This window comes from Microbispora oryzae (assembly GCF_017896165.1).
Taxonomy (GTDB): domain Bacteria; phylum Actinomycetota; class Actinomycetes; order Streptosporangiales; family Streptosporangiaceae; genus Microbispora; species Microbispora oryzae.
In genome coordinates this window covers 57,672-173,014 of sequence record NZ_JAFCNB010000014.1, presented here as the reverse complement: position 1 = coordinate 173,014, position 115,343 = coordinate 57,672, and the positions used below count along the sequence as shown (strand labels likewise).

The window sequence follows — 115,343 nt, the reverse complement described above, 5'->3', positions numbered from 1 at the left end:
CTCGCCGGGGTGATAGAGGAACTCGACGGTGCAGGCGCCGCGGTAGCCGACGGCCACCGCCAGCCGTTCGGCCGACGCCTTCAGCTCGGCGGCCTGCGCGTCCGACAGTACGGGAGACGCGGACTCCTCGATGATCTTCTGGTTGCGCCGCTGCACCGAACAGTCGCGCACGCCCAGCGCCCACGCGGTGTCGCCGTCGGCGATGACCTGCACCTCGACGTGGCGCGCGCCGGTGACCAGGCGCTCCAGGAAGACCACGCCGGATCCGAACGCGCGCAGCGCCTCCTTGCTGGTGCGCTCGTAGGCGTCGGCCAGTTCCTCCGCGGAGGCGACCATGCGGATGCCACGCCCGCCGCCGCCCGCCGTGGCCTTGAGCATCAGCGGGTAGCCGATCCGCTCCCCGGCGCGCAGCGCATCCTCCAGGGTGGCGACCTCGCCGCGGCTCCACGGCGCGACCGGGACGCCGACCTCCTCGGCGATCAGCTTGGCGCCGATCTTGTCGCCGAGCCTGCGCATCGCCTCCGCGCTCGGTCCGACGAAGGTGACGCCGATCTCCTCGCACAGTTCGGCGAAGGCCGGGTCCTCGGCGACGAAGCCCCAGCCGACCCACGCGGCGTCCGCCCGGGTCTCGACGAGTGCGCGCTTCAGGACGGCGTGGTCGAGGTACGGCCTGGCCGAGGCGGGACCCAGGCAATAGACGATGTCGGCCTCACGGACGAAGGTGGCGTCGCGATCGGCGTCCGTGTAGAGCGCGACGGTCTCGATCCGCTCCCCTGTCTCAGCCGAAAGATCCCGAACGGCGTGGATGAGCCGCATCGCTGCCTCTCCACGGTTGACGATGGCGACTCGACTGAACACCGACTGGATCTCCCAACTTCCGAGCAACAGGCGACGCTCGCCCCGTAGCGTCACCTCCGTCTCTCATACCCTGCTCGATCACCTCCGGGCATGCCAATGTCCGGATCACGCATCGTCGGGCTCTCCGTTGTGGGAAACCCACAAACCCGCTCGATCCGGAGTCGTGGTAACCCCGGGGCCGGCCGGCCCGGCGCCGGACGCTCCGAGGGCGTGCAGGCCCCCGTCGACATGGATGATCTCGCCGGTGACCGCGGGCAGCCAGTCCGACCAGAGCGCGCAGACTGTCCGAGCGACCGGCGTGCTGTCCGTGATGTCCCAGGCCAGGGGCGACCGCTCCTCCCACGCCTGCCGCAACGTGTCGAAGGCGCCGATGGCGGTCGCGGCGATCGTCCGCAGTGGACCCGCGGCGACCAGGTTGACCCTCGTGCCCTGCGGGCCGAGCGCGTGGGCGAGGTATCGGCAGCTGCTCTCCAGACCCGCCTTCGCGACTCCCATCCAGTCATAGCCGGGCCAGGCCATGGTGGCGTCGAAGTCGAGACCCACGACGGATCCGCCGCCGGCGGCCGCCAGGAGCGGGGCACACGCGCGCGTCAGCGCGGTGAAGGAATAGGTCGAGACGTGCAGGGCCGGCGCGACGTCCTCCCACGGCGCGGTCAGAAAGCCCCCGTCCAGTGCCGAGGAGGGCGCGAAGGCGATCGCGTGCAGGACGCCGTCCAGGCCCGCCCACCGGCCGCCGAGGTCCTCGACGACCGCGTCGATCTGTTCCGGTCGCGTGACGTCAAGCTCAAGCACGTCGCACGGGTGGGGCAGCTTCTCGGCCACACGGCGGGTGATGGACAGCGCGCGCCCGAAGCTGGTGAGGACGACCTCGGCGCCCTCCTCCTGGGAGAACCGCGCGGCCGCGAACGCGATCGAGCGCTCGTTGAGCACCCCGGTGACGAGAAATCTCTTCCCGGCCAGCAACACGTGGTCCTCCCCGTGGGAAAGCAGCTCTCTCGAATATGTCTGGCGTAATTATTCCGAGCCGGCCTGACAGATCGATGACAATCGGCTGACATATCGGAGCAGGCCGCGTTTTCCTTTCAGGAAATAGACCTGTCACCCGCCGGGCAATCGACCTCGCTCATGACTGGATGCCATATTACTGTGCGCCGTGATCATGGAGCGCGCCAGGTGGGCGGGCCGAACCCGATGGAGAAATGAATCGATGGCCGAAAGTAGCAATCATCAGGTCGACACGGTCGCCACGGCGTCCGTCGGCAGCAGGCTTGACCGGATGCCGATCGTCAGCGCACACCGTACGATTACCGCGCTGATCGGCTTCGGGCTGTTCTTCGATTATTTCGACAGCAATCTTTCGGGCACCATGTCCAAAGTCCTGCAGGTCGAATTCGGAGTCGGTGGAACATCCCTCAAGCTCTTTCTCGCGTCCGGCTTCGTCGGGCAGTTCCTCGGCTCGATCGTGCTGGGACGTCTGGCGGATCGCGTGGGGCGCCGCCGGGCCTTCATGCTCAACCTGCTGGTCTACTCCGTCTTCACGTTGCTCGGCGCCCTGTCGCCGAGCGCGGGCTGGTTGATCCTCACGCGGTTCCTCGCCGGTGTGGGTATCGGCGGAGAGCAGCCCCTCGCCGACTGTTACCTGGCCGAGATGCTGCCCGCCGGCCACCGCGGCCGCTTCATCGGCTGGGCGTACAGCCTGGCCTACTGCGGTGTACCCGCCGTCGGCTTCACCGCCCTGTGGCTCGCGCCGCGTACGGTGCTCGGAGCCGACGGGTGGCGATGGGTGTTCCTGCTCGGCGCGGCCGGCACGGCGATGGTCTGGATCCTGCGCCGCCGTCTCACCGAGTCACCCCGCTGGCTCGCCTCGCGCGGGCGGGCCGATGAGGCCGACATGATCGTTCGCGGCATGGAACGGCAGGCCGGGCTCACGTCTCCCGAGTCGCACGACGCCGGGCCGCTCACGCCGGCGGCCGGCGCGGCACGTCCCGGTCTGCGTGTGCTGTTCAGCGCGCCGTTCCGGCGCCGGACGGTCATGCTGTGGACGTACTGCCTGCTGTCCGTGACGGCCTACTACGGATTCGGCACGCTCGCGCCGCAGGTGCTGGTCGTCAAGGGCTTCGACGTCGTGCAGGGTCTCGGCTTCACCGCCCTGTCGTTCATGGGTTATCCGGTCGGAGCGCTGCTGGCGGTGCCCACGCTCGACCGCTACGAGCGGCGTACGCTGATCTCGGTGTCGGCCTCGCTGATGGCGGCGAGCGGGATCGTCTTCGGGCTCTCGGGCAACGTTCCGCTGGTCGTGGCGTCGGGCTTCTGCTACACGTTGATGAGCAATCTCTTCTCCACGGCGTCACACGTGTACCTGTCGGAGCAGTATCCGACGGAGTTCCGCGCCACCGCGGCCGGCGCGGCCTATTCGCTGTCCCGGCTGAGCGCCGCGCTCCTGCCGTTCGCGCTCCTGCCCGTCCTGGAGCACCAGGGGGCCGGCTGGCTGTTCACCACGATCGCCGCGACCGTCGTCGTCATGGTGGCGACGATCAGGATTCTCGGCGACCGTACGACCGGCACCTCGGTCGACCGGCCCGCCGGCGCGTACACGCTGAGCGCACGGGGATAGCGGACCCGCGGAAACGGGCGACTCCCGGACGAGCCTCGGCTCATCCGGGAGTCGTCGCCTCCCTACGTCAGGACCGCCTGCGTCTGCACGACCAGTCCGACCCGCCTTGGCTCCTCGTCGCCGGCCGGCACGGTGTGCAGGTCGGTCTGGACCACGATGCTGGTGCGACCGACGTGGACGGGACGGGCGCTCGCCCGTACCTCGCCGCGGCGCACTGCGGCCAGGAAGTTGATCTTAAGTTCTATCGTCGAGGTGGCGGCGCCCGGCGGGAGGTTCAGGAAGGCGCACACGGCGGCCGTCGAGTCGGCCAGCGCGGTCAGGGCGGCGCCGTGCAGGACGCCGCCCGCGGTGCACCGCTCCGGCGCCCAGCCCAGGAGGGCGGTCACCTCGCCGGGCGTCAGCCGGTCGAATCGGATGCCGACCGTCTCGGCGAACGGCATCAGTTCCTTGAGGGTCTCCACGGTCAGTTCGGTGTCCGGCATGGTGTCCTCTCGTGTGGTCCCGCCGGTCATGCTCCCACGGGAACACACGAGGATCACGTGGGCGGGCGGCGTCAGGCCGCGGTCGCCCCGGCCGGAGCGGGGCCGCCGCGCCGGGCGGGCTCGCTCACCTCGTGCAGGAAGGTCGCGACCTCCCGGTACGACTCGACGACGCCGACCTCGCGGTACGGAATGCCCTTCCGGGCGCAGTAGTCCTGGACGATCGGACGGCAGTGCTTGAGATTCATCCGCGGCATGCTCGGGAACAGGTGGTGCTCCACCTGGTAGTTCAGGCCGCCGTAGAGGAAGTCGACCAGCGGGGTGGGGCGGATGTTGCGCGAGGTGAGGACCTGACGCTCCAGCCAGTCCAGGGACTCCTCTCCGTCGCGGATCTCCATGCCCTTGTGGTTGGGAGCGAAGATCAGGCCGAAGTAGACGCCGAGCACGGCCTGCTGCACCGCGATGAAGACCACCGCCTTGAGCGGGGACAACACGAGGAAGACGGCGCCCAGGTAGATCACGACGTTGGCCAGCATCAGCAGCCCCTCGATCCACGGCTGGCGCAGCTCCCGGCGGGCCAGCGCCAGCAGCGACGTCCGTCTCATCTTGTACGACTCGAGCACCAGCAGGACGAAGAAGAGAGTGCGCTGGTGCCGGACGATGAACCGCTGGCGGCGGTTGCGCCTGGCGTACTGGCTCATGCTGAAGATCGCGGTGCGCCGGCCGATGTCGGGGTCGAGGTCGAGGTTGTTGGGGAAGCTGTGGTGCCGGTTGTGGTGGTTGACCCACCAGCCGTAGCTGACGCCGTTGAAGAGGTTGGCGTGGAAGCGGCCCATCGCCATGGCGGCACGCCCGCGGAACATGGCCTTGTGCCCCGCGTCGTGCCACATGAACGCGCTCTGCCCGGCGCACAACCCCATCCAGACGGCCACCGGGAGCTGCCACCAGGAGTCGCCGATCAGGAAGAAGGCCAGGAGGCCCGCGCCGGCGAGGGCGATGTTGAAAGCGAGCCGGCCGTAGTAACGGCGCGGTTTGAGCCTGAGCAGTCCGGCCGAGCGCACCTCCCTGGCCAGCTCCGCGAAGTGCGCGCCCACCTCCGCGGCGGTCGCCTCGGCCGGGTCGAGGCCGACCAGGCCACTTCGGGGCGCGGCGCCTCTTCTGACCGAGTTCTGGTCATTGGCCTGCATTGATAACTCCTTCGACTAATCTCCGGACCAGGTCGATCCGGGACCCGGCGGACCTCGGACGGTCCGCCGCCAGGTCAGGTTCGTGGTGTGCCGTCCTTGTCGATCCGGCGGAATCCGGTGTAGGCGGCCAGCGCCTCCGGAAGGTCGACACCGCCGTCCGGCCGCTGACGCTGTTCGAGGATCGCCGCCAGCGTGCGGCCGATCGGCAGCCCGGAGGCGTTGAGCGTGGCGGGCAGTCCGCGTTCCCCGGAGCGGTCCCGCATCCGGATGTCGGCACGGCGCGCCTGGAAGGTGCCGCAGTCGGAACAGGAGGACACCTCCCGGTAGCGCCCCTGACTGGGCAGCCAGACCTCTATGTCGTAGGTCCTGCACGCCGAGAAGCCCAGGTCTCCGGCGGCCAGGGCGACGACCCGATACGCCAGGCCGAGCTCGGCCAGGCACGTCTCCGCGTGGCCCACCATGCGCTCCAGCTCGGCCGCGGAGTCCTCCGGCCGGCAGAGCCGGACCAGCTCGACCTTGCCGAACTGGTGGAGTCGCAGGATGCCCCGGGTGTCCTTGCCGTACGAACCGGCTTCGGCGCGGAAGCACGGCGTGTACGCCGTGACGGCGACCGGCAACGTGCCGGCCGCGAGGGTCTCGCCCGCGTACAGGTTGACGAGCGGCACCTCGGCGGTGGGGATGAGGAACAGCTCCCGGTCGGCGGTGCGCACGGTGAACAGGTCGTCGGCGAACTTCGGCAACTGCCCCGTGCCGGTCATCGCGGCGCGGTTCACCAGTGCGGGAAGGCCGACCTCCTCGTAGCCGTGCCGCCGGGTGTGCAGGTCGAGGAAGAACGAGGCAAGCGCGCGTTCCAGCACGGCGCCGGCGCCGCGGGTGACCGCGAACCGCGCTCCGGCCAGGCGGGTCGCCCGCCTGAAGTCCAGGATGCCCATGGCCTCGCCGATCTCGACGTGGTCGCGGGGGGTGAAGTCGAAGGCCGGCACGGTTCCGCATCGGCGGAGCTCGACGGCCTCGTCCTCGGTCGCGCCGTCCGGCACGTCGTCGTCGGGCAGGTTCGGGATGGTGAGCAGGACGTCGTCCAGTTCCCGGGTCACCGCGCGCCGCCGGGCCTCCAGGCTCTGTATCTCCGTCTTGACCTCGCGGGCCCGTTCGCGCAGTGAGGCGGTCTCGGCGCCGGCGCGCCGCAGTTCGCGGGCCAGCCGGTTGGCCTCGGTCCGCAGCTTGTCCACGGCGCCGGTGAGCTCCGACCGCTGCCGGGCGAGATCGCGAAGGGCCGGCAGGTCCAGGTCGTAGCCGCGGCGGGCCAGCCGGCGTGCCGCGCCGGAACCGTTCTCGAGCAGGGTCCGGGCGTTGTGCATGGCGTCTCCGTTCCGGCGGCCGGCGGCCGGGGGCCGCCCGGACCGGCCTGCTGGGGCAGGTTTTTGTGGCGGAAAGCGGGCTCACCGGCCGCGATCGCGCCGCGGCCGGACAAGCCCGTCACGGCCGGCTCACCAGAACGGCCGCGTTCTGGCCGCCGAACCCGAAGGACGTGCTCATGGCCAGATCGATCCGGCGTGGTGTGGCCTTGGCGGCGACCTCCACCTCGATCCGCGGGTCCGGCTCGTCCAGATTCGCCGTCGGCGGGACGAGGCCGTTCTCCACGGCGAGGACGGCGAACGCCGCCTCGACCGCGCCGGCGGCGCCGAAGAGGTGCCCGGTCACCCCCTTGGTCGAGGTGACCAGCGCCTTCTCGCCGAGGACACGCCGCAGGACCCGAGCCTCCGTCAGGTCGTTCAGCGGCGTGCCGGTGCCGTGGGCGTTGACGTGGCCGACGGCGGACGGCTCGACGCCGGCGTCGGCGAGCGCGGCACGGATCGCGCCCTCGGCGCCGCGTCCCTCGGGATCCGGGGCGGTGACGTGGTGAGCGTCCGCGGTTCCGCCGAAGCCCGCGATCCTCGCCCGGATCCGTGCGCCGCGGGCGCGCGCGTCCGCGGCGCGTTCCAGTACGAGTACGCCGGCGCCCTCCCCCGCCACGAACCCGTCCCGGTCCGCGTCGAAGGGCCGGGAGGCGCTCTGGGGATCGTGTGAACGCCGGGACAGCGCGCCCATCCGCGCGAACCCCGCCATCACCAGCGGTGTGATCATGGCCTCGCCGCCGCCGGTCAGCACGACGTCGCACCGGTCGAGCAGGAGCAGGTCGCGCGCCATCCCGATGGCGGTCGTGCCGGACGCGCAGGCCGTCGCGACGACCATGTTCGGGCCGGTCGCGCCCAGCTCGATGGAGAGCTGACCGGCGACCATGTTCGGCAGCTGCATCGGCATGAGCAGCGCCGAGATCCGTCCGGCGCCCTCGGTCAGCATCACCCGGTGCTCGTGCTCGACCGTACCGGGACCGCCGTCGGCGCACCCCAGGACCACACCCACCCGGGCGCCGTCCCACTCGTGCGGGTCCAGACCCGCGTCCGCGACGGCCTCGGCCGCCGCGACCACGGTGAACTGGACGAACGGGTCCAGCCGCCGGGCCCGGTGCGGGCCCAGCAGGCCGGTCGCGGAGAACCCCGGGACCCGGCAGGAGAAGCTCACCGGGCAGCCGGCCAGTGCCGGGTCGTGGCAGGCGGTCGGCTCGCCGGCGGTGACCCGTTCCCAGTTTGCGGTGACCCCGATGCCCGCGGGGCTCACGAGCCCCAGGCCGGTCACCGCGATGTCCGGCGCGGGCATCAGACCCTCGTGCTGCGCGATTCGACGAGGGTGACGACCGCCTCGACCGTCTCCGCCTGGAGCATCTCCTCGTCGGAGACGGCCACTCCCAGCTCCTTCTCGATGACCAGACTGAGATCGACCACGTCCAGCGAGTCCAGCTCGAGGTCCTTGAGCTTCGCCTCGGGCGTGATGGCGTTCGGGTCGAGCTGGAACTTCCGTGCGATGATCTCGCGCACCTGATTGAACATCGTGTTACCTCCGGTCGTGGTGTCACTCCGTACGGGTGACCGTTCGTCACTCGGTCGCGTCGCGCCCGGCCCTACTGCAGGGCGGGCGCCGGGAGCAGGGGCCAGGTGAGGGTGGCGGCGCCCCAGGTGGCGCCGCCGCCGAAGGCCGCGAGGAGCACACGGTCGCCGGCCGCGAGCGAACCGGCGGCCGCCTCGTCGGCCATCAGCAGCGGGATGGAGGCCGCCGCGGTGTTGCCGACTCTCTCGATGTTCGACGCCCGCCGTTCGGGCGCGATCCCGAGATCGTCGGCGACGGTGTCGCAGATCCGGGCGTTGGCCTGGTGCGGGATGAAACGGCCGACGTCGGCCGGCGCCCAGCCCGCGCGGTTCAACGCGGACCGGGCGGCGTCGGTGACGCGCTCGACCGCGTGCCGGTAGACCTCCCGGCCGCGCATCCGGAAGAAGTGCTCCTCCGGCGGCGCCGGCCGGCCGGTCGAGCGCTGCTGCGAGCCGCCCGCCGGGATGGTGATCAGGTCGGCGAGCCCGCCGTCGCTGCCGAGCACGATCGGGCCGATCGCACCGTGTTCGCCGGCCTCGCCCGCTCGCAGCACCACCGCGCCGGCGCCGTCACCGAAGATGACGGCGGTGTGCCGATCGGCGGGATCGATGATGGTGGTGAATGCCTCCGCACCGATCAGCAGCACCCGCTTGGCGATCCCGGCGACGATCTGGCCGACGGCGTCGGCCAGACCGTACAGGAAGCCGGTGCAGACCGCCGAGACGTCGTGCGCGGCCACTCCGGTCAGCCCCAGGCGCGACGCGACCAGAGGCGCGGTCGCGGGGCAGAGCCGTTCGGGTGTGGTGGTGGCGACGATGACCGAGTCGACGTCGACGCCGCCGGCGGATTTCAGGGCCAGCCCGCCGGCCTCCACCGCGAGGGCCGCGGTGGCCGTGCCGGGGTCGACGACGTGACGTGAGCGGATCCCGGTACGGCTGCGGATCCACTCGTCCGAGGTGTCGAGCACCTGAGCGAGGTCGTCGTTGGTGACCACGCGCGGCGGCACCCACCCGCCCAGACCGGTGATCACCGCGGCCCGGCCGGGCGACGGAACCGGGTTCATCCCGCCAGCCCCAACACGGGGAGGGCGTCGGCCAGGCCCATGTACTTCAGGCGGACCACCGCCATCTCGTCCGTCCAGCGTTCGGCGGTGGCGTAGCGCTCCTCCGGCGTCGTGTCGAGCATGCGCCGTCCGGGCCAGATCTCGTAGTCGCCGATCAGGCCGGCGTACTGACGCATGCCCTCCTGGAACAGGTTCTCCCGGTGGAGGATGTACTTCTCCTCGGGCAGCTCGTCCCAGAGCCTCCGGCCGCGATCGAGGATCTCCAGCAGCCGGTCGCGGTAGCCGGGGTTCCTCTCCAGGTGGTCCTTGATGATCGAGCTGCCGACGGAGAGATGCCGGATCTCGTCGATCGACGCCCCGCGCGCGATCTCGCTCGCGGCCGGGTCCAGTGGGTGCCACTTGCGCTCGCTGAGCTCGGCGGCCGGGGCCAGCACACCCTCGATGACGATCGTGAAGATCGCCACCCCGCCGATGTAGTCGCCCTCGTCGCGTACGGTGCGGGTGGCGAACTCCTCCACCGGTTCGAGGATCTCCTTGGTGTAGTCGGCCGACATCTCGTCCACGGCCTCGACCAGGCCCGTGGCCGGCAGGCCGAGCTCCACCAGGTGCCTGCGGAAGACCATCGAGTGGCGGGCCTCGTCCACGAGCTGCGTCGCGTAGAACTCCATGCCGGAGATGTCCGGCGCCTGGGCGACGTAGTGGGCCAGGATCCGGGTCGCCTTCTCCTCGGCGACCGAGCGGTAGCCGAGCTCCAGCACGAGCGCGTCACGCAGGGGTCCGGGCCTGAGCATGTGCTCCGGCGTCGGCACATCGGGGGCGTGGCCGGTTTCTGCCCGGCCGCGCAGCGTGCCCTGGGCGACGGCGCCGAGCCAGTACGCGAGGTCGCACCGCTCGGCGGTCAGGTTCAGGTTCATGGCGCCGTCGAGCAACGTCGGCGCCTGCTCCCAGTCCGCTTCGCGCGGAACTGTCTGCGTCATCGAGCGTCTCCTCCTGTTCTGTCGGTGGGACTGCCAAGACCTAGAGGGCCGATCCGCTCACGCTCCGGCGACTCGCGTCGGCGAGCCGGCGTGGGACCGAATCGGCCAGTTCGACCTGATGGAGCCGCCCGCCGAAGTTGAGCAGCGGCTCGCCCTCGCGGGCGGCGCCGTCCACCACCTCGGCGAGCAGCAACTCGTGGTCGCCCGCGTCGACGGTGGCGACGAGGCGGCAGCTCAGCCACGCCAGCGCCCCGTCGATCAGCGGCGCGCCGCTGAACAGGTCGGGCTTCCACTCCACCCGGTCGAACTGCTCCGGCCCGCGGGGACGGCTCGGGTCGGCGAACCAGCGAGCCGTCGCCGCCTGAGCGGTGTTCAAGATGTTGATCGCGAAGTCTCGGCGGCGCTTGAGCAGGCCGAGCCCCACCGAGTCGTGCACCAGGCAGAGCCCGACGAGCAACGGATCACGCGAGACCGCCGTCAGGGAGCTCACCGTGGTCCCGTGCATGGTCACACCGGTCCGTACGCTCAGCACCCCGACGCCCGAGGCGATCCGCCGCAGCGCCGCGCGGCAGACGGCGCCGCAGTTCTCGGGCTCCCCGGAGCCGGCGGCGTCCCCGGAGTCCCGGGCGTTCATCCCGATGCCCCCGATCGCATGGCCGCGGCCCCCGGCACCGGCCGGTTCTCGCCCTGGATCGTCGCGAGGAGCTGCCGGTACGCCGGCTGGGCGACCGGCTCGAACGGCAGATCGAACGGCTTGAGGAAATTGCCGAACAGCCCGCGGTCGCCGAACAGATGGAACGGGATCACCAGCAGTGCCCACTCGGGCCCGATCAGCCACATCCACAGGCCGGCGACCGCCGTCTGCGTGATCAGGCTGTGCATCGTGTTGTACAGGACGTAGTAGACCTTCGATATCCGCTTCGTCTTGCTGCGGTGGAAGGCGATGGCGCCCGGGATGTAGCCGATGAGATCGATGTAGAGGAACAGGCCGATCGCCGGCAGCCACCGGATCTCGTGCCAGTGCCAGACGATGAGGGCGGTGCTGATCCCGAATCCGACCAGGTACTCGGACCGGTGCAGGCGGTAGGTGTTCGGTGTCTCGAACGGGTTCTTCTGGTCCATGGCTGTCCTTCGTCGTGGCTGTCCTTCGTCGTGGCTGTCCTTCGTCTAGGCGGAGACGGCCGGAGCGGCGGCGGCCACCGTCACCCCGTCGGCCAGCTGGGTGCCGTCGAACATGCCGACGACGACCCACGCCACGGTCTCCTTGATCACGCGTTCGGCGATCGGGTCGAGGATTCCTTCGAGGCTCTGGATGCCGAAGTCGAAGTCGGCTTCGAAGTGCAGGTCGCAGCCGTCCGGCCGGCGGCGCAGCGCCCAGTGGCCGGAGAAGGTGTCGAAGTCGCCGTCGTCCTGTTCGAACTCGATCCGCAGCTCGTCGCGGAGGAACCGTTCTTCCTCCGTCCAGCGCAGCAGACCGCTGCGGAAGTGCAGTTCCCAGCTCGACCGGCCGGTCGGCTCGGGCGCCGTCCGGTGCACGGTCGTCGACTGCACATGGGGGGCCAGCTCGGGGTACCGCTCGAACCGGATGACGCCGTCGAACACGGCCTCGGGCTCCACACCCGGAACGAAGGCGTTGAGTTCCACCCGTCGCATGATCAGTGACCGCCTTCCGGCATTCGGGCGCGCTTGTCCACCAGGTCACGGGTGGCGCGCTCAACGGATTCGAGAAAGAAGTCGACGTCGGAGTCGGTGAGGACGGCGGGCGGGGTGAACCGCACGACGGAGCTGCCGTTCATCGAGTGGTTACCGACCACGCCGTGGTTGAACAGCTCGATCAGGAACTCACCGGCGAGACCGGCCTCGACCAGCTCGACACCGATCATCAGTCCCTGACCGCGCACCGACACGACGAGGTCGGGGATGCGGTCCGTGACGATGCGTTCGACCTCGGGCAGCAGCCGCGCGCCGAGGTCGCGGGCGCGGGCGACCAGATCCTCCTCCTTGATGGCCCTGATCGCGCCCTGGACCGCCGCCATCAGGACCGGCGCGCCGGAGAAAGTCCCGGTGTGCAGGTACGGGTCCTTGTCGAATGGTTTGAAGGCCTTCCGGCCGGCCACCGCCGCGGAGACGGGCAGGACGCCGCCCCCGAGCGCCTTGCCGACGAGCAGCACGTCGGGCACCACACCGGCCAGGTCGGCCCCCCACCAGTGGCCCAGCCGGCCCATGCCGGTCTGCACCTCGTCGAGGACGAAGAACGCGCCGTGCTCACGGCACAGCGCCGCGGCGCGCCGCAGGTAGTCCGGTGGGGGGATGTTGACGCCGCCTTCGCCCTGGACCGGCTCGACGATGAAGCAGACCTCCCCCGGGTGCTCGGAGAGCTCCTGTTCCAACGCGTCGGCGTCTCCGTACTCAAGGTGCCGTACGTCCGGGAGCAGCGGCTGGAACGGCGTGCGGTACACCTCCTTGCCGCTGGCCGTCAGGGCACCGAGCGTCTTGCCGTGGTAACCCTGGCGTGTCGCGACGATGCGGTGCTTGCCGTGGGCGCGGGCCAGCTTCAGCCCCGTCTCAACCGCCTCCGCTCCGGACAGGGCGAAGTGCACCCGGTCCAGCCCGGGAGGCGCGACGGACACCAGCGCCTCGGCGGCGCGGCCCACCGTCGGCTCCAGCAGGATGCGGGTGGCGATGGGGTGCCGGTTGAGCTGGTCGAGCACGGCCTCCATCACGATGGGGTGGCGGGCCCCCATGATGAAGACGCCGTATCCCCCGCAGTTGAGGAACCGCTCGCCGTCGCTCGTCCGCAGCCAGGCGCCGGACGACTCCACCTCCATGTGGCTGCCGAAGAGTTCGGCGAGGGTGGCGCGGCCCTTGCTCAGATGGGCGCGGTAGAGGTTGAGGATGTGCGATTCGGCGTCCGGGGCGCCGGCCCGTACAGCCGAGGGTTCGGTCATGGTCATGGCAACTCGCTCCTTCCGGCAGGCGGGTCAGGACAGGATCAGCGGTCCGCCCTTGAAGTGCGTGAGCAGCGCCTCCGCCGCGCTTGACCGCGACGGCGGATGGAAGGCCAGCGGGCGTGTCGCCGCCGCCAGATACGCCACGTCCGAGGAGGAGATGAACGACATTCCCCCGAGCAGCTCGACGGCGAGGTCGACGGCCGAGGACGTCGCCTCCTGGGCGGCGTAACGCGCGACGAGCACCGCGGCGACGGCCTCGTCTCCCCCGACGCCGTCGATCACCGCGCGGGCCACTCCCTCGACACCGGCGATAGCCGACTCCAGCCGCACGGCGACGGCCGCCTGGTCGGTCACACTGCCCCGGCCCCGCCGCAGCATCCGGTCGACCAGCGCGCTCGCCGCGCCCAGGTAGACCGAGGTGATCAACATTTCGAACCAGACGAAACCGGCGGTCTGCAGGTCGTCCAGTCGCTGCGGGTCGTCGGGGACCGTACGGACGACCAGGCCTTCGGGCACGTGGACGTCCGTCAGCCGCACCTCGTCGCTCTCCGCGCCGGGCAGGACGAACGTCGACCAGAACGGGTGCACCGAGATGCCCGGCGAGCCGGCCGGGATCAGCAGTACCGCGAGTTCTGGCTCGCCGCCGGGGCCCGGCAGGGCCACACTCGCCGTCAGCAGGTCCATCGATCGGGCCAGGCTGCACGGCTTCTTGCCGCCGCTCACCCGGTAGCCGCCCTCGTGGTCGGCCCGCGCCGTCACGGCCGGCGTCAGGATGTTGGCGTCGGGCCGGCCCTCCGCCCAGCCCGAGGCCATGAGCAGGCCGTCGGGCGCGACCCGGTCCAGCAGCGCGATCTGCTCGGGCGTCAGCCGACCGGCCGCCGCGGCGAGTGCGTACAGCATCGCCGTGGTGAAGTGGTGCATGGTGACGGCGGCCCCCAGCGAGGGCGAATAGGACGAGATCGCCCGCATGACTCGCACGGCCTCGATCGCGTTCGCGCCGGCGCCGCCCCGTTCGGCGGGGGCCAGGAGTCCGGCTCCGTTGTGCGCGCGGAACGTCTTGATCGTGCTGCCTCCGGGCACCTCGTGAGCGGCCAGCGGCGTCGCGGCGAGCGCGTCGCACAGGCCGGGATGGAACTTCTCGCAGGTCGCTCGCGCGACGTCGAGTGATCGCATGCGCACTTACCTCCGGGGCGCGGGGATGGGGATCGGGCAGGAGCGGCCGGACACCGGACGCCGCCTCACCGCCCGAACACGGCGATTCTGGGCCGGATGCCGGAGCAACTGCTGACCCCCTGGATGTGAGAGGTCTTGAGCATCGGGTAGTTGGCCTCACCGAAGGCCCCGCCGGTCAGGCCGGTGCCGCCGTGACTGGGCAGGTACGGCAGGAACCCGATGTGCGAGTCGTTCACCTTGAACAGCCCGCCGTTGTGCAGCCGTGAGACGAACCAGTCGGTCACGTCCGGTGAGGAGGTCCACAGCGAGTTGCGCAGGCCGTACATGTTGCCGTTCATGAACTCCACGAACCGGCCGAGCAGCACGTCGTCGGGGGCGTCCTCGGCGACGACGCACGGGATCAGCGGGAAGAACGTCTCGTGCGCGACGACGTCGAAGCGCCGCGCGCCGGCGAGCCCGTCGACCCGCACGACCGTGGGTTCGAGGAAGACACCGGTATCCGACGGTGTGCCGTCCAGCTCCATACGCCGGCCGCCGCACACCAGCGTCGCGCCCTCTCCAATGGCCTGGTCGAGCAGCGTGAAGAACTTCTCACTGCGGCGCACCGGAGACAGCAGCACGCCGTCGTCGTCCGGGTAGCCGGGACGGATGGTCGTCACCTGCTTCCTGACCAGGGCGAGCAGATCGTCGGCGATGGCCGGATGCGCCAGCACATAGTTCGGCACCATGCAGATCTGGCCGGAGCCGTAGAAGCACTCCGTGATCGCCTCGGCTGCCATATCCAGGTCGGCGTCCCGCCAGACGACGAGCCCGTCGTTGCCGGCGAGTTCGAGGATCGGCTTCTTGCCCCGTGCGACGCACTCCCGCTCGAATCGCAGCCCCTCCTCACTGCCCCCGAAGTACATGATGTCGTTGACCTTGGGGTGGGCCAGCCAGCGGTCGATCGTCTGCTGCGGTTTGCCGCAGATGACGTTCACCGTGCCGGGCGGTGCGCCGATCTCACGCAGCATCGGGGCGATCAGCTCCCGCACGGTGTACATCGTGCTCAGCGCGATGCTGCGCGGCGCGCGCACCACGACCGCGTTGCCGGCCATGAGCGCGAGCACCGCGAGGGCGGCGCTCGGCGCGGGGGCGTTCTGCGGCGGATTGATGCACACCACGCCGTCCGGGCTGCGGCGTACGACGAGCCGCCGCGGGCCGTGCTGGAACTCGGCGTACATCTGCTGCTCGTACCAACCGCAGCTTTCCTCGCTGTATACCTGTTCGAGGCAGGAGAGCTCCCATTCGGCGAGCATTCGCGGGTGGGCCTCGGCCATCAGCAGCGACAGAAACGTCTCCCGATGGTTCCGCAACCGCTCGCGGAACATCGCCCCCAGCCGCAGCCGGGTCTTCAGCGGGACACTCGCCCATTCGGGTGCCGCGGCCGCCGCGGCGTCCACCGCGGCGTCGACGTCCTCGCCGGAGGCGACCGCGCAGCGCCCCACGACGTAAGGGTGCAGCGCCGTCGGCGACTCCGGGTTCTGCTCCAGCGTCCGCTTGACGCTCACGCTGGTGAAGACGTCCTCCAGCAGGGATCGGGCACTGACCGTGTAGACCCACCCGCCCCCGCCGACGTCCCGGTCGGCGATGTAGTTGTCGTAACTGCGGACCGCGGGCCGGTCCGGTGACTCGACCCGATTCGCCGGGCTCGACGCTTCCAATTCTCCAGTAAAGGCCACGCGACTCGCTCCTCGCACAGAGCACAACCGGCTCTTATAGGGAAGACAGCAAAATAGTGGCAGGGTCACCTGACAAAGCGCTGACGAATTTCTGACTTTAAAAGAAGGTGAATATCGACCTAATAAGGAAAGCGCGGATCGCCGGATGGCTCGATATGTGTCGTCTGATATGGAGGCGCGTCTGGTGTGCGGCCGGTCAGCGCAGCGCCTCGGCGAGCAGCCGTCTGAGGCGCTCCGCCGGCAGTTCGGCGAGCTCGCCCAGCTCGCCGGCGACGGCGAGGTCGCCGCCCTGGGCGAGGAACTTCTCAGACACCAGCTCCCGATGCCGGCGGCGGGTGTCCGGGCCCGCCGAGCCGATCGGGATGTCGCGCTCCCGGCTGAACGTCCGGCCGTCGGCGAGCCGTACGACGACCCGGGCGGGCGTCGCCTTGCTCGCGGAGGTGAAGTCGGGTGGACCGCCGTCACCCGGCGGTGCCAGGGCGGCGATCTCGTCACCGGCGAAGTCGCGCAGCCAGGGAAGCCCGCGTTCGCCCGCCTGCCGGAGCGCCGCGCCGAACGGCGCCACCGAACCGAGCAGCGCGGAGGTCATCCGCGGATCGTGCACCAGCCGGATCCGGTCGGCCAGTGCCCACCGCACCGGGTCCCGCATCGCCGGCAGGTCGAAGTCCTCGACAGTCAGATCGCCGGTGAGCAGAGCGGTGGCCACCGGGTAAGCGGTCGACAGCAGCAGGGCGCTGATCGGAGTGCGAGGGCCGGCCAGATATCGAGCCGCCTGGCGGCCGGCGAACAACGTGTAGGCCGACGCCGCGACCTCCACCTCCGCGATGGGCGCGCCGCCGAGCAGCGGGTGCAGTTCCAGGGCGCAGTCGACGGCGGCGTCGATCCCGGGACCGCCCGGACGCACCTTGAACGACAGGGTCTCGGTGTGCCAGTGCCGCCCCAGCCCCGCGGTGATCACCTCGGGTAGCGGCGTCGTGGCGAACCGGGCGAGGAATCCATTCGCGTGTTCCATGATGTCCGGCATGCCGGTCAGACCCGCGGCCGCGGCGTCGCAGGCGTCCATCGCCGAGCGCACCGGCGCCAGCACGTGTACGAGCTTGGCGTCGCCGCCCAGGAACGCGTGCATCACCGGCCACGGAGGGGAGGCGAACGCCAGGCCGAACGCGTCGGCCCACCTGGCCGCCGGCGCGCGCTCGACGCTCAACCGGCCGGCGACCGCGCCGGCGAGGTGAGTGTGCAGTGCGCTCTGACCGCGCAGCGGGCCGAGGGTGGCGGCCGCGGTGATCCGGGCGGCACACTCGTTCGCGGCGATCACAGCCGTGAGCAGCGCGCGGCCGTCATGGCGCCCGGCGTGCGCGTATGCCAGCGGCACCGCGACCGTGGAGGGAGCGAGGTGCCCCGCGTACGCCGTGTCGTCCAGGTTGAGCCAGGAGCCGAGCATCGCCAGCACGCCGGCGGAACGGCGCGGGTCGGGCTGCAGGGGCGGGCCGAAGGCACGGACCAGCTTGGCCCCGGCGCTGTGCCGCAGTCCCGCGCGGATGGCCGCGAGCTGGGCGATGACCTGGCTGGTCGCCAGGGCGACGACCCGCTCCGGCACGTGGTCGAGCCGGAGCCCGGCGGCCCAGGCGGTCAACGTCGTGACCAGCGGCGCCGGCTCTGATCCGGACTTCTCTCCCGCACGCGCGCGCGCCGCGGGGGACCCGGGGAGGCGCTCAGCCAACGGGACGGTCCCCCCGGCAGACCGTCGGCAGCACGCCGGGCATGATCTCGAGTGTCACGGCCGGATGCTCGCGTGGGAGCAGTTCGCCGTCGTGTTCGAACCACATCGGTTCGCCGCCGATGTCGCTGACGGTGATCCGTCTGCCGCGAGCGTAGACCACACCGGGCCGATCCAGGTGGCCGCCGTCGCGTGTCAGTTCCGGAACGTCCTGCGGGTCCGTCTCCGCTCCGATGACGCAGACGTCAAGGAGGCCGTCGTCAAGGAACGAGTGTGGCAGCACCTGATACTGCCCGCCCCGGTAACGGCCGCCTCCGATGTTCGCCAGGACGGTGGGGCCCTCGTGCACGACGGCGCCATCGACCTCGACACGCCCGAGATACGGCCGAAACACGGCGGCGGCCTGCGCCAGCGCGGCCCGGTATCGCGGCCGGCCAGTCAGCGGGATGTCGCGGGCGAACACCAGAGCCTGCGCGATCAGACCGGAACACGCGCCCAGCAGAACCAGCGCGCCGGTCTCGGTCAGGCGGCACAGGTCGAGCATCCGGATCTCGGGCTCGGGCCCGCCAACGGTGCCGGCCAGTGCGTCGAGAGCGTCCCGCCAGGGCAGGTCGCCCCACTGGGCGAGGTAGTTGGAGTTGCCGGTCCCCGCGGGAACGACCATCAACGCCGGACGCTCGGCCGGGTCCGCCGGCCCCGCGGCGGCCAGGCCTTCGACGACCTCCCGCACCGTGCCGTCGCCGCCGACCGCGAAGATCAGGCCGGGCCGGTCGTGGGCGCCGGAGCGACTGGCCGCGGCCCGCGCGACCGCGGTGGCGTCGCCCGGCCCGGTGGTCCGGTGGACCTCGACGCCCGGCAGAAACCTCGCACACCGATCGATCAGTTCCGGCACGAGCCGGAATGAGTCGGTTCCGGCCTTCGGGTTAGCGATGATCAATGCGGGTGTCCGGCGAACGTGTCCCAGCAACATCACAGGTCTTCTTCCGTCATGTTCGTCGCGGCGGGCGAAGGCGCGCGTCCCGGGCCCGCACCGGCGGCCCGGCCAGGAAGTCCGCTGCTCACGACCCCATGCCGCCCGTCCCACCGGCCGACCGGCACGGCCGCACCGCCCTCCGCCGTCTGCGAATCATCCTGGTGGGCTTCGCTGACAATGGACTGACGATTGGCTGACGAATAACAGGCGGCAGAAAATATTGAGGTCTTCTCGTTTGACCGGAGTGATGCCCTCGCTTAATCGCTCTGCGTGATCGGATGCGTGGCGGGCGAAGGTCGGGACACCGTCTTACAGAGAGGGACATCCCTTGACATACAAACAAACTCTTTTAATAATCGTGGCGTCAGATCGACTTGACACGCGAGTAAATCGCCGATGGGCCGCCCCCCAGGCGAATCGGCCGGTTGCAGCGCTGCGGCGCCATCCTCGACGAGCGTCTACCTAACAGTGTTAGGGAGTGGCCATGAAATTCCTGGTACTTGGACAGCTTACCGTTGGTTGCAACGGACGTGAAGTTCACTTTCGCGGCGGTCTGCAGTGCGCTCTCCTCGCGGCGTTCATCGCGGCGGAGGGAAAGGTTCTCTCCGTCGGCTCCCTCATCGAGGAGCTGTGGGAGGACAACCCTCCCAACTCCGTGGAGAACGCGCTGCAGGCGCACGTCAGCCGGCTACGCCGGAAGCTCCAGTCGCTGGAGGGAGAACGAACGAGCCCCCGGCTCGTCTCCCAGGCCAACGGCTACCGGCTGATCCTGGACGGCGCAGAGGTCGACGCCGCCAGGTTCAGCGACGCGCTGGCCCGCGCACGGCTCGAGCCGGCGTCCTCCGCCGGCATCATCGCCGACCGGCTACGCGAGGCTCTGGAGCTGTGGCGCGGCCCGGTCTTCGGCGGAGCCGTGGTCGGGCCCATGGCGCAGGCCGCCGCCGCACGGCTGAAAGCCTCCCGGACGGCGGCGCTGGAGCTGCTCTTCGACAACGAGCTCAAGCGCGGCTCCCACACCTACATCGTTCCAGAACTGACCGCTCTCGTTCGCGCCGAAGGACTGAACGAGCGGCTGTGCGAACTACTGATGATCGCGCTTTACCGATGCGGCCGCCAGGTCGACGCGCTATCCGTATATCGGGAAATCCGTAATCGGATGGCCGAGGAGTTGGGCGTCAATCCGTCGCCGATGCTGCGTAACCACGAGCGGGCCGTTCTCGCTCACGACCCGGAACTGCTGCCGCACGAGAACCACCTGAGACTGCGGAATCCCGTGTCTTGACATCGGCCTTGACTCACCCCTTGACCGGAACTGCCTGACCATAGCCTCACGAGCGGCGGCCGGCTACCCCATGGAATCGAAACGGGCCATCCGTTTGGTCTGCTAAGTGCGTGGGCCGATGGTGAATAGGTACCTCCACAGCGGACGCGGAATCCCGGCAGAATGCCCGGCGGAGCCGGTGCCGGACTCAGGCGTGGTTGCTGTTGCCGGTCAACCTGGCCAGGGTCGCGGTGTGTCCCGGGATGTGCTGAGTGGTTCGTGTGTGGATGATGTCGCCCCAGGCCAGAAATCCGTCGAAGACCGTTTCGCCGTCACGGTTGACGAGCCGGGTGCGGACGTCGACGTCGGCCGCGGCCTGTGGCATCTCATCGAGGATGCCGATGAGCACATGTGCGTTGTGGCGTGCCATGTCGACGCGGTCGCGGTGGGAACTGGTCGAGACGAGGGTGCCGATCGTCGTGCTGGACATCGCCGACGCGTTGTCGACGTACGCTTCCCGGCCGTTCAGGATGCTGCGCGCGGTGTCCGCGAGCATGCGGTCGCTGAGCGCGATGTGTGTGATCACCCAGTCGATCTGGGTGCGGGCGGCCTCCGTGATGGGGTCGTCGTCGGTGATGGCTCCGGCGACGGACAGGAGCTTGTCGTAGGCCTGCGACAGATCTTCGGTACGCACAGAGGTCCTTCTTGGTCGGGGGCGGGAAAGCAGGCGGCGGCCACGCGAGTGCGGTGGCCGCCGCATGACGTCTCAGCCGATCACGGCATCTCAGCCGGCCACGGTGTCCGAAGGAGCCGCCGTGGCCGGCGGGGCGGGCTGGGCGCCGGCGGCCGGTGCGGCAGCCGGCGCGGGGGCCGGCTTCTTGCGGCCGGGGAGGACGACGAGGGCGAACAGGCCCCCGATGAGGGTGCCGACGGCCGCGGCGGTGAATCCGATGCGCAGGCCGTCGGTGAAGATCGGGGCGACCGCCTGCAGGACCGGCTCCTGGAAGCGCGCGGGAAGGTCGCCGATCGACGCCAGGTCGCCGTGGGACAGGGCGCCGACGGCCTGGGCGCGCTGGGCCGGGTCCAGGCCCACGCTCGCCAAGGCGCCGGGCACGCCGCCGCTGAGGTGGCGGACCAGGAGCGTGCCGACGAGGGCCACGCCGAAGACGCTGCCGACCTGGCGGAAGGTGTTGGAGACGCCTGATGCCGTTCCGGCCTGTTCTGGGCGGACCGACGACAGCAGCGCGACGGTGGCCGGGGCGCCCACCAGTGAGACACCGGCGCCGAGCAGTGCCATCGCCCACCAGTAGCCGGCGAAGGCGGTGCCGGGTTCCAGGCCGGCGAGCCGGATGAGCCCGGCCGCGCTGGCCACCGAGCCGATCAGAATGGGGATCTTGGGGCCGAGCTTGGCGGCGAGGACGCTGGCGAGGTAGGAGAAGACCATGATGGAGACGTTCAGTGCCAGGAATCGGACGCCGGTCTGGGTGGTGGACAGGCCGTTGACCTGCTGCAGGTAGAAGGTGAGCAGGAAGATGCTGCCGAAGAGGCCGAACAGCCCGAGGAAGTTGACCGCGCCGGCGACGATGAGGACCGGGCTGCGGAACAGGTTCATGGGCAACATCGGGTCGTCCTGGTTGAGCTCCCAGACGACGAAGACCACGAGGGCGACTGCGGCGACGGCGAACGCGCCGAGGATGACCGGGTCGCTCCAGCCGCGGGTGCTCGCCTCGATCAGGCCGTAGGCCAGGCCGGCCATGGCGATGACGAAGACGATCTGACCGGCGACGTCGGCGCGGCGACGCGCGGGGGCCTTGCTCTCGGGCAGCTTGGCGAACAGGACGACCATGGAGACCAGGCCGAAGGGGATGTTCACCCAGAAGATCGCCTGCCAGCCGAGGGAGTCCACCAGGACGCCGCCGAGCACCGGGCCCGCGGCCAGGGCGAGACCGCCGATTCCGGCCCAGACGCCGATGGCGCGGGCGCGGGCGGCCGGCTGGGGGTAGGTGGCCGACAGCAGGGCGAGCGACACCGGGATCATGATGGAGCCCGCGGCTCCCTGCAGGACGCGGGCGGTCAGCAGGAAGGTGTAGTCCGGTGCCACCGCGCACAGCGCCGAGGCGGCCAGGAACCCGGCGAGGCCGATGAGGAAGACGCGCCTGCGTCCGTAGATGTCGCCGAGTGTGCCCGCCGTCAGCAGGAGGCAGGCCACCACGAGCGCGTACGCGTCGATGATCCACTGCATCTGGGTCAGGCCGGTCGACAGGTCCCGCTGGATCTCCGGGAGTGCGACGTTCACGATCGTGGAGTCCAGGTAGACCATGAAGATGCCGATGCAGATGAAGGTCAGCAGGAGAGCGCCGCCACTGCGTGCTTTCGGGTCGGGTGTGGTCATGTCGTCCTCGCGTTGACGCGGTAGCCGGGAACGGGTGGGTGCTGGCCATGAGCGACGCGAGGTTCCCACTTGGGGCCCGCGCATGCCGACAGTAGTTGACTGACCGTCGGTCAGTCAACGGACCGACGGTCAGTCATAGAATGTCCTCGTTCAGGCAGCCGACGAGAGGCGGACTCGATGCCACCGGCCACGACTCCCGGCAAGCGCAAGCGCGTCGTCAAGAGCGCGGACGCGCGCAGAGCCGACATCCTGCGGGCCGGCCGCGAGGTTTTCGCCACGGTCGGCTTCTCCGAGGCCACGATCGCCGACATCACCGCCGCCGCGGGGATGGGCAAGGGCAGCTTCTACCTGCACTTCGAGACCAAGGACCATGTGCTCGCCGCCCTGTGGGAGGAGTACGTCGCCGCCTTCGTCGACACCACCCGGCGGATCCTCGCCAAGGAACAGGAGTGGTGGCCGACCATCGACGAGCTCCTGACCGCGCTGATCGCGCACGCGGTCGGACACGCCGAGCTGCACCGCCTGGTCTACGGTTCGGCCAACGGCACGGCTCTGGAACTGTGCAAGGAGTCGAATGCCCGCGTGGTGGCCCTGATCGGCGAGTTCGTCACCCGCGGGGCCGCGGCCGGCGTATTCGCCAGCCGCAACCCCGACTGGACCTTCCGCATGATCTATCACGCGGCCGACGGTCTCCTCGACGACCTCATCGGCCGGCGGGCTCCCATCGACACCGCGGAAGTCACGCGCGTCGTCCTCGAACTCGCCCACCGGGCGCTCGGCCACCCGGCCCACGTCGCGAGCCATTCCGAGTAGTGGCCCCCGCGGCCGGTCGGGACACCGGATTCCGGGGCCCGATCACCAGGCAATAGAAAACGGGGCGCTTTTTCCCCGCCTTTCGCCGGCCGCTCAGACTTCGGCGAAATAACCATTTCGGGCGGAGAGGGCAGGATTCGAACACTGCGCAGGCTGTCGCCCGGCCGGACCAGAGCCCGGCCCCCGTTGGACCACTTCGGGTACCTCTCCTCGCCGGCGACTCTCGCTGCCGACACCACATATCGTGCCGGACGCCGCTGATCGATCGCTGACGCTTCGCTGACATCCGCAAGAGCGTCAACCGGCGCCGGAAAATCGAAATCCGACTGGCGTTCGCCCCGTTATCGGGGAAACGCCGGCACCCCGGCGGCCGCTGGCACACCGGGGTACGGTCGATCCGCGGAGAGGGCAGGATTCGAACACTGCGCAGGCTGTCGCCCGGCCGGACCAGGGCCCGGCCCCCGTTGGACCACTTCGGGTACCTCTCCTCGCCGGCGGCTCCCGAACGGACTCGCCGTTCTTCGCTGCCGGTAAGACAAATACTGACCGCTGCCGCTGATTAAACGCTGACCGATCGCTGACACAGCCAATTTGGCCGATGAATTCCACTCCCACAATTCATACGATGGGTTGGACGGAAAAGCTCCACAACCTATTCGTCGACTCGTCGGGAGCACTCACATGGTCAATGCCGTCACGGCGGCGGAACCGGCGCTCGCCGCCATCCGCGACTTCACGATCGCCGACAATCCGAGCTCGTTCCTCGCGGTGAGCGAGGGAAACTCCTACTTCACCCTGCCCGGCCGTCCCGGCGTGATCGTCTACCGTCCCACCGGCCGGTTCCTCGTCCAGTTCGGCGGTCCGTTCGCACCGCCGGACTCATACCGGGAACTCCTCCGCGCGTTCCTCGAGTTCGCCGAGGAGCGGGGCGTGACCGTCGTCGGCGTCCAGCTCCAGCGGGCGGACGCGGAGATCTACGCCGAGTTCGGGTTCACGGTCAACCAGATCGGCGCCTCATGGGCCCGCAGCCTCGGTGACTTCTCGCTGCACGGAACGAGGTTCATGCAGCTGCGCAACAAGGTGTCCAGGTCGTTCCGCGCCGGGCTGACCGTCGTCGAAACCGCTGACGAGTCCTGGTTCCCCAAACTGCGCGAGATCGACGAAGTCTGGCTGCGCGGCAAGGGCGAGCACGCCAAGCCGTTGGAGTATCTGGTCGGCCAGTACGGCGACCACATGCAGCCGCACCGGCGCATGTTCATCGGAATGATCGACGGCGCTCCCGTCGGCTACATCTCCTACTCCCCCGTGTTCGGAAGCAGAGCCGGGTGGATGCACGACCTGAGCCGGCGGCAGCCGAGCCGGGTCCCCGGCATCATGGAGGCGATCAACGTCACCGCCATCGAGAGGTTCCGGTCGGAGGGCGTCGCCTGGCTCCACTTCGGCTTCACCCCGTTCAGCGGCCTGCACGCCGAATACGAGCTGCCCTGCCACGACCCCGGGTTCCGCCTGCTCATGGGCCTGCTCTGGGAGCACGGCGAGGCGGTGTACCCGGCGCAGACCCAGCTCGCCTACAAGGACAAGTGGGCGCCCGACCTGACGATCCCCGAGTACGTCGGGTTCCAGCGCGCAGCGAGCGTCGCCGGCTTCACGCACATCTTCCGCGCCGCGGGCGCGCTCTGACCTTCTCCCAACCTGTTGCGCATCGAGGAGTCTCCCCATGTCGACCGAACCCGTGACCGACGTCGGCACCGCCCTCGGGCGTGTCGTCGAGATGTTCGGCGCGCTCTGCGCCGATCCGGACAATCTCGACCTCGCCCAGGACGCCGACCGGACCCTTGCCGACCTCAACCGGCTGCTCGCGGACCAGCCGACCCCTGCCTGACCGCGGCGCCGCCGCACGGCGCGACCCTCTGAAGGAGGAACTGTGAGCGCAACGACCTCCCAGGCGTCCAGCGTGGGAACCCTACGCCGGACGCTGACCACGCGGAAGATCGTATTCCTGGTCGTCGCGGCGGCGGCGCCGCTGGCCGCCCTGGTCGGCACGGTGCCGCTCGCCTTCGCCATCGGCGCGGGCGCGGGCGTGCCGGCCATGTTCGTCCTGGCCGGACTCATCCTGCTCTGCTTCTCCGTCGGATACGCGGCGATGAGCACCCGGATCGTCAACACCGGCGGGTTCTACACCTACATGGCCCGCGGTCTGGGCAGACCGCCGGCGGTCGCGGGCGGACTGGTGGCCGTGATCTCCTATCTCGCCGTCGAGGTCGGGCTGTGCGGCGCGTTCGGCTACTTCGCCGGTCTGATCGCCTCCTCGCACGGTGTCACGCTGCCGTGGGAGGTGTGGGCGTTCGCCGCGTGGCTGCTGGCGGCGTACCTGGGCTACCGCCAGATCGACGTCAGCGCCAGGGTGCTGACCGTGCTCATGATCGGTGAAGTGGGCATCCTCGCGTTGCTGGACGTCGCCATACTCCTGCGGAAGGGGCTGTCGGCGTTGCCGGCGTCCTCGTTCGCCCCGCATCACGTCTTCGCGCCGGGCCTGGGCATCGGCCTGATGTTCGCCTTCATCTCCTTCATCGGGTTCGAGTCGGCCGCCCTGTACGGCGAGGAGACCCGGAACCCGCGCCGTGCGGTGCCGGTCGCCACATACGTGTCGGTAATCGTCATCGCCGGTTTCTACGGACTGACGAGCTGGGCGGCGGTCGGCGCGGTCGGGCCCGACAAGATCGCGGCCACCGCGGGCAGGCAACTCGGCGACCTGTTCTTCCTATTGAGCGACACCTACCTCGGCGGGAACGCCACGGTCGCCATGCAGGTGCTCCTGTGCACGAGCCTGTTCGCCGCCGTACTGGCATTACACAATGCCGGCAACCGGTATCTGTTCGTCCTCGGCCGCGAGCGCGTGCTGCCCGCCAGGCTCGGCGCCGTCCACCCACGGCACGGCTCGCCGTACCAGGCAAGCGTGGCGCAGAGTTCGATCACCCTGGTCGTCGGGGCCGTCTTCGCCGTCGCCGGCCTCGACCCCTATCTCAACCTGGCGACCAGCATGCTGGGCCTGGGCACCGTCGGCATCGTCGTGCTGCAGGGCGCCGCCGCGCTGTCGGTGCTCGCCTTCTTCCGCGGCCGCCCGGACGCGCACTGGTGGCGCACCCGCCTCGGTCCGCTGCTCGGGCTGGCCGGTCTGGTCGCCGCAGTCGTGCTGCTGTTGCGCAACTTCCCGCTCGTCACCGGGACCACGTCGGCGACGGTCAACATGCTGCCGTCGCTGTTCGCGGTGGCCGTCGTGGGCGGGATCGGATACGCCCTGTGGATGCGATCCGCGCGCCCGGCACGGTACGCCATGCTGGCCGCCGAACGGGAGACCGAACACGGAGACTCCGCGCGCCCCATGACCACGGCGCTCGGCGAGGAGGCGTAACCGGCCCGTCCTCAGCCGAGCAGGAAGGCGGACACCGCCTCGGCCACTTCGGCGCCCTTCCGTTCGGGCCCGAAGTGGTCCAGCCGGGCGAATGTGTGGACCCGCGCGGCGGGCAGGACCTCGGTGAGCCGGTCGAAGGCCGGCGGCACGTAGGGCAGGTCGCTCTTGCCACCCGCCATCAGCAGCACGTCCGCGGACACCTCGCGATAGCCGGGGTAGCTGTCGTCGAGCCGGCCGATCTCCTCGTGTTCGCGCAGGTTGGCCTCGAGCAACCGGAAGACCTTCGCTCGCCGCTCCCCGCGGAACACCGCTCGCAGTATCAGGGCCATGAGCCACCGGGGATTGCGGCGGGCCGCGGACGGTCCGGTGCCGATGGCGAACTCGGCGAACGCGTCGAACGGGCGGCCCTGGGCGAGGAACTCGCGGTACCGGGGGATCCAGTCCGTCGGGAAAAGGCCCTGGACGCTGACGCCGGGCTCGTACACCGCCAGTTTGGTGATGCCCGGGTCGCGCCGGGCCGCCTCCAGCGCCACCAGTCCGCCGAAGCTGTGACCGAACACGTACTGAGCGCCGGTGGCGGCGCGCACGGCCGACAGGTCGGCGCACTCGGCCGCGATGCCGTACCCGTCTCCCTGCGGGCCGCTGCCGGCGCGTCCGCGCCGCTGGACGGTGTGCACGGTGAAGCGGGCCGCGAGCGCGTCGGCCAGCGCGGCGTAGTCGTCGGCGTCGTTGAGCGCGCCGGGCACGACCAGGACGCCCGGGCCGGCGCCGGCGGTTCGGTAGCCGATCTGGGTGCCGTCGGCGGAGGTGACGGTGTGCGTGACGAGGGAGACGGACATGACGGGTTCCTAACGGTCGTGGGGGATGTCACGTGCGGGACGGGCGCCGGGCCCCTCCAGGGCGGCGTTCAACCGCCGGGTGTGCGCGAAGTAGGCGTCGAACGGCACGCCGCTCGACTCGACCAGCTCGGTCAGCCGCTGGATCAGTTCGGTGCCGGCGCGGTCGACCAGCGCCCTGCCGGCGTCGGTGAGGGCGATCTGCCGCCGGTTGCCGCCGGCGGGGTCGGGCACCACGGTGAGCAGTCCGGTGTCGGCCAGGGCCGCGACCATCCGGCTCACCGACGGCTCGGTCACCGCCAGGCTGTCGGCCAGCGCCCGCTGTGTGGACGCGCCCAGCTCACCGGCCATGACCAGGACCATGAACCGCCGGTACGACACGTTGTGCTCGCTGCGCAGAATCTGGTCACCGGCACGCTCCAGGCGTGACACCAGCGTGTGCAGCTCCAGTCCGAGGTTCTTCGAGTGGTTCACGTCTACATATTAGCATCCTAAGTTAGGAGCGCAAGTTACTGCCTGCGGCACAGCCGCGGGTCCTCCGGCGGGCAGCCGCCTCCCCCAGACTCCTCCGTACCGCGCTCAGCCCCCGATCGGTGGGCTCCGCCGTCTCCCCGCGGACCGTGACGGCCTCCAGATGCTCCAGCGCCGCCATCACCCGGCGAGTATCGGCGTCATTGACCTCCCGTGCCTCCGCCCCGTCCCCACCTCCGTGAACGCCCGCGACTCCCGGACCACCGGGGACTCTCCCGCCCCACCCATGTGTCCAGCGAACCGGAACGGCGGCTGCCGGGCACCGGCGTCGTCCATGACGGCCGCGCATTGGGCGTTTCAATAACACGAACCTGTTTGTAATCGCCGAATCTCCGACAGAGCCGAAAGCTGAAAACATACAGTCCGAAATCGGTGCAGACGGTGCCAATATGGCGATTGAGGCAATAAGTGCTTAAATAGGCTGCCGGTTCGAAGTTCGCCGAATCTGGGGTTTCGATGGACAACGCGTCGTTTGGAAGCGCACTTCGGGACCTGCGCAGGAAACGCGGCCTGTCCTTGGCGTCGCTTTCGGCGTTGACCCACTACAGCAAAGGCTACTTGAGCAGAATCGAGACGGGTGAACGCCCGCCGACGCCCCTTGTGGCCAGGCGCTGCGACGAGGTACTCAGAGCCGATGGGGCCCTCACCCAACTCGTGCCGGCGGGACCGCGGCATCAGGACGGTTTCCGCCGTCCGGCGCAGCTTCCGGCCGCTCCCCGCGCCTTCGCCGGCCGCGCGGCCGCGCTGGCCGAGCTCGACGGCGCTCAGCGGACCCATCAGATGTTGATCATTTCCGGCCCGGCCGGTGTGGGCAAGACGGCCACGGCGCTCCACTGGTCCCATCGCGCCGCCCACCGGTTTCCCGACGGATGCCTGTTCGCCGACCTGCGCGGCTTCGATCCGACCGGCACCCCCGCCGAGCCCGCCGACGTGCTCGCCCGCTTCCTCCGTGATCTGGGGTGCTCCCCCACGGCCATACCGGCCGGCGTGGAGCCGCGCTCGGTCCGGCTGCGCACCCTTCTGCACGGCCGCCGCACGCTGATCGTCGTCGACAACGCGGCCACGTCCGACCAGGTGCGTCCGCTGATCCCGGGCTCGGCCGGATGCCGCCTGGTGGTGACCAGCCGCAGCCGGCTGTCCGGCCTGGTCGCCAGGGACGGCGCCGCACGTGTCGTGCTCGCGCCGCTGCCGGAGTTCGAGGCGCTGACCCAGCTCGGGCACGCCATCGGCAGCCGGCGCGTCGCGGAAGAGCCGGAGGCCGCGGCGGAGATCGCCAGAAGGTGCGGCTATCTCCCGCTCGCGCTCCGGATCGCGGCCGAACGGGCCCAGGCACGCCCGTCGCTGCGGCTGGCGGCTCTCGCCACCGAGCTCGCGGTCACCCGTGACCGGTTGAACCTGCTGGCCACCACCGAGGACGAGGCGACCGCGGTCCGCTCGGTCTTCTCCTGGTCCTACCGTGCGCTTCCGGCCGACACCGCCCGCATGTTCCGGCTGCTCGGCCTGCATCGCGGAGACGATATCGGCGTCGCGGCGGCCGCGGCGCTGGCCGGGCTCAGCCGTTCCCAGGCGCGGCGCCTGCTCGAGGCGCTGGCCGCCGTCCATCTGCTGGAGGAGGCCGCCGCCGGTCGTTACCGCTTCTCCGACCTGATCCGGCTGTACGCCGCCGAGTGCGCCGAGGCCGACGAGTCCCCGGAGGACCGGTCCGCCGCGGTACGCCGGCTGTTCACCTGGTACCTGCACGCCGCCGACGCCGCCGACCGGCGGCTCGATCCCCTGCGCCACCGGGCCGGGATCGACGCGCCGGACGACGGCCGGCGACCGATCACGTTCACCGGCTACGGCGAGGCTCTCGGCTGGTTCGACGCCGAGCACGCCAATCTGGCCGTCGCCGTCCGGCACGCCGCCGAGACCGAACACGGCGCCGTCGCCTGGCGGCTGGCGAACGCCGGACGGAGCTATTTCGACCTGCGCAGGCCCTGGGCCGAATGGGTCTCCGCGTACCAGGCCGGGCTGTCCGCCGCGCAGGACAGCGGGGACGAGGACGGCGAGGCCTGGATGTCGGGCGGGCTGGCCGCGATCCACCGCGATCTGGGCAGCCTCGAGGAGGCGCTGGAGTACGGCGAGCGGGCGCTGGCGATCCGGCGCCGCGCCGGCGACCGGGCGGCCGAGTGCGCCTGCCTGAACGATCTGGGCGACGTCCTGCGGCGGCTCGGGCGGGCGACGGCCGCGCTCGAACGGCTGCGGGAGGCCCTCGCCCTCAGCCGGGAGATCGGCCGCGTACGCGACGCGGCGACCGCGCTCACTCACATCGGCGAGACGTATCTCCAGACGGGCCGGATCGACGAGGCGCTCCGGTTCCTCTCCGGCGCGCTTGCGCCCCTCATCGAGCTCCGCGAGCGGAACGGCGAGGCCCGCGTGCTGGACGACATGGGCGTGGCCTATCACACCTCCGGCCGCGCGGACCGGGCCGTCCACTTCCTCCGCGCGGCGCTGCGGGTGCGGCGTGAGCTGGGCGACCGGTACGGCACGGCGACCACGCTGCGCCACCTCGGCGAGGTCTGCCGCGATCTCGGCGAGGAGCCGGCCGCCACGTCGGCGCTGCGCGAGGCGCTCAGGATCTGCGAGGAGCTGGACGACCCGCGCGCCGGCCGGCTGCGGGAACTGCTGGGCGAACCGCCGCGACGCACGCTGCCGTGACGACCGGGGGTCCGGGCCGGCCCGGTCACCGGTGTCCTCAGGTGTTCCTCCTGGCGAAGAGGCGGGCGCCGAGCAGCAGGCAGACCGCGGCGGTGGCGACGGCCACCGCGGCGCCCGCCATGACGACCGAGCCGGTGTAGTCGCCATACAGGGCGGTGCGCATGCCGTCGACGACATAGCGGAAGGGAGTGAGCCGGGAGACGACGTCGAGCCATCGCGGCGCGAGCGTCATCGGCAGCAGGATCCCGGACAGGAGCAGCAGCGGGACGGCGGCCGCGTTGAGCAGCGGCGTGAACGACTCCTCGCTGCGCACGAGCAGGCCGAGCCCGTGTGACAGGGCGGACAGCCCGATCGCGATGGCCGCGACGAACACGAACATCAGCAGGAGGCCGGGGAGAGGGGCGCGCAGCCCGAACCCGTACGCCACGGCGAGCAGGACGGCCGTCTGGGCGAGCAGGACCACGGTGTCCCTCATGACGCGGCCGGCCAGCAGGGCGAACCGGCTCACCGGAGTGACCCGCATCCGCTCGAACACCCCCGACCGCAGATCGGCGATGATGGACAGCCCGGCGAACAGGGGGCCGAACAGGCCGAGCTGGATCAGCAGGCCGGGCACGAAGAAGCGCCACGCGGCCCCGGCCGGCAGCCCGTCGACCCCGGCCCCGGCCACCCTGACCAGGAGCGGGCCGAGGAACGCGAGGTAGAGCGCCGGCTGGAACAGGCCGATGACCGGCCACGCCGGTGAGCGCAGCGACAGGCGCATCTGCCGCGTGAAGATCAGCAGGCTCTCGGATATGACGGACATGCAAGCTCCTCCACGGTCGGGGACCGCCGCCGCGCCACGGTCACGAGTCGTTCTCGCTGAGCGACGATCCGGTCAGGGCAAGGAAGACGTCGTCCAGCGTCGGCCGGGCGATGTTGACGGATCGAAGATCGAGGTCCGCTCGGTCGGCCGTCCGCAGCAGCCAGACGAGCGCGCGTTCGCCGCCCTCCGCGGTCAGCCGGACGGTCTGCCCCGACACGGCGATCTCGTCAAGACCGGGGCACTCGGCGAGCACCGCCTTCGCGCGGTCGGCGTCGCCGCCGAGGGTCAGGCTGATCACGTCGCCGGAGATCCGCCGCTTGAGCGCGTCGGGGGTGCCCTCCGCGATGACGCGCCCGTGGTTCATCACCAGGATCCGGTCGCAGAGGGCGTCGGCCTCGTCCAGGTAGTGCGTGGTCAGGAAGACCGTCGTGCCGAGTTCGTCCCGCAGGCGGCGGATGTGCGCCCAAAGGTCGCTGCGGCTCTGCGGATCGAGGCCCACGGACGGCTCGTCCAGGAAGACCAGCGAGGGCTGGTGGACGAGCCCGAGCGCGATGTCGGTGCGCCGCCGCTGCCCGCCCGACAGCGTCTTCATCGGCCGGTCCGCGAGCCCGGTCAGGTCGAGACGGTCGCACAGGTCCGCGGCACGGCGCACCGCGTCGTGTCTCGCGATCCCGTAGAGCCGCGCCTGCAGGATCAGCTCCTCCGCCACCCGGCAGTTGCCGTCGGTGCCGCCGGACTGCGCGACGTAGCCGATGCGGCGGCGGACTCCGGCGGGGTCGGCGTTCACGTCGACCCCGACGACGGTGGCCCGGCCCGCCGTCGGCTTGAGCAGCGTCGTCAGGATGCGCAGCGTGGTGGTCTTCCCGGCGCCGTTCGGCCCGAGGAAACCGATGATCTCACCGGGACGGACCTCGAAGTCGACGCCCCGGACCGCCTCGACCGTCCGGCCGCCGACCGTGAACGTGTGGGTCAGCCCGGTGGCCTGGATGATGGGCACGGCCGCTCCCGATGTAGTCATGACCAGGCCGCCGCGACGGCGACGACCAGGTCACCCTTGTGTGTGATGGAAACGTCGACGTGGCGGACGCCGACCGCGTCGGCGGCCGTGCGCGCGGCGCCGTGCAACGTGACCTCGGGGGCTCCGGAGGAGGCGCGGGCGACCACGATCTCGCGCGGCGCGACGCCCTGGAACAGCCCCATCCGGAACACCTTGAGCACGGCCTCCTTGGCGGCGAACCGGCCGGCCAGGAACTCCCTTCCGCGCCCCTCAGACAGGCCCTCCGCCGCCGCGAGTTCGGCCGGTGCGAACGCGTAGCCGTCGAACCAGCGGCGCGCGCGCAGCCGGTCCAGCTCGTCGACGGACATCAGGTCGACACCCACCCGCATCAGATCACCCCTTCGACGGCGCGGCCGGGACGGTCGTCCCGGTCCCGCGGTGTGAAGTAGTCGTCTCGCAACAGGCCCTGGAAGACGCCGCGGCGGTGGATGTTCCCGGTGCCCTCCATGAACTCGAAGGCGCGCACATCCCGGTAGACCTTGTCCAGCCACGGATGCTCGATCAGCGACGCGGGGCCGAGCAGCCGGGCCGCCAGCATCGTGGCGTCCTCGGCGAGGCACGCGGCGCGCATCTTGACGCCGCTGACCCGGAACGTGTTGGGCGAGCCGGCGTCGATCTCCGCCGCGACCTCGTGGAGGAGGCGGCGCAGCCGGCGCGACCGGTCGAGCAGGCCGTCGACCTCCGCACGGCCGGCGCCCGCGAGGGCGGGGCGCTGCTCCAGCACGTAGTCGCAGGCCGCCCGGCCGACGCCCAGGGCGAAGGCGGCCACACTTGGCCGGAACCACAGCATGGCCTGCAGCGCGCCCTGCAGTCCGCGGCGGCTGCGGGGCCGGTGGCGGCCCAGCACCCGCTCGGGCGGGATGTACACGCCGTCGAAGCGCAACCGGCTGATCCGCGCGCCGCGCAGCCCGACGAGCGGGAGCGTCTCGGCGTGGAAACCGGGATCGGCGGTGTCGACCATGACGGCCTCGATGCCCCAGGGCCCCGGGGCCCGCCGGCAGAAGACCACGCCGACCCGCGCGTGCGCGCCGTTGCCGATGTACATCTTCTCGCCGGTCAGCACCCAGCCGTCGCCGCCGGGGGCAGCGTCGAGGCGGGCCGTGAGCTCGGTCGCCGCCGAGCCCTTCGCGGGTTCGGTCAGCGCGAAGAACGCCCACGTGGGCCAGTCGGAGGTCCTGGTGAAGAACCAGTCCCGCTGGGCGTCGTCGGCGAGGGCCCGCAGGACCGCGGTCGACAGGGCGGGCCCCGGGCTGGCCAGCGTCATGCCCGGGTCGCCGTAGGCCAGCCACTCCGCCGCGAGTATCCACTCGGCGCACGACGCCTCGGCGGGAACGTACCGCGGCAGGAGATCCTCGTCTCGGGCGTACCGGGCCGGGGTGAGCATGTGCTGCTGGAGCCGCACCGCGGGCAGGTGGAGGAACCGGTGGACGGCGTCCGGATCGGCGTCGAGCGCCGCGCCCGGCGCGCGCAGGTCCCGCGCGGCCTCCCGGAGGAAGTGTTCGAGCGCGTCCGTCCACTCACCGCGCGGGCGCGGGCCGTGGGACGTCGCGCTCCGGACGGTCTCAGGCATCGTCATCACCCGTCTCCGGCCGGAGGCGGTCGCCGGGCTCCGGTTGGAGGTAGACGTTCCCCGCCACCTCGGCCAGGTAGAGATCGGCGCCCGGCCCCTCGGCGAGCATGCTGTACCCGCCGAGGAGGCGGAGCAGGACCCGGCCGGTCCGGGTCAGGCGCGCGTGGCGGGCCCAGCGGACGTCACGGCCGGCCTCCTCGGCCGGTTCCGCCGCGTCCTCCTGCAGTTCCATCGCGACATCGGCCAGATCGGCCTGGAGCTGGGGCCGCGCCAGCAGGCTGGTGCCCTCGCTGACCCGTTCGCCGAGGCGGGCGATCGTGTGCGTCAGCGTCCGGCGGAGCACCGTGTGCTGCAGCGTGAGCAGCCCCTCGGCGAACCGGCCGGCCGTCACGTCGTCGCGGGCGCTGCCCGTGGGCGCGGGCACGCAGGCGAGCCCGAAGCGGGTGAACCGCCCCGCCCCGGCCGCGCCGAGCGCCTCCGCCGAGGCGAGGACCCGTCCGGACGGCGAGGCGACGAACCGGCCGGGCGCGATGTCGGCGTGCAACGCGTCGAGCAGGGCCGGGTAGTCTCCCGGACCGCCGGCCGTCATCGGCGCTCCCCCGGCCGGTCGCCGCTCCCGGCGGCGGTCTCGCGCCGGACGAACGTGGCGACGTGACTCGTCCCGGTACGCGGATCGGTGTCGCCGACCACGATCGTCCGGTAGTTGCCGGCCCACTCCGCGTGGTGCCTGGCGAACTCCAGCCAGACACCGGTGCAGTAGGAGCCGGGCGGCGCCCGGTGGGCCTTGGGCCCGGCCGGCCCCGTGCCGGACGGGTCGGCCCACGAACCGGTCACCGTCAGCCGGTCGCCGGCGTCGCGGCCGCCCGGCAGGCCCGGCGGCTCGTCGAGCAGGGCTGCGAGCCCGGCGTGCGGGCCGGCCGAGGCGAGCCCGGCCAGTTGCCAGCCGCCGCCGGATCCGAGCCCCAGCAGCACCGCGGAGTCCACCAGGTCGCCGTCTTGGACGAACGGCTCCGGATAGGGAAACGTCGTCTGTTCGAGGATCAGCACGGCGGCGCTGTGACAGCGGCCGGACCCCAGGTAGGCGTCGGCGATCCGCAGCGCCGTGAACGGGGCGCCGAGCCCCTGCTCGGAGACCGCGAAACTGATGGACCGGCCGCCGAACACGTGGCCGAGGTGCGCCGCCAGGGTCTTCTCCGGCGCGTGCGGGTCGGGCAGCGCGTACGCGACGATCAGCAGGTCGGGAGCCGGCACCCGGGGGGCCGCCCGCAGCGCCCCCTCGGCGAGATCCAGGAAGGTCAGGTTGCCCCCGCCCGCCGCGTAGGACGGGTCGAAACGCATCCCGTGCGGGGCGAGCACCGTCTCGTTGAACTCGACGATGTCGGGTTCGAAGTGGCACGAACGAGTGGCTCGCGGCACGTGCGCGACCGCGGTCTCCAATGACAGGGCCATGACCGTGCGTCAGCCGGCGTTTCCGGTGGCGACCAGGTCGACCAGCCCCTGGAGATAGTCGGCCAGGGTGCCGATGGTGCGGAAGCTGTCCATGTCGAGGCCCTCGGGGTCGACCTCGACGTCCATCGTGTCCTCCACGGCCATGAGCAGTTCGAGGATCGACGTGGAGTCCAGCTGAAGGTCGTCGAACAGCCGGGTGTCCTCCGTCACGTCGGTCACCTCCCGCTGGAGGACCTCACCGATGGACCGGACGACGGCGGTGACGATCTCGGATCGGTTCATTTGGGGGTTTCCCTTCTCACTCTGGGACTGTCTGCGCGGTGCCCGTCACCGTCACCGGATCCGGCCCGGGGGCCGGCGGGTCGACCAGGACCTGCCTGCCGAGCAGGTCGCCGACGGTGTCGCGATGCCGGACCAGATGTGCGGTGGCGCCCGACACGAGGACCTCGGCCGGATAGCCGTGGCTGAGGAACAGCACCGGTGACGAGGTGGGGCCGTAGGCGCCCGAGCGTTCGACGCCGATGAGGTCGCCCGGCCGCACCTCCGGCAGGGCCACCCGGCGGCCGAGCACGTCGTCGGGGGTGCACAGCGGGCCGGTGACGGTGTACATGCGGTCGGCGAGCTCGCCGTGGCGGTCGATCGAGCGGATGGGGAAGTTCCGTTTGACGAAACTGCCCACCCCCACGGCGGCCATGTGATGGTTCATCCCGCCGTCGGTGACGACGAACCACTCCCCCTTGGAGCGCTTCACGTACCTGGCCCGGACGACGTACATGCCGCAGCGGCCCGCCAGGTAGCGGCCGAGCTCCATGATCACCCGGCAGCCCGGGTGTTCCGCGGCGAACTCCCCGACGACGGCGTTGACCCCGTCGGTCAGCCGATCGAGGTCGAGGTCCTTCTCGTTCTCGAAGTACGCGATGCCGAGACCCCCGCCGATGTCGACGGTCTCGAGCGGGAAGCCGAGCTCGGCGCTCAGCTCGCGCGCGGCGGCGAGGATGCCGGCGGTGTTCTGGACGACCCCGTCAGCGTCGAGGATGCGGGTGCCCATATAGGCGTGTATCCCGGCGACGCGCACGTTGCGCAGCGCGCGCAGGGCCGATCCGCTGCCCAGCAGCATCTCGTGATCGATGCCGAACTGCCGGGGCTTGCCGCCCATCGACAGGCGGGCGCCCTTGGTGGTGAACGCCGGATTGACCCGCAGCAGGACCCGGCGCCCGGGCGGGCTGAGCCGGTCGAGCGTCTCCAGCTCCTCGAGCGACTCGCACACGACCGCCGCGATCCCGTACTCCAGGCAGGCCCGCAGTTCCTCCTCGGACTTGCCCGGCCCGAGGAAGATCACGTCGTCGGGGGCCGTGCCGGCCCACCGCGCCGTGGCGAGCTCCGCCAGGGAGGACACCTCGAGGCCGGCGCCGAGCGACCGCATGACGGCGCAGACGCTGACGTTCGGGTTGGCCTTGGCCGAGTAGAAGATGTCGACGGCGGGGTGGAGACGCCGCCGGAGCTCCGTGTACGCGTCGGCCAGCACCTCGGCGTCGTAGACGTACAGGGGCGTGCCGAACCGGTCGGCGAGATCGGTGACCGGAATGCCCTGCACGGTGAACGCGTCGGTCATGAGTCCTCCCTGGGCTGTATCACACCGGCGAGCGCGGCCCGGACGGCCCCGTCGAGCGCCGCGAGCCGGTCGTGGTCAGGAGCGGTGAGCAGGGTGTAGAGCCGGCCCTGGTGCCGCGGGCCGTCACCCCCGGCGTCGGCGGCGCCCGTGTTTACGGCGCCTGTGTTCGTCGCGCCCGCGTTCACGGTGCCGAAGCAGGTGACGATGACCCGGCCGCCGGGCGCCGGGGACAGCAGCGTGCCAAGGGCCCGGCGCAGGTCGTCGAAGCCGATCGGTCCCGCCGGCCGCACCGGGTAGTGCCGGGCGAGGGCGACGTCGCCGGGCCGGTGGAACAGCTCGGTGATCCCGCCCTGATAGGTCGACATGTTGAACCTGGCGTTGATCTCCAGGACGGGATGCACCCGCTCGTCGGCCCCGACGATCGCGTCGATGCCCGCCACCCCGAAGAACCCGTCGGCGGCAAGCCGGCCGCCCACCTCCGCGGCGGCGTGGCGCAGCAGCGCGTGCTGGCCGGCGTTGAGGTCGGCGGGCATGAGGTGCCCCTGGTGGACGCCGCGCTCGGTCAGCGCCTGCTTGACGAAGTCGAGCCGTACGCCGCCACGGCGGTCGACGGTGATCTGGTAGTTCAGGTCGGCGCGTTTGTCGATCCAGCGCTCGACCACCAGCGCGAGCCGGTCGTCGCCGGTGCGGGCCGCGCGCCGCTCCACGAGGCGCAGCAGCCGGTCGGCCTTCGCCGGGGTGTCGAGTACGACCAGCCCCTTGCCGGAGACGCCGTAGGCGTCCTTGACCACCACCGAGCCCGGAACGGCCGCGGCCTCGGCGAGGGCCTGCCGCAGCTCGCCGAGCGTCTCGCAGCACCATCCGGGCACCGCGGGCAGCCCGAGCTCCTCGGTGACGCGGCGACTGTAGATCTTGCTGTTGACCCGCTCGAACGTCGCCGCGTCCGGCACGGCAAGCGGCACCTGGGCCGATACCGCGAGCTTCTCCTCGGACTCCGAGGTCCCCATCGGGATCAGCCGTGTCCCCAGGCGGCCGAGACGGCTCAGCCGATCGAGGGCGAGCGGCGAGTTCAGCAGGTCCTCGGCGGTCGGCCGGTCCTCGCTCGTCCGCTCCGGCACGAGCACCGCCGGGAGGCCGACCCCGAGGTCTTCGGCGAGGTAGCGGAGATATCCCTCGTCCGGCGCGTTCTTGACGACGATGAGGTCGTCGGGCCCGGCGAGGAGGATGCCGAGCTCCTCCATCCGCTGGACCACCGCCGTGGGCGCCGCCGCCGGCGCCGGCAGGCCGACGTGGTGCCGCGCCCACTGGGTCTCCACCTCGAAGTTGCACAGGAACGCCAGCGGCGTGGCCGGATCCCCGGTCAACGCGGCCTTCAGCCGGCGGAGGTAGTCCGTGCTCTCACGTGTCACAGCGTGCCCCTTATCCGCCGATCACCATCGCGGCGTACGTCGCGCCGAGGCCGACGGCGGCGAGCAGATAGACGCCGTCGTCCTCCAACACGCCCTCGTCGCGCATACTGGCGAGATTCAAGAATGGATCCGATCCGAAACAGTGGCCATATCGGGGCACGTTGTCGAGATATATTCTCTCGGCCCCGAATCCCAACTCCTTGATTACGCTCCGCCAGGACGAGTTGTTCACGTTGTGCGGCACGATCATCGTGATTTCCCGCGGGCTCAGGCCCGCCTCACGAATGGCCTGGCGCAGGGTGTCCACAACGGTCGGCGTATAGGAGGTGAAGAAGTCCGCGAGCACGTCGGGCGGCGGCCGATACAGTTGCGCGTATTCGCCGCGCGTCCGCACCGTGTAGGAGCGGATACGCCGCCCGGCACCCGCCACGCCGACCAGGCAGGCGGCCGAGGCCTCCCCCATCAGCGTCGTGTTGGCGATCACCGAGAAGATTCGCGACGAGGGTTTCTCGCCGGTCACCACGAGCGCGCGCTGCCGCGTGTCGCCGTCCGCCAGCAGGAGCTGCACGGCGACGTCGACGGCGGCGAGCCCGCTCGCGCAGTTCTGCTGGGTGACCGCGAACGCCTCGGCCCTGGGCAGGTCGAGCCTCCGGCGGAGTTCCTGAGCCGTGCTGATGTGCGAGGGCGCGACGTCCGGGGCGGTGTGCGCGTAGATCAGGTAGCGGATCCGGTCCCGGTCGGCCGCTGACGTGAGCAGCGCCCGCGCCGGCGTGCCGAGCAGATCGATCAGGTCGAGGTCGGGGTCCATGGGCAGCCGGGCCAGGCCGTGGACGCGCTGGAAGACGCGGAGCTGGTGCCGGTTGATCCCCATCCGGTCGGCCACCTCCTCGATGGCGACCGACCGGCTCGGAACGAAACCCTGCACCGCCTCTATGACCGGGACGGGGGCGGTGGGCATGAAGGCGCCTCCACATGCATCACTGGATCCAAACGAGGCACACGCTAGGCCGGGCCACCCGGAAAACATATTGGGGTTTTCCCTACCGTTTCCCGCCACCAGGCGCCGCGGCAGATGTGGAGCTTTCCCCAATAGGCCGCCGGCCGCCGGGGTGATTACCCTCCGTCTCACATTCAATCGAACCCCCGAGCGCTGAGCACTCAGGAGGCGGCATGGGTGGCCTGATATTCACCGAACGCAGATATGTGAAATTCGCCGGGGGACGCGCGGTGGAGGCGCCGTTGACGCTCGGGCAGATCAACACCCTGGAATGGCTCGGCGACGACACCCGCGCCGGGCTGTACCGGATGATGGAGTGGGCCGTCACCGTGCCGCCAGGGACCACGCTCGACGACGTGGCCGACGCCCTCGCGGTCCTGGTCGAGCGCCACGAGTCGCTGAGGACCTCCTACGTCACCGGCGACAAGCCATGTCAGCAGGTGTCGGGCTCGGGCCAGGTGACCGTCGACGTGTACGAGACGGCGGCCGCCGCCGGCTCGCCGATCGATCCCGGGGAGGTCACCGACCTCATCTCGGCGCTGCAGGGCAGGGCCGTGGACGTCGAGGGCGACCCGCTGATCCGCGCGGCGGTCGCCGTGCGCGACGGCGCCATCCGGCTGGTGCTCATCGCGTGCAGCCACATCGCGGTCGACTGCGAGAGCCTGGCCGTGGTCGTCCGGCAGTTCAACCGGCTGATCCACCACCCCGCCGAACGTCAGGCCGGTCCGCTCACGCACCAGCCCGCCGACCAGGCGGCCGTCGAGCACTCCGCTCGCGGACGGCGGCGCGCCGAGGCGTCGCTCCGATACTGGGGGCACCAGATGTCGCGGATGCCGCAGGGCGTCTACGCGATGCCCAGGCCGACCGGCGACGAACGCGAGATACACCACGACTACGCCGTACCGGCCGCCTCCGGCGAGGGGAACCCGCTCGGCTGCTGGCTCGACTCGCCGGCGCTGCGGGCCGCGCTGCCGCACGTCGCGGCGCGTACCCAGTCCACGCTGCCCATGGTGCTCTCGGCCGCGTTCTGCGCGGTGCTCGCCTGGCGGACCGGCGTCTCCGACCTGGTGTTCGCCTCGCTGGCGAACAACCGGATCGGCAGTGAGCTGCACGACTACGTCGGCACCCTGGCCCAGGACAGCCTGCTCGCGGTCGACGCCGGCACCACCAGCTTCGACGACCTGATCCGGCGCGCGGGCGGCGCGACGCTCCGGGCCGCCATGCACGGTCTGTACGACGTGAAGCGGCTCCAGGCGCTCCAGTCCGCGATAGGCGACCGCCGCGGCGTCATGTTCCAGCGCGACTGCGCCTGCAACATCAACATCTTCGACGGCGAGGCCCGGCCGGAGGGGCCGCCGGAGGCGGCGCAGGCCGCGCTTCCCCGGACGGCCCTCCGCTGGCACATCCCGCCGTACTTCCGGGTGCTGCTCCTGCTGCGCGTCATCGACTCCGACGGCGCGCCGCTACTCGGCCTCACCACCGGCCACGCCGATCTGGTGCCCGCGGCCGAGATCGAAGCGCTGCTGCTCGGCATCGACCGGCTGCTGGCCGCGGCCGCCACGGGGGACGTCGACCTCCGCCGGATGACCGAGATCACCGGGCTGACGCCGGTCGTCCGCGGCCCCGAGTGGCTGCTGGTCGACGGCTGCTGGATCGAGTTGCCCGCGGTGCAGGGGCTGGTCGACGAGGCCGTCCAGGCGCCGGCCCGGGTGTTCGCCGTCCCCGGCGACGACGGCCGGCCCGTGCTGACCGCCTACATCACCGCGGGCGGTCCCGTACGAACACCGCGGGAGGCCCACCTCGCCTGCATGAGCCTGCTGCTGGGCCGGTACACCGCGATGGCCCCCGGCCGGTACGTGATCTGCGCGGGCGGTCCCGAGGATCCGGACGACCAGGACGACCCGGACGCCTGGCGCCGCCGGCCCGTCCTGGCCGAAGGCGACGGCCGGGAGGAGCAGCGATGAGCCGCGCGGAGCCGATCGCCGTACTCGGCCTGGCCTGCAGGCTGCCTCAGGCGCCCGACCCGGACGGATTCTGGCGGCTGCTGCGCGCGGGCACGGACGCGATCACGGATCCGCCTCCCGGACGGCCGGAGGCCGCGCCGGGAGGGCGGCGTGGGGGGTTCCTCGACCGGATCGACGAGTTCGACGCCGAGTTCTTCGGGATCTCGCCTCTCGAAGCCGCCGCCATGGACCCCCAGCAGCGGCTCATGCTGGAGCTCGCCTGGGAGGCCCTGGAGAACGCCCGGATCGCGCCGACCTCGATCAGGGATCGCCAGGTCGGCGTGTTCGTCGGCACGATGTCCGGCGACTACGGCACCGTGGTCCACCGCGACGGGCCGTCCGGGATCACCCGGCACACGCTGACCGGCACCAACCGGGGCGTCATCGCCAACCGGATCTCCCACCACCTGGGCCTGCACGGCCCGAGCTTCGCGGTGGACAGCGGCCAGTCGTCGTCGCTGCTGGCCGTGCACCTCGCCTGTGAGAGCCTGCGCGACGGGGAGACTGAGCTGGCCGTCGTGGGCGGGGTCAACCTGAACATCGCGCCCGAGAGCACCGTCGGCGCCGACCGGTTCGGTGCGCTGTCTCCCGAAGGGCGCTGCTTCACCTTCGACGCCCGCGCCAACGGATACGTTCGCGGCGAAGGGGCCGCGGCCGTCGTCCTCAAGCCGCTCAGCCGCGCCCAGGCCGACGGCGACCGGATCCACTGCGTGATCCTGGGCAGCGCGGTGAACAACGACGGAGGCACCGGCACGCTCACCGTCCCCAACCGCGAGGCGCAGGAACGGGTGATCGAGCTTGCCACGCGCCGCGCGGGCGTCGGCGCGGACGAGGTCCAGTACGTCGAGCTGCACGGCACCGGCACCCGCGTAGGGGATCCGATCGAGGCGGCCGCGCTCGGCGCCGCCCTGGGGACGGGGCGGCGGGACGGCGACCGGCTGGCCGTCGGCTCCGCCAAGACCAACGTGGGACACCTGGAGGGCGCGGCCGGAATCGTGGGGCTGCTCAAGGTGGCCCTCAGCCTCGCGCACCGGGAGCTCCCGCCGAGCCTGAACTTCGGCACGCCGAACCCGAAAATTCCGCTCGACCGGCTGGGCCTGCGGGTCCAGACCGAGCTCTCCCCGTGGCCGAAGCCCGACCGGCCGCTCGTGGCGGGCGTCTCGGCGTTCGGCGTGGGCGGCACCAACTGTCACGTCGTGGTCGCGGAGCCCCCGGCGGCGTGTCCGTCGCCGCGTCAGCCGGCGCGTGCCGCCGACGACGGACTGCTCCTCCCGTGGGTGCTGTCCGCGCGGACCGGCCAGGCCCTGCGGGCCCAGGCCGGACGGCTCCGGGAGCTCGTCGAGGCGAACCCGTCGCTCGTTCCCGCGGACGTCGGGCGCTCGCTCGCCGTGACGCGGGCGTCTCTGCGGGAGCGCGCCGTCATCCTGGCCGCCGATCGCGCGGACTTCCTGACGGGCCTCGCCGCGGCGGAGCGGGGCGGCCCGGCCGCCGGCCTCGTTCGAGGGTCCGCCGGCGACGGGGCCAAGCTGGTCCTCGTGTTCTCCGGGACGCCGTCCGGCGACGATCCCGGCGGCCTCGCCGCCGGCCTGCTCGGCTCGGCCACGCCGCCCGGGCGGATGTTCCGCCGTCACCTGGACGCGTGCGCCGGGGCGGTCGCGCGGCTCACCGGCTGGTCGCCGCTCGACGTGCTTCAGGGCGCCCCCGGAGCACCCGGCCCGGGGAACCCCGAAGTCGACCGGCCCACGTCATGGGCCGTCGCGGTGGCGTTCGCCGAGACACTGCGATCGCTCGGCGTCCGGCCCGGCGCGGTCGTCGGCCACCTCGACGGACAGGTCGCGGCCGCCTGCGTGGCCGGTCTGCTGACCGTCGCCGAGGGCGCCGCGCTGATCGTCCGCCGCGCCGGCGCGGGCGCCGGCGGGCCCGGCGCGCCCGCCGCGGACGGGCCGGGCACCGGGGAGATCCCCTGTTATTCGACGCGCACGGACGGCACGCTCGACCGCGCCGCCCTTGAGGCCGCTCTCGACGACATGCCGGGAGACGCCACCGACCGGCTGGGTCCCCTCGTCGACGCGCTGATCCGCGACGGGCACCGGGTTTTCATCGAAGCCGCGGCGGAGCCCCTGCTGAGCGGTACGATAGCCGCCGCCCTAGACGCCTCCGAGGCCTCCGAGGCCGCGGACGGCGAAGGCGACGGCGGCACGGCCCTCGCCGCCGGTCCCGGTCGCTCCGGTGTGCTGCGCTCACTCGCCCTGGCCCACGTACACGGTGCTTTTCTCGACGGGGAGAGCGTCGACTGGTCCGCCGTGTTCCCGGACGAGGCGGCCCTGGTCGACCTGCCGACCTACGCCTTCCAGCGCACCTCGCACTGGATCGCCAGGGGCCCCGGTGAGACGGTCACGACACCTGCACCCACATCCCCACCTACGCCCACGCCCACGCCGGAACCGGCGGACGGCTCGGGCGCGTGGCGGCGCGAGATGTCCGGGATGCCGGAGGCCGACCGGCGCAGGACGGCGATCGCGCTGGTACGCGCGCAGGTCGCCGACGTCCTCGGCCACCGGGCACCGGAGGCCGTCGGCGTGCGGGAGGCGTTCGGCGACCTGGGCTTCGACTCCGTCACCGGGGTCGAGCTGAGCCACCGCCTGAGCGCCGCGACCGGGCTGCGCCTGCCGGAGACGCTGGTCTTCGATCACCCCACGCCGTACGCGGTCGCCGATCACCTGATCGGGGAGACGCTCGGCGCCACGAGCGATCCGGCGACGGCGGCGACCACCACCGGGGTGGCCGACGAGCCGATCGCCGTGGTGGCGATGGCCTGCCGCTACCCCGGCGGCGTACGGTCACCGGAGGATCTGTGGCGGCTGGTGGAGGCCGGCGTCTGCGCGGTTTCCGACGTACCCGCCGACCGGGAGTGGCCCATCCCCGCCGTCGGCGGGTTCCTGGCGGACGCGGCCGGCTTCGACGCCGGATTCTTCGGCATCTCGCATCGCGAGGCGCTCGCCATGGACCCGCAGCAGCGGCTGATGCTGGAGGTCACCTGGGAAGCCCTGGAACGGGCCGGGATCCCCGCCGGAACCCTCGCGGGCGGCGACACGGGCGTCTACGTGGGCGCCATGCCGCAGGAGTACGGCCCGCGCGCGTACGAGGGGCCCGACGAGCTCAAGGGCTACCTCATGACCGGCGGCACGGGCAGCGTCATCTCCGGCCGGATCGCCTACACCCTCGGCCTCGGCGGCCCCGCCGTGACCGTCGACACGGCCTGCTCGTCGTCGCTGGTGGCGATGCACATGGCCTGCCAGGCGCTACGGCTCCGCGAATGCGGGCTGGCCCTGGCCGGCGGCGTGACCGTGATGGCCTCGCCCACGATGTACACCGAGTTCGGCCGGCAGCGCGGCCTCGCCGCCGACGGCCGGTGCAAGCCGTTCGCCGCCGCGGCGGACGGCACGAGCTGGGGCGAGGGCGCGGCGCTGCTGGTGCTCGAACGGCTCTCCGACGCCCGGCGCAACGGCCATCCCGTCCTGGCGCTGATCCGCGGCAGCGCCGTCAACCAGGACGGCGCGAGCAACGGGCTGACCGCACCCAGCGGCTCAGCCCAGCGGCGGGTGATCCATACGGCCCTGGCCGCCGCGGGCCTCGGACCCGCGGACGTGGACGCCGTCGAGGCCCACGGCACCGGCACCTCGCTCGGCGATCCGATCGAGGCGGAGGCCCTGCTCGCCACCTACGGCCGGGGCCGGCCGGCCGGTCGGCCGCTGCTGCTCGGCTCGGTGAAGTCCAACATCGGGCACTCCCAGGCCGCCGCCGGGGCCGCCGGCGTCATCAAGATGATCATGGCTATGCACGCGGGAGCGCTGCCGGAAACCCTGCACATCGACAGCCCCACTCCGCGGGTGGACTGGTCGTCCGGAGCCGTTCGCCTGCTGACCGAGGCGACCGGCTGGCCGGACGCCGCCCGTCCCCGCCGCGCCGCGGTCTCGTCCTTCGGCATCAGCGGCACCAACGCGCACCTCATCCTCGAACACGTACCGGCCGCCGCGCCGCGACCGGCCGCCCCGGCGGACGGCGACACGCCCGCCACCTGGCTGATCTCGGCCAAGACCGAGCCGGCTCTGCGGGCGCAGGCGCAGCAGTTGCGGGACTACGTGGCCGCCCGCCCCGGCCTCGACGCGAACGCCGTCGCGACCGCGCTCGCCACCGGCCGTACCGTGTTCGAGCACCGGGCCGTGATCACGGCGGCCGGGCGGGCGGACCTGCTGTCCGGCCTTGGCGCGCTCGCCGCCGGCGAGCCCGCTCCCGGCGTGCTCCGCGCCGCCGGCGGGACCGGCGGAACCGCCTTCCTGTTCGCGGGGCAGGGCAGCCAGCGACCCGGCATGGGCCGGGAACTGTACGAGTCGTCCGAGGTCTTCGCCGCCGCGCTCGACGAGGTCTGCGCCCACCTCGACACGCACCTGGACCGGCCGCTGCGCGACGTCATGTGGGCCCCGGCCGGATCGGCGGGCGCGGAGCTGCTCGGCCAGACCCGCTACACCCAGCCGGCGCTGTTCGCCCTGGAGACCGCGTTGTACGCGATGGCCCGGGAGCTCGACATCACGCCCGACTATCTCATCGGCCACTCGATCGGCGAGCTCACCGCCGCGCACGTCGCGGGCGTGCTGTCGGCGGCCGACGCCGCGACGCTGGTGACCGCCCGCGGACGGCTGATGCAGGAGCTGCCGCGGGGCGGCGCGATGGTGTCGATCCGCGCCGCCGAGGAGGCCGTACGCCCGCTGCTCGCCGGTCGCGAGAAGAGCGTCGGGCTGGCGGCCGTCAACGGCCCGGCCGCGGTCGTCGTCTCCGGCGACACCGACGCCGTGCTCGCCGTCGCGGAGCGCTGCGCGGAACTGGGCTGGGCGACCCGGCGGCTGAACGTCAGCCACGCCTTCCACTCACCTCACATGGACGGCATGCTCGACGGCCTGCTCGACGTCGCCGCCGCCCTGACCTTCCGGCCGCCGGCCATCCCCCTCGTCTCCAACCTCACCGGGCGGATCGCCACCGCGGAGGAGCTGTGCTCGCCCGCCTACTGGGTGCGGCACGCGCGCGAGACGGTGCGCTTCCTCGACGGCGTCCACCGGCTCGCCGAACAGGGCGTCACCTCATACCTGGAGCTGAGCCCCGACGCGGTGCTCGCCCCTCTCGCACGGATCACCCTCGCGGGCCTGTCGCCCAAGCCCGACCCGGCGCCGGAGGTCATGCCGGTCCTGCAGCGCGGGCGTCCGGAGGCCGAGACCGCCGGCAGGGCCGTCGGCTGGGCGCGGGCCCGCGGTGCCGGCGCGATCCCGCGCCCGGGCCGCATGGAGGGTCCGGAGGGGCCGGAGGGACCCGCCGCCTGCGCCGGCCTGCCGACGTATCCGTTCCAGCGCCGGCGGTACTGGCTGCCCGCCGCGGCCGAATCACGGCCGTCTCCGGCCGGCTCCGACGGACGGCGGTATCGCGTCACCTGGCGGCCGATTCCCGTGACGGCGGTCCCCGCCCCGCGCGGCACCTGGCTCATGGTGGTTCCGGCCGGGTACGCCGAGCACGAATGGGTGGCCGCGTGCGCGAACGCGCTCGCCGAGGGCGGCGCGGACGTCCGCGCGATCGTCGACGCCGGAACCGACAGTGACATCGACGGTGACATCGATCGGGGCGAGCTCGCGGCGCGGCTGCGCGCCGAGCTCGACGACGACGCCGCCGGACCGGGCGGCGTGCTGTCGCTGCTGGCGCTCGACGACCGCCCGGACCCGCGTCATCCCGAGATCTCGCGTGGCCTGTCCGCGACGCTGACGCTGGTGCGGGCCCTCGGCGACGTCGTGGCCGGGCCGCCGCTGTGGGTGGTGACCCGCGGCGCGGTCAGCACCGGCCCGGCCGACCCGGTCGAAAGCCCCACGCAGGCACAGATATGGGCACTCGGCCGGTCAGTCACCCTGGAACACCCGCGGTCGTGGGGCGGCCTGATCGATCTCCCGGCCGACACCCGGTCCGCGCGCCTGCTGCGCACGGCCCTGGGCGGAGCACCGGGCGGAGCACCGGGCGGAGCACCGGGCGGAGCACTGGGCGGAGCACTGGGCGGAGCACTGGGCGGAGCCGGTCACGAAGAGGAGATCGCGATACGCTCCGCCGGCCTGTTCGGACGCCGGCTGGTGACAGCGTCGCGTCCGGCGTCCGCCGGCCGGCCCTGGCGTCCCCGCGGAACCGTCCTGGTCACCGGTGGCACCGGCGGCCTGGGCGCCCATGTCGCCCGGTGGCTGGTCGCCGGCGGCGCGGAGCACCTGGTGCTCGTCAGCCGCCGGGGCGGGACGGCCCCCGGCGCCGCGGCCCTCGAAGCGGAGCTCACGGCGTGCGGCGCCGCCGTCACCGTCGCCTCCTGCGACGTGGCCGACCGCGCGGCGCTCGCGGACCTCATCACCACCGTGACCGCGGAGCACGGCCCCATCCGGTCGGTGTTCCACACGGCGGGTGTCGGGCGGCGCGTGCCGATCGCCGAGCTCACGGCGGCCGAGCTCGCGGCGGCCTGCACGAAGGCGGCTGCCGCCGCCAACCTGGACGACCTGCTGGGCGAGACCGCCCTGGACGCGTTCGTGCTGTTCTCCTCGATCGCCGGCGTCGGGTTGTGGTCCACCACCGGCCAGGCCGCGTACGCGGCGGCCAACGCCTACCTCGACGCCCTGGCCGAGCGGCGACGGGCGCGCGGCCGTACCGCGACCTCGATCGCCTGGGGTCTGTGGGATGGGCCGGGGATGGGCGCGGATCCCGCGTTCGCCCGCCACCTGGGGCGGCACGGCGTCGAGGCGATGCCTCCCGGGGAGGCGATCGCCGCGCTGCAGTCCGCGCTGGACGACGACGACACCTGCCTGACCGTCGCCGACATCGCCTGGGAGCGGTTCGTGCCCCCGTTCGCCGCGGCGCGTCCTCGTCCCCTGCTCGACGACCTGGCCACGGCCCGTGCGGTGCCGGCTCCGACGGCGGACACGCCGGGCGGGACGCCCGGCCGGGGGCTACGCGACGAGCTCGCGGCCCTGCCCGCCGCCCAGCGGCGTTCCCGGATCCTCGACGCGGTGCTGAGCCACACGGCGGCGATCGTCGGCGGCTCCGCCGGCACGGTCGACCCGCGACGGCCGTTCCGCGATCTCGGCTTCGACTCCCTGATGACGGTCGAGCTGCCGGAACGGCTCGCCGCCGCCGTCGGACTGGCGCTTCCCACCACGCTCGCGTACGACCATCCGACGCCGGCCGCGGTCACCGATCACCTGTACGCCGAGCTCGCCGGCGAACCCGCGGAAGCGGGCGAACGCCCTCACCTCGCGGTCCGCGACGGCGCCGCCCGAGCGTCCGACGACCCCATCGCCATCGTCGCCGTGGCCTGCCGCTATCCGGGCGGTGTGCGCTCCCCCGAGGATCTGTGGGAGCTGCTGACGGCCGGCACCGACGCGGTGTCGGAGTTCCCCGCCGACCGGGGTTGGGATCTCGACGGGCTGTTCGATCCGGACGGCCGGCGGCCCGGCACGTCGTACACGAACCTGGGCGGGTTCCTCGACGACGCCGCGGAGTTCGATCCGGCGTTCTTCGACATCAGCCCGCGCGAGGCCGTCGGGATGGACCCGCAGCAGCGGCTGCTGCTCACGCTCGCGTGGGAGGTCATGGAACGCGCCGGGATCGACCCCGCCGCCCTGCGGGACAGCGACACCGGGGTCTTCGTCGGAGCGTCGCAACACCATTACGGCGGCGACGCCGCGAACGTCCCCGACGACGTCGCCGGCCACCTGCTGACCGGCACCGCGGCGAGCGTGAGTTCCGGCCGCATCGCGTACGGGTTCGGCCTGCGGGGGCCGGCGCTGACGGTGGACACCGCCTGCTCGTCGTCCCTGGTCGCCGTGCACCTCGCCTGCCAGGCGCTCCGCTCCGGGGAGTGCGGCATGGCGCTGGCCGGCGCGGCCGCGGTGATGGCCACCCCGATGGTGTTCACCGAGTTCAGCAGGCAGCAGGGCCTGGCCCCCGACGGCCGGTGCAAGCCGTTCGCCGCGGCCGCCGACGGGACGGCGTGGGGCGAGGGAGCCGCGGTGCTCCTGCTCCAACGGCTGTCCGACGCGACCAGGGACGGCCACCGGGTCCTCGGCCTCATCCGCGGCAGCGCCGTCAACCAGGACGGCGCGAGCAACGGGCTGACCGCGCCCAACGGCCCGGCGCAGGAACAGGTCATCGGTCAGGCCCTCGCCGCCGCGGGGCTCAGGCCGGCCGAGGTGGACGTCGTGGAGGCGCACGGCACCGGCACCGCGCTCGGCGACCCCATCGAGGCCAGGGCGTTGCTCGCCGCCTACGGCCGGGACCGGGACGCACGGCTGCCGCTGTTGCTGGGATCGATCAAGGCCAACATCGGGCACACCCAGGCGGCGGCCGGAATGGCCGGCATCATCAAACTGATCATGGCGATGCGCCACGGCGTGGTGCCGAAGACGCTGCACGTCGATCGGCCCACGCCGCACGTCGACTGGTCCTCGGGGGCGGTTCGCCTGGTGACAGAACCCGCCGGCTGGCCCGCCACGGGCCGGCCGCGCCGCGGTGGCGTCTCGTCGTTCGGCATCAGCGGCACCAACGCGCACGTCGTCATCGAGCAGCCCCCGGCTGAGGACCCTGAAGGGACACCGGAGTCCGCGCCGGAGCCCTCGGACGCCGCTGTGGGAGAGCCGGATCGCGCCCCCGAAGGGCGACCGGAGACGCCGGTGCCGTGGCTCGTCTCGGCGCGGACGGAGACGGCGTTGCGGGCGCAGGCGGGCCGGCTCCGGGACTTCGCCCGGCGGCACCCGGAGCTCTCCCTCGGCGACGTCGCTCACGCGCTCGTCACGACCCGGCACGCGTTCGAGCATCGGGCCGCCGTCGCCGGCCGCACCCACGCGGAGCGCGTCGAGGCGCTGGACCGGCTCGCCCGGGGGGAGGAACATCCCGGCGTCGTCCGCGGGGTGGCGAAGGCGGCCAGGACGTCGTTCCTCTACTCAGGCGAGATCGTTCAGGGAACCGGCGCCGCGCTCGGCCAGCTGTACGAGGCGTTCCCCGTGTTCGCCGCGGACTTCGACGCCGTCCGCGCCGCGCTGGACGACGGCCTGGACAGCCATCTGGACATCAATCCGGATATCAATCTGGACGACCGGCCGGACGGCCGCTCCGGCCGCGCGTACCCGCCACGGTTCGCGGCACGGTTCGCGGCCGACGTCGCGCTCACCCGGCTGCTCGGACACTTCGGGCTCACTCCCGACTGTGTCGTCGTGGCCGGATGCGGCGGGCCGGCCGCCGCGTATGTGGCCGGTGCCCTGTCCCTTCCCGACGCCGCCGCTCTGGTCACCGCGGTCGCCGCCGTCGATCGGCTCGCGGGAGGCCCCGGCGAGGAGGCGGCCCTGCGCGAGCTGCGCGCTCTCGCGGGGCGCACACGGTTCGGCGAACCCGCCGTGCCGATGGTCTGCGGCTCGACCGGCCGGCTCCTCGCCGCCGAGGATCTGGCCGTCCCCGAGTTCTGGACCCGCCGGGAGGCCGCCGGGCCCTGGAGCGACGTCCGGCTGCCCGCCGACGGCGGGGCCACGCGCGTCGTCGTGCTCGGTCCGGCCCTGCCCACCGCGCACGGCACCGGGAACGCCGTACCGCGCCATCCGGGTACGCAGATCCCGGTCGTACGACCCGGGCACGGCGCCTCCCAGGGTCTGATCGCGGCGCTGGCCGAGGCGTACTGCCTGGGCGAGACCGTCGAGTGGCGCGATGTCGTCCCCGCCGGGCGCGGCAGGCCGGTCGAGCTTCCCACATACGCCTTCGACGGCCGGCGGTTCTGGCTGCCGGCGTCCGGCCGGAGCCACCCCTTCCCCGCCGTCGACCGGGCGGCGGAGCGCCATCCCCTGATCGACCAGGCGATCGAACTCGACGACGGCGGCATGCTGTTCACCGGCGGCTTCTCGGCGCGTACGCAGCCGTGGCTCGCCGACCACGAGGTGCACGGTCAGGTGGTCGTGCCGGGTGTGACGTTCCTCGAACTCGCCGCGTGGGCGGGCCGGCAGACCGGCTGCGCCGAGGTCGTCGAGCTGACCCACAAGGCCCCGCTGATCGTGCCGCCGGACGGCAGGGTGGAGCTTCAGCTGCGAGCCGGATCGGCCGGCCCGGCCGGACGCCGGGAGTTCTCGTTGCGGTGCAGGAAAGAGGCCGAAGGTCGCGGGCGCCCCTGGTCGCAGCTGGCCACCGGCGTCCTCGGGCCGGCCCGCGCGGGGCGGCCCGAGGACGCCGCCCCCGGAGGAGGCATCCCTATCGAGGTCGGCGACTTCTACCGGCGCTTCAACGATCAGGGCCACTACGGCTGGGGCCCGGTGTTCCAGGGGATCCGCGCCGCCTTCCGGCACGGCGACGACCTCTACACCGAGCTCCGGCTGCCCGAGGACAGGCGCCTCCGTTCCGGCCCGTTCGATCTGCATCCGGCCCTGCTGGACGCGACGATGCACGGGCTCGGGCTCGACGGCGCGCCGGAGCGGCTCATCGACCTGGTCGCCGATGACGGGGACGGCACCGCACGGCCGCGCATCCCGTTCATCTGGAACGGGGTGACCATCTCCGGACACGGCGCGCGCGAGCTCCTGGTGCGGCTCTCACCGGCCGGTCCGGGAGCGGTGTCGATCACCGCCTGGGGCGAGACCGGCCGCCCGGCGGTCGTCGTCGAGTCGCTGGTCCTACTGCCCGTCTCACCGAACCGGCTCGGGGGGTCGTCCCGCCGCCGAGGGGCGTTGTACCGCGTCGACTGGCATGTCGTGGAACCGCCGTACGAGAAGCCGCGCCCTGTCGTCACCGTCCCCTACGGCGACCTGCCCGCCGCGCGGGCGGCGATCGCGGCGGAGGTGGAGCCGCCGGCGGCGGTGGTCATGCCGCTGCCGCCCGGCGGCACCACGCCCGGCGACCTCACGCCCAATGCCGCCATGCCCGACGACACCATGCCCGACGCCGCCCGGCGCGCGACCCGCCACACGCTGGAGATCGCCCAGCGGTGGCTGGCCGGCGACGCTCCCGCGGACGTCCCGCTGGCCTTCGTCACCCGGCACGCCGTGGCCGCCCTCCCCACCGACCCGGTCGACGACCTCGTCAACGCCGCGTCGTGGGGTCTGATCCGCTCGGCCCAGGCCGAACATCTCGGCCGTTTCACGCTCATCGACGTCGACCGGTCGCCCGCGTCCCAGGACGCGATCGCGGCGGCGGTGGCCACCGGCGCGCCCCAGATCGTCATACGCGACGGGACGCTCCACCGGCCGGAGCCGGTGCAGGTGCCCCTGATCACCGGCCGGACCGGCCGGCACCTCGATCCCGGCGGGACCGTGCTCATCACCGGCGGAACCGGCGGCCTCGGCGCGCTGATCGCCCGGCACCTCGTCACCGAGCACGGCGTCCGTCACCTGATCATGGCGAGTCGCCGGGGCGGCGCGGCGGAGGGGACCCGCCGGCTCGTCGCCGAGCTGACCGGCCACGGGGCCGACGTCAGGGCCGTCGCCTGCGACGTCGCCGACCGGGACGCGGTGGAGGCGCTGCTCGCCGCGGTTCCGGCGGGCCACCCGCTCACCGCGGTCGTCCACGCGGCCGGAGTGCTCGACGACGCGGTGATCACCGCGCTGTCCGCGGACCAGGTCGACGACGTCATGCGGCCGAAGGCGGACGGCGCGTGGCATCTCCACGAACTCACCCGCGGACTCGACCTGGACCTCTTCGTGCTGTTCTCCTCCGTGGCGAGCGTGCTCGGCACGGCGGGCCAGGCGAACTACGCGGCGGCCAACGGTTTCCTCGACGCCCTCGCCCGTTACCGTCACTCGCACGGGCTGCCGGCGATGTCGCTCGCCTGGGGGCTGTGGGATTCCGACGGCATGGGCAGCCGCCTCGGTCACGCCGACCTCGACCGGATGCGGCGCGCGGGGATCATCCCGCTGCCGGTCGAAGACGGATTGGGGCTGTTCGACGACGCCCTCGCCGTGGCGGAGCCCCTGATCGTGCCGGCCGATCTGGACCTCGGGGCGACGCGTACGGGAACCGCGACGGCGCAGGCCGAACGCCCCGGGTCCGCGGCCGCGCTGCCACCGCCCGGCCTCTCCCCGGCCGAACGCGACGCGTTCCTGCTCAACCTGGTCGTCGGGCATGTCGCCGAGGTCAGCGGTCATGCCGCCGACTGGATCGAGCCCAACACCACCTTGTTCGAGCTCGGCCTGGACTCACTCATGATCGTGGAGTTGCGCAACCGCCTCGCGGCCGGCAGCGGGCTGGCCCTGCCCGCGAGCGTCGCGTTCGACCATCCGACGCCCGCGGCTCTCGTCGACCATCTGCGGGAGCGGCTGGACGGGGACCGCGCGGCGGCGGACGCCTGATGTCACGAAGACGGGGCGTCCGCCCACGCGCCGGGATCCGGCTCGGTCGCGGGAGAACGGAACCAGCCGCGTTCCGCCGCCCGCGCCCCGGCCTCGAACCGGCTGCGGGCGCCCAATCGGTTCGTCAGGTCCGCCGTGATCCGGCGGCACGTCCTGAGGGAGATCCCGAGTTTCCGGGCGACCGCCTCGTCGGTGTGCCCCTTGTACAGGAGCCCCAGGAGCTCGCGCTCCTGGTCGGTGAGACCGTGGCGGTCGCGTGTCCGGGACGCGCCGAAATCCCGGCCGCGTTCCCACATCAGGTCGAACAGGGTGGACATCGCCACGACCACGCCCTCACCGCGGACCAGCACCGCGCCCAGCGCGCTGTGCGCGGGATCGACCGGGACCATCGCCACCTCGCGATCCACGATGACCATCCGGATCGGCACCATGGGAACGGTGCGCACCTGGGCTCCGCGCCACATGAGCCAGCGGGCATAGCTCGAGGTGGCGCGATCCCGATCGACGGTGTCGAGGAAGACGGCGCGTACGTCCACCCCGCGATCCAGCATCCGCTCGTCCAGCGGCCGGCTCGCCGCCATGCTCTCGGCGGACAGCGCGCCGACCGGCAGCAGCGACAGGAACTCATGGCGCGCGTCACTCGACAACTGGACCAATCGCTCACGGATCGCGTCGATGTCCGCGAGACGTTCGAGGACGTCTCCGGACGTGTAACGCGTGATCGCGTACTCGGCCTCCAGCACCGCGATCGCCGCCCGGCTCTCCGCGATCTGGTTCTGCTGGCGGACCAGCTCGGCCTCTTGGTGCTTGATGAGGGCTTCCAGCGCGATCCCCGGGCTGACCGGGCACAACGCACCGGGGTTCTCCCGGGACGGCCGGAGCAGCGAGAGCCGCCGCAGGCGGTCCAGCGAGACCTGGACGACCTCCGCCGCAAGGCCGAGCCGCAGCGCCAAATCGGCGACCGTGCTGTCGGGATCCGTCAGAATCGTTAGGTAAACCGACTCGCTGGTCGTATCCAGACCAAAACCCTGCAGCACTCTATTGCGCAAGGTCTGCGAAGCCACATGCCACCTACCTCGTACGCCGCCGGAAATCGCCGTACCGCTTCATGTGGCAGTTATCCGGCACAACTCGCCCCGGCAGCCTGCCAGGCACCGTCATATTAAGGCTGGCCCGCCAACCCGTCTCCGCGGCACAGGTTGCCATCTGGTTTGGCAACAGGGCGATGCCCGTGGGTTCCGTCCCACCCGCCTGGCCGTGGCGGACCGGGCGACCTCGGCCGACGCACCGCGTGGCGGCCCCCTCCAGGAAAACGCCCGATGCCTCGGCCCGGGGCCAGGGCTGACAACATCCTGCCAGGACACGTGCTGCCACCCGGAATCCGCAGACAGAAGGCAACGGTCTTGCGAACATTATGGGAGCGCTCCCACGCGATCTGTGCACATACCGCCGGTCGTAATACATCCGCGCCCGGAACATCAACGCATCAGCCGATCAACAGGTGGATAAACGTGCGAGGCCCTGGGGTGAGAGATATGAAAGCGCCGTCGTGGCGGTATCCGGCCCCGGGAAACGCCCCGACCGCCATGACCTCGGATCGGCCCGGATTGGTAAGACCGCTTACCGGACGGGAGTCGCACCGCCGGGAGATCGAAGCCGGCCTCGCCGGAGTGTCGCGGGGCCGCCCCGCCTTCATCGAAGTCAGCGGAGATCCCGGAATGGGAAAGACCGCGTTGCTCGCCGAGATAGTGCGCATCGCGCAGGCGACGGGAATCACCGCGTTCGCCGGGCGGCCGCAGCCGGTCGACGGTGATCTGGCGTTCGGCGCGATCGTCGACGCGCTGGACGGTCAGCTCTCCGTCGCCGCGAGTGAACAGCCCGGCAGGCTGCCGGCGGCACAGCGGGACGCGCTGGCCGTCGTCTTCCCCTCTCTCACCGCGGCCGCGGCCGGGCCGCCGCCCGAAGCCGCGGCGGCCCACCGTGCCGGCCACGCCGTTCGGATACTGCTGGAGGCCCTCGCCTCGTCCCGGCCCATCGCCCTCGTCCTCGACGATCTGCATCACGCCGACGCGGGCACCATAGACGTGGTGTGCCGGCTGATGCGCACGCCGCCACGCGCGCCCGTGCTCCTGGCCTTCGCGCACCGGCACCGGCAGGCGTCCCCACGACTCCGCGCCGCGGTGGACACGGCCCGGGAGGTCACCCGCCTGCGCCTGGAACCCCTGACGGAAGGCCACGCCGAGGCCCTGATGGATGAGGGCGTGCCCGCGAGATGGCGCAGGGAGCTCTACCGCGCGAGCGAGGGCAACCCGAGTTACCTCGGGGCCCTGACCGACCTGCTGGAGCACGGCCCGCCCGGCATCGACGAGGCCGACATCGCCCCGGTGCCGCCGCGGTTCGCCTCGGTCGTGACCGCCGAGGTCGCCCGCCTGTCGGCCACCGGGAGGCTGGTCGTCGCCGCGTGTTCGGTGCTCGGCGACCCGCTCACCGTGCCGCTGGTGGCCGCGGTCGCCGAGCTCGACGAGGATGACGCCTATCCGGCGATCGACGAGATCGTCTCCCACGACCTCATCCGCCTCGTGGCGGGGACCGGCCGGTTCGGGTTCCGGCACTCCTTGGTCCGCCGCGCCGTCTACCACGACGTGAGCCCCGGCTGGCGGCTCGGCGCCCACGCACGGGTCGTCCAGCTACTTGCCCGCGGCCGGGCGCCCGCCGTCGAGATGGCGCCGCACATCACCCGAGTCGCCACTCCGCGTGACCGCGCCGCGGTCGCACTCCTCGCCGCGGCCGCCGACGAGATCGAGGCCGAGTGCCCACGGCGCGCGGCACAGTGGCGGCGGGCGGCGCTCGAACTGCTCCCGGACGATGCGTGCGATGAGACGGAGCCGGCCGGCGGCCGCGCCGGCCTGCTGGTCGCGCTCGGCAGAGCCTGCGAGTCCGCGGGTCAGCCGGAACAGAGCTCCGACGCCCTGGCCGAGGCCATGCGGCTGATCCCTCCCGGCTCCTCCGGCCGGCGCGCGCCGGCGGTCGCCGACCGTGCCCGCCTCCTGCACGACCTGGGCCGATCCGGGGAGGCGCGCGCCCTGATGCGTGCCGAGCTGGCGCGCACCCACGACGAGGCCGATCACGCGGCCTTGTCACTCGAACAGGCGTGGCTGGAAGCCACGAGCGACGCCCCGGGCGCGGCGTACGCCCACGCCGCGCGGGCCTGCCACATCGCCGATCGCCTCGGCCTGCGCCTGCTGGGCTGCGCGGCGCGCGGGGCACTCGCCGTCTCGGCGATCCTCTCCGCCACTCCGTCCGAGGGACGGCTCGGCGAACTCCCCGAGACCGCGGCGTTCCTCGGCGCCGTCCCCGACGACGAGCTGGCCGCGCGTCCGGACGCCCCTCTCTGGATCGGCTGGGCCGAGCTTCTGCTCGAACGTCCACGCGCCGCCGTACAGCATCTCGACCGTGCGGTGGCCGTCAGCCGGTCGGCCGGCCGGTGGGCCGTCGAATGTCACGCGCTGGTGGCCCGTGTCGCGGCGCTGTGCGCGGGCGACCGGCTCACGACGGCCGTGGAGAGCGCCGAGGAGGCCGTGCAGGCGGCCTGGCTGTCCGGTAGCGCCGCGCTTCGCTCTTACGCGCTGGCGGCGCGCTGTCTTGTCGCGGCCCGCACGGGCGACCTCGACACCCTGCGACGCCGCCTCGCGGAGACCGGCGCACCGCTGGCTCGTAGCTGGCCGGGAGCGCTCGCCGCCGAGATGGTCGTGGAGGCCAGGCTGATCGCGGGCGACCCGGGCGGATGCCGAACCCTGATCGAGAGCGGTGGCGAAGCCGGGTCCGCGACGGGTTGGTGGCCCCGGGTCCGGTGGTACGAGCTGCTCACCCGGGCGGCGCTCTCCGCCGGGCAACCCGACGTCGCGGGCGCCTGGGCCGCCGCGGCCGAAACGCTGGCCGACCGGCTCGGGTGCGCCGCCTCGACCGCCATCGCGGTCCTCGCCAGGGCGCAGGTCCTGATCACCACCGATGCCGTGGACGGGGCTGTGGACGGGGCCATGGCCGGGGCGAAGGCCGCGTCCGACGCCGCCGAAGCGCTGGACGCCGCCGGGCTGACCTGGGACGCGGCGCGGGCCAGAAGTGCCGCGACGAGGGCCAGGACGTCATCCGGCGGTCCTGCGCAGGCCGCACCCTCCGGTCCGGCCACCCGGCGGACGGCCCCCGCCTCCCTCACCGAACGGGAACGGCAGATCGCGCGGTTGGTCAGCGAAGGCCTGAAGAACCGGGAGATCGCCGACCGGCTTTACGTGACGCAGAAGACCGTGGAAATGCACCTGTCGCGGATCTTCGCCAAACTCGGGGTGTCCAACCGTGTCGGAGTCGCCCGCGCGCTTTACGCGACGTCCATGAGATCACGCTGATGTGGGGACGACCGCCTCCACGAGGGTGCCGCCGCACGGGGGCCTGACCAGCGTGAGAACCCCGCCGACCTGTTCGACCCGGGCACGCATGCCGCGCAGACCGTAGCCCTCGGGAGCCGACGGGTCGTAGCCGGTGCCGTTGTCGAGGAGGGTCAGCCGGGCCGCCTCGGGGGTGTACTCCAGCGTCACCGTGACGGCCGCCGCCTGGGCGTGCTTGCGCACGTTGGCCAGGGCCTCCTGCGCCACGCGGAGCAGGACGACGTCCACCCTGGTCGGGGTCGCCCTGGAATCGCCCCGGACTTCGAAGACCGCGGACACCGAGAGCTCCTCGGCGAACTGCGCGGTGATCCGCCTCAGCGCCTCCTCCAGCGTGGTGCCGGACAGCGGCGCGGGGCCCAGCTCGGCGATCAGCGCACGCGCCTCGGCCAGGTTTTCCCGTGCGGTCTGTATCGCCAGCTCGATCCGCCGGGTCTCGGGCTGCTGCAGGAGCATGACGATGCTGGTGAAGCCTTGGGCGAGGGTGTCGTGGATCTCCCCGGCGAGGCGTTCGCGCTCGGCCAGGGCTCCGCGCTCGGCCGACAGGCCGGCCACCTCCGCGCGGCTGGCTTCCAGCTCCAGGATGAGCGAGGCCCTCTCCCTGCTCTGGGCGATGATGTCGACGATCCACGGGCCGATGACGAGTGCGAAGGTGAGGACGGTGACCGTCACCCCCACGAAGACGATCAGTTCCTCGGCCGACGGCGGGACGACAAGGAACTCCAGGGCGGGTGCCACATTGAAGACGATCACGGCGACTCTCGCCTGCCCCCTGGGGATCATCATGTAGAACTGCGCGCACAGCGCGAAGATGATGAACCTGACAGGCGGGCACAGAACGGCCACCGGAGTGAACAGCGCGATCAGCACTACGACGTAGGTCCTGCCCTTCCACGAGCGATACCCCACGCCGACGGCCCGCCGCCCGAGCCGCACGTACGCCACCAGACATCCACCGAGCAGCAGGACCCCGGCCACCCGCTCGGCCGTGCCGAGCGCGCCGTCGCTGATCACGAAGAAGACGGCGGTCAGGAAGGCGACGAGGTAGATCGACTCCCATCCGCTCAGACGCATGAACGCATGCTGGGGTAAGAACGCGGAGCTGTCGCGAGATGTCACGACGATCACTCTGTCACTTCAGCCATCGTCATCGTCCGGGAAGCGACGCGTGCGCGTAGAGCCACCCGCCTCCATGCCGATGGCGGCCCGGCCGGCTCCGGCCCCCGCGTCAGCACCTCATGCGTCTCGGACAAGCGGGATTCCATCGCCGAGCCTGACCCGCAGCGGGATGGAACGGGCGAACTTCGTCTGCTTGATGGGGAAATCCCGCACACTCCAGGTGATAGTGGCGGTGCAGTCGCCCGCGTGGAGATTCGTGAGGCGGCCGTGGGCGACATACGCGTTCAGGGAGGCGATCACGAACTCCAGCTTCACCCCGAAGTCGACCCGGTAGGCCTGCTGCCCCTCGACGAGCACCTCGACCCAGGGCGCGTGCTCGGAAGTGATCGTGTGCTCGGCCAGGCGGACCACTTCGGCACCGCCGTCCGGCCCCTTCGTCCTGTGGCCGGCGTCGACCAGCGCGCGATATCTCGTCCAGGCGACGAGCAGGACCGTCCCGAGGTCGAGCTCGCCCAGCAGGCGGGCGCCGGCCTGGGCGACGCTCCCGGTGAGGTCGCCTCTGAACGTCGCGTCGAGCCGACGGACGCCGTCGCCGACCGTCTCGAGCACGCGCCGGGCGCCGAGCACCGCGCCCAGGTCCCGTACGGCCTCGCGAGGGTCGGCGAACGCCAGCAGATCGGCCGTGCTCGGATCGGTCTCGATGAACACCGTCATCTCCTGGTCTCCCTGAGCTCCTGGCGGCCGGGATCGGCATGGGCCTCCACCTGGACGCCTGGCCAGGTCGTCCGGGGTGTCCGTTCCGTGAGACGGATCTTCACCACAGGAGCGGGATCCGCATGAGCGACGTAGACGACCGACGGCGGTCGCGGGCGGGCCTCACGAGGCGGGGGCGGCGTGGGCCGGCCCCGGATCACCCCGCGGGCGAGAAATCCGATCACGATGAGTACCAGCACGACCGCCAACGCGCCGGTGACGATGGTCGACGTCGCCCCGGCGGAGGCCCCGGGGCCGTGGTCCTCCTGCTCCTTCGCCGCCGCGAGCCGGACGGTCACCATCGTCCCCCTGGCGACCCTGCTTCCGGCGGCGGGATCCTGACCCGCGACTGTTCCGGCGCGCGGAGAATCGGGATGCAGCCGCAGCGGGAGGTCGGCGCTCGCCAGCGTCCGGCGCGCCTGAGTGAGGTCCATGCCCTCCACCGATGGCACCGTCACGGTCGACGGCGGAGGAGCGACCGGCCCCTGCGTCGGGGTGGCCTCCGGTGTCGGGCTGGGCGAGGGGCTGACCGGCGCCACAACCTCGACGTCCGCACTGGTGTCGTAATGGATGAGCTCGCCCGCGCCGGGATTCTGCGTCACGACCGTCCAGTCGAGGCCCGCCTCCTGGGGCAGGAAACTGATCCGCACCCTGGTCGCGGCGAGCGTGGCGGTGGCGTCCTCCAATGTCATGTCGTGCAGCTCGGGCATCCGCGTGCCCAGCTCCAGCACCACTGCGTACGGGCTACAGGTCTCCACCCGGTCACTGATCACGTAGGAGGACAACGACGGGGGGATGTCGGCGGGCGCCGTACGGACGCTCGCGCCCGGATAATCCTGCTCGATCCGCTGTTGTGCTTGATCGAGCGGTAAGCCGGCCAATCGCGGGTTCCCGCATCCGTCGCGGGTGCCCGGTCCCGGATCCGTTGGAGGATCGGTGGGGTCGACGGGGGCGGCGAATGCGAGGGCCGCGGCCACGAACGGGATGAGAATCGAAACGGCGCGAATCACCGCCCACCTCGCATTCGATCAGTGGATACACCGTAGGCGACCGGCGCTTTATACGCCATTGAATATCGCCGGGGAAGTCCATTTCCCGGCCTGCGCACTTAAACGGGCATATGTAGCAAATGGGCCAACCGCCGTCACTCGGCCAGGAAGGCATCGATGTGTGACAGGAACTCGACCCAGGCCGGTTCGGATGCGGTCAGCAGGTGGTTGCGGCTGTCGAGCAGGACCAGCCTGCTGTCGGGAATGAGTGCGGCCAACTCGCCGGCCTGTGCGGCCGGGACGCGCGCGTCGTCACGGGAGTGGAGGATCAGCGTCGGGCAGGACACACGGTGCGCGATGCCGGACACGTCGATGCGGGCGAACTCCTCCAGAAACCGGACTCCGTTGGCCGGCGAGGTCGTCCGCCGCTGAAACGCGGTGAAGTCCTCCCAGTCTCGCGGCGTGCCGTCGGGCAGGAACTGGGAGGCGAAGACCTGCAGAAAGCCGGCATCCTGATTGCTCCACCCCACCCGCGCCAGATCCAGGTCCAGGGCCGCCGCCTCACGCTCGGCATCGTCGCGGGCGCGGATCTGCCGTCCCCGGGCGTACGCTCCGGTGAGGATCAGCCGGCTGACCCGCTCGGGACGGCGCGCGGCGTACGCCACCGCTACTCTCGCCGGCCGCCGACGCAGCCTACAACGCGATCACGGATCGAGATCGTCTTGTGCGGCCGGGCGTCAGCCCCGGGCTGGGTCCTCGTCCACCGCCAGGAAGGCGTGCAGTTCGGCCAGGAACGCGGGCCAGGCCGGTTCGTCGGCGGTCAGCAGGTGGTTGCGGCCGTCGAGCAGCACCAACCGGCTGCCGGGGATGAGTGCGGCCAGTTCTGTCGCCTCGGAGACGGGAACGCGCGGGTCGTCACGGGAATGCACTATGCCCAGACCCACGACAACTCGCTGTTCAAGCCGATCCGCTTCGGCACTCAGCCGGCGCTGCTCTGGCAGTAGTGACACGGCAGGCATCGCGCCGGCGGGCCGCGGACGCGGTTGCGCGTCCGCGGCCCGGCCGACCGCGCCTTGAAGCCCGCTCAGCTCACCAGGTCTTGCCGGCCTGCTCCTGGATCGTACGGTTGATCCGGTTGAAGAAGTTGGTCAGCGCGATCTCCAGGTTGATCGCGGACAACTGGCTCTCGTCGAAGTGGGCGGCTGCGGCGTCCCAGATCTCGTCGGTCACGCCCGGCCCGCCGTCCTGGATCCGCGTGGCGGCCTCGGCCAGCGCGAGCGCGGCCCGCTCCGCCTCGGTGAAGAACGGCGTCTCACGCCAGGTGACCACGTTGTGCAACCGCTCATCGGTCTCTCCACGCTTCTTGGCCGCCGCGACCGCGGCGAAGACGCACGCGCTGCAGCCGTTGATCTGGCTGACCCGCAGGTGGATCAACTCCAAGAGGAGCGGGTCGACGCCACCGCTGTGAATCGCCTTGTAGAGGTGCTGGACCGCCGTCGTCACGTCGGCGTTCGGCCTGCTCTTCATGCGTGCTTCCATGGTTCGTGCTCCCTCATCGGTTACCTGTGCCCGTCCGGGCTCGTCATCCTCATGACGGAGCAGCTCCGAGGAAGGTAACGACATGTCCGACAGCAGCCCGACGGACCTGGTGGCCGAGACGTTCGAGGCCCAGCGCGACCGGCTGCGCGCGATCGCCTATCGTGTGCTCGGATCGCACGCCGACGCCGAGGACGCGGTCCAGGAGGCCTGGCTGCGGCTCTCCCGCCAGGACCCCGCGACCATTTACAACCTCGCCGGCTGGCTGACCACGGTGGTCGGCCGGATCAGCCTCGACGTCCTGCGATCGCGCCAGGCCCACCCCAAGGCGTCCTACGAGGACCGGTTGCCCGAGCTCATCGTGACGGTCGACGACGACCCCGCCCCGGAGGACCACGTGGCGCACGCCGACTCGGTCGGGCTCGCGCTCCTCGTCGTCCTGGAGTCGCTCGGGCCGGGCGAGCGGCTGGCGTTCGTGCTACACGACCTGTTCGCGGTGCCGTTCAACGAGATCGCCCAGATCCTCGGCAAGTCCGTGGAGGCCACCAGGATGCTCGCCAGCCGCGCCCGCAGGAAGGTGCAGGCCACCGAACGTCCGGCGGCCGCCGGACGGGAACAGCGCGAGGTGGTCGAGGCCTTCCTGGCGGCGGCCCGCCACGGCGACTTCGAGGGATTGCTGCGCGTTCTCGACCCCGAGGTGAAGCTGACCGTCCACACGCCCAACGGCATGATCGTCACCCTGGGCGCCACCAAGGTCGCCACCGGCGCGCAGCTTGGCGCCGGCGCGGCCGCGCGGGGCCGGACGGTGCTCGTCAACGGTCTTCCCGGGATCGTGTCCTGGCGCGAGGACGGCACCCCGCTGTCGGTCATCTCGATCACCGTCGTCGACGGCCGGGTAGCCGAGATCACGGTGGTGACCGACCCGGCCAGGCTGGCGACGGCGCACCTGCCCGAGCCGGGGTGAGTCACGCGGGGAGGGGTCAGACGGCGCGGTAGGTGAAGATGAGCCCGACGGTGCTGAGCGTGGACGGATCACCGTCGGCGGTGAAGGAGATGTCGTCCGCGGTCATGCCCGCCGCGCGGACCAGGGAGCCCTCGGTGAGGGCCGTCCTCGGGTCGCCGCCGAGCAGCAGCCGCACCGTGCCGTCGGCCGGGCCGGTGCCGTTCGTGACGTACGTCGCCGCGACGCCGGTGAGCTGGCGTCCGGTCAGGCGCGGGAAGAGGGCGGGCGTGAGCGGCAGCGTCAGTCGGTCGGTCTCCCCTTCCGTGAACGCGGACCACTCGCCGGGGAACTCCTCCGCGACATCGATGTAGCGGGCGGCCTGGTACGGCTTGAGCATGCCCTTGACCGCGTTGGCGAACACCGCGCCGCCCTGGTCGGCGACGTACTTCACGACGATCGTCACGTCGGTCAGGTCGGCGGGCGGCAGGCCGGACGTCTCCAGCCGCCACGTCGAGACGGCCCCGGTGCCTTCGAACGGCAGATATCTGTCGTCGTCCAAGCGCAACTCGAACAGGCCGTTGTTGTCGCGGCCCTCCTCGACGTCGGACAGCGCGATCTGCTGTCCGGCGCGCCAGTCGGAGCGGACCGTGGCGGGAGCGGCGCCGCGGCCGTCGATGAGGTAGCGCACCGCCGCGGGGTCGGCGGTGAGCACCGTGCGGTGGCCGAGCTGCGTGAGGGTCGCGTTGACGTCGACGATCTCCTCGGCGTTCTCGAACGTGACGGACACCGTCTTGATGCGGCGGCGGTAGTGACCGGGGAAGTCGCGGTCGTACATCGCCTCGGTGAGCGCGAACTCACAGCGCCCCTCCGACTTGAGTTTCAGCAGCGCCAGCGGGTCGAGCGCGAGGAGGGACACCCGCCGGGTGATCTCCAGGCCGCGCATGTCCCCCGCGAGGTACGCCGTGGCGAGCCGTTGCAGGTCCTGGCCGAGCGCCTCGCCCGCCATCAGGCCGTTCCGCTGGCTCTCCCAGTAGGCGGGCCTGATGAACGTCTGGTCGGTGCCGCGCTCGTACTGGTAGGCCCGCTCGGCCGCGCGGGCCATGTCGTGGGCCAGGTTGTACGACTGGAAGTACAGGGTGGCGAGCCGACCCGACATCCACTGGTAGAGGTCGACGTTGCTGAACTTGCCGGTCATGAAGTCGGCGACGGCCTGCGCGTTGGCGATCTCCTGGTTGGTGAGCTCCAGGTCGCGCTGGGCGGACGCGAGCTGGGCGGCGGCGGACGCCACCTGGTGCTGGATCTCGGCCACCTCGCCCTGGGAGACCATGAGCTGGAACTTCCAGTCGCCTTCCTGCCGTTCCTGTTCGACGCGCACGGCGAACAGCTCTCCGGTGACGCTGAGCGCCTCGCCGATCGACGAGGCGACCTCGGCGCCCTTGTCGAGCACCTGACCGACCTGTTCGCCGCCCAGCTCGGTGCCCATGATGAACGGTCCGACCAGCGCCTGCGGCGCCGCGAACGCGATGGCCGCGCCGATCTTGAGCCCGCTGGCGTAGAGGTGGGCGATGGACGCGCCGGTCATGGCGGCGATCTGGGCGAGCTGCAGCGGGGTCAGCCCGGCCGCGATCAGGTCCTGATAGTACGTGACCCGCTTGTTGGCGTAGTCGAGCGAGACCTGCGCCTCGGCGAGGCTCTCGGCGGCCGCCCTGACCTGCGCCTCCTTGATCTCGCGCAGCATGATCTGGATCGCGGTGTCCTGCCGGGCGCGCAGCAGGTTCAGCTGTTCGCCGTCGCGCCGTTCGAGGACGCTGACCAGGTCGCCGCCGAACTGGCGCAGCTCGTCGACGAGTTCCTGGGCCTTGCGCACGACGAACGAGAACCGGTAATGCGGCACCGGAGCGCCGGCCCCGGCCACGACCTGGTCGGGGCTGAGCCCGCCGGCCGCGCCGCGTACCAGTGCCATGACGTCGGCGGGCGGCTCGAACAGCGGCAGCGGCCGGCTGACGCCCATGATGTCGAGCGACGCCCTGATCTTGCGGAGCCGGTCCTCGACCCTGGCCCAGTAGTCGCCGAGCACCGAGTTGCCGGGGATGTAGAAGTACGGGTGGGCGACGCTGGTGTGGATGGCGCCGAGGCCGTCGAGCATCCGGCCGCCCGCGGTGATCCGCTCCGCGGCGGCGTCCGGGGTCCACTCGGCGTTCCGCAGGTCGTCGTAGGTGAGGGTGGGCGACAGGGCGATCGGGCCGACCCCCTCAGGACGCCTGCCGAGCAGGTCGTAGGCGAGGACGTACAGCATGCGGGCCTCGTCGATGCTCTCCATCGTGTACTGCCGGAAGAGCATGTCGCCCCAGTCGAGCAGATTGTCCACGTAGGCCATGACGACGGCCCGCCGGTACGCCGCCGGCCGCAGCTCGGCGATCGTGTGAGGGTCGAACGGGTCGTCCTGGTACGCCTTGAGCAGCGCGCCGTGGTCGCCCATGAGGTTGTACTGGGCGCGCAGCCGGGCGAGCATGGCGACCTTCTCGCACAGCGCCGCCGCGGTGGCGTCGCCGGTGCGCCGGCCGAGCTCGGTGTCGACGGGAGTGAGCGCGCCGGCGGCGAGGCCGTCGAGGAACGCGCCCTCCTGCGTCGTGAGCGTTCTGGCCTGCTCGAACGCCGGGGCGACGGCCTCGACGTCGATCAGGGTCTGCCCCAGCGCCGCGGAGACGCCGGTGTCGGCGAGCGCGTCGAGGTCGGCGCGGCAGGCCGCGACGAGGGCGCGCACGTCGACCGCGAGGAACGGCAGGAACCGCCAGTACCTCTCCTGCTCGGTGGGGTCGAAGACGTACTCGTACCACTGCCGGGCGTCCTCGAAGCGCTGCGCGGTGGCGAGCGCCTGCGCGATGAGCATCGGCGCGTGGAAGAAGATCTCCCAGTAGTAGCGGCCGTTGGCGCTGGAGAAGTCCAGGTGCGAGCTGGCGGGCATGCCCGCGACCTCGGGACGCACCTTGATCGTGGCCGGCCCCGAGGTGACCTTGCTGAACGCGGGCAGTTCGTCGGTCTCCTGCGCCTCGGGGGCGAGCAGGGCGGGCACCCCGCCGACGAGCAGCCGCCGGTTCAGCTCGAACGCGCTGCTCGACGTGAGCCGGACGATCTCGTGCGGCAGCTCGGCGTACTCGTACGGCCGGGGGACGACTGTGTCCTTGGGGTAGCTCGCGTACTGGGGGCCGACGAACAGGTAGAGCTGGGTGTCGGCGTCCAGCATGCCAGTGAAGCCGCCGGCGAAGCCGGGCGGCAGGGAGTGCCAGTTGCCGCCGATGGCGTGGAAGTCGCCGGGGGTGAGGTCGCCGAGCTCCTTCCCCGTGGGCAGCACGGCGTACGTACCGTCGCCGAAGACGTAGCGCCGGTCGCCGCGCCGGAACACGCCACGCACGCGCTGCGGGAGCGCCCTGGGGTAGCCGGGGTCGGCGGTCGCGGCGACGGTGTCGTCGTCGACGAGCGAGTACCGCATGTATTCGAGGCCGCTGGTCAGGTAGACCTTGCGGTCGGCCTGGTAGGCGGCGTCCACCAGGCCGGTCGTGCTGATCCTGGTGGGGATGCCGCCGAGGGCGCGGGTCTGGCCCGTGCTCCGCCCGCCCGGGCCGTCCGTGAGGTAGGTGCCCGCGCCGTTGTCGAAGTAGTACCAGTTGTCGCCGTAGGCGAAGGCGGCGTCCAGGCGCTGCCAGGCGGGCAGGCGGTCGTCGCCGCCGTCGGTGAGCGCCTTGGGATAGCCGGGGTCGGGCCGGTCCTGGGCCGCGCGGTCCGGCTTGTCGGCCCTGTCGTCGGGCCTGTTGTCGCGGACACCGCCGTAGCGGACGTACTGGCCGCCGGTCACGACGAAGGTGCGGCCGTCGCGGACGAACACCGCGTCGGGCAGCGCGCGGTTCCACCCGTCGCGCAGCTTCCCGGGCAGCCCGGACGGCGCCGACTCGTAGTAGGTGCCGTCGGCCAGCGCGAAGCACTCGGCCCCGGTGCCCGAGTTGAAAGCGAGATCGACCCGGTCCCAGCGGGGGAACCCGTCCGGGTTGTCGCGCAGCCGCTTGGGGTAGCCGGTCTGCGGCGGCCCGAACGGCGTGCCGCGGTAGCAGTAGTACTGCGGTCCGGAGAAGACGTACGTCAGGTCGCCGCGGACGACGACGCCGTCCACGGCCCCGGTCGTCGTCAGCGAGTTGCCGACGACGCCCCATCTCGTGGTGGTCACGTCGTTGCTCGTCCGCAGTTTGCCCCTGGTCTTGACCTCCAGGAACTCGCCGCCGCCGGCGGCGTTCCGGGTGAAGAACAGGCGGGTGCCGCCGGGCAGTTCGACGGCCGCGTCGATCTCGGCCCAGGCGGGCAGCCGGACGGCGTTGTCCTTCAGGCCGATCAGCGCCGGGTCGGTGGCGGGGTCCATGGTGATCGGGCGGCACAGGAAGCTGCCGCCCTTGTGGTCCACGCTGAACCACGGCCCGTCCTGCGACCCCGCCGGGCTGTTGAACCGCACGACTCCGGCCGGGTCGACGGGCGCGCCGGCGGGCTCGTCGAAGATGCGCGACAGCTCGACGAGCCGGGCGGGCTGGACGGGCACGCCGACCGGCACCGCGTACAGCTCGGGGGTGAGCGCGTGCGCCGCGGTGACGGTGAGCGGGCCGGTCGGCCCGGCGACGGTGTAGGAGCGCGACACCACGATGGAGTCGTGCGTGCCGGGATCGCCGCCCGGCAGCGTCGCGGACGCCTGGACGAACAGGTGGACGTCGCTGATCCGGCCGTCCTCCAGCGCGCCGGGCGGCAGTTCCTGCGCGGGCACCCACTCCTTGCTGAGGTTGTAGAAGGAGTAGAAGACGCGGAGCCGGTGCTTGGGCGGCGGCGCGGCGACGCTCTGCCTGTCGCCGCTCTGCTTCGTGACGAGGGTGGTGGCGCCCGTGGCGTCCGGCGCGACGGTCTCGACGACGCTCCAGAACACGAACACCCGGCCGAACGCGTGCACCGGGTCCACCCGGTCGGCGTCGATCTGGATGTCCACCTTGACCCACGGCTCCCAGGTGGCCGACAGCCGCGTGCCGTCGCGGAACTCCGCCGAGCGGTAGTAATGGCGGCGCGGCTCGGTCCTCGTGCGGCCGAACAGCACGAGCCTGCGGGTGCCCTCGTCGTCGCCGTCGGCGGAGTAGACGTACGCGCCGGAGACGGCGAGCCGGGAGACCTCGGTGTACTCGTCGAGGTAGCGCTTGTAGGCGCGCTGCACGCTGTCGGCGGTGATCTCGCCCTGGAGCAGGTCGTTCTCCAGCTCACGGAACGCGGGCGTCTTGGTGTCGCGCAGCTCGGGCCTGATGTAGTTCTCCGGATAGAGGAAGACCTTCCTGTTGGCCTCCCAGATCCGGTAGTTCTTCAGCCACGTCCACCACGACTTGATCTTCTCCCGGACGTCGGCCGCGGCGGCCCCGGGGTCCTCCAGGTCGAGCAGGTAACGGTGGATGTAGAGCTGCGTGGCGGCGATGGCCTCACGCACCGGCGAGGTCGTGCCATCGGGGCCCATCTCGACGTCGGCGAGCACGTGTTCGTACAGGGCGCGGACGTCGGCCAGGCCGGGGTTGAGGCGCAGCGCGGCCGGCAGCAGCGCGTCGCGTCTGAGGACGTTCAGCTCGCCCTCGACGACCGCCGACAGCGCCTCCCACTCCTGCGGGGCGTGCCGGCGCTCCAGCAGCAGGGCGAGCGCGTCCGCGGGCGCGGGCCCGGCCACGACCCGCGTGTACAGGTCGGACGGGCCGGTCCCCGCACGTCCCGCGAGCCGGAACAGGTCCACCAGGGCGAGCAGGAACTCGATCTCGAGGCGGTCCTCCTCGGCGGGGAACGCGCTGATCAGCCCGGCGTTGCGGCGCAGCCAGCGGACCTCCTCGGCCTGCCAGCCGAACAGCCCGGCCAACGCGGCGAACGGATCAGGGGCGCCCGCGTCGAACAGCTCGGCCAGGCCGGGGTGGGTGCGGGCGAGCGAGGCGAAGCCGCTGATCGCGTACACATCGGTCAGCCGGTAGTCGGCGAGGTCGGACCAGCGGCGCCGGAACGGCTGCGGGAACGTGCGGTCCACGTCGTCGTACGCGCCGGAGTAGCGGACGTACCGGTCGCAGCGGGCCAGGTAGGTGCGGCCCTCCACGACGAACGCGCCGCGGACACCGGACTCGAAGTCGGCGGGAAGCGCGCCCCAGTCGTCCTTGATGGTGCGTGGATACCCTTCCTCGACGAGATCGGGGGCACCGGGCCGGTACTTCACGTACTGGTCGCCGCGGAAGGCGTACAGGTCGCCCTCCGGGGAGACGAACGCGGCGTCGATCATCGGGGCGGCGGCGAACTCATTGCGGATCCTCCCCCACCGGCCGGCGACCGCACCCGCGGTCGTGCCGTCGTGGAAGAGCGCGCCCTTGAACAGGTACAGCGTCCCGTCCGGGCCGCGGAACGCGGCGTCCAGACCGTCGTCGAACGCCTCGGGCAGTGCGCCGACGCGCAGATCGTCGGCGAGCGCGGCGGCGATGGAGCGCGGATAGCCGTCGTCGGGGTGGTCGTAGGCCGGGCCGGTGTAGCGGACGTACTGGTCGCCGGAGAACAGATAGGTGTGGTCGTCGCGGACGAGCGCCGCGTCCACCCGCCGTCGGTCCTGTATCGCGTTGCGCACCCGGCCGAGCAGGGCCAGGTCGTACGTCCGCTCCTGGGCCAGCGACGTGACGTGCAGCACACCGCCGACGACGAGGTAGGCGGTGCGTCCGTTGGCGACGGCCGCCCGCACGACCGGGCCGCTCCCCCGGTCCGCCACGGCGTCCTCGAACGTCTCGGGCAGCGCGGCGAACGCAGGCTCGGCGCGCAGGCCGCCCGCGATGGGCCTGGGGTAGCCGGGGTCGGCGTACTGGTAGTCGGGACCGGTGTAACGGACGTACTGCGTGCCGGAGAACAGGTAGGTCGTGTCGTCGCCGAAGACGATCGCCGCGTCCACGCCACGGCTGCCGTCGTCGGGCAGGAACGGGTTGACCGATCTGCCCCAGCGCTGCCTGATCGGCGCGGGCGGGTCGAAGGCGCGGTTCGCGTACCGGGCGTAGTGCTCGGTGAAGAAGAAGTACGTCGCGCCGTCCGGCGCGGTGAACGCGGCGCGCAGCGCGTCGCCCGGCGGCAGGTCACGGCCGAAGCCGCGCCACACCCGCTCGATCGGGCGCGGGTAGGACCACTGGCCGGTCTCGCTGAGCTGCACGCACCGCTCGCCGTTGAGCAGGATCATCGTGTCGCCCTCGAAGAGCACGGCCGACGGGACGGGGAACCCGTCGGGCGCCTTCCAGAACGTGGCGTCGGCGAGCGCCGGATAGCCGGGGTCGGGCTCGGCGTACGGGCCGTACTCTCCGCTGTAGACGACGTGCCGCATGACGCCGTCGGCGTCGGGATGCTCGAACAGGTAGGTGACGCCGTCGCGCATGTACGCGAGGGTCACGCTGGTGAGGCCGCCCCAGTGGCCGGCGATCGGGCGGGGCTCGCCGTCTGTGGTGTCGAGGCCGCCTGGGGTGCCGGGACTGTAGGTGACGAACTGGTCGCCCCGGAAGAGGTAGGTCTTCCCGTCCCGGCCGACAAACGCCGCGTCCACCGCGTTGTCCTGATAAATGGTGTTACGGGGGCGGCCCCACTCCTCGGCCGCCGGATACTCCTTGCCGAGCTGCGTGTTGTAGCAGTTCGCGCCCTTGAACAGGTAGGTCGCGCCGTCCGCCCCGGTGAGCACCGCGTCGAGGCCGGTCCGGTAGTCCTCCGGCACCCGCCGCAGCGTCAGCGGCCGCACCGCCTCCTCCGCGACTCCACCTCCCACCACGTGTCCCTCCAGCGCCGGGCGCCTGGACCAGCCCGCGTCACGCTGCACGAGCACCGCGCCGTTCTCCACGAACGCGCAGGTCACCGCCGCGAGGTCGAGGCCGGAGTACGCGCGGTAGACGGTGTCGGACACGACGTGCCACTGGCCGCCGCGGAACAGGTACACGTTGCGGTGGTCGGCGAACGCCGCGTCCAGCCCGTCGAACTCGACGGACAGCGCCGCCATCCGCGGCTCGGTGCGCAGCGCGGAAAGGGGACGCGGGTAGCCGTCCTGGACGGCCGAGTAGTCGCCGTCGGCGTAGCGGACGTACTGGTCGCCGGAGAAGAGATACGTGTAGGTGTGCGGCACCTGCGCGCCGTCCACCGTCTCCACCACGTCGAGGACCAGCGTCGCGTCCACCTGGCCGGTGCGGGCGATGGCGTTGGCGACGTTGCCCCAGAACGCCCCGACTCGCGCCGGGAAGCGGTCGTCGACCCGCGTGTAGTCCGTGCCCGAGTATCTGACGTACCGGTCGCCGCTGAAGACGTACGTCTTGCCGTCCCGGCCGACGAACGCCGCGTCCACCCGGTCGAACGGGACGCTGTCCCACTGCTCGCTCAGCAGCGCGGGCTCCGACCACCAGCGGTGCCGCGCGTCGAACACCACGAAGCGCGGCCCGGAGAACAGGTAGGTCCGGCCGTCGCGCCCGGTGAACACCGCGTCGATCGTCGCGAACGCCGGGTCGGCGGCGAGCCCCACCGGCAGGTTCCACCAGTTCTCCGCCCGGGGGCGCGGATATCCGGCGTCGGGGACGGTGTAGTCCTTGGTCGAGTAGCGCACGTAGAAGACGGTGTCGTCGCCCAGGACCTTGATCCGGTCGCCGGCCCTGCGGATGGTCAGCGTGATCGGGCCCTCGGCGACGACCTGCCATTCGGGCGACGTCCCGGTGACCGGCGCGTCGTCCGGCACGGTCACGCCGTGCTCGCGCAGGCGGCGGCGCAGCGCCACCGACAGCCGCCCGTCCGCCAGCTCCGTCTCGTACGCGGCGGGCAGGTCGAGGATCTGGCCGACGGGGCCGAATAGGTGGGTCGCGCCGTCCAGCACGAACGCCGCGTCCACCCGGTCGAGGCCGCCCCAGTCCCCCGCGACGCCGCGCGGGTAGCCGAGGTCGGCGACGGAGTAGTCGGCCGAGGAGTAACGCACGTACCGGTCGCCGCTGAAGAGGTAGGTCTTGCCGTCGCGGCCGACGAACGCGGCGTCGACCGTGCCGCCCGGCAGGACCGGGGCGAGCACGCCCCAGCGCAGCGCCGTCCGCGTGACCTCGCCGGAGCCCTCGGGGCCGAGCGCGACGGTCCTGCCGTCCTTGAACAGGTGGATCGTGCCCGTGGCGTCGCGGAACGCGGCGTCGAGGCCCGACTCGAACCCGGCGGGCACGTCCGGCCGCCAGTCCTCGATCCTGACCGGGTTGCCGTCGGCGACCCGGACGCCGTCGTTCTCCGGGCTGTCGGTCATCCTGGCGACCTGGTCGCCGCTGAACAGCAGGTAGCCCTCGGCGTCCGCGTACGCGGCGTCCAGCCGGGCCGCCCCCTCGAACGCGTTGCGCGGGCGGCCCCACCGGTCGGCGAGCGGCCGTTCGCCGGTGCCGTCGGACCAGCGGTCGCCGCTGAAGACGTGGGTGCGCCCGTCGAGGCCGTGGAAAGCGGCGTCCACGTTCCGCTCGAAGCCGGCGGGCAGCGGGGTGTCGTTGCCCTCGCGGGCCCACCAGTCGGCGACGGCGCGCGGGTAGCCCTCGTCGGCGACGGAGAGGTCTGCGCCGGAGTAGCGCACGTACTGGTCGCCGCAGAACAGGTACGTGCGGCCGTCTGCGTCCACGAACGCGCCGTCGATCTTCTTGGGGTCGTCGAACGTCGAGCGGACCTTGCCCCACACCTGGTCCTTCGGCCCCCAGCGCAGCCCGCCCCGCGCCCGGACGAACGCGTGTGACTGCCCGTCCACGCCGCGCCCGACGAGCCACTCGGCCCCGTCCGGCAGCGTGAAGCCGGCGTCCATCCCGGCGAGCCCGGAGAAGTGCGGCGACAGGTCGGTCAGCGCCTTCGGCAGCGGATCGGCGAGCGCGTACGTGGTGGCCGAGTAGACCCAGTAGCTCGCCCCGCGGAACAGGTAGATCTTGTCGTCCCAGCCGGTGAGCAGGGCGTCGATGCCGTCCACGCCGGGCGGCAGCGCGAGCGGCTCGGGGAACTTGCCCGCCAGGTCCTGGTCGTGGAACGCGACGCGCACCCCGGCGGCGTCCAGGCCGAGCTTGGCGGCGAGCCGGGCGAACCGCCTGATCCGCCGGTAGGAGCGGCGCAGGCGCGGCTCGCCGGGCAGTACGGCCGGGACGGTCGGGTCGCCCGCGAGCGCGGGCGGCACGAGCAGGTCGAGCACGTCCGGCGTGATCGCGTCACAGATCGCCGCGACGACGTCGGAGGGCACGCCGAACGCGTCCTGGAGCACCGCGAGCACCGCCGCGTGCTGCCGCCCGGCGAGCGCCGCGACCCGGTTCGCGATCTCGGTCGTCGCGTCGGTCGTCTGCTTGGCGACCGCGTGCAGCAGGAAGAAGACGTCCTTGCTGTAGTCCTCCGCGCCGGGGAGCGTGAAGTCCAGCGCGTTGGTGACGGTGGCGAAGTAGTGCAGCATGTCGCGCGGCACGCCGAGCGACGCGTCGAGGTCGCCCGCGTCGGCGAGCAACGCGACCAGCTGGCCCCGCTCCTCCTCGTCGAACCCGAGGTCGGCCACCGCCGCCAGGTCCAGCCGGTACGGCGCCTGCGCGCGCACGATCGCCCCGATGCGCTCGTAGACGACGACGCCGTCGGCCGCGGTGAAGCCCGCGCCGAGGTCGAGGTAGCCCTCGGTGTCGCCGAACAGGCCGCGTGAGTCCTCGCGGACCCGGCCGTCCTGGGTGATCGAGTTCTCCAGCAGATCCACGACGCGCCTGGCCTGCGCGGCGTCGGCGACGTCCAGGAAGTCGGCGGGGCCGAAGGTGAGAAGCTCACCGCGGGCGGCGTCGACCTGGTCGCGCAGGGCGTCGAGGATGAAACGGCGCGCCGGGTAGAGCTCCAGCGGCACCGGCAGGTCGTCGGCCCCGAGCGTCAGCAGCGCCACCGGGTCGGTGTACGCGCCGCCGGCGTCGAGCAGGCCGTTGAAGCGCAGCAGCTCGGTGAGCTCGGAGACCCGCTCCTCGGGAAGGCGCAGCTCCGCGAGCACACCGGGGTCGAACGCGATGGCGGCGGCGCCGGCGTCCTCGATCTTGGCCGCCACGACGTCGAGCACGGCGGGCGTGAGATCGGCGAGGCCCGCCGTCGGGGAGAACAGGTCCACGTTGCCCGGGTCCGCGAAGAAATCCTGGTCGACGATCTCACCGTCCTCGTCCAGGTAGCCGTTGTAGACGAGATTGTCGTACAGCTCCTCCTGGTCCACCTCGTCCAGGTCGGGCAGCAGCTCGGCCACGTCGGACGGGTGGAACGCCTCCCCCGCGCGCGCGAGCGCGTCGAACAGGACGGGCGCGAGGTCGTCGAAGAAGCCCGCGACGAGCAGGTCATCCGGCACCTCCTCGACCTTGAGGCGGCCGTCGGACCCGAACAGGCCGTACATCACGAGGTTGGCGAAGATCTTCGCGGCGACGCGAGGCGCGAGCCCGATGCCCTGGAAGTCCTCCTTGGTCAGCACCGGCAGGTCCGACACGGCCGCGTACGCCGCGTCGGCCAGCCGCGCCGGATCGAGCCGCAGCAGGCGCGAGTCGCGCGGCGAGACGACCCCGTCGTCGTAGGCCACCAGCACGTCGTGCACGACCTGCGCGGACCGCTCGTCGAACCGGTCGGAGACCAGCGACCCGGGCGTGAAGGCGACGTCGGCGAAGCGGCCGGCGATGCCGGTGAGCACCGCCAGCTCCTCGTCGGCGTCCTCGGCCGTGGCGGGCTCGCCGAGCACCTGCCCCAGCTCGGCGACGGCGAAGCCGGACGCGGTCAGCCAGGCGTTCACCGCGCACAGCGTCTGCGTGAGCCACAGCGCGGCCTCCGGGTCGTCGCCCATGAGGGTCTGGTGGCAGTCGCCGGGGCCCGCCTCGGTCACCGGCAGCGCTGCGAACGTCGAGTATCTGGCCAGCGCCGGATCCGCCTCGACGGCCGCGATCAGGCCGAACAGGTCCTCCACCGGCAGGCCGAGCGCCCCGGTGAGCCGGGCGGCCCGGGCCAGCAGCGACAGCGCGGGCGTGCCGATCGTCCGGTCGAACGGGCTCTCCTCCAGGGGCCCGTCGTAATGGTCGCGGAAGTGCTGGACGACGGCGACCAGGTCGGCCTCGGCCATGTCGAGCGCGACGGACAGCCGCAGCCGGTACTCGCGGTTCTGCGGCCCGAGCACGTCGCCGGTCGGCGGGGCGAGCGCTGCGGCCTCGCGCGGCACCCGGCGCGCGGCGAGCGTCGCGACGACGTCGAACGGCACGCCGTGCGCGTCGCGCAGGTCAACGGCCGCGGCGAGCAGGCGCAGCGCGGGGCCGTCGAGCGTGCCGTCCGCGCAGGCGGCGAGCACGAGGTCGAGGTCGGGGAAGGTGAGCCCGGTGCGCCTGGCCAGCCGGACGAAGCGGTTGACCCGGTCGAACCACTCCGCCGGGACGGCCGCGGCGGGGTCGTCGGCGCGCACAAGGGTGAGGCCGTCGTCGGAGACACGAACCACGGGACCGCCCGCGTGCACGAAGAAGTCCTCTTCGGAACGTTCCAGAGCGGCGTTCTGATCGGGGTCGCCGTAAAGCACGACGCTCAGCTCGTCGCCGTGCAGCGCGGTCGCCGCCAGGAACGTCTCGACGTCGGCGAGCTCGGCGAGCGGCCTGCCGTACAGCTCGGCGATGCCGGCGTCGTCGGCGCGCGGGGTGGCCACCACCTCGACGTCCAGGGAGGTCAGCCGCAGCCGCTCGCGCGCAACCCGGCCGGGGTCGAGGCGGCCGGTGAACACCCGGTAGAGCTCGACCGGGTCGAGCCCCAGGTGACGCAGGTAGACGGCGATCCGCGCGTCCTCCAGCGAGAACGGCAGCCCGGCCGGGTGCCGGAGCTTCTGCAGCGTCTCGTACGGCCGGGGCCCGACGAGCCCTTCGAGGATCCGCACCACGATGTCCAGGTACGGCACCTGCGGGAACGTGTTGCCGGCGTCCAGCGGGATCGCCGCGATGTCGGGCCTGCGCCGCAGCAGCGCGGGGTCGTCGAACGCGTCGTCCAGCAGGTTGAGCAGGTCGGTGAGGTAGGCGGCGGGTGAGTACACCGAGCGCGCCTCGTCGCCCGCCCGCAGGTCGAGATCCCCGAAGAGCCGTTCGTAACTGGGTAACCAGGCATCGCTGTGCACGCGGATACGTCCCCTCAGATTTCCGAATCGGCCCCCGAATCGGCCGCCCCATGATTTCCGATCGGGGCGGATGTGAGCTATGTGGCGGGAAGGTGACAACTTCCGACCTTTGGAGCTCTTCAATGGACCGCGCCAAACTGGTCGTTGACCACGCGGCGGCGCGGGACATAACGTCCCGTAGCGCAGCCAACGCGGCCGACGCCAGGGAGAGGCGGGCTCATGAGCGAAGCTCCAGAGGGGAGCCCACCGTCCACCCCGCGCAAGCGCGGCCGGGACGCCGGCGCCCAGAACAACGATCGGACCAAGCGCGCCAAGACCATCGGCAACACCCCGCCCGCCGGCAACACGACGAGCGGCGCCGACCAGTCCGGGCCGCGCACACGGTCCCGCTCGGGCTCGCTCGTCCGGGAACCCGACAAGTACGTGATCCTCGAGACCGGGTACGTGCCGGACAAACCGCTCGCCAAGCGCAAGCCGAAGGTCGAGAAGCGCGTGACGACGGCGGACGCCATCGTCACGCCGGCCCCGGTGACGACGACCACGGCCGACGTCGACATGACGCCCGAGACCGTCCCCGACCCGGTCGTCATCACACCCACCGCCGGCCGGCAGAACCCCGGTGACCGGCCGGACATCGCGCTGGTCACCTTCGACCCGGTCGACCCGGACTACCTCGCGGGCGACTATCTCTACCAGGTCCTCGTCAAGATCCGGGACAGTCCGATCTTCACCGAGCTGCTCGCCACCGTGACCGGCCAGGCGCCGGACGACTGGCAGGCCCTGGTCGCCCAGCAGGAGAACCTCCCCGAGCCCGACCGCGCGGCGGAGGAGGACGTGCTGGCGCGGATCGCCAAGGTGCCCGCGAGCGTCGGCATCGTGGTGGTCGACGGCGCCGACTTCCCCGGCCTCACCGCGGACTACGCGGCGAGCTCGTCCAAGGCGCGGTACAACTCGACGCTGCACTTCATCGACCACGCCCAGAACGACAGCACGAACGCGCCCACCCCCCTCCAGTCGGGCGGCAACTACTTCGCCTACCTGCACGGCATCGTCTTCGAGCTGTGCAACGCCTCACAGCGGCAGAAAATGATCTCCATCGAGACCGCCGCGGCCGACGGCCTGCTCGACTGCGTCAGCTACTGCCTGGCCAAGGAGTCGCAGGAGGTGCTCAGCGAGAACCTCCATGACACGCTCGTGACGCTGGCGCTCAAGGACACCGGCTTCCTCAACGTGGTCGACGACGTCTCGAACGCGAAGAAAACGCTGAAACCGCCCGCGCTCGGGAAGATGCTCTACTCCTCGGTGAGCGGGTCGCGGGCGGCGCGGCTGAAGAACAGCGTGGACAAGGGACACGCCCTGCAGTACGTCACCGCGTGGAAGGACCATTACTGGGCGAAGTACGCGGAGGTCAACCCCAAGCTCGCCGCCGCGTTCGAGGACTGGACCAACGAGCGGGGCGAGGCGCCCGAGATCGACCACAGGTCGCTCGTCCTGGCGCACACCGGCATCGAGGTGGACGACTCCGAGGTGTCGCTGATCCTGGAGCACGTCAACCAGACCTTCCAGCATCCGCTGCTCTTCAACCCGGGCGTCACCAACTCCACCGACACCGACTTCGGCGCCTCGTCCGCTGAGCCGGAGCGGAAGCCGGTCAAGAAGAACGCCGCGTCCCGCGGCAAGGCATTCGTCAAGAAGCAGAAGAAGTAGGCGGCCCATGTCCCTCCAGGGCGAGACGAACGAGTTCAACAAGCGCGGCAGGTCGGTCTCGACCAGCGACTCGGTGAAGCGCCCCAGGCAGAACCCCGCCCCCCCGACGCCTCTCACCTCGGCGTCCCGCACCCCGGCGTCTCTCACCCCGGCCCCGCCGCCCTCCGCGCCGCCGGACCCGAGGAACCCGTTCGCGGGCATGACCTGGCTCTTGCCGTCGTCGTCGACCACCACGCCCACTGCCAAGCCGCCCACCAAGCCGATTGCCACGACCCCCACCGCGGCCAAACGGCCCGTCAAGCCTCCGGCCAAGCCTCCGACGATTCCGACGGTCAAGAAGCTCCCAGCCAAGAGCGGCACGACCGTCACTCCTTCGAGCGGTTCCGGCCCGTCCCCGAGGCCCCCGACACCAAAGCCACCCGCGCCCACCACGACGGCCAGCGCTCCGGCGACGATGGGCGGCGCCGACCCGATCATCATCAAGCCCACCGTCCAGGCCACGAGCAGGGGCCGTGCCGGCTCGGCCCCCACGCCCCCCACCCGGCCGGACATCGCTCTGCTGACCTACGAGGCGCAGAGTCCCGACGAGATGCGGAGCGACTACCTCTACCAGGCGCTCCAGAAGATGCGCGACAACTCGATCTTCACTGGCCTGCTCGACACTGTGACGAGCAAGGCGCCGGACGACTGGAGCACGCTCGCCGCCGGCCAGCTCAGCCTCCCGGACTCCGCCCGCCTCATGGAGGAGGACGTGCTCGACCGGTTGGCCAGGGTGCCCAAGTCCGTGGGCATCGTGGTCGTCGACGGCGCCGGCTTCCCTGAGCTCTCAGCGGAACGCGACAGCGGCGGGCCGCTCGCCTTCTACAACTCGGATCTGCACCTCATCCAGCACGCCCAGCTGGAGGACACCGACGACGTCCCCATCCCGCTGTCCCAGGGCGGCGGCTACTGGAAGTACCTCCGCGACGTCACGTTCGAGATGTGCAACGCCTCCCAGCGCGACACCATGCAGGGCATCGACCAGGCGGCGAAGGCGGGCGACCTCGACTGCGTCAGCTTCACGCTGGCGAAGGAGACGCTGGAGACCACGAGCGAGACGATGCACGACGACCTGATCCGGAAGGCGCTCGCCAGCAGGGACATGCGCACCGTCGTCGACGAGGACGCGACCACGACCTCGGAGCTCCCCGTGCCTGAGCGCGACAGCATCCTCTACTCCCCCACCGGCTCGGGCTCGCGCAGCGACCGGCTCAGAGGCGCCGTTCAGGACGGACACGCGGAGAGCCTGATCGCCGTGTGGAAGCAGGAGTACGCCGGGCCGTACAAGGCGAAGAACCCCAGAAAGTTCGCCGCGTTCGACGCGTGGACGAAGGGCACGGGCCCCAAGCCGACCGGGATCGATCACGCGGACACCGTCCGCCGGCTCACCGGCCAGCGCGTCACCTCGCCGGACGTCGGAGTGATCGAAGCCGACACGCGAAAGAGATATTCCGGCCTCACGGTCACCGCCCCCGTCTCGACCGAGGCCACCGGCACCCCGCATACCACCGTCAGCGGCGGCGGTGGTTCGAGCGGCGGCAGCCCGGCCGCCAAGACGGCGAAGCCGAAGAAGACCAGCAAGTCGGTGAAGAAGACCAAGCCCAAGACCCCGCGTTCATCGAGCAGCACATCCACCGGCAACAAGCACGCCATCACCTGACTCGGGACGCTCCCGCGAGCGAGACCGCGGGCGGAGCACCGCCGGAGGCCGCCGTCATGACGACGTTTCACTTCATCGGCCGTGTCATCGCCGCCCTCGCCGCCGATCCAGAAGTCGACCGCAGGAGTTGAGTTCCCCGCCCTCTATCGCGTGACACCAGCCCTGCCGCGTCGCCATCCGTCCACGGGCCGGTGTTCGCGGACGTAGTGTTCGCCTCGACCGCGGTGACCGTGCCCGTCGGTCAGCGGACAACGGCCGATGGTGATCGCAGAGGAACGGAGAGCGGCGGGATATGGCAGAGGGTGAGCCGGTTCTGTATGTGATCGCGTGCGGGGGCCGACCGGCGGCCGACCTTCCCGCCTTCGTCGAGCGGCTCCAGGCGGACGGCTGGAGGGTCTGTGTCATCGCGACGCCGTCAGGAACGAAATTCATCGACGCCGAGCGGCTCAGCCGGCTCACCGGCTATCCGGTACGGCACGACTACAAACGGCCTGAGGAGCCGGACGTGCTGCCCCCGGCGGACGCCATGGCGGTCGTCCCGGCGACCTTCAACACGACGAACAAGTGGGCACTGGGCATCAGCGACACTCTGGCACTGGGCCTGCTGAACGAAGCCCTCGGGCTCGGCCTGCCGATCGTCGCCGCCCCCTGGCCCAACCACGCGCTGTCGAAGCATCCCGCCTTCCCCGGCAGCGTGGCCCGGCTCAAGGAATGGGGCGTCCGGATGATCCTGCGCTGGGACCGCCTCCCCGCACCCGATTCAGGCCCACCGGGAGCGGCTTCCTTCCCCTGGGACGATCTCCATGAAGCGCTTCGGGCCATACGCTCGGCATCCGCCTGAAGCGGTTCCGCCGCGCGCACATCCAGATCGTCGTCCGGAGGAAGGACACCCGACACGATGACGCAGCCAGGTGACTACGGCCTTCCCGGGTCGCTGGATCGAGTGCTGAGCGACGTGGCCACGGAACGAGCCGCCCAGGATGCGATGTGGGGCCTTCGGGAACACCCCGACGGCACCGGTCCCACCTACGCGTCCGAGGCGGACCTGGCCAAGCAGGCCGTGGCCGACGCCGCGGCCGAAGGCCGGCTGACCTGGCGGCACATCCTGCACGAAGAGGTCCTCGAGGCGTTCGCCGAGAACGACGCCGACCGCCTGCGCGGCGAGCTCATCCAGGTCGCCGCGGTCGCGGTCAAGTGGGTCCAAGCCCTCGACAGACGCACGCGAGGCGTTTTCGAGAGTCGAGATGCAGTTACCGGAGAGGCGGCGGTACGAGACATGAGCTTCCTCACCCTGCGGCAGGCGGCCGGCCGTTTCGACGTCTCGTTCGCCGGGCTGCGGAAGATCGTCTCCGCAGGTCTGCTGCCTGCGGCCGGGCACCATGGCAGCAAACTGGTCATCCCTGCGGACGTAGCGCAGCGCATCGGGACTCGCCCGGCCGTGGCGCTCCCCGACCTACACCCGGCAACGGGTGATGCCACGATGGCGGTGTTGCGCGTCGACGTGGCACAGCCCGACCCAGAAGGCGAGCGCAGATTCATCGGCTTCCGTGCCGATCTGACGCCCGAAGACCTGCTGGAGGCGCTGCGAGGGTGGTGGGTGGGGACACCGGAGAAGATCGCCCAGGCCGGCGTTCTTCCGGTGACGCTCGGCGGATTCGTCGTCGCCGTGCTCACGGGTCTGGACACGTGGGACACCAAACAGACCGCCACCGGCCCTGTGCGTCATCGCTTCGACGCGCGGCTCGCCGGCTACATCAGCGACCTCGACACGGCCACCAACATGGTCGCGATCGGCGCAGCCGACGACCTGCGAGTGGCCGGCCACCTTCTCGGCAGGCGTCTGCAATCCACGTCCGGCGGCCCGATCGCGTACGTCACCGTGGCCGCCGTATAGCGGCCTCACCGGGCGTTGTCGCTGACGGCCACGGAAGCCTGCAGTAGCCTCGGGAGGGCCCGGTCGGAAAGATCTCCACTGGCACCCTCCGCCACAGGGACGCATGCATGAGCTCGATCGACGTCGGCCAGGCCGTCATCCTCGGCATCGTGGAAGGCCTGACCGAATTCCTCCCGGTCTCTTCCACCGGCCACCTGAAGATCGCCGAAGGTCTGATGGGCATACCGGTGAGCGATCACGCGATCGTCGGTTTCACGGCGGTGATCCAGGTCGGCGCCATCGCCGCCGTCCTGGTCTACTTCTTCCGCGACATCGTCCGCTTCACGACCGCCTGGTGCCGGGGCCTGACCAACCCGGAAGCGAGGCGAAGCCACGATTACCGGTTCGCCTGGTGGGTCGTCTACGCCACCATCCCCATCGCCGCGGCGGGACTGTTGTCCAAGCCGCTCATCGAGGGCCCGCTCGCGTCCCTGTGGGTGGTGGCCGCCTCGCTGATCGTGGGAAGCGCGATCATGTGGGTCGCGGACCGGACGGCCACCCTGAAGCGTGGCGAGGACGACACGTCACTGACGGACGCGATGGTCGTGGGTTCCTCGCAGATCCTCGCGCTGCTGTTTCCCGGGTTCTCCCGCTCCGGGGCGACGATCTCCACCGGACTGCTCCGCGGCATGGACAGGGTCGCCGCGACCAGACTGTCGTTCTTCCTGTCGATCCCCGCGCTGACGGGCGCCGGGATCTACGAACTGAAGGACACGATCGGCGGCGGGGTCGGCGTTCTGCCGCTGGCGGTGGGAACGCTCGTCTCCTTCGTGGTGGCCTGGGTCATGGTGGACTGGCTGTTGAAGTTCGTGGCCCGGCACTCGCTCAACGCCTTCGTCCTCTACCGGATCGTCCTCGGGACGGCCCTCCTCTGCCTGCTCGCCACCGGAGCACTCGGAGCCTGACCGAGGGCGGCCTGGCATTCCCCCTGGATATGGCTAGGGTGACAGCCGGCCGACCCATTTGAGAATGCGGCCGAGCGGACCTCCGCCGAAGGACGACGCCGCCTGCTCGGAAGCGCGAACCGCGGCGAAGCCGTACTCGGTCATCCGCCGCTCGTACTCACCGATCGCGGCCGTCAAGGGCCCACCCGAGGCGATGGCCGCGGAGATCGTCCGGCAGAGCAGCGCCGCGTCCAGCAGCGCGCAGTTCGCCCCGGAGCCCTGGGCGGGGCTCATCGCATGGATCGCGTCGCCGAGCACCGTGACGGCGGACGGCTCCCACGGCGCGACGGGCACCGAGCTCCTGATCGGGACATAGGAGGTCTGGTCCACGTCGGCGGCCTCGATCAGCCGCACCAGAGCCGGGTGCCAGCCCGTGACGCGCTCGGCCACGAACCGGTGCAGGTGACCGGCGCCGTGGAACGACAGCTCGGCGTCGGAGCCGGGCAGCAGGGCGGCGGGCACGGCCAGGGACCACATCACGTAGTCGCCCCGCCAGTGTGGGTCCAGACCCGGCCACAACCGGGCCGCCGCCCGTGCCGGGTCCTCTCGCGGGCGCATGAGCCCGAGCGCCAGGCCCAGCCGGCCCGCCCGCACGGACATGAACCCCTCGGCGAGCCGGGGTGGCAGCAGCTCGGCGACGGCGTCGGTCAGCGGCGTCTTCCCGTAGACGCACCGGGTGCCCATGTCCTTGATCCGGGCGTGCGGGAGCATCTGGCGGCGCACCCGCGAGCCGGCGCCGTCGGCGCCCACGAGCAGGTCGCACCCCGCACTCGTACCGTCGGCGAACCAGGCGCGCACCCGCCGGCCCTCGGGCTCGTAGCGGGTGAACTCCGCACCGAAACGCACCACGTCCTCCAGGCCGGCCAGCAGGATCCGGCGCAGCGTCATACGGTCGACCGAGGCACTGAACGACGCCGGGTCCCCGTCCGCCGTCACGCCGTCGAACTCGACGGCGTGCAGTTCCCGGAGCCGCTCGTCCACGATGGTGACGCGCCTGCTCGGCTGCCCGGAGGTGGCGGTGAACAGCTCGTACAGCCGGGCGGGCACGCACTCGCGCAGCGCGCCCGCCCCTCGGGAGTCGAGGTGGATCCGGTACCCCTGCGGCCGGTGGTCCAGCGACGGATCGCGCTCGTAGACGATGACGTCGATGCCGGCGGCACGCAGGCCCTGGGCCGCGCACAGGCCTCCGAGCCCTCCACCGACGATGACCACCTGCAACGGGATACCGGGCATGTGCGCACGCTCCTGTCAGATGTGGGCGGGCCAGCGTGGCGACCTTCTCGACGTACCTACCAGCCTGTCCGCCACCGACGCACCTGGTGTGCTTCGCCTACCTGTTTCTCATTGCCGCTGCCGTCGAATGCCCGCGGACGACGGCATCCGTCCGGGCGGTCGCTGATCGTCTCCTCCGCTCCGGGAGAATGCGGGGCATGGTTGAACAGAGCATCTGGATGCAGAAGGTCGCCGCCGACCCCGATCACTCCACCTGGTTCATCGAGCGCTTCCGTTCCATGGCTCGCGCCGGTGACGACCTCGCCGGGGAAGCCCGCTTCGTCGACGCCATGGTGCCGCGCGGCGCCCGCGTCCTCGACGCCGGGTGCGGGTCCGGCCGGGTCGGCGGCGCGTTGGCCGAGGCCGGCCACGACGTCGTCGGCGTCGATGTCGACCCGGCTCTGATCGAGGCCGCCGAGCATGACCACCCCGGGCCGCGATGGCTGGTCGGCGACCTGGCCGAACTCGATCTTCCCGCGCAGGGCGTCACCACGCCGTTCGATGCCATCGTCTGCGCAGGCAACGTGATGACGTTCCTCGCGCCGAGCACCCGCCGGGAGGTGCTGAGACGCTTCCGTGCGCACCTCACGCCGGACGGCCGGGCCGCGATCGGCTTCGGCGCCGGCCGCGGCTACGAGTTCAGCGACTTCCTCGCGGACGCGGCTGCTGCCGCGCTCGAACCCGACCTGCTGCTGTCCACGTGGGACCTGCGTCCGTTCAGGGACGACTCGAGCTTCCTGGTCGCTGTCCTCCGCCCTGCCTGAGACGGCGGCGGGCCCTTTACATCGTAGATTCCATACGGTCGGATGGCAGACCCGGCCGCGGACTGCGGCTGAACGGCGTGGCGCGGCGATGGACCCGGTGGTGGGGCGGCAGGTGCCGCTCGCGTGGGGCAGGCACAGTGCGGAAGCGCCGTTTGACGGCCTCCACGAGCGCCAGATAGACGATCAGCACGGCGGCGATGGTGCCGAGAATCGCGGGTGGGATGGGTGCCAGCCCCAGGCCGGACGCGAAGGGCGCGTAGGGCAGGGCGAGTCCGGCCGCCACCACCGCCCCCACGGCGATCGCGAGGGCCGCGGCCGGCCGGCTCCGCCAGAACGGCGTACGCCTGGTCCTGACGATGAAGATGACCAAGGTCTGGGTCGCGAGGGACTCCACGAACCAGGACGCGCGAAACAGCGGCGGCTCGGTGTGGAAGACCTGCAGCAGCAGCGCGAACATGGCGAGGTCGAACACCGAGCTGAGCGGTCCGAAGACCAGCATGAACCGGCGGATCAGCCCGAGGTCGAAGCGTGCGGGCCGGGCGAGTTGCTCGGGGTCGACGGCGTCGGTGGGGATGGCGAGCTGGCTGGCGTCGTACAGCAGGTTGTTGAGCAGCACCTGGCTGGGGAGCATCGGCAGGAACGGAAGCACGGCCGAGGCGGCCGCCGCGGAGAACATGTTGCCGACGTTGCTGGCCGTCCCCATGAGGAGGTACTTGATGGTGTTGGCGAAGATGCGGCGGCCTTCGACGATGCCGTCGGCGAGCACGCCCAGGTCCTTCTCCAGCAGCACGACGTCGGCCGCGTCCCTGGCGACGTCGGCCCCGGTGTCGACGGAGATGCCGACGTCCGCCCGGTGCAGGGCGAGGGCGTCGTTGACTCCGTCGCCGAGGTAGGCGACGTCCAGGCCGCCGCTCCGCTGGACGCTCACGATCCTGGCCTTCTGCTCGGGGCTCACCCGCGCGAACACCGTGGTCGCCGGCAGAGCGGCGCTCAGTGCCGCGTCGTCGAGGCCCTCGATCTCCGCACCGGTCAACACCCCGGCGGCGGGCACGCCGATCTTCTCGCACAACGCGGCGGCGACGGCGGGGTGGTCACCGGTGAGGATCTTCACGGTGACCCCGAGCGCCGCCAGGCGTTGGAGCGCCTGCTCCACTCCCGGTTTGGGCGGGTCGCTGAACACCAGGAACCCGGCCAGGTCGAGGTCGGACTCCAGCAGTTCGGGGGCTCCCGGACGTACCGCGACCGCGACCAGGCGGGCGCCCTCGGCGAACAGCCGCTCGACGAGCGCGCGGGACTCCCCCGGTACGGCCCGGCATCGGGCCAGCACCGCTTCCGGGGCTCCCTTGACGATGGTCAGCGTCTCACCGGCGGGGCCTTCGACCAGTACGGACGCCATGCGCCGCTCGTGGTCGAACGGCTTGGCGTCGATCCGGCGGTAGCTGTCCGGAGTCCACTCCCCCGCGACGGCACCCGCACCGTCCAGGGGAGCTCCACCGTGGAGGGCGTCGTGGAGGGCGTCGTGGAGGGCGTCGTCGAGTGGTCCGGAGCCGCGCGGGTCCGCGCACAGCACACCGAGCCGGAACGGGCCGGCCGTGTCGCCCGGGTCGGGGGTTCCGTCGGGACGCAGGGCCTGACGCAGGGCGATCCTGGCCTGGGTCAGGGTGCCGGTCTTGTCGGTGAACAACACCTCGACGTCGCCGAGGTCCTCGATGGCGACCAGGCGTTTCACGAGCACTTTCATCTTGGTGAGGCGGCGGGACCCGGTGGCGAGGCTGGTGGTGACGACCGCGGGCAGCAGCTGCGGGGTGACGCCGACCGCGATGGCGAGCGAGAACAGCATGGCGTCGAGCAGTGGGCGGCCCAGGACCAGGTTCGTGACGAACACCCCGGCCGTCAGCGCCGCGGCGACCCACACCAGCAGCCCGGAGAACCTGCGCAGCCCGATCTGGAAGGCCGTCTCGGCGTGTCCCTCACCGAGGCCCGCGGCGATCGCGCCGAAGGACGTACGGGCGCCGGTCCGGGACACGGTCCCGGTGGCGGTTCCCGCGGTCACGACCGTGCCCATCAGCGCCGTGTCGCCCGGTTTCCCGCGGACCGGCAGCGACTCCCCGGTCAGCACCGACTCGTCGCACTCGAAGTCCCGCACCTCGGTCAGCTCGATGTCGGCGGGGACCACGGCGCCCAGCTTCAGCTGGACCACGTCGCCGGGAACCAGGTCGGTCACGTCACGCTCGACCAGCGCGCCACCGCGCAGCACGCGCGCCCGGCTGCGCATGTGCTCGTGCAGCGCTTCCACCGCACGCTCGGCGCGGTATTCGTTGGCGAAGCCCAGCCCGACGCTCAGGGCGACGATCACACCGATCACCACCGCGTCGGTCCGTTCCCCGACGAAGAACGACACGGCGGCGGCGACCAGCAGCAGTATCAGCAGCGGGCTGCGGAGCTGCCGGGCCAGCACCGCGAGCGGGCGCGCCCGGTGGCTGCGCACCGCGTTGGGGCCGACCTCGGACCGGATGAGCGCCGCCTGCTCGTCAGTGAGCCCTGTCACGGCCGGTTCTGTCACGGTGGGTCTCTCGTCCTTGGCGGTTCCGGTCATTTCAGTGGGTCCCGCTTCCGGATCGAGGCGCGGCGCTCCGCGGGGGTGTTGATTCGTCCGAGGCGCGTCCGCCGCCTCGCCTGTTCCGGTCGCAGCGCACCATGTCGCACACCGGCACCGAGAGCACGGCGGCGCCCAGCGCCATCGCCCAGCCGGCGGGTGGCAGAGGCACGAGCGCGAGCGGCGCGCCCAAGGCCGCGATCACGGTCACGAGCACCTGCAGCGCCGCGGTGGCGGTCACCGCGACGAGTACCGAACGGCCCCGCCACCAGCCGCGCTCGAAGGTCCGGCGGCGGGCCCGCACGACGTAGGCGAGGGTCAGACGGGCGCAGACCAGTGCGAGCACCGCCTGGGTACGGACCTGTTCCTCGCTCCAGCCGAGGCGGCGGGCGACCTCGACGGCCGCGAAGACGAGCGCGCCGACGGCCACCGCGCGCAGCGCGATCCGGGTCAGAGCCGGCCACGAGAGCAGGCCGCCGGTGGGCCGCAGTGCCAGCGGGTCGCCGGCGGGACGGTCGACGCCGAGCGCGATGGCGGGGATGCCGTCCAGCACCAGATTGATCCACAACAACTGCACGGGAAGCAGCGGCACGACCAGATCCGGCCAGGCGATCAGGCCGGTGAGGACGATCAGGATCTCCGCGAGGTTGCCGGTGAGCAGGTATCCGACCATCGAGACCACGTTGTGGCGCAGGCGGCGTCCTTCGCGTACCCCTGCGACGATGGTGCCGAGGTCGCCGTTGGTGACGACGACGGAGGCCGCCTCCCGGGCCACGTCCGTTCCCTCCTCTCCGGCCATGGCCACTCCCACGTCGGCGTTGCGCAGTGCCGGGGCGTCGTTCACGCCGTCGCCGGTCATCGCCACGACCTGGCCGTCCTCGCGCAGGGCGCGTACGAGCTCGAGCTTGGTGGCGGGGTCGACGCGGGCCAGCACGGCCGCCTCACGCAGCCGGGCGGAGCGCTTGGCCCGCTCGTCGCCTTCGGCGAGGGCCTGGAGCTCGGCGCCGGTCACGACGGGGCCGCCGCCGACGCCGACCTCCTCGGCGATGGCGCGTGCGGTGCCGGCGTGGTCGCCGGTCACCATCACCACGCGGATGCCGGCGGCGCGGCAGTCCGCCACCGCCCTCGCCGCCGTGAGCCGGATCTCGTCACTGAGCGCGACCAGGCCCAGCGGGCGCAGCCCTGCGGCGTCCAGGTCGTCAGTGTGCTTGTCGGCGAGCGCCAGCACCCGCAGGCCCCGGTCCGCCAGACCGGACACCGCCCGCGCCAGCCGCTCGGTCTCCGGACCGGGAACGCACCGGGCGAACATGACCTCCGGAGCGCCCTTGACCGTCAGCAGAGGCCCACCCCCGGGCGCCGCGGTGATCACGCCCATCGATCTGGTCTCGGCGTCGAACGGCCGGGCGGCCAGGCGTTCCTCGCCGGGCGGCAGCCGTACGCCGCGACGCTCGGCGGCCACGGCGAGGGCCACGTCGACCGCGTCCCCCAGCCCGTCACGGGCGTCGTTGCAGCGCAGCGCGGCACGCCACAGGTCGCTGCCGGACACCGTCACCTGGTCGGACACCGTCAGGTGCCCGGTGGTCAGCGTGCCTGTCTTGTCGGTGGCGATGACGGTGGTCGCGCCGAGCGCCTCGATGGCCGGCAGCCGCCGGACGATCACGCCGAGCGCCGCCATGCGCTGTGAGCCGAGGGCCAGCGCGGTGGTGACGGCGGCGGCCAGGCTTTCCGGCACGGCGGCGATGGCCAGCGCCACCCCGGCCAGGATGACGTCGAGGAGCGTGGCGTCGCCCCGCTGGACCCGGCCGAGCCCGATGAGGATCATGACGACGCCCGCCAGGAGGGCGACCAGGCCGATCCGCCGCGACACCTGTGCGAGTTCCACCGCCAGCGGCCCCTTGGCGCCGCCGCCCAACGCGGAGGCGATACGCCCCATCTCGGTACGCGCACCGGTCCGGGTCACCTCCGCCACCCCCGAGCCCCGGACGACGAGCGTCCCGGCGAACAACTCGTCACGGCGATCGGCGAGTGTGCCGCCGGCTCCGTCCGCGTGCGCGGCACGTTTGTCAGACGACAGCGACTCCCCCGTGAGCATGGACTCGTCCACGCCCAGCGCGTCCGCCCGCAGCAGCCGCGCGTCCGCGGGGACGCGGTCTCCGGCCGCGACCCGCACGGCGTCGCCCGGTACGACCTCGGCGGCGGGGATCCTCCGTACGACACCGTCGCGGACGACCTTGGCCATGGGCGCGGTGAGGGTGCGCAGTGCCCGTACGGCGTGGTCGGCCTTCGCCTCCTGGCTCACCCCGATGACCACGTTGACCAGGAGAATGGTCAAGATCGCCGCGCCCTCGGCAACCTCGCCGAGGACGACCAGGGTGACCAGTCCGGCGATCAGCAGCAGGATCGACATCGGGTCGGCGAGCTGGCGGGCGGCCCGGACGGGCAGGCGTGGCGGCCTCGGCCGCGGAAGCTCGTTCGCCCCGTACTCGGCCAGCCGCTCCGATGCCGCCTTCTCGCTCAGCCCGGCCGGCTCCCGCACGCTGATCTCCATGCCCCAAGCAGATCATTCGCATGGGTGACGGGCCGCAGGCGAAAGGCATCGTGCCGGAGGACCTTCGGCCCACACCGCCGAACGCCGGTGCGGCGGGCGCCTCCGATCAGTTCTGGAAACCTGATGGTCAGGGGCGGCCCGCGGGCTCCCAGCCGCGGCGGGGCGGGCGGGAACCGGCTTGGTCGTCCCGGCTGCGATAGACGATGTACGGCCTGGTCAGATAGCCGACGGGGGCGGTCAGCATGTGCACAAGCCGGGTGAACGGCCAGACGGAGAACAGGACCAGCGCACTCAGCGCGTGCAGCTTGAACAGGATCGGCGCGCCCGCCATCGGTTCCCCGTCCGGCTGGAGGTAGAAGACCGACCGGAACCACGGCGAGATGGTGGTGCGGTAGTCGTAGCCGCCGCCGACGATGTTGGCCACGACCGTGGCGGCCAGGCCGAGCACGATCGTCAGGGCGAGCAGCGCGTACATCAGCTTGTCGTTGCGGGTGGTGGCGGTGAACACCGGGCCGACCGTGCGGCGGCGGTAGACGAGGATCGCCAGGCCGCCGACCGTGCAGATCCCCGCGACCGTGCCGAACACGACCGCCGTCAGGTGGTAGGCATGCTCGCTCACCCCCACCGCCTCGGTCCAGCTCTTGGGGATCACCAGACCGCCCACGTGGCCGAGCGCCACGACCAGGATGCCGAAGTGGAACAGCGGGCTGCCGATCCGCAGCAGCCGTGACTCGTACATCTGGGACGAGCGGGTCGTCCAGCCGAACTTGTCGTAGCGGTACCGCCAGACGTGGCCGAGCACGAAGATCGTCAAGGCCACGTAGGGGGCGACCACCCACAGCGTCACGTCGAGCGCGTTCACCGCGATCCTCCCGGCGTCCCGGGCCGCACCCGGACGAGGGCCTCATGGCCGTAGGGCTCCAGGCCGACCTCCTCGGCCGGTGGTCCCGCCTCGGCCAGCCGCAGCGCGGCCTGGCGCTCCCGCTCGGTCGGCGGGGGCAGCGTCGCAAGCACCGCCGTCACGACTTCGGCGTACGGCGAGCCCTCCTCTCGCAGCGCGCGCAGCAGCGTCTCCAGGCCGGCCCGGTGCTCGCGCAGCAGCCGCACCGCCTCCTCGGTGGCGCCACGCCCGGACAGCTCGCACACGACGCCCAGGTGGTCGGGCAGCTCGTCGGCGACCTCGAATCCCGCCGCCTGGTACGCGTGCTTGAACCGCAGCAGCGCCATCCCGCGCCGCCGCGTGTCGCCGTAGGTGTAGTAGGTCAGATAAGGGCTGCAGCGCCGCTTGAGGTCGAACGTCGCCACATAGTGCTCGGCCAGCTCGGCGAGCGGGGTGGCGGACACGTGGCCGAGGAAGGCGGCCAGCCGCCTGCCCGGCTCGCCCGGCCCCAGCTCCGCCACCGCGGCGTTCAGCAGCGGCAGCGCCTCGATCAGCCGTTCGTCGGGGTACGACAGCAACACCGAGGCCGTCAGGTGCACCGTACGATCGGTCACGACTTGTCCTTCCGCTTGGGGAACAGCCCGTCGGGGGCCCCCTTGCCGTCCCAGTTGAGCAGGTTGACCCGGCCGCGGAGCTCGCTCGCCCGGTCCAGATCGTCGGTGGCCTGCCGTTCCTTCAGCGCGTGGAAGTTCTCCACCGCGACCGGCGCGGGCAGGCCGGACGCCTCGCCGAACGGGCCGCCCATCCCCGGGCCGCCCTCGTAGTCGAGGCTGCACCCGGTCGCCAGCTCCTCCAGCCGGGCGCCCTCCTCGGCGTGCGCGTTGGGGATGACGTACCGCTCGGCGTACGGCGCGATGGCCAGCAGCCGGTACATCTCCTCGATCTCCTCGGGCTTGAGGCCCACAGCCGCCGGGATCGACTCGTCGCGCTCGCCGCCGAGGTTGATCCCGCGCATGAACGAGCGCATCGCGGCCAGCCTGCGCAGCGCCGCGCGCACGGGCTCGGGATCGCCCGCGGTGAACAGCTCCGCGAGGTAGCCGATCGGGATGCGCAGCGTCTCGATGGCGCCGAACAGGTTGCCGGCCCGTTCGCCGTCGTGACCGGTCTCGCGCAGCACGTCGACCACGGGCGACAGCGGGGGGATGTACCAGACCATCGGCATGGTCCGATATTCCGGATGCAGCGGCAGCGCCACGCCGAAGTCGAAGATCAGCTTGTGGATCGGGGAGCGGCGGGCCGCCTCCAGCCAGTCCTCAGGGATGCCGGCGGCCCGCGCGGCGGCGATCACCTGGGGGTCGTGGGGGTCGAGCATGACGCTCTTCTGCGCCTCGTACAGCGCCTTCTCGTCCCTGACCGACGCGGCCTCGGCGACGCGGTCGGCGTCGTACAGGATGAGGCCGATGTAGCGCAGCCGGCCGACGCAGGTCTCCGAGCACACGGTCGGGATGCCGACCTCGACTCTCGGATAGCAGAAGGTGCACTTCTCGGCCTTCCCGGTGCGGTGGTTGAAGTACACCTTCTTGTACGGGCAGCCGGTGACGCACATCCGCCAGCCCCGGCAGCGGTCCTGGTCGACCAGCACGATGCCGTCCTCGGAGCGCTTGTACATGGCGCCGGATGGGCACGAGGCCACGCACGACGGGTTGAGGCAGTGCTCGCAGATGCGCGGCAGGTAGAACATGAAGGTCCGCTCGAATTCGAGCTTGACCTGGTCGGACACCTTGCGCAGCACGGGGTCGGCGGGGGCCAGCTCGGGCGCGCCGGCGAGGTCGTCGTCCCAGTTGGCGCTCCATTTGATCTTCGTCGGTTCGCCGGTGATGAGTGAGCGGGGCCGGGCGACCGGGGTGTCCTCGGTGACCGGCGCGGAGAACAGGCGGTCGTAGTCGTAGGTCCAGGGCTCGTAGTAGTCGCCGATGGACGGCATGAGCGGGTTGGCGAAGATGGTCAGCAGCTTCTTCAGCCGTCCGCCGGCTTTGAGCTGGAGCCGGCCCCGCCGGTTGAGCTCCCAGCCGCCCTTCCATTTGTCCTGGTCCTCGTAGGTTCGGGGGTAGCCCTGGCCGGGCCGGGTCTCGACGTTGTTGAACCAGACGTACTCGGTGCCGGCCCGGTTGGTCCACGCCTGCTTGCAGGTCACCGAGCAGGTGTGGCAGCCGATGCACTTGTCCAGGTTCATCACCATGGCGAGTTGGGCCATGACTCTCATGTCAGTAATCCACCTCCTGGGCGCGGCGGCGGATCACCGTGACCTCGTCGCGCTGGTGACCCGTCGGCCCGAGATAGTTGAACGCGAAGCTGAGCTGCGCGTACCCGCCGATCAGGTGGGTCGGTTTGATCAGCAGCCGGGTGAGGCTGTTGTGAATGCCGCCGCGGCGGCCGGAGGTCTCGCTCCTCGGCACGTCCACCACGCGCTCCTGGGCGTGGTACATGTACACGGTCCCGGCGGGCATGCGGTGGGACACCACGGCCCGCGCGACGACCACGCCGTTGCGGTTGACCGCCTCGACCCAGTCGTTGTCGCGGATCCCCGCCCGCGCCGCGTCGGCCGGGCTCATCCAGATCGTCGGTCCGCCCCGCGACAGCGTGAGCATCAGCAGGTTGTCCTGATACTCCGAATGGATCGACCACTTGGAGTGCGGGGTGAGGTAACGCACCACGATGCCCTCCTCGCCACCCTGCCCCGCGGCGACGGCGGCGGCGTTGAGCGGCGGCCGGTACACGGGCAGCGCCTCGCCGGCCTCCTGCATCCAGTCGTGGTCGAGGTAGAAGTGCTGACGGCCGGTGAGGGTGTGCCAGGGCTTGCGGTGCTCGACGTTGATGGTGAAGGCGGAGTAGCGGCGGCCCCCGGTCTCGCTGCCCGACCACTCCGGCGAGGTGATCACCGGTGTCGGGCGTGACTGCGTGTCGGCGAAGGTGATCCGCCGGTGCTCGTCGGCGAGGCCGCCGAGGTCGGTGCCGGTCCGGCGGGCCAGGGTCGCGAACCCCTGGGCCGCCAACCGGCCGTTGGTGGTGCCGGACAGCGCGAGGATCGTCTCGCACATCGCGACGTCGGTCGCGAGCGAAGGCCGGCCGTCGGCCGCTCCCCCGCGCACGGTCCCGTTCACCCTGCCCAGCCGTTCGACCTCTGCCGCCACGTCGAACGTGACGCCCTTGGTCGTGGCGCCCAGGCGCTCGGCGAGCGGACCGAGCGCGGCCAGCTTGTCAGCGATCGCGCCGTAGTCCCGCTCGACCACCACGACCTTGGGGAACGTACGGCCGGGCACCGGCTCCTCGCCGGTCTGCCGCCAGTCGCGCACCCGTCCGTGCGGGCTGGCCATCTCGTCGGGCGTGTCGTGCAGCAGCGGCATGGCGACGACGTCCCGGCGTACGCCGAGACGGTCGCGCGCCAGCGCGCTGAACGCCCGGGCGATGGCGTGGAAGGCGGCGAAGTCGGTCCGCGTCTGCCACGGCGGGTCGATCGCCGGGGTGAACGCGTGCACGAACGGGTGCATGTCGGTCGACGACAGATCGTGCTTCTCATACCAGGTGGCCGCGGGGAGCACGATGTCGGAGAACAACGTGGTCGAGGTCATCCGGAAGTCCAGCGACAGCAGCAGGTCGAGCTTGCCCCGGGGCGCCTCGTCCCGCCAGGTCACATCGTCCGGCCGCCGGTCCGGGCCGTTCTCCTCCGCCCGCACCGCGTCGGACGCGCCGAGCAGGTGCCGCAGGAAGAACTCGTTGCCCTTCGCGGAGGAGCCGAGCAGATTGGCCCGCCACACGGTGAGCACCCGCGGCCAGTTCTCCGGCGCGTCGGGGTCCTCGCAGGCGAAGCCGAGGCGGCCCGCGCGCACCTGCTCCACCACGTACGGGCCGGTCTCCCGGCCGGCGCGCTCGGCCTCGTCGGCCAGGTCGAGCGGATTGCGGTCGAAGGTGGGATAGGACGGCATCCAGCCCAGGCGCGCGGACTGGGCGAGCAGGTCGGCGCTGGTGCGACCGGTGAAACCGCCGCCGAGCGGCGAGGCCACCACGTCGGCGGTGTGCTCGTCATAGCGCCACTGATCGGTGTGCAGATACCAGTAGGCCGTGCCGATCATCTGCCGGGGCGGACGGGACCAGTCCAGGCCGGAGGCCATCTGCGCCCAGCCGGTGACCGGGCGGCACTTCTCCTGCCCGACGTAGTGCGCCCAGCCTCCGCCGTTGACACCCTGGCAGCCGGTCAGCGTGACCAGCGCGAGGAACGCCCGGTACATCGTGTCGGAGTGGAACCAGTGGTTGGTCCCCGCCCCGAGGATGATCATCGAGCGACCGCCGGACTCCTCCGCGTTCCGGGCGAACTCCCGCGCGATGCGCGCCGCCGCGTCCGCGGGGACCGAGGTGATCGCCTCCTGCCAGGCGGGGGTGTACGGCTGCGCCGGGTCGTCGTAGCCGGACGGCCACTCCCCCGGCAGCCCGTCGCGGGCCACGCCGTACTGCGCGAGCATCAGGTCGAAGACCGTGGTGACCAGATGGCCGCCGACGCGGCGGGCGGGCACCCCGCGGCGCATCACTCCCGCGCCGGGGTCGTCGAACCTGGGCAGCGCCACCTCGGCCGCCTCCCCCTGGCCCGCCAGGGTGAGCACCGGGTCCACCTCGCCGAGGTCGAGGTTCCAGTGGCCCTCGCCCTCGGCGGAGAACCGGAAGCCGAGCGAGCCGCCCGGCACCACCGGTTCGCCGTCGCGGGAGTCGAGCAGGACGGTCTTGAATGCGGCTTCCTCGCCCTCCTCGCCCAGGTCCGCCGAGGTGAGGAACTTGTCCGGCACGTACCCCCCGTCGTGCTCGCGCAGCCGTACGAGGAAGGGCAGGTCGGTGTAGCGCTTCACGTAATCGACGAAGCGGGAGGTCTGCCGCTCGACGAAGAACTCGCGGAGGATCACGTGGCCCATCGCCATGGCCAGGGCACCGTCGGTGCCGGGGTGCGGGGACAGCCACTCGTCGGCGAACTTGGCCGCGTCGTTGTAGTCGGGGGCCATGACGACGACCTTCTGCCCCCGATAGCGGGCCTCGGCCATGTAGTGGGCGTCGGGGGTGCGCGTGACCGGGACGTTGGAGCCCCACAGCATCAGGTAGGAGGCGTCCCACCAGTCCGCCGACTCCGGCACGTCGGTCTGGTCGCCGAACACCTGCGGCGAGGCCACCGGCAGGTCGGCGTACCAGTCGTAGAACGACAGCATCGTGCCGCCGAGCAGCGAGACGAACCGCGCGCCCACGGCGTGGGAGACCATCGACATGGCCGGGATCGGCGAGAAGCCCGCGATCCGGTCGGGCCCGTACGCCTTGATCGTGTGCACGTGCGCCGCGGCGACGATCTCGGCGGCCTCGTCCCAGGAGACGCGGACGAGGCCACCCCTGCCCCGGACCTCCTGGTAGCGGCGGCGCTTGACGGGATCGGTCGTGATCTCCGCCCAGGCCGCCACCGGATCACCCAGCCGTGCCTTCGCCTCTCGGTACATCTCCACCAGCACGCCCCTGGCGTACGGGTAGCGCACCCGCGTCGGCGAGTAGGTGTACCAGGAGAAGGCCGCGCCGCGCGGGCAGCCGCGCGGCTCGTACTCGGGCCGGTCGTCCCCCACGCTGGGGTAGTCGGTCTGCTGGGCCTCCCAGGTGATGATGCCGTCCTTGACGTACACCTTCCACGAGCACGACCCGGTGCAGTTCACCCCGTGGGTCGAGCGCACCACCTTGTCGTGGCTCCACCGGTCCCGGTAGAACACGTCGCCCTGACGGCCGCCGATCTGGTGGAGCGTGCGCAGATCCGGTGACACCTCGCCGCGGCGCAGGTGGCGTCCCAGCCCGAGCAGGGCGTCGCCGAGCGGCCCGTCGATCCTCGACATCGATTTCCTCTCTCTCACGTCACACCAGGTCGCGGGCCGGTTCGGGCCGCTCGGGGGCGCCGGGTCGCAGCACGAACCAGCAGTAGACCAGGGCCGCCGCCGCGACGGCCGCCAGCAGCATGAGCCCGATCGCGTACGCACCGGTGGCCTGGTAGATGAGGCCCATGACGATCGGCGGCAGGAACCCGCCGAGGCCGCCGACGGCGCCGACCACGCCGGTCGCGCTGCCGATCGCGTGCGCAGGCACGGCCCGTCCGAGCAGCGCGAATATGGCCCCGTTGCCAAGGCCCAGCGCGGCCGCCACGGCCAGGAACCCGGCCGTCGCCAGTGGCATCGGCGGGGCGAACGACACGGCGACCGCGCACACCACCGCGACGGCGAGCGCCCCGGAGAGCACGATCTCGCCGCCGAAGCGGTCCGCCAGCCAGCCGCCCACCGGCCGGGCGAGCGTGGCCAGCACGACGAACCCGGCCGCCCGTGCGGCCGCGCCGGCCGTGGACAGCCCGTAGACCGCCTTCAGATACAGCGGCAGGTAGGCGCCGAACGCCACGAACCCGCCGAAGGTCAGCGCGTACATCGCGGCCAGTTCCCGGGTGACGCGCAACCGCCCCGCGGCCAGGAACCCGGCGAGGAACGGCTCGGTCGCGCGACGGGCGCCGGGCGCCTCCCGGCCGAACGCCAGGAACGCCAGCCCGACGACCACCAGCGCGACCGCGACCACGAAGAACGGCACCGGCCGGTTGAACCGGTCCGCCAGCCACGGAGTGGCGAAGCCGGAGATCGCCGTGCCGATGTTGCCCATCCCGAAGATCCCCAGAGCGAGCCCGCGGCGCTCCGGCGGGAACCAGGCGTTGACGAACGGCACGCCGATCGCGAAGGTCGCCCCCGTCAGGCCCAGGACGAACCCCCCGGCCAGCAACGCCGCATAGCTTCCGGCGAAGGCCAGGAAGACCACCGGGATCACGCCGAGCATGCTCGCCACCGCGAACATCAGCCGCCCGCCGAACCGGTCGGTCAGCGCGCCGAGCACGATCCGGCCCAGCGACCCGACGACGACCGGGATCGCGACCAGGACCGACGCCTCGAAGGGCGTCAGCCGGAGCAGTTCCTTGTAGGTCGAACTGAGCGGGCTGAGCAGCGCCCATGCCCAGAAATTGACCGCGAACCCCGTCGTGGCCAGTATCAACGCGGTCGCCCGGCCGCCCTTGCGTGTCTCCTCGGCGGCTGCCGTGCCTGCTGTCATTCCATTCCTCCGGGGGGAGAGGATCTTCCGCCTCATCCTCCCGCTGTGGCGGCGGGGACGTCAGGGACCTTGGTCCTTACTCGAGGATTTCGGACACGACACGTTGCGCTCGCGGAGCACACCGCGTGACGTGAGGTCCTTCGGGCGGGACCTTCTGCCCTGCCCGAGGAGAAGCGGCGGGTGTGTGCTTGGTACGTCGTCATCGAGACAAGGAGGTCACGATGAACACCACGGAGCGGAGCCAGGGCCGGTCCCCCCTCCCTGAACTGCTGGAGCTGCTGGAGAGCCCGATCTACGGGTTCCGGCCGTTCGGCCAGATCATCAGAGTGGAGGACTTCGTCGCGGACGGCCGGTACGTGCTGCGGGCGGAGCTGCCCGGCGTCGACCCCGACAAGGATCTCGAGGTCACTGTGGGCCACGGGATTCTCCACATCCGGGCCGAGAAGAGTAAGGAGGCCAAGGACACCAAGGAGCCGCGCCGCTCCGAGATCGCCTACGGCGCGTTCTCCCGCTCGGTCACGCTTCCCCCGACGGCCGACGCCGAGGACGTGACGGCCGTCTACAGGGACGGAGTCCTGGAGATCACGGTCGGTCTGGAACCGGAGAACAAGACCGCCGGCCGCAGGATTCTCGTCCGGCACTGACCCTTCGCGATCACCGGAGGGCGAACGAGACGCGGGCGGGGGCCGGCCGGGCCCCCGCCCCGTCCGCTGCCACCACCCTGATGACTTTGGTCCCCGTGATCGGTGACCTCTGCTCGGAGAGGCGGGCGGCGGCGGGGACGACAGTGAGAGCGGAACCGAGGAAGGGGACAGGCGATGACGGTCACGGAGGTCAGGACACAGGCGACCGCGCATCAGGCGTGGCGCGGTTTCCGCGGCACGACGTGGCGCGGGTCGGTGGACGTGCGCGACTTCATCCAGGCCAACTACACGCCGTACGAGGGCGACGAGTCGTTCCTGGCCGGCCCGACCGAGCGGACTCGCGCGGTGTGGGGGCAGGTGTCGGAACTGTTCCCCGAGGAGCGCCGGCGCGGTGTGTACGACGTGGACACCGCCACGCCCTCCTCGATCACCTCACACCCGCCCGGCTACATCGACTCCGAGCGCGAGCTGATCGTCGGATTGCAGACCGACGCTCCGCTGAAGCGGGCGATCATGCCGGCGGGCGGGCTGCGGATGGTCGAGAACGGCCTGGCGGCCTACGGGTACACGCTCGACCCGAAGGTGAAGGAGATCTTCACCAAGTACCGCAAGACGCACAACGACGGCGTCTTCGACGCCTACACCCCCGAGATCCGGGCGGCCCGCCGCGCGGGGATCATCACCGGGCTGCCCGACGCGTACGGCCGCGGGCGCATCGTCGGCGACTACCGGCGCGTCGCGCTGTACGGCGTGGACCGGCTGGTCGAGGCCAAGCGGGCCGAGCTGCGCTCGCTGGACGGGCGCTTCTCCACCGACGCGGTGATCCGCGACCGGGAGGAGCTGGCCGAGCAGATCCGCGCGCTGGACGAGCTGAAGCGCATGGCCGCCTCCTACGGCTACGACGTCTCCCGCCCGGCCGGCACCGCACGCGAGGCGATCCAGTGGCTCTACTTCGCCTATCTCGCCGCGGTCAAGGAGCAGAACGGCGCGGCCATGTCCCTCGGCCGCACCTCCACGTTCGTGGACGTCTACCTGGAGCGGGACCTCGCCGAGGGACGGCTCACCGAGCAGCGGGCCCAGGAGCTCGTCGACGACTTCGTCATCAAGCTGCGCATCGTCCGATTCCTGCGCACCCCCGAGTATGACCAGCTGTTCTCCGGCGACCCGACCTGGGTGACCGAGTCGATCGGCGGCATCGGCGCCGACGGCAGGCCGCTGGTGACCCGCACCAGCTACCGCTACCTGCAGACGCTGCGCAACCTCGGCCCCGCCCCGGAGCCGAACCTGACCGTCTTCTGGTCGCCGCGGCTGCCCGAGCCGTTCAAGCGGTTCTGCGCGGGCCTGTCCATCGAGACCAGTTCGATCCAGTACGAGAGCGACGAGCTGATGCGGCCGGCGTACGGCGACGACACCGCCATCGCCTGCTGCGTCTCGGCCGCCCCCGTCGGCAGGCAGATGCAGTTCTTCGGCGCCCGGGTCAACCTCGCCAAGGCCCTGCTGTACGCGATCAACGGCGGCCGGGACGAGATCAGCGGCGAGCAGGTCGGCCCGGCCTGCCCCGCGCTGACCGGCGACGTGCTCGACTACGAACAGGTCGCGGCGGCGTTCGACCGGATGATGGACTGGCTGGCCGAGACGTACGTGAACGCGCTGAACGTCATCCACTACATGCACGACAAGTACGCCTACGAGCGCATCGAGATGGCGCTGCACGACTACCCCGTCAAGCGCACGCTCGCCTGCGGCATCGCGGGCCTGTCGGTGGCCGCCGACAGCCTGTCGGCCGTCAAACACGCGGCCGTCCGGGTGGTCCGCGACGCGACCGGGCTGGCCGTGGACTACGTGGTCGAGGGCGACTACCCGGCGTACGGCAACAACGACGACCGCGCCGACGCCATCGCGGTGAACCTGGTGCGGTCGTTCATGGACAAGATCCGCCGCCACCCGTCCTACCGGGGCGCCGAGCACACCCAGTCGGTGCTCACCATCACCTCCAACGTCGTGTACGGCAAGCACACCGGCAACACCCCCGACGGACGCAGGGCCGGCACGCCGTTCGCCCCCGGGGCCAACCCGATGAACGGCCGCGACCGGCACGGCCTGGTCGCCTCGGCGCTGTCGGTGGCCAAACTCCCCTACGACCAGGCGCAGGACGGCATCTCGCTCACCAGCACGGTGACCCCCGACGGGCTGGGCCGTACGGCCGAGGACCGGGTCGCCGACCTCGTGGGCGTGCTCGACGGCTACTTCGACGCAGGCGGCTTCCACATGAACGTCAACGTGCTCGACCGCGCCACACTGATCGACGCGATGGAGCACCCCGAGGAATACCCCCAGCTCACGATCCGGGTCTCCGGCTACGCCGTGAACTTCGTCCGGCTCACCCGCGAGCAGCAGCAGGACGTCGTCGACCGCACCTTCCACGGACGGCTGTGATGCGCGACAGGCTCCTCGATGAGGCCGCCGCCGAGCTCCGCGTCCCGGAGCCGGCGGCGGGCGCCGGCGTCATCGAGTCGTGGGACCTGTCGGTCGGCGTGGACGGTCCCGGCACCCGCTTCGTGGTGTTCACCTGCGGCTGCCCGCTGCGCTGCCTGTACTGCCACAATCCCGAGACCTGGCGTATGCGCGACGGCCGGCGAGTCACCGTGGACCAGGTCATGACCGAGGTGGACCGCTACCGCCGGTTCATCTCGGTGGCCGGCGGAGGCGTGACGGTCAGCGGCGGAGAGCCGCTGTTGCAGCCCCGCTTCACCGGCGAACTGCTGCGCCGCTGCCACGGCGGCGGCCTGCACACCGCGCTGGACACCTCGGGGTTCCTCGGCGACCGCGCGAGCGACGCGCTGCTGGCCGACACCGACCTCGTCCTGCTCGACATCAAGTCGTGGGACCCGCAGGGCTACCGGCGGCTGACCGGCGCACGCCTGGAGCCGACCCTGCGCTTCGCCCGCAGGCTGGCCGACCTCGGCCGCCCCGTCTGGGTGCGGTTCGTCCTGGTCCCCGGCCACACCGACGCCGAGGAGAACGTGGACGGCCTGGCCCGGTTCGTCGCGACGCTCGGCAACGTCGAACGGGTCGACGTCCTGCCCTTCCACCGCATGGCCGCCGGCAAGTACGCCCGCCTCGGGCTCACCTTCCCCCTGGCCGGCGTCAAGCCCCCGGACCGGGCCCTGCTGGCGCGCGTGCACGCCCAGTTCGCCGCGCACGGCGTCCACAGCGTCTGACTCGTGCCGCCTCCCGCACGGCCCCCGGGGGGTCGCGGGCGTCTCTACTGTTCCGTGGTGGAAGGGCGCACGACGGCGACGGGGCAGCGTGCGTGGTGCAGGACGGCCCGGCTCACCGAACCGAGCACCACCGACCCGACGGCACCGAGCCCGCGGGACCCGACCACGAGGAGATCCGCCTTCTCGGCGGCGTCGACGAGTACGGGAACGGGGTGCGCGCACACGGCGCGAATCTCGGCGTCCACGTCGGAGTAGCGCTCCCGGTAGGCCGCCACCACAGTGGCCACGTGCCCCTCCTGGGCGTGCCGCACCTCGTCGATGTCGTAGATGATCTCTGGTGCGTACGCGTGTACGGGAAGTTGCCAGGCGTACAGCCCGAGCAGGCGGCAGCCACGCAGCCGCGCCTCCTCGAACGCGTATGTCAGCGCGGCCTCCGCCTCCTCGGAGCCGTCGACGCCGACCACGATCAGGCCGTGGGGCGCCGTCGCCTCGGGCCGCACCACCACAAGGGGGACGGAGACCTGGCCGGCCAGGTGCGTGCTGACCGAGCCGTGCAGCATGCCGGCGAACCCGCCATGGCCTCTGCTGCCGATCACGATTTCCGCCCCCTCGGCGGCTTCCCGGCGCAGCACCCTGGCCGGCTCGCCCTCCAGCAGGGCTGTGGTGACGCGGAGAGCGGGGTGGGTCTCCCGGACGGCCTGTTCGGCCTCCTCCAGAACGCGCCGTCCCGCGCCGAGCAGCTGATCATCGCTGGGGACGACGGGATAGCGCGTCAGCTCGTACGGCAGGCGGTCGACGGCGTGCACGACACGCAGTGGCAGAGCCTTGCGGGCGGCGTCGCCGGCGGCCCACTCCACCGCGGCGACCGCCGCGGGCGAGCCATCAGTGGCGACGATGACTGGCTTGATCATGACTCCTCCTGGTGTCCGCCTCCATTCGACCGCCCGCGCCGAGCGGGGTGCAGGGCCACTGGTCACCGCCGCGGGGGACCTTCCGCCCGTCCAAGGTCCCTGTCCCTCCAAGCCGAAGACCGGGCAACGTTGGAGTGAGTGGAGAGCGATATCGAGCACCTGTCGAGGATCGGAAACACATGTGTGAGTACTGCGGCTGCCAGGCCCTGACCGTGATCGACGAACTGACCCGTGAGCACGATGTGGTGGTCGACCTGATCGGAGACGCGCGCACGGCGTATACAGCCGGCGACGTGGACACGATGGCCGCCATCGCCAGGCGAATCGCCGTGGTCCTCGGCCCGCACACCGAGGTCGAGGAGCACGGCCTGTTCCCCGCCATGGCCGTGGAGTTTCCCGACCATATCGCGGGGCTGAAAGCGGAACACCGGCTCATCGAGGCCGTCCTCGGCGAGGCCGAGCACGGCACACCCGCCAACCCTGGTTGGCCACTCAGGCTGCTCGACATCCTGAATCTGCTGCGCGCCCACATCCTCAAAGAACAGGACGGGGTGTTCCCGGCGGCGCTGGCCTCCCTGAGCACCGCCGAGTGGGAGGCGATCGAGGCGGTCCGCGCTCGAGCCGGCACGCCGGGGCAGGCCGCTCTCGGCTGACAGAGCCCGGACTCTGGACAAGACCCCCTGGTCAGTGGTCGCAGGCGATCAGGGACAAGTGACGGGTGGGCAAGATGGGACCGGGCGTCGCGTTCTCGGCCACAGCCCGGCGAGGAGCGCGACGAGGATCTGCCGAGGACCGCGAGACCGAGCGTGAAGGCGAACCATCCGAGCCCGCCTACTCCCGACATGGTCACCGCACGCCGGATGTCCCTGTGCCGCGCCAGCACCTGACGCAGCGCCGGGGCATCGGCCGGGTGGGCGGGCGCGGCATGCGTCACGCCGCCGCGAAAGGTGAACAGGAGGGCCGCTCCCGCACCGACACCGATGGCCTCGGCCCAGAGCAGAGGCAACGGCCCGCCGATCGCGACAGCCCATCCCGCCGCGGGCGGCGCCAGAATCATCGTGACGCGGTGCGTGAAATCCTGCCAGGCCAGCATCTTCGTCGCGACAGTGGAACCAAGGCTGTCGCAGATGTCCGAGAGCAAGGCGCGTTGCCCCGGCCCGGCTCAGAGCGGTGGCACTTCCGGTGACGACGCCGGCGGTGACGAGGTGAACCGCGCTCACCGTGCCGATGGCCGCACCGACCGGAACAACGAGCAGGCCGGCCACCTGGACCGCGAGTACGCAGGCGAGGGATCTGCCCGTGGATGCTCCTATGGATGTCAAGCAGCGAGCTCGTGATCGTTCGTGGTGATGATTCGGTAGAGCCGTGCCGATGAGAGGCGGCCGGCGGCCGTTCGCCGACCTCGACGTCGTCGCCTACACCTACGACATGTCCGCGGCCACGCTACGGCTCGCGCGGCTACGGAAATGCCCGGCCGTCCTGCCCCGCGGGCTCGGGCTCGCCTACGCCCAGGAAGGAGACCGCGTATCGGCCGTGCCGCTGCCCGGCCGCCTCACGCTCTTCATGGTGACCCGCCGCCCCGCTCCCCACGAGCTCACGGCAGTGGTGAAGCCGCTTCCTGGCCGCCTCGGCCTGCATCGGCCGCCGGCGAGACGACCGGGCGAATCGGCACCGCCCTCATCCTCGGCGCCGGAACGCGCATCGCCGCCCGTCTGACAGGGAGCGGGACAGATGCGTCCGGAGGCGGAAGGGGCTACTCCGCGGGACGCCCGTAGTAGGCGGCCCGCATCAGCGCCTGCATGTCCTCCAGCATGGGCATCCGGGGGTTGGCCGGCGCGCACTGGTCCTCGTACGCGTTGAGCGCCTGCTGCGGGAGCGCGTCGACGAACGCCTTCTCGTCGACGCCGATGTCCTGGAAGGACCGCTCGATCCCGGCCGCGTCGCGCAGGCGCTCGATGGCCGCGGCGAGCGACTCGACCCCTTCGGCCGGCGTGGCCGCGGGGAGCCCCAGCGTCCGGGCGATTTCCTGGAACCGCTCCGGTGCCCGGTAGTCCTCATACTTGGGCCACCCCGACAACTTCGACGGGACGGTGCCGTTGTAGCGGATGACGTGTGGCAGCAGGATGGCGTTCGTGCGTCCGTGGGCCACGTGGAAGGTGGCGCCGAGCGTGTGCGACATGGCGTGCACGATGCCGAGGAAGGCGTTGCCGAAGGCCATTCCGGCGATCGTGGCGGCGTTGTGCATCTTCTCCCTGGCCTCCGGGTCGGCGGCGCCGCGGGTGACCGCACGCTCCAGATACCGGAAGATGATCCTGATGGCGTGCAGGGCCGGGCCGTCGGTGAAGTCGTTGGCGTACACCGACACGTACGACTCGACGGCGTGGGTGAGGGCGTCGAAGCCGCTGTCGGCGGTGACCACCCGGGGCAGGTCGGCGGCGAGGACCGGGTCCACGATCGCGACGCTCGGGGTCAGCGCGTAGTCGGCCAGCGGATACTTCTTGCCCGTCGCCGTGTCGGTGATTACGGCGAACGGCGTGACCTCCGCTCCCGTGCCCGAGGTGGTCGGCACGCACACGAGACGGGCGAGCTCGCCCAGGGCCGGGAAGCGGAAGGCGCGCTTGCGTACGTCGAAGAACTTCTCCTTCATGTCCGCGAAGACGACTTCAGGGTGCTCGTAGCGCAGCCACATCACCTTGGCCGCGTCCATCACCGAGCCGCCGCCGAGGGCGACGATGGTGTCGGGCCCGAAGGCGCGCATGAGGTCGGCGCCCCTGTCGACGGTCGCCACGCTCGGTTCGGGCTCCACGTCGTCGATGATCTGCAGAGCCACCCGCTCACCGCGCCGCCGCAGCACGTCGGTGACGCGGTCGACGTATCCCAGCCGGGTCATGACGGCGTCGGCGACGATCGTGACACGGTGCACATCCGGCATGTCCACCAGGTAGCGGATCGCGTTCGGCTCGAAGTAGATCTTCGGTGGGACCTTGAACCACTGCAGGTTGTTGTTGCGCCGCCCGATCCGCTTGATGTTGATCAGGTTGACCGCCGAGACGTTGTTCGACACCGAGTTGTGCCCGTAGCTGCCGCAGCCCAGGGTCAGCGAGGGCAGGAACGCGTTGTACATGTCGCCGATGCCGCCCTGGGAGGCGGGGGCGTTCCAGATCACCCGCACCGCCTTGACCCTGGTGCCGTACCTTTCGGCGAGCGCGGCGTCCTCGGTGTGGATGACGGCGCTGTGCCCGAGGCCGTCGAACTCGACCATGCGCTCGGCGAGGGCCAGGCCCTCCTCCCGGGTGCGGGACCGCAGTACGGCGAGCACGGGGCACAGCTTCTCCCTGGTCAGCGGCTCGCGCGGGCCGACCTCATCCACCGGGACGAGGATCAGGGAGGTGTCCTGCGGCACGGCGAACCCGGCCTGCTCGGCGATCCAGTGCGGGGAACGCCCCACGACGTCCGGGTTGAGCCTGGCCTCGGAGCAGGAGGCGCCGCGGGCCGTCACCCCGAACACGAACTCCTCCAGCTTCGCCTTGTCCTGCGGCGTGGCGACGTGGGCGTGCAGCCGGGCGAACTCGCCAAGCGCGGCGTCGTAGATCTCCTCGTCGAGGATGACGGCCTGTTCGGACGCGCAGATCATGCCGTTGTCGAACGTCTTGGACAGCACGACGTCGTGCACCGCCCGGCGCAGCTTGGCCGTCCGCTCGATGTAGGCGGGGACGTTGCCCGCCCCCACGCCCAGAGCCGGCTTACCCGCCGAGTACGCGGCCCTGACCATGGCGTTCCCGCCGGTGGCGAGGATGACCGACACGCCTTCGTGGCGCATCAGCGCGCCGGTCGCCTCCAGCGATGGTTCCTCGATCCACTGGACGCAGTGCTCGGGCGCGCCGGCGGCGACGGCGGCGTCGCGGACGATCCTGGCCGCCTCGGCGCTGCAGCGCTGGGCCGCGGGGTGGAACGCGAACACGATGGGGTTGCGGGTCTTCAGCGCCAGCAGGGCCTTGAAGATCGTGGTCGAGGTGGGATTGGTGACCGGGGTGACGCCGCAGACCACCCCGACGGGATCCGCGATCTCGACGATGCCGTTGATCTCGTCGCGGGACACCACTCCGACCGTCTTGAGGCCGGCCATGCTGTGGGTCACGTGCTCGCAGGCGAAGATGTTCTTGACCGCCTTGTCCTCGAACAGGCCGCGGCCGGTCTCCTCGACCGCCAGGCGGGCGAGCGCGGCGTGCCGGTCCAGTGCGGCGACGGACGCCTTCTTGACGATGTGGTCGACCTGCTCCTGGGTGAAGGACTCGTACTCCGTCAGTGCCTTCAGCGCGCCGGTCACCAGCGTGTCGATCGCGGCGTGCACGCCGGCGGGCAGGGCCGCTCCGGCCGGGGAGTCGGTCATCTGGATCACCTCGTGGGGCTGGGTCGGCAGGCTTGTCACCTTCATCCTTCTGGGGTCGCCGCGACCGCACCGCTGCGCAAGGGCCCCGCCCCGAAGGACCAAGGTCCCCGGTTCCGGCGCCGCCGCCCGGGCGCGCCGGGCGGCCGCAGCGACCCTCCCGGACCCGGGCTCCGCGGGAGGGGGCCCGGCCCGTACGGCGCTTCGTCCAGGAGGAGGAGAACCACTCCTCCCTCGTCCCCTGACCGTCAGGACCGTGATTGTTTCATCGAGGGACAGTTGTCCGACCAGGCCGTGGAAAGTTTCGTTTACGAACTGTTCTTGTTCTCCCTGAAAACAGGTCACTACTCTCGCGGCAACACAGAAGCGCGCCGACTTCGAAGGGGACATCCCCCACCGTGAGACCCGAGTTGAACCGCAGAAGCTTCGTCGCCATCGCCGCGGCGACTCCCCTCCTCGCCGCCTGCGGGGGCGCGGCCCGGCAGAAGGCCGGCACGAACACCAGGGCGGGCCTGCGAGCGGCATTGCCGTCCTACGTGCCCAGCGGCTCTGTCACGCCGGACATCCCGTCCTTGGCGGGCGGAGCCGGAGCCGCGACCGATCCCGCCTTCCTGGCCTACCCCGCAAGCCGGGTCGCCACCGTCCAGGGAACTCCGGGCCGGGGCGGGAGCTACACCGCCGTCACACCGCTCTGGGGCACCGTGCCGCCTGCGGGGAACTCCTTCTACGAGGCCATGGACAAGGCCCTGGGCGTCACCCTCACCATGAAGCCGGCGGACGGCAACAACTACAACACCGTCGTCCCGACGATGACCGCCGCCAGGCGCCTGCCCGACTGGATCCAGCTGCCGACCTGGTGGAACTCCATCTTCAACGTCGGCGGGCTGGCTGGGACGCAACTCGCCGACCTCACGCCCTACCTGGCGGGCGACAAGATCAAGAGGTATCCGAACCTCGCCGCCATCCCGACCGGCGCCTGGCAGACCGGAGCGTGGGGCGACAAGCTCTACGGCATCCCCTCCTTCTCCAGCGACTTCGTCATCGCCGGCGCCGTCTTCCACCGCCGGGACGTCCTGCAGGCGAAGGGAATCACCGCCGACCAGGTGCGGTCGGCGGACGACCTGATGAACCTGGGCAGGGAGCTGACCGACGCCAAACGCGGCGTCTGGGCCTTCGACGACGTGTGGACCTACCTCTTCCCCGCCTGGGACGTCCCCCTGACGTGGGATGTCCGGGACGGCAGGCTTATCCACAAGTACGAGATGCCGCAGTTCTTCGAGGCGCTCGACTGGCACCATCGCATGGCGCGGGCCGGCTACCTGCATCCGGACGCCGCCGCCGGTCAGAACGCGAATGCCGACACCCGCTTCTACTCGGGGAAGGTGCTGATCAGTGGCGGCGGCAGCGGCGCCTGGAACCTCGCCGACCACCAGTCCGGCACCGCCGCCGACAAGGACTACCGCCGCGGCGCGTTCGACTTCTTCGCCGCGGACGGCACGAGCGCGCCCCGCGTCGCCATGGGACCCTCCACGAACGTCATCAGCTATCTCAACAACAGGCTGAAGCCGGACCAGATCGAGGAACTGCTCGCGGTCGCCGACTACCTGGCCGCTCCCTTCGGCTCGGCCGAGTACACGATGGTGAACTTCGGGGTCGAGGGCGTCCACTTCACGATGAAGGACGGGGTTCCGACCGCGACCGAGGACGGGAAGAAGTTCGTCCAGGCGATGACCTTCCCGTTCCTGGCCTCGCCGCCCGCCGTGATCAGTAACCCCGGCGCCGGCATCGTCACCAGGGACTACGCCGCCTGGCAGGCCGCCAACGTCAAGGCGCTCTACAAGCCGGTCTTCTGGAACACGAACATCAGCATGCCCCAGTCACTGTCGGCGGCCAGTGCGGCGCAGGCCGTCGAGGACGCCATCAAGGACTGCTATCACGGGAGAACGAAGGTCTCCGAGGTCCAGGCCGCCGTCTCCACATGGAAGACCGGCGGCGGCGACCGGCTCACGCAGTGGATGACCGACAACGTGCTGAGCAAATACGGCACCGGTCAGTGAGCACACCGCGCTCGTGGCAGGAGCGTCCGGGCCGGCGGATCAGGCTGCGGCGCGACCGCTCTCTGCTCATCATGGTGGTCCCCGCGGTCGTCCTGCTGCTCGTCTTCAACTACGCCCCGCTGTTCGGGCTGCTCACCGCGTTCCAGTACTACGACCCGCTGGCCGGGGTCTGGAACAGCGATTGGGCGGGCTTCGACCAGTTCCACCGGCTGTTCGCCGACCCGCTGTTCTGGGGCGCGCTGAAGAACACGCTCTACCTCAGCCTGGTCCAGCTGGTCCTGTTCTTCCCGATCCCGATCGCATTGGCGCTGCTGCTCAACTCGGTGCTCAGCGGGCGGATGCGCAACTTCATCCAGTCGGTCGTCTACCTGCCGCACTTCTTCTCATGGGTGCTGGTCATCACGATATTTCAGCAGTTGCTGGGCGGTGCGGGCGCGCTCAACCAGTTCCTGCGCTCCCACGACCTGCAGACCTGGGACATCACGACCAATCCGAGCACCTTCGTGCTGCTTGTCACCTCGCAGGTGGTCTGGAAGGAGGCCGGCTGGGGGATCGTGGTCTTCCTGGCCGCTCTGTCCGCCGTCAATCCCGGGCTCTACGAGGCCGCGGCCGTGGACGGCGCCGGGCGCTTCAGGCGGATGTGGCACATCACCCTTCCGGGCCTGCGTGGAGTGATCGTGCTGATGCTGGTGCTCCGCCTCGGAAATGCGCTCTCGGTGGGCTTCGAGCAGTTCCTCATCCAGCGCGACGCCGTCGGCCACGAGAGCGCGGAGGTGCTCGACACCTATGCGTTCTACTACGGCATCGCGACGGCCGACTACAGCCTGGGTGCGGCGGCCGGGCTCTTCAAGAGCGTGATATCGCTCCTGCTCATCTGGGGCGCCAACAAGCTGGCGCACTGCTTCGGCGAGGACGGACTGTACCGGAGATGACCAAGGTGTTCACCATCGGCACCGGCACGAGCACGGCGAGGGCACCGCGGGCGCGGGCGGAACGCCGGCCGTGGCAGGAGCGGCCGACCCTCGCCGGCCAGTCCGCCAAGGGCCTCTCCCTCGGCGGGGTGCTGGCGGTCATGCTGGTCCCGTTGTGGATCGTCGTGGTGACCAGCCTGTCCACGCCCGGTGCCGTCAACCGGGCCGGCGGCCTCGTCGTCTGGCCCGACGGCCTCACCTTGCAGGCCTACCGGGAGATGCTGACCGACCCGACCGTACGCACCGCGCTGATGGTCAGCCTCGGCATCACCGTCGCCGGCACGGCGCTGTCCATGGTCGTCTCGGTCCTGTGCGCCTATGGCCTGTCGCGTCCGCGTTCGCTCGGGCACCGCCTCATCCTGGTGCTGCTCATCGTCACGATGTTCGTCAGCGGCGGGCTGATCCCCACCTTCCTGGTGGTCACCGGGCTGGGCGGCTACGGACAGTGGTGGGCGTTGATCCTCCCGAGCGCGGTCTCGGTCTTCAACATCCTGGTGCTCCGCTCCTTCTACGCGAAGACCTCCGCCGAACTGATCGACGCGGCCCGGATGGACGGCGCGGGCGACTGGCGGATCCTCTGGTCGGTCGTCCTGCCGACCTCTCGCGCGGTGACGGCGGTAATCGCCCTCTTCTACGCCGTCGGCTACTGGAACTCCTTTTTCACCGTCATGCTCTACCTGCCGACCGACAGCGAGAAGTGGCCGCTGCAGTACGTGCTGCTCACCTATGTCAACCGCGGCGCCGGGATGCCGGGATCGGTCAACGCGGGCTTCGGCCTGGCGCACACGCAGACCACTCCCCTGTCGACGCAGATGGCGGTGGTGGCGCTGACCCTGGTGCCGCTCCTGATCGTCTACCCGTTCGTCCAGAAGCACTTCCGCACGGGAGTTCTCACGGGCGCGGTCAAGGGGTGAACCACCCGGCCGCCGCGGATGCCAGAATGGCCCCAGACCGTCGCGTGAAGACCGGGCGGATTCAGGCGGACGCCGACGTGGCGGGCGCGCCGTTGACGAGGAAGGGCGAACGTGACGGACAACCGGTCGGACGGAGCTGCGGCCGACGAGCAGAGCTCGCAGGGCGGCGGGCCGGGATCGGTCACCATCGCCTATATCGCCGAGTCCGCCGGGGTGTCGATCCCCACCGTGTCGAAGGTGATCAATGGGCGCTCGGGGGTGTCGGCGCAGACGCGCGCCCGTATCGAAGAACTGGTCAACCAGTACGGATACCGCAAGCCCACCGGCAGCCGGAGCAACATCGTCGAACTGGTGTTCCGCGAGCTTGAGAGCATGTGGGCCGTGGAGATCATCCGCGGCGTCGAGCGGGTGGCCCGCAAGAACCGCGTCGGAGTCATGGTCTCGGAGTTCGGCCTCCACGACTCGGTGGGCATGTCCATCGACGACACGGTCGGACGCCGTCCTCAATGTGTCCTGTCGGTGTCGCAGCTCTCACGGGCGGAGCGCGATCAACTGACCGCGAAAGGCATCCCGTTCGTCGTCTTCGACCCGATCGACGAACTACCGGACGACGTACCGTTCGTGGGCGCCACCAATTGGCGAGGCGGCCAGGCCGCGACCCGGCACCTGATCGAGCTGGGACACCGCCGCATCGCCATGATCAGCGGCCCGGATCACCCGTTCTGCCGTGCTCGGCTGGCCGGCTACCTCTCCGCGCTGGCCGAGGCCGAGCTGCCCGCGGATCCCGGCCTCGTGATCCGCACCCTGCTCACCCGCGAGAACGGCTACGCCGCGGCGCGCGACCTGCTCTCCCGGCCCGACCGGCCCAGTGCCATCTTCACCGCGAACGACCTGCAGGCGCTCGGCGTCTACCAGGCCGCCCGCGAGGCAGGACTGTCGATCCCCCAGGATCTCAGCGTGGTAGGTTTCGACGATCTGCCGGTTGTGGCCTGGGTCGACCCGCCTCTGACCACAGTTCACCAGCCGTTGAACGAGATGGCGATCGCCGCGACCGAGCTGGCGCTGTCTCTCGGGCGCGGCGAGGAGATCACACAGGTTGGGCTGGAGATCGCGACCACCCTCACCGTCCGGGAGAGCACGGCGCCGCCGAACGGTTGAGGGCTCGCCGTCAATACGTCAGCTTCGGGTCCACTTCTGGTTGTTCGCACCGGTGCAGGTCCAGATCTGGACCTTGGCGCCGTTGGCGGTGCCGAACGCGGAGACATCCAGGCACTTGCTGGCGCCGACGGCGGTGATGGAGCCGTCGGAGTTGAGGCGCCACTTCTGGTTGTTCTGGCCGTTGCAGTCCCAGATGATCACGGGCGTGCCGTCGGCGGTGCCGTTGCCGTTGACGTCAAGGCACTTGTTACCGTACACCCGCAGCTCGCTCGCGCTGGTGGTCGCCCACTGCTGGTTGACGCCACCGGTGCAGTCCCAGATCTGCGTCTGGGTGCCGTTGGTCTGGGAGACGTTGGGGACGTCCAGGCACTTACCGGAGTTGATGTCGCGCAAGGCGCCGCTCGTCGTGCCGGGAGAGGTCTTCATCGGGCCGTTGAAGGTGAGTTTGACCACGTAGGCCAGCGCGGAGTAGGGCTGGTTGGGCATGGTGACGTGCAGGCCGCTCCCGTCCTGGTTGCGGGCGGGCAGGTTGATGTAGGTGCCGGCGGTGTCGCCGATCATCTCCACCTTGCTCAGGTTGGACAGGTCCATCTTGCTGCCGGCCAGGGAGGCGAGGTTGAGGTTCGAGCCCGGCCAGCCGAGCACCGTGGCGTACAGCACGGTGTTGTCCTTGCTGCGGGTGTAGCGGATGTCCTGCGCGGTGCCGGCCCGGGGCTCGACGAAACTGCCGCCACCCATCTTGGTCGGGCCCTCGCCGTAGGTCGTCCAGGCGCGGGTGGAGTAGACCGACTCGCCGTTGCGCTTCAGGTACGTGCCGATGGCGCCCAGCAGGTCCTTCTGCGCCTGCGGGATCGTGCCGTCGGCCATGGGCGAGATGTTGAGCAGCATGTCGCCGTTCTTGCTGACCCGGTCGATCAGCGAGTGGACCAGCGCGGCCGAGCTGTAGTAGGTGAGTGTCGGGGTGTAGGACCACGACGGATTGCTGACGGAGTCGTCGGTCAGCCAGTAGGGGGACTGGATGCCGGCCGGGCCGCCGCGTTCGTAGTCGTACACCTCGCCCTTGGTGTCGAAGCCGTCCTTGTAGGTGGCCACGACCTCCTTGCCCCACTTGCTGGCCTGGTTGTAGTAGTACGACAGGAAGTTGAGCCGCTTGGCCTCGTCGACAAGGTAGAGGCCGCCGTCCTGCCAGATCATGTCCGGCTGGTACTTGTCGACGACCTCTTTGAGCTTGTCGTACCACAGTTGCTGTTCGGCGGCGTTGCCCAGCTGGCCGTACAGCTTCTTCAGCGTGGTGGTGGGCTGGGCGGGCACGTGGTCGTAGTAACCCGTGAAGTTGTAGAGGTGATGCATCGAGAGCATGAACTTCAGGCCCTTGGCCCGGACCGCGGACGCGAACAGCCCGACCAGATCGAGCTTGGGCCCGCGATCGACGGAGTTCCACTCGTTGACCTGACTGTCCCACATGGAGAAGCCGTCGTGGTGCTCGGCCACCGGCCCGGCGAACTTGGCCCCGGAGTCGGCGACCAACTGCGCCCACTCGTTCGGGTCGAAGTTGCCGCCGGCCGACTTCAGCTTCGGCGCGAACTGCACCCAGTTGCCGGCCTTGTCCCGGGCCCCGTCGATGAAGTTGTTGTACGGCCACACAGACGGGTCGCCGTAGACGCTCTTGTGGTGATTGTTCTCGCTGGAGCCCGGGATGTACATCGTGCGGGGGTACCACTCGGTGCCGTACTGCGGCGTCGCGAAGGCACCCCAATGCCAGTAGATGCCGAACTTGGCGTCCTGGAACCACTCCGGCGCGGCCGGATGCTGGTCCACCGACGCCCACGTCGGATCGTAGACAGCGGGAGCCGCTGTGGCCGTGCCGCTCAGAGACGGAGCGCCAAGCAGGGCTCCGGCGAGCAGAGCGGTACCGGCGAGAGCGGTTCGCCGGCGGAGCCCGGACAGTTTCACGGGGGGCATACCGTCTCCTGATCATGTAGCTGTCGTATCGATTCGCTACGGCGGAACGCCGATCGCGGGCCAGACAGGTAGAACACACGTGGTCCTCGTACGACCGGGCGGTGCGGGCCGGCCCGGCGCCGCCGCCCGGCCCGGATCCCGATGTTTCAGTACGAGTAAGTCGTGGTGCAGACAGTCCCGTTCAGCGTGAAAGAGGCGGGGGGCGGGTTGGCCCCGGTCTGGTTGCCGACGAACCCGAGGCTGACGGTGTTGCCGCCGTTCGCGGCGAGATAGGTGTTGGAGCCGGCCGGAGTGACGATCACGTGCCGGCCGTCCAGTGAGAAGTCGCCGTTCCAGGTGCTGTCGGAGACTGATTCGGTCGAGGCCGGGAAGGTGAACGCCAGCGTCCATCCCGTGATGGGAGTGGGACCGGTGTTGGTGACACTGATGTTCGCCACGAAACCACTGCCCCAGCCCGTGGCGAGGTCGTACGTCACGGCGCAGGTGCTGTCGCGCGGTGTGCCCGTGACGAAGGTAACGGGCTTGGAGGGCATCGAGAGATAGCCCTTCTGGTCGGTGGCGAGCACGTTCAGCGTGTAGGAGGTGCCGGGCACCAGGTTCCGCGCGGTGAACGAGGTCGAGGTCGATTCGCCGAGCAGCACACTGTTGGTGCCGAACTGCTGGTAGACGGCGTAGCGGGTGACATCGCCGCCGGTGGACGGTCGCCAGGAGACGGTCGCGGTGCCGGCGGTGACGTCGCTCGCCGCCGGGCCGCCGGGCGCGGTCAGCGTGG

General features: G+C 71.4%; 77 protein-coding genes and 2 tRNA genes (2 of these 79 cut by a window edge). 26 read left to right on the top strand and 53 right to left on the bottom strand.

From position 1 onward, the window contains the following. Both JOL79_RS23795 and fabI read right to left on the bottom strand, forming a co-directional pair. Positions 1 to 858 carry the start of an ATP-binding protein gene (locus JOL79_RS23795; protein ID WP_210158115.1) on the bottom strand. It extends 4,605 nt beyond the left edge of the window, so only the first 858 of its 5,463 coding nucleotides appear in the window; its start codon is at positions 856 to 858; its stop codon lies off the left edge, out of view. Positions 859 to 963: 105 nt separating this feature from the next. Continuing rightward, positions 964 to 1,824: an enoyl-ACP reductase FabI gene (fabI, locus tag JOL79_RS23790; protein WP_210158114.1), complete on the bottom strand. Its 861-nt coding sequence runs from the start codon at positions 1,822 to 1,824 to the stop codon at positions 964 to 966. A 241-nt stretch (positions 1,825 to 2,065) separates the two neighbouring features. Between fabI and JOL79_RS23785 the strand changes: the two genes are divergently transcribed. After that, the gene (locus JOL79_RS23785; RefSeq protein WP_210158113.1) at positions 2,066 to 3,472 is read left to right on the top strand and encodes an MFS transporter; all 1,407 of its coding nucleotides are present in this window, start codon (positions 2,066 to 2,068) and stop codon (positions 3,470 to 3,472) included. 62 nt (positions 3,473 to 3,534) lie between these two features. Here the strand turns inward: JOL79_RS23785 and JOL79_RS23780 are convergent, their stop codons facing one another. The 15 genes from JOL79_RS23780 to JOL79_RS23710 all read right to left on the bottom strand — a co-directional run bounded on the left by JOL79_RS23780 (position 3,535) and on the right by JOL79_RS23710 (position 18,671). After that, entirely contained in the window at positions 3,535 to 3,984 is a 450-nt protein-coding gene (locus tag JOL79_RS23780; protein WP_210158112.1) for a PaaI family thioesterase, read from the bottom strand. A gap of 41 nt (positions 3,985 to 4,025) precedes the next feature. Beyond that, complete coding sequence (locus JOL79_RS23775) at positions 4,026 to 5,138, bottom strand: fatty acid desaturase family protein (RefSeq protein ID WP_210158111.1); 1,113 nt, start codon at positions 5,136 to 5,138, stop codon at positions 4,026 to 4,028. Between the two features lie 74 nt (positions 5,139 to 5,212). Continuing rightward, complete coding sequence (serS, locus tag JOL79_RS23770) at positions 5,213 to 6,496, bottom strand: serine--tRNA ligase (RefSeq protein WP_210158110.1); 1,284 nt, start codon at positions 6,494 to 6,496, stop codon at positions 5,213 to 5,215. A 118-nt stretch (positions 6,497 to 6,614) separates the two neighbouring features. Next, entirely contained in the window at positions 6,615 to 7,835 is a 1,221-nt protein-coding gene (locus JOL79_RS23765; RefSeq protein WP_210158109.1) for a beta-ketoacyl-[acyl-carrier-protein] synthase family protein, read from the bottom strand. After that, positions 7,835 to 8,065: an acyl carrier protein gene (locus tag JOL79_RS23760; RefSeq protein WP_210158108.1), complete on the bottom strand. Its 231-nt coding sequence runs from the start codon at positions 8,063 to 8,065 to the stop codon at positions 7,835 to 7,837. Before JOL79_RS23760 ends, JOL79_RS23765 begins: the two co-directional genes overlap by 1 nt. A gap of 71 nt (positions 8,066 to 8,136) precedes the next feature. Continuing rightward, the gene (locus tag JOL79_RS23755; RefSeq protein ID WP_210158107.1) at positions 8,137 to 9,165 is read right to left on the bottom strand and encodes a beta-ketoacyl-ACP synthase III; all 1,029 of its coding nucleotides are present in this window, start codon (positions 9,163 to 9,165) and stop codon (positions 8,137 to 8,139) included. Next, entirely contained in the window at positions 9,162 to 10,142 is a 981-nt protein-coding gene (locus JOL79_RS23750) for a hypothetical protein (protein WP_210158106.1), read from the bottom strand. The genes JOL79_RS23755 and JOL79_RS23750 overlap by 4 nt, the downstream gene beginning before the upstream one ends. A 40-nt stretch (positions 10,143 to 10,182) precedes the next feature. After that, positions 10,183 to 10,776, bottom strand: coding sequence for a flavin reductase family protein (locus tag JOL79_RS23745; RefSeq protein ID WP_210158105.1), 594 nt, complete (start codon positions 10,774 to 10,776; stop codon positions 10,183 to 10,185). Further along, the gene (locus tag JOL79_RS23740; RefSeq protein WP_210158104.1) at positions 10,773 to 11,264 is read right to left on the bottom strand and encodes a hypothetical protein; all 492 of its coding nucleotides are present in this window, start codon (positions 11,262 to 11,264) and stop codon (positions 10,773 to 10,775) included. The genes JOL79_RS23745 and JOL79_RS23740 overlap by 4 nt, the downstream gene beginning before the upstream one ends. A 45-nt stretch (positions 11,265 to 11,309) precedes the next feature. After that, positions 11,310 to 11,795, bottom strand: a complete 486-nt coding sequence (locus JOL79_RS23735; RefSeq protein WP_210158103.1) for a type II toxin-antitoxin system RatA family toxin — start codon at positions 11,793 to 11,795, stop codon at positions 11,310 to 11,312. Between the two features lie 2 nt (positions 11,796 to 11,797). After that, entirely contained in the window at positions 11,798 to 13,096 is a 1,299-nt protein-coding gene (locus JOL79_RS23730) for an aspartate aminotransferase family protein (RefSeq protein ID WP_210158102.1), read from the bottom strand. A 27-nt stretch (positions 13,097 to 13,123) separates the two neighbouring features. Next, positions 13,124 to 14,266, bottom strand: coding sequence for an acyl-CoA dehydrogenase family protein (locus JOL79_RS23725; RefSeq protein WP_210158101.1), 1,143 nt, complete (start codon positions 14,264 to 14,266; stop codon positions 13,124 to 13,126). 65 nt (positions 14,267 to 14,331) lie between these two features. Then, on the bottom strand, positions 14,332 to 15,984 hold the full coding sequence (locus JOL79_RS23720; protein ID WP_210158100.1) for an aldehyde dehydrogenase family protein: 1,653 nt from the start codon (positions 15,982 to 15,984) through the stop codon (positions 14,332 to 14,334). A gap of 196 nt (positions 15,985 to 16,180) precedes the next feature. After that, positions 16,181 to 17,704 carry an MmgE/PrpD family protein gene (locus JOL79_RS23715; RefSeq protein WP_210158099.1) on the bottom strand — a complete coding sequence of 508 codons (1,524 nt, stop codon included), beginning with the start codon at positions 17,702 to 17,704 and terminating at the stop codon, positions 16,181 to 16,183. Continuing rightward, the gene (locus JOL79_RS23710) at positions 17,697 to 18,671 is read right to left on the bottom strand and encodes a diacylglycerol/lipid kinase family protein (RefSeq protein ID WP_210158098.1); all 975 of its coding nucleotides are present in this window, start codon (positions 18,669 to 18,671) and stop codon (positions 17,697 to 17,699) included. The genes JOL79_RS23715 and JOL79_RS23710 overlap by 8 nt, the downstream gene beginning before the upstream one ends. A gap of 487 nt (positions 18,672 to 19,158) precedes the next feature. On the opposite strand from JOL79_RS23710, the gene JOL79_RS23705 reads away from it, so the two are divergent. After that, positions 19,159 to 19,956, top strand: coding sequence for an AfsR/SARP family transcriptional regulator (locus tag JOL79_RS23705; RefSeq protein WP_210158097.1), 798 nt, complete (start codon positions 19,159 to 19,161; stop codon positions 19,954 to 19,956). A gap of 187 nt (positions 19,957 to 20,143) precedes the next feature. Here JOL79_RS23705 and JOL79_RS23700 read toward each other — a convergent pair whose 3' ends face one another. Together JOL79_RS23700 and JOL79_RS23695 are read right to left on the bottom strand one after the other, a co-directional pair. After that, entirely contained in the window at positions 20,144 to 20,629 is a 486-nt protein-coding gene (locus JOL79_RS23700) for a hypothetical protein (protein ID WP_210158096.1), read from the bottom strand. Between the two features lie 90 nt (positions 20,630 to 20,719). Continuing rightward, on the bottom strand, positions 20,720 to 22,327 hold the full coding sequence (locus JOL79_RS23695; RefSeq protein WP_210158095.1) for a DHA2 family efflux MFS transporter permease subunit: 1,608 nt from the start codon (positions 22,325 to 22,327) through the stop codon (positions 20,720 to 20,722). Positions 22,328 to 22,504: 177 nt separating this feature from the next. On the opposite strand from JOL79_RS23695, the gene JOL79_RS23690 reads away from it, so the two are divergent. After that, complete coding sequence (locus tag JOL79_RS23690; RefSeq protein WP_210158094.1) at positions 22,505 to 23,140, top strand: TetR/AcrR family transcriptional regulator; 636 nt, start codon at positions 22,505 to 22,507, stop codon at positions 23,138 to 23,140. A gap of 122 nt (positions 23,141 to 23,262) precedes the next feature. Here the strand turns inward: JOL79_RS23690 and JOL79_RS23685 are convergent. Next, a tRNA-Gln gene (locus JOL79_RS23685) sits at positions 23,263 to 23,350 on the bottom strand. A gap of 190 nt (positions 23,351 to 23,540) precedes the next feature. Then, positions 23,541 to 23,628 (bottom strand) — tRNA-Gln (locus JOL79_RS23680). 193 nt (positions 23,629 to 23,821) lie between these two features. Between JOL79_RS23680 and JOL79_RS23675 the strand changes: the two genes are divergently transcribed. The 3 genes from JOL79_RS23675 to JOL79_RS23665 are packed head-to-tail and all read left to right on the top strand — an operon-like array spanning position 23,822 to position 26,552. Continuing rightward, complete coding sequence (locus JOL79_RS23675; protein ID WP_210158093.1) at positions 23,822 to 24,820, top strand: bifunctional lysylphosphatidylglycerol flippase/synthetase MprF; 999 nt, start codon at positions 23,822 to 23,824, stop codon at positions 24,818 to 24,820. A gap of 37 nt (positions 24,821 to 24,857) precedes the next feature. Further along, positions 24,858 to 25,022, top strand: coding sequence for a hypothetical protein (locus JOL79_RS23670; RefSeq protein WP_210158092.1), 165 nt, complete (start codon positions 24,858 to 24,860; stop codon positions 25,020 to 25,022). A gap of 42 nt (positions 25,023 to 25,064) precedes the next feature. Next, the gene (locus JOL79_RS23665) at positions 25,065 to 26,552 is read left to right on the top strand and encodes an APC family permease (RefSeq protein ID WP_210158091.1); all 1,488 of its coding nucleotides are present in this window, start codon (positions 25,065 to 25,067) and stop codon (positions 26,550 to 26,552) included. 11 nt (positions 26,553 to 26,563) lie between these two features. On the opposite strand, the gene JOL79_RS23660 is transcribed toward JOL79_RS23665, so the two are convergent. Both JOL79_RS23660 and JOL79_RS23655 read right to left on the bottom strand, forming a co-directional pair. Further along, positions 26,564 to 27,391, bottom strand: coding sequence for an alpha/beta fold hydrolase (locus JOL79_RS23660; protein WP_210158090.1), 828 nt, complete (start codon positions 27,389 to 27,391; stop codon positions 26,564 to 26,566). A gap of 9 nt (positions 27,392 to 27,400) precedes the next feature. Beyond that, positions 27,401 to 27,862: a MarR family winged helix-turn-helix transcriptional regulator gene (locus tag JOL79_RS23655; protein WP_210158089.1), complete on the bottom strand. Its 462-nt coding sequence runs from the start codon at positions 27,860 to 27,862 to the stop codon at positions 27,401 to 27,403. Positions 27,863 to 28,375: 513 nt separating this feature from the next. Between JOL79_RS23655 and JOL79_RS23650 the strand changes: the two genes are divergently transcribed. After that, the gene (locus JOL79_RS23650; RefSeq protein WP_210158088.1) at positions 28,376 to 30,616 is read left to right on the top strand and encodes an ATP-binding protein; all 2,241 of its coding nucleotides are present in this window, start codon (positions 28,376 to 28,378) and stop codon (positions 30,614 to 30,616) included. A gap of 37 nt (positions 30,617 to 30,653) precedes the next feature. On the opposite strand, the gene JOL79_RS23645 is transcribed toward JOL79_RS23650, so the two are convergent. The 10 genes from JOL79_RS23645 to JOL79_RS23600 are packed head-to-tail and all read right to left on the bottom strand — an operon-like array spanning position 30,654 to position 39,476. Continuing rightward, a complete protein-coding gene (locus tag JOL79_RS23645) occupies positions 30,654 to 31,421 on the bottom strand; it encodes an ABC transporter permease (protein WP_210158087.1) in 768 nt (255 codons plus the stop codon). A gap of 40 nt (positions 31,422 to 31,461) precedes the next feature. Continuing rightward, positions 31,462 to 32,412, bottom strand: a complete 951-nt coding sequence (locus tag JOL79_RS23640; RefSeq protein ID WP_210158136.1) for an ATP-binding cassette domain-containing protein — start codon at positions 32,410 to 32,412, stop codon at positions 31,462 to 31,464. 23 nt (positions 32,413 to 32,435) lie between these two features. After that, positions 32,436 to 32,807, bottom strand: a complete 372-nt coding sequence (locus JOL79_RS23635; RefSeq protein ID WP_210158086.1) for a holo-ACP synthase — start codon at positions 32,805 to 32,807, stop codon at positions 32,436 to 32,438. After that, complete coding sequence (locus JOL79_RS23630) at positions 32,807 to 34,048, bottom strand: acyl-CoA dehydrogenase family protein (protein ID WP_210158085.1); 1,242 nt, start codon at positions 34,046 to 34,048, stop codon at positions 32,807 to 32,809. Before JOL79_RS23630 ends, JOL79_RS23635 begins: the two co-directional genes overlap by 1 nt. Next, positions 34,041 to 34,637, bottom strand: coding sequence for a hypothetical protein (locus JOL79_RS23625; RefSeq protein WP_210158084.1), 597 nt, complete (start codon positions 34,635 to 34,637; stop codon positions 34,041 to 34,043). The genes JOL79_RS23630 and JOL79_RS23625 overlap by 8 nt, the downstream gene beginning before the upstream one ends. Beyond that, positions 34,634 to 35,497: a hypothetical protein gene (locus JOL79_RS23620; protein WP_210158083.1), complete on the bottom strand. Its 864-nt coding sequence runs from the start codon at positions 35,495 to 35,497 to the stop codon at positions 34,634 to 34,636. Before JOL79_RS23620 ends, JOL79_RS23625 begins: the two co-directional genes overlap by 4 nt. A gap of 9 nt (positions 35,498 to 35,506) precedes the next feature. Then, the gene (locus JOL79_RS23615) at positions 35,507 to 35,779 is read right to left on the bottom strand and encodes an acyl carrier protein (protein WP_210158082.1); all 273 of its coding nucleotides are present in this window, start codon (positions 35,777 to 35,779) and stop codon (positions 35,507 to 35,509) included. Positions 35,780 to 35,795: 16 nt separating this feature from the next. After that, entirely contained in the window at positions 35,796 to 37,109 is a 1,314-nt protein-coding gene (locus tag JOL79_RS23610) for a type III PLP-dependent enzyme (RefSeq protein WP_210158081.1), read from the bottom strand. Further along, positions 37,106 to 38,518, bottom strand: coding sequence for a preATP grasp domain-containing protein (locus tag JOL79_RS23605; protein WP_210158080.1), 1,413 nt, complete (start codon positions 38,516 to 38,518; stop codon positions 37,106 to 37,108). The genes JOL79_RS23610 and JOL79_RS23605 overlap by 4 nt, the downstream gene beginning before the upstream one ends. A 10-nt stretch (positions 38,519 to 38,528) precedes the next feature. Beyond that, positions 38,529 to 39,476 carry a ketoacyl-ACP synthase III family protein gene (locus tag JOL79_RS23600; protein ID WP_210158079.1) on the bottom strand — a complete coding sequence of 316 codons (948 nt, stop codon included), beginning with the start codon at positions 39,474 to 39,476 and terminating at the stop codon, positions 38,529 to 38,531. 212 nt (positions 39,477 to 39,688) lie between these two features. On the opposite strand from JOL79_RS23600, the gene JOL79_RS23595 reads away from it, so the two are divergent. Further along, positions 39,689 to 41,479: a condensation domain-containing protein gene (locus JOL79_RS23595; RefSeq protein ID WP_210158078.1), complete on the top strand. Its 1,791-nt coding sequence runs from the start codon at positions 39,689 to 39,691 to the stop codon at positions 41,477 to 41,479. Beyond that, on the top strand, positions 41,476 to 53,904 hold the full coding sequence (locus JOL79_RS23590) for a type I polyketide synthase (protein WP_210158077.1): 12,429 nt from the start codon (positions 41,476 to 41,478) through the stop codon (positions 53,902 to 53,904). The genes JOL79_RS23595 and JOL79_RS23590 overlap by 4 nt, the downstream gene beginning before the upstream one ends. Positions 53,905 to 53,906: 2 nt before the next feature. Here JOL79_RS23590 and JOL79_RS35550 read toward each other — a convergent pair whose 3' ends face one another. Then, complete coding sequence (locus JOL79_RS35550; protein ID WP_210158076.1) at positions 53,907 to 54,968, bottom strand: LuxR C-terminal-related transcriptional regulator; 1,062 nt, start codon at positions 54,966 to 54,968, stop codon at positions 53,907 to 53,909. A 255-nt stretch (positions 54,969 to 55,223) separates the two neighbouring features. Here JOL79_RS35550 and JOL79_RS23580 point away from each other — a divergent pair, with 255 nt between their 5' ends. Then, the gene (locus JOL79_RS23580) at positions 55,224 to 58,304 is read left to right on the top strand and encodes a helix-turn-helix transcriptional regulator (protein WP_307848686.1); all 3,081 of its coding nucleotides are present in this window, start codon (positions 55,224 to 55,226) and stop codon (positions 58,302 to 58,304) included. Here the strand turns inward: JOL79_RS23580 and JOL79_RS23575 are convergent. The 6 genes from JOL79_RS23575 to JOL79_RS23550 form a co-directional block, all read right to left on the bottom strand. Continuing rightward, positions 58,296 to 59,414, bottom strand: a complete 1,119-nt coding sequence (locus JOL79_RS23575; protein ID WP_210158074.1) for a sensor histidine kinase — start codon at positions 59,412 to 59,414, stop codon at positions 58,296 to 58,298. The two genes, JOL79_RS23580 and JOL79_RS23575, sit on opposite strands and share 9 nt — an antisense overlap. Positions 59,415 to 59,576: 162 nt before the next feature. After that, positions 59,577 to 60,173: a hypothetical protein gene (locus JOL79_RS23570; RefSeq protein ID WP_210158073.1), complete on the bottom strand. Its 597-nt coding sequence runs from the start codon at positions 60,171 to 60,173 to the stop codon at positions 59,577 to 59,579. Beyond that, on the bottom strand, positions 60,170 to 61,093 hold the full coding sequence (locus JOL79_RS23565) for a PASTA domain-containing protein (protein WP_210158072.1): 924 nt from the start codon (positions 61,091 to 61,093) through the stop codon (positions 60,170 to 60,172). The genes JOL79_RS23570 and JOL79_RS23565 overlap by 4 nt, the downstream gene beginning before the upstream one ends. A gap of 263 nt (positions 61,094 to 61,356) precedes the next feature. Next, positions 61,357 to 61,866, bottom strand: a complete 510-nt coding sequence (locus JOL79_RS23560) for an alpha/beta fold hydrolase (RefSeq protein WP_210158071.1) — start codon at positions 61,864 to 61,866, stop codon at positions 61,357 to 61,359. A 72-nt stretch (positions 61,867 to 61,938) separates the two neighbouring features. Continuing rightward, positions 61,939 to 62,145, bottom strand: a complete 207-nt coding sequence (locus JOL79_RS23555) for an alpha/beta fold hydrolase (protein WP_210158070.1) — start codon at positions 62,143 to 62,145, stop codon at positions 61,939 to 61,941. A 145-nt stretch (positions 62,146 to 62,290) separates the two neighbouring features. Next, entirely contained in the window at positions 62,291 to 62,740 is a 450-nt protein-coding gene (locus tag JOL79_RS23550; protein WP_210158069.1) for a carboxymuconolactone decarboxylase family protein, read from the bottom strand. An 82-nt stretch (positions 62,741 to 62,822) separates the two neighbouring features. Here JOL79_RS23550 and JOL79_RS23545 point away from each other — a divergent pair, with 82 nt between their 5' ends. Beyond that, the gene (locus JOL79_RS23545; RefSeq protein WP_210158068.1) at positions 62,823 to 63,701 is read left to right on the top strand and encodes a sigma-70 family RNA polymerase sigma factor; all 879 of its coding nucleotides are present in this window, start codon (positions 62,823 to 62,825) and stop codon (positions 63,699 to 63,701) included. 16 nt (positions 63,702 to 63,717) lie between these two features. Here JOL79_RS23545 and JOL79_RS23540 read toward each other — a convergent pair whose 3' ends face one another. Continuing rightward, the gene (locus JOL79_RS23540; protein WP_210158067.1) at positions 63,718 to 76,854 is read right to left on the bottom strand and encodes a Tc toxin subunit A-related protein; all 13,137 of its coding nucleotides are present in this window, start codon (positions 76,852 to 76,854) and stop codon (positions 63,718 to 63,720) included. A gap of 219 nt (positions 76,855 to 77,073) precedes the next feature. Between JOL79_RS23540 and JOL79_RS23535 the strand changes: the two genes are divergently transcribed. The 5 genes from JOL79_RS23535 (at position 77,074) to JOL79_RS23515 (ending at position 83,098) form a co-directional block, all read left to right on the top strand. After that, entirely contained in the window at positions 77,074 to 78,561 is a 1,488-nt protein-coding gene (locus JOL79_RS23535) for a hypothetical protein (protein WP_210158066.1), read from the top strand. Positions 78,562 to 78,568: 7 nt separating this feature from the next. Next, positions 78,569 to 80,260 carry a hypothetical protein gene (locus JOL79_RS23530; protein ID WP_210158065.1) on the top strand — a complete coding sequence of 564 codons (1,692 nt, stop codon included), beginning with the start codon at positions 78,569 to 78,571 and terminating at the stop codon, positions 80,258 to 80,260. A gap of 292 nt (positions 80,261 to 80,552) precedes the next feature. Next, a complete protein-coding gene (locus JOL79_RS23525) occupies positions 80,553 to 81,101 on the top strand; it encodes a flavoprotein (protein ID WP_210158064.1) in 549 nt (182 codons plus the stop codon). Positions 81,102 to 81,158: 57 nt separating this feature from the next. Further along, positions 81,159 to 82,154, top strand: a complete 996-nt coding sequence (locus tag JOL79_RS23520; protein WP_210158063.1) for a hypothetical protein — start codon at positions 81,159 to 81,161, stop codon at positions 82,152 to 82,154. A 107-nt stretch (positions 82,155 to 82,261) separates the two neighbouring features. Then, the gene (locus JOL79_RS23515; RefSeq protein WP_210158062.1) at positions 82,262 to 83,098 is read left to right on the top strand and encodes an undecaprenyl-diphosphate phosphatase; all 837 of its coding nucleotides are present in this window, start codon (positions 82,262 to 82,264) and stop codon (positions 83,096 to 83,098) included. Between the two features lie 33 nt (positions 83,099 to 83,131). Here the strand turns inward: JOL79_RS23515 and JOL79_RS23510 are convergent, their stop codons facing one another. Further along, on the bottom strand, positions 83,132 to 84,370 hold the full coding sequence (locus tag JOL79_RS23510; RefSeq protein WP_210158061.1) for an FAD-dependent oxidoreductase: 1,239 nt from the start codon (positions 84,368 to 84,370) through the stop codon (positions 83,132 to 83,134). Positions 84,371 to 84,567: 197 nt separating this feature from the next. On the opposite strand from JOL79_RS23510, the gene JOL79_RS23505 reads away from it, so the two are divergent. Continuing rightward, the gene (locus tag JOL79_RS23505; protein ID WP_210158060.1) at positions 84,568 to 85,173 is read left to right on the top strand and encodes a class I SAM-dependent methyltransferase; all 606 of its coding nucleotides are present in this window, start codon (positions 84,568 to 84,570) and stop codon (positions 85,171 to 85,173) included. A gap of 16 nt (positions 85,174 to 85,189) precedes the next feature. Here JOL79_RS23505 and mgtA read toward each other — a convergent pair whose 3' ends face one another. The 7 genes from mgtA to JOL79_RS23470 all read right to left on the bottom strand — a co-directional run bounded on the left by mgtA (position 85,190) and on the right by JOL79_RS23470 (position 98,346). Beyond that, positions 85,190 to 87,721 carry a magnesium-translocating P-type ATPase gene (gene mgtA, locus JOL79_RS23500; protein WP_307848685.1) on the bottom strand — a complete coding sequence of 844 codons (2,532 nt, stop codon included), beginning with the start codon at positions 87,719 to 87,721 and terminating at the stop codon, positions 85,190 to 85,192. Positions 87,722 to 87,770: 49 nt separating this feature from the next. Beyond that, positions 87,771 to 90,317, bottom strand: coding sequence for a cation-translocating P-type ATPase (locus JOL79_RS23495; RefSeq protein ID WP_210158058.1), 2,547 nt, complete (start codon positions 90,315 to 90,317; stop codon positions 87,771 to 87,773). Between the two features lie 127 nt (positions 90,318 to 90,444). Next, a complete protein-coding gene (gene narI / locus JOL79_RS23490) occupies positions 90,445 to 91,179 on the bottom strand; it encodes a respiratory nitrate reductase subunit gamma (RefSeq protein WP_210158057.1) in 735 nt (244 codons plus the stop codon). Then, positions 91,176 to 91,811 (bottom strand): nitrate reductase molybdenum cofactor assembly chaperone, encoded by a 636-nt coding sequence (gene narJ / locus JOL79_RS23485; RefSeq protein ID WP_210158056.1) that lies wholly within the window; start codon positions 91,809 to 91,811, stop codon positions 91,176 to 91,178. Before narJ ends, narI begins: the two co-directional genes overlap by 4 nt. Beyond that, positions 91,808 to 93,460 carry a nitrate reductase subunit beta gene (gene narH, locus JOL79_RS23480; RefSeq protein ID WP_210158055.1) on the bottom strand — a complete coding sequence of 551 codons (1,653 nt, stop codon included), beginning with the start codon at positions 93,458 to 93,460 and terminating at the stop codon, positions 91,808 to 91,810. The genes narJ and narH overlap by 4 nt, the downstream gene beginning before the upstream one ends. Position 93,461: 1 nt before the next feature. After that, positions 93,462 to 97,103, bottom strand: a complete 3,642-nt coding sequence (locus JOL79_RS23475; RefSeq protein WP_210158054.1) for a nitrate reductase subunit alpha — start codon at positions 97,101 to 97,103, stop codon at positions 93,462 to 93,464. A 19-nt stretch (positions 97,104 to 97,122) separates the two neighbouring features. Further along, the gene (locus JOL79_RS23470) at positions 97,123 to 98,346 is read right to left on the bottom strand and encodes an MFS transporter (protein WP_210158053.1); all 1,224 of its coding nucleotides are present in this window, start codon (positions 98,344 to 98,346) and stop codon (positions 97,123 to 97,125) included. Positions 98,347 to 98,567: 221 nt separating this feature from the next. Between JOL79_RS23470 and JOL79_RS23465 the strand changes: the two genes are divergently transcribed. From JOL79_RS23465 to pflA, 3 genes are all read left to right on the top strand, one after another. Continuing rightward, positions 98,568 to 98,990: an Hsp20/alpha crystallin family protein gene (locus JOL79_RS23465; protein WP_210158052.1), complete on the top strand. Its 423-nt coding sequence runs from the start codon at positions 98,568 to 98,570 to the stop codon at positions 98,988 to 98,990. 174 nt (positions 98,991 to 99,164) lie between these two features. Then, complete coding sequence (pflB, locus tag JOL79_RS23460; RefSeq protein ID WP_210158051.1) at positions 99,165 to 101,426, top strand: formate C-acetyltransferase; 2,262 nt, start codon at positions 99,165 to 99,167, stop codon at positions 101,424 to 101,426. Then, positions 101,426 to 102,211: a pyruvate formate-lyase-activating protein gene (gene pflA, locus JOL79_RS23455; RefSeq protein WP_210158050.1), complete on the top strand. Its 786-nt coding sequence runs from the start codon at positions 101,426 to 101,428 to the stop codon at positions 102,209 to 102,211. The genes pflB and pflA overlap by 1 nt, the downstream gene beginning before the upstream one ends. Before the next feature lie 44 nt (positions 102,212 to 102,255). On the opposite strand, the gene JOL79_RS23450 is transcribed toward pflA, so the two are convergent. Then, positions 102,256 to 103,122 carry a universal stress protein gene (locus tag JOL79_RS23450; protein ID WP_210158049.1) on the bottom strand — a complete coding sequence of 289 codons (867 nt, stop codon included), beginning with the start codon at positions 103,120 to 103,122 and terminating at the stop codon, positions 102,256 to 102,258. A gap of 179 nt (positions 103,123 to 103,301) precedes the next feature. On the opposite strand from JOL79_RS23450, the gene JOL79_RS23445 reads away from it, so the two are divergent. Both JOL79_RS23445 and JOL79_RS23440 read left to right on the top strand, forming a co-directional pair. After that, the gene (locus JOL79_RS23445) at positions 103,302 to 103,775 is read left to right on the top strand and encodes a hemerythrin domain-containing protein (protein WP_210158048.1); all 474 of its coding nucleotides are present in this window, start codon (positions 103,302 to 103,304) and stop codon (positions 103,773 to 103,775) included. 718 nt (positions 103,776 to 104,493) lie between these two features. Continuing rightward, entirely contained in the window at positions 104,494 to 104,838 is a 345-nt protein-coding gene (locus JOL79_RS23440; RefSeq protein ID WP_210158047.1) for a hypothetical protein, read from the top strand. 37 nt (positions 104,839 to 104,875) lie between these two features. On the opposite strand, the gene adhE is transcribed toward JOL79_RS23440, so the two are convergent. Next, entirely contained in the window at positions 104,876 to 107,551 is a 2,676-nt protein-coding gene (adhE, locus tag JOL79_RS23435) for a bifunctional acetaldehyde-CoA/alcohol dehydrogenase (protein WP_307848684.1), read from the bottom strand. Between the two features lie 368 nt (positions 107,552 to 107,919). On the opposite strand from adhE, the gene JOL79_RS23430 reads away from it, so the two are divergent. The 4 genes from JOL79_RS23430 to JOL79_RS23415 all read left to right on the top strand — a co-directional run bounded on the left by JOL79_RS23430 (position 107,920) and on the right by JOL79_RS23415 (position 112,609). After that, the gene (locus tag JOL79_RS23430) at positions 107,920 to 109,566 is read left to right on the top strand and encodes a type 2 periplasmic-binding domain-containing protein (protein ID WP_210158046.1); all 1,647 of its coding nucleotides are present in this window, start codon (positions 107,920 to 107,922) and stop codon (positions 109,564 to 109,566) included. Next, positions 109,563 to 110,498, top strand: a complete 936-nt coding sequence (locus tag JOL79_RS23425) for an ABC transporter permease (protein ID WP_307848683.1) — start codon at positions 109,563 to 109,565, stop codon at positions 110,496 to 110,498. Before JOL79_RS23430 ends, JOL79_RS23425 begins: the two co-directional genes overlap by 4 nt. Then, entirely contained in the window at positions 110,495 to 111,451 is a 957-nt protein-coding gene (locus tag JOL79_RS23420) for a carbohydrate ABC transporter permease (RefSeq protein ID WP_210158044.1), read from the top strand. The genes JOL79_RS23425 and JOL79_RS23420 overlap by 4 nt, the downstream gene beginning before the upstream one ends. 111 nt (positions 111,452 to 111,562) lie before the next feature. Further along, positions 111,563 to 112,609, top strand: a complete 1,047-nt coding sequence (locus tag JOL79_RS23415) for a LacI family DNA-binding transcriptional regulator (RefSeq protein ID WP_307848682.1) — start codon at positions 111,563 to 111,565, stop codon at positions 112,607 to 112,609. An 18-nt stretch (positions 112,610 to 112,627) separates the two neighbouring features. Here the strand turns inward: JOL79_RS23415 and JOL79_RS23410 are convergent, their stop codons facing one another. Continuing rightward, the gene (locus JOL79_RS23410) at positions 112,628 to 114,571 is read right to left on the bottom strand and encodes an alpha-L-fucosidase (RefSeq protein ID WP_210158043.1); all 1,944 of its coding nucleotides are present in this window, start codon (positions 114,569 to 114,571) and stop codon (positions 112,628 to 112,630) included. Between the two features lie 146 nt (positions 114,572 to 114,717). Continuing rightward, a protein-coding gene (locus JOL79_RS35545; RefSeq protein ID WP_210158042.1) for a cellulose binding domain-containing protein crosses the window boundary here: on the bottom strand, positions 114,718 to 115,343 show its 3' end. 1,489 nt of this gene lie beyond the right edge of the window; the window shows 626 of its 2,115 coding nt (coding positions 1,490–2,115); the start codon falls outside the window, past its right edge — the gene reads right to left on this strand; its stop codon occupies positions 114,718 to 114,720.

What these genes read in the sequence shown, in the direction of transcription:
- JOL79_RS23785 (WP_210158113.1), top strand. Translation starts at nt 2,066, where the DNA reads ATGGCCGAAAGTAGCAATCATCAGGTCGACACGGTCGCCACGGCGTCC.
- JOL79_RS23780 (WP_210158112.1), bottom strand. Translation starts at nt 3,984, where the DNA reads ATGACCGGCGGGACCACACGAGAGGACACCATGCCGGACACCGAACTG.
- JOL79_RS23775 (WP_210158111.1), bottom strand. Translation starts at nt 5,138, where the DNA reads ATGCAGGCCAATGACCAGAACTCGGTCAGAAGAGGCGCCGCGCCCCGA.
- serS (WP_210158110.1), bottom strand. Translation starts at nt 6,496, where the DNA reads ATGCACAACGCCCGGACCCTGCTCGAGAACGGTTCCGGCGCGGCACGC.
- JOL79_RS23765 (WP_210158109.1), bottom strand. Translation starts at nt 7,835, where the DNA reads ATGCCCGCGCCGGACATCGCGGTGACCGGCCTGGGGCTCGTGAGCCCC.
- JOL79_RS23760 (WP_210158108.1), bottom strand. Translation starts at nt 8,065, where the DNA reads ATGTTCAATCAGGTGCGCGAGATCATCGCACGGAAGTTCCAGCTCGAC.
- JOL79_RS23755 (WP_210158107.1), bottom strand. Translation starts at nt 9,165, where the DNA reads ATGAACCCGGTTCCGTCGCCCGGCCGGGCCGCGGTGATCACCGGTCTG.
- JOL79_RS23750 (WP_210158106.1), bottom strand. Translation starts at nt 10,142, where the DNA reads ATGACGCAGACAGTTCCGCGCGAAGCGGACTGGGAGCAGGCGCCGACG.
- JOL79_RS23745 (WP_210158105.1), bottom strand. Translation starts at nt 10,776, where the DNA reads ATGAACGCCCGGGACTCCGGGGACGCCGCCGGCTCCGGGGAGCCCGAG.
- JOL79_RS23740 (WP_210158104.1), bottom strand. Translation starts at nt 11,264, where the DNA reads ATGGACCAGAAGAACCCGTTCGAGACACCGAACACCTACCGCCTGCAC.
- JOL79_RS23735 (WP_210158103.1), bottom strand. Translation starts at nt 11,795, where the DNA reads ATGCGACGGGTGGAACTCAACGCCTTCGTTCCGGGTGTGGAGCCCGAG.
- JOL79_RS23730 (WP_210158102.1), bottom strand. Translation starts at nt 13,096, where the DNA reads ATGACCATGACCGAACCCTCGGCTGTACGGGCCGGCGCCCCGGACGCC.
- JOL79_RS23725 (WP_210158101.1), bottom strand. Translation starts at nt 14,266, where the DNA reads ATGCGATCACTCGACGTCGCGCGAGCGACCTGCGAGAAGTTCCATCCC.
- JOL79_RS23710 (WP_210158098.1), bottom strand. Translation starts at nt 18,671, where the DNA reads ATGTTGCTGGGACACGTTCGCCGGACACCCGCATTGATCATCGCTAAC.
- JOL79_RS23705 (WP_210158097.1), top strand. Translation starts at nt 19,159, where the DNA reads ATGAAATTCCTGGTACTTGGACAGCTTACCGTTGGTTGCAACGGACGT.
- JOL79_RS23695 (WP_210158095.1), bottom strand. Translation starts at nt 22,327, where the DNA reads ATGACCACACCCGACCCGAAAGCACGCAGTGGCGGCGCTCTCCTGCTG.
- JOL79_RS23690 (WP_210158094.1), top strand. Translation starts at nt 22,505, where the DNA reads ATGCCACCGGCCACGACTCCCGGCAAGCGCAAGCGCGTCGTCAAGAGC.
- JOL79_RS23675 (WP_210158093.1), top strand. Translation starts at nt 23,822, where the DNA reads ATGGTCAATGCCGTCACGGCGGCGGAACCGGCGCTCGCCGCCATCCGC.
- JOL79_RS23670 (WP_210158092.1), top strand. Translation starts at nt 24,858, where the DNA reads ATGTCGACCGAACCCGTGACCGACGTCGGCACCGCCCTCGGGCGTGTC.
- JOL79_RS23660 (WP_210158090.1), bottom strand. Translation starts at nt 27,391, where the DNA reads ATGTCCGTCTCCCTCGTCACGCACACCGTCACCTCCGCCGACGGCACC.
- JOL79_RS23650 (WP_210158088.1), top strand. Translation starts at nt 28,376, where the DNA reads ATGGACAACGCGTCGTTTGGAAGCGCACTTCGGGACCTGCGCAGGAAA.
- JOL79_RS23645 (WP_210158087.1), bottom strand. Translation starts at nt 31,421, where the DNA reads ATGTCCGTCATATCCGAGAGCCTGCTGATCTTCACGCGGCAGATGCGC.
- JOL79_RS23635 (WP_210158086.1), bottom strand. Translation starts at nt 32,807, where the DNA reads ATGCGGGTGGGTGTCGACCTGATGTCCGTCGACGAGCTGGACCGGCTG.
- JOL79_RS23630 (WP_210158085.1), bottom strand. Translation starts at nt 34,048, where the DNA reads ATGCCTGAGACCGTCCGGAGCGCGACGTCCCACGGCCCGCGCCCGCGC.
- JOL79_RS23625 (WP_210158084.1), bottom strand. Translation starts at nt 34,637, where the DNA reads ATGACGGCCGGCGGTCCGGGAGACTACCCGGCCCTGCTCGACGCGTTG.
- JOL79_RS23620 (WP_210158083.1), bottom strand. Translation starts at nt 35,497, where the DNA reads ATGGCCCTGTCATTGGAGACCGCGGTCGCGCACGTGCCGCGAGCCACT.
- JOL79_RS23615 (WP_210158082.1), bottom strand. Translation starts at nt 35,779, where the DNA reads ATGAACCGATCCGAGATCGTCACCGCCGTCGTCCGGTCCATCGGTGAG.
- JOL79_RS23610 (WP_210158081.1), bottom strand. Translation starts at nt 37,109, where the DNA reads ATGACCGACGCGTTCACCGTGCAGGGCATTCCGGTCACCGATCTCGCC.
- JOL79_RS23600 (WP_210158079.1), bottom strand. Translation starts at nt 39,476, where the DNA reads ATGCCCACCGCCCCCGTCCCGGTCATAGAGGCGGTGCAGGGTTTCGTT.
- JOL79_RS23595 (WP_210158078.1), top strand. Translation starts at nt 39,689, where the DNA reads ATGGGTGGCCTGATATTCACCGAACGCAGATATGTGAAATTCGCCGGG.
- JOL79_RS23590 (WP_210158077.1), top strand. Translation starts at nt 41,476, where the DNA reads ATGAGCCGCGCGGAGCCGATCGCCGTACTCGGCCTGGCCTGCAGGCTG.
- JOL79_RS23580 (WP_307848686.1), top strand. Translation starts at nt 55,224, where the DNA reads ATGCCTCGGCCCGGGGCCAGGGCTGACAACATCCTGCCAGGACACGTG.
- JOL79_RS23575 (WP_210158074.1), bottom strand. Translation starts at nt 59,414, where the DNA reads ATGCGTCTGAGCGGATGGGAGTCGATCTACCTCGTCGCCTTCCTGACC.
- JOL79_RS23570 (WP_210158073.1), bottom strand. Translation starts at nt 60,173, where the DNA reads ATGACGGTGTTCATCGAGACCGATCCGAGCACGGCCGATCTGCTGGCG.
- JOL79_RS23550 (WP_210158069.1), bottom strand. Translation starts at nt 62,740, where the DNA reads ATGGAAGCACGCATGAAGAGCAGGCCGAACGCCGACGTGACGACGGCG.
- JOL79_RS23545 (WP_210158068.1), top strand. Translation starts at nt 62,823, where the DNA reads ATGTCCGACAGCAGCCCGACGGACCTGGTGGCCGAGACGTTCGAGGCC.
- JOL79_RS23535 (WP_210158066.1), top strand. Translation starts at nt 77,074, where the DNA reads ATGAGCGAAGCTCCAGAGGGGAGCCCACCGTCCACCCCGCGCAAGCGC.
- JOL79_RS23530 (WP_210158065.1), top strand. Translation starts at nt 78,569, where the DNA reads ATGTCCCTCCAGGGCGAGACGAACGAGTTCAACAAGCGCGGCAGGTCG.
- JOL79_RS23525 (WP_210158064.1), top strand. Translation starts at nt 80,553, where the DNA reads ATGGCAGAGGGTGAGCCGGTTCTGTATGTGATCGCGTGCGGGGGCCGA.
- JOL79_RS23520 (WP_210158063.1), top strand. Translation starts at nt 81,159, where the DNA reads ATGACGCAGCCAGGTGACTACGGCCTTCCCGGGTCGCTGGATCGAGTG.
- JOL79_RS23515 (WP_210158062.1), top strand. Translation starts at nt 82,262, where the DNA reads ATGAGCTCGATCGACGTCGGCCAGGCCGTCATCCTCGGCATCGTGGAA.
- JOL79_RS23510 (WP_210158061.1), bottom strand. Translation starts at nt 84,370, where the DNA reads ATGCCCGGTATCCCGTTGCAGGTGGTCATCGTCGGTGGAGGGCTCGGA.
- JOL79_RS23505 (WP_210158060.1), top strand. Translation starts at nt 84,568, where the DNA reads ATGGTTGAACAGAGCATCTGGATGCAGAAGGTCGCCGCCGACCCCGAT.
- JOL79_RS23495 (WP_210158058.1), bottom strand. Translation starts at nt 90,317, where the DNA reads ATGGAGATCAGCGTGCGGGAGCCGGCCGGGCTGAGCGAGAAGGCGGCA.
- narH (WP_210158055.1), bottom strand. Translation starts at nt 93,460, where the DNA reads ATGAGAGTCATGGCCCAACTCGCCATGGTGATGAACCTGGACAAGTGC.
- JOL79_RS23475 (WP_210158054.1), bottom strand. Translation starts at nt 97,103, where the DNA reads ATGTCGAGGATCGACGGGCCGCTCGGCGACGCCCTGCTCGGGCTGGGA.
- JOL79_RS23470 (WP_210158053.1), bottom strand. Translation starts at nt 98,346, where the DNA reads ATGACAGCAGGCACGGCAGCCGCCGAGGAGACACGCAAGGGCGGCCGG.
- JOL79_RS23465 (WP_210158052.1), top strand. Translation starts at nt 98,568, where the DNA reads ATGAACACCACGGAGCGGAGCCAGGGCCGGTCCCCCCTCCCTGAACTG.
- pflB (WP_210158051.1), top strand. Translation starts at nt 99,165, where the DNA reads ATGACGGTCACGGAGGTCAGGACACAGGCGACCGCGCATCAGGCGTGG.
- pflA (WP_210158050.1), top strand. Translation starts at nt 101,426, where the DNA reads ATGCGCGACAGGCTCCTCGATGAGGCCGCCGCCGAGCTCCGCGTCCCG.
- JOL79_RS23450 (WP_210158049.1), bottom strand. Translation starts at nt 103,122, where the DNA reads ATGATCAAGCCAGTCATCGTCGCCACTGATGGCTCGCCCGCGGCGGTC.
- JOL79_RS23445 (WP_210158048.1), top strand. Translation starts at nt 103,302, where the DNA reads ATGTGTGAGTACTGCGGCTGCCAGGCCCTGACCGTGATCGACGAACTG.
- JOL79_RS23440 (WP_210158047.1), top strand. Translation starts at nt 104,494, where the DNA reads ATGAGAGGCGGCCGGCGGCCGTTCGCCGACCTCGACGTCGTCGCCTAC.
- JOL79_RS23420 (WP_210158044.1), top strand. Translation starts at nt 110,495, where the DNA reads ATGACCAAGGTGTTCACCATCGGCACCGGCACGAGCACGGCGAGGGCA.
- JOL79_RS23410 (WP_210158043.1), bottom strand. Translation starts at nt 114,571, where the DNA reads ATGCCCCCCGTGAAACTGTCCGGGCTCCGCCGGCGAACCGCTCTCGCC.